Genomic DNA, 112193 nt, shown 5'->3' on the forward strand with positions numbered 1-112193 from the left:
GCACCACATGAACGTCGACTACTCGGCGTACGAGGGCAAGCGGGTCACCGGCCGGGTGGAGACCGTGCTCTCGCGCGGCGAACTCGTCATCGACCAGCGGGAGTACACCGGGCACGCCGGTCACGGCGTCTACCTTCCCCGCTCGACCTGTCAGTACCTCACCTAGGAGTGGCGCCCATGGACTTCGGACTCGTCCTGCAGACCGACCCGCCCGCCTCCCGTGTCGTCGACCTGATGAGACGGGCGGAGGACAACGGCTTCCGCTACGGCTGGACCTTCGACTCCGCCGTGCTGTGGCAGGAACCGTTCGTGATCTACAGCCAGATCCTCGCGCACACGGAGCACCTGACCGTGGGGCCGATGGTGACGAACCCGGGCACCCGCACCTGGGAGGTCACCGCCTCCACCTTCGCCACCCTCAACGACATGTTCGGCAACCGCACGGTGTGCGGCATCGGCCGCGGCGACTCCGCGATGCGGGTGGCCGGCCGCAAACCCAACACCCTCGCCCGGATCAGCGAGGCGATGAAGGTCATCCGGGCCCTCGGCAGCGGACAGGAGGCGGACCTCGGCGGCGGCACCGTCGTCCGCTTCCCCTGGATCAAGCCGGGCGCCCGGCTGCCCGTGTGGATGGCCGCGTACGGGCCCAAGGCGCTGAAGATGGCCGGGGAGGAGGCCGACGGCTTCATCCTGCAGCTCGCCGACCTGTATCTGACCGAGTACATGGTCAAGGCGGTGCGCGACGCCGCCTCCGCCGCCGGACGCGACCCGTCCCAGGTGACCGTGTGCGTCGCCGCCCCCGCCTACGTCACCGCCGACGACTCGCCCGAGGCGCTCGCCCACGCCCGCGAGCAGTGCCGCTGGTTCGGCGGCATGGTCGGCAACCACGTCGCCGACCTGGTCGCCAAGTACGGCGAGCACTCGGCGGCCGTCCCGGACGAACTCACCGACTACATCAAGGCCCGCCAGGGCTACGACTACTCCCACCACGGGCGCAGCGGCAACCCCGACACCGCCTTCGTGCCCGACGAGATCGTCGACCGGTTCTGCCTGATCGGCCCGGTCGAGACGCATGTCGAGAAGCTGCGGGCCCTGCGCGCCCTCGGCGTCGACCAGTTCGCGGTGTACGACATGCACGACGCGCAGGAAGCCGTCATCGACGCCTACGGGCAGCACGTCATCCCCGCCCTGACCGCCTGACCCACCCCCCACCCGCACGCCCTTGGTCGCCCCTCCCACCGCCCCCGGGGGGAGGGGCCGGTGCCCGCACCCACCCCGACCCACCTCACCCCATGGGGCTGCCATGACCGAGACCGCACCGACCGCGATACCGCCCACCGCCCAAGTCACCCTGCCCGACGGCCGCGTGGAGCTCGCGGCCGACTCCGCGCCGCCCAGCGGCCGCTACGCCAACGAGGACCTGCTGCCGGTTCCGGCCCGGCGGCGCACCTGGACGACGTACAACTTCTGCGCGCTGTGGGTCGGCATGGCCCACAACACCGCCTCCTGGACGCTGGCCTCCGGGCTGATCGCCGTCGGCATGGACTGGAAACAGGCGGTCTTCACCATCGCCCTCGCCAATGTGATCGTGCTGGTGCCGATGCTGCTCACCGGACACGCCGGACCCAAGTACGGCATCCCCTTCCCGGTGTTCGCGCGCGCCTCCTTCGGGATCCGCGGCGCCAACCTGCCCGCCGTCGTACGGGCGTTGGTGGCCTGCGGCTGGTTCGGCATCCAGACCTGGATCGGCGGCGAGGCCATCTACTTCCTCGCCGGCAAGCTGATCGGGTCCGGCTGGTCGGACGCCTCGCGCATCGGCGGCCACCCCTGGACCATGTGGCTGTCGTTCGCCCTCTTCTGGGTCCTCCAGGTCGCCATCATCTACCGCGGCATGGAGACGATCCGCCGGTTCGAGAACTGGGCGGCGCCGTTCGTGCTGGTCGGCGCGTTCGTGATGCTGTGGTGGATGAGCGACAAGGCCGGCGGTCTCGGCCCGCTGTTCGACCAGCCCTCGAAGCTGGGCTGGGGCGCCGACTTCTGGAAGCTGTTCGCACCCTCCCTGATGGGCATGATCGGCTTCTGGTCGACGCTGTCGCTGAACATCCCCGACTTCACCCGCTACGGCCGCAGCCAGAAGGCGCAGACCTGGGGCCAGGCCCTCGGCCTGCCCACCACCATGACCCTGTTCGCGTTCCTGTCCGTGCTGGTCACCTCCGGCTCGCAGGCGGTCTACGGCAAGCCGGTCTGGGACCCGGTGCAGCTCGCGGCGAAGACGGACAGCACCGTCGGCCTGCTGTACGCCCTCGTCACGGTACTGGTGGCGACCCTGTCCGTGAACATCGCGGCCAACCTGGTCTCCCCGGCGTTCGACTTCTCCAACGTGGCGCCGCGCAAGGTGAGTTTCCGCACCGGGGCGCTGATCACCTGCGTGCTCGCCGTGGTCATCTGCCCGTGGAAGCTGTACGCCGACCCGCAGGGCTACATCTTCACCTGGCTCGGCCTGGTCGGCGGGCTGCTCGGCACGGTCGCCGGCATCCTCGTCGCCGACTACTGGATCGTACGCCGCGCCCGGCTCGACCTCGCCGACCTGTACCGGGCCGAGGGGCGCTACTGGTACGGGCGCGGCTGGAACTGGCGGGCCGTCGTCGCCTTCGCGGCGGGCGGGGTGCTGGCTGTCGGCGGCGCGGACTTCCACCCGCTGATCGACGGCCGGCCGATCCCGGCGCTGGCCGGCCTGGCCGACTACGGCTGGGCGGTGGGCCTGGCCACCTCCCTGGTGCTGTACCTGGCGCTGATGCTGCCGCGCCGCCGCGCCGCCGCCTGAGCGGTGCCCGGGGCGGTCAGCCGGCCTGGCCGGCCTGGCCGCCCTTCAGCGCGGCCATCGCCTCCTTGGCCGCCTTGATCGCACCCTTGTTGATCTCGTCGGTGCTCGGCGCCTTCTTCGTCTCGAAGTCGCTGCCGTTGTAGGTGACCACCACGACGGCGTTGTCCGCGCGGGCGATCACCTCGCCCTCGCGGGTCTGCTGCTTGTCCTCGGTGGTGAGGTTCACCACCGAGTACGCCTCGTCACCGAGACCGGGCACGGGGCCGCCGCCGCTCTTCTCGGTGGTGCGCTCCTGGTACGACTTGCGTGCCTGGTCGCCCGAGCCCAGCACCTCGAAGGAGACGTCGAGCCAGCGGTAGTCGTACCCCTTCAGCGCGTTCCAGGAGCAGGTGCGGCGCAGCTTGACGTCGGTCGAGGGGATCTCCTTGCCGGCGGTCTTGGCGCCGGGCACCAGCGCGCCGATCGTCTTCGCGCTGATGCTGGTGCAGGGCGCGGGGGCGGTGGTGTACGAGCGCGACTCGGCCGACGTGGAGGGGGCGGAGGCCGACTGGGTGGCCGTCTTGTTCTGCGCCGGCTCGTGCCCGGCGGCGGGGGGCGGGGCGAGCGGGCCGGACGACAGCGCCCAGCCGGCCGTGGCGAGCACGGCCACCGGGGACAGGCGCGCGGTCAGGGCGAGCGGCAGAGGAAGCAAACGCACGGCGCACTTCTCGTGGGGGAGGTGGCGAGGGGTGTCCGCAGTGCGGACGGGACGACAGTGTCACATGACTGCCTGTGGGGCGGAAGGGCGAACTCGCTCCGTGCCGGTGCGGTGACGCAGGCGGGTCGGTGGGTGCCGGACTTGTACCGAAAGCCTGCCGTGCCCGTCCACGCACGGCGCCCGGCCGCGCACGACACCCGATCGCACGCGGCGCCCCCGGCGGCCCGCTCTCGGCCGCACGGCGCCCGGCGATCCACGCCCGATCGCTCACGGGACCCGGCGGTCCGGTTCCGGCGCGTACGCGCCTGGCGGTCCGCTCTCGGACGCTCACGGCGGCTGGCCGCGCACTGCGCCCGATCGCTCACGGCGCCCGGCGGTCCGGTCCCGGCCGCACACGGCGCCCGGCCGTCCGCTCCCGGCGGGCAAGGCGCCCGGCCGTCCGCTCCCGGATGCTCACGGCACCCGGGCGGTCCACTCCGGGGCGGAGAACTTCGTGGCGGCCAGCTCCTCGGCGCGGGCCAGCTCCTCCGGCGTGACCTTGCCCTCGGACAGACCGTAGCGGGCGCGGAAGGAGTCGATCATCCGCTCGATGACGGTCTCGCGGGGCAGACCGGTCTGCCGGCGCAGCGGGTCCACCCGCTTCTTCGCGCTCTTGGTGCCCTTGTCGGACAGCTTCTCCCGCCCGATCCGCAGCACCCGCAGCATCTTGTCGGCGTCGATGTCGTACGACATCGTCACGTGGTGCAGCACCGCCCCCGAGCCACCGTGCGGGGCCACCAGCCGCTTCTGCGCGGCGCCCGCGATCTTTCCCTGGTCGGTGGCGATGTCGTTCAGCGGCTGGTACCAGGCCCTGATCCCCATGTCGCCGAGCGCGCCGAGCACCCAGTCGTCGAGGTAGGCGTAGCTGTCCTGGAAGGACAGCCCCTGCACCAGCGCCTCCGGCACCGACAGCGAGTACGTGATCGTGTTGCCCGGCTCGACGAACATCGCGCCGCCGCCGGAGATCCGGCGCACGACCTCCACACCGTGGCGGGCCGCCTCCTCGGCGTCGACCTCGTTGCGCAGCGACTGGAAACTGCCGATGATCACCGCGGGCGAGGCCCACTCCCACACGCGCAGCGTCGGCGGCCGGCGTCCCGCGGCCACCTCGGCGGTCAGCACCTCGTCCAGCGCCATGTGCAGCGCGGGCGACTGCGGACCCTCGTGGATCAGCTGCCAGTCGTAGTCCGTCCAGTCGGTGGCGTGCGCGAGCGCGCGGCGCACCGCGATCCCGATGCCCTCCGAGGTCAGCCCGTACATCACGGTGCCCTCGGGCAGCGCCGCCTCGACCCGGGCGGCGAGAGACGCCGCGCCGGTGTCCGCGGGAGCGCCCTCCAGCGCGGCGTTCACCGCGTCCAGCGCCTCGTCCGGCTCCAGGAAGAAGTCCCCGGCCACGCGCACGTGGCGCAGCACGCCGTCCTCGACGTCCACGTCCACCACGACCAGCTTGCCGCCGGGCACCTTGTACTCACCGTGCACTGCCTGGACCTCCCGTCCTGCCGCAGAGATCAACGCGGCGGGCGGCCGCCGTGTTCCCCGGGCGTGATCACGCCCGTACGATCCACCCGTCGGACGTACCGCGAGCCCAGGAGGCGCCCGTGTTCACCACCCGGCCCACCCTGCAGGGCACCTTCGGCATGGTGTCCTCCACCCACTGGCTGGCCTCCTCCTCGGCCATGGCGGTCCTGGAGGACGGCGGCAACGCCTTCGACGCCGCCGTGGCCGGCGCGTTCGTCCTCCACGTGGTGGAGCCGCACCTGAACGGCCCCGCGGGCGAGGTGCCGATCCTGCTCGCCCCGGCGGGCGGCGAGGTGCGCGTGCTGTGCGGGCAGGGCGTGGCCCCGGCGGGCGCCACCGTCGCCCACTACCGGGGGCTCGGCCTCGACCTCGTGCCCGGCACCGGCCCGCTCGCCGCCGCCGTGCCCGGCGCGTTCGACGCGTGGATGGTGCTGCTGCGCGACCACGGCACCAAGTCCCTCGCCGACGTCCTGAAGTACGCCATCGGCTACGCCGAACACGGGCACGCGCCCGTGGAGAACGTCGGCGCGACCGTGGAGAGCGTACGGCGGCTGTTCGAGACCGAGTGGACGTCGTCCGCGGAGGTCTATCTGCCCGGCGGCCGCGCGCCCCGGCCCGGTGAGTTGCTGCGCAACCCGGCCCTGGCCGCCACCTGGAAGCGGCTGCTGGCCGAGACCGCCGGCGCGGGCGACCGGGAGGCGGTGATCGACGCCGCGCGGGAGGTGTGGCGCCGCGGATTCATCGCCGAGGCGCTGGTACGGCAGGCGGCTCGGCCGACGCTCGACACCAGCGGCGCACGCCACACCGGCACCCTCACGGCCGCCGACCTCGCCGGCTGGTCCGCGACCTACGAGACACCGGTGACGTACGACTGGAACGGCTGGACCGTCTGCAAGGCCGGCCCGTGGAGCCAGGGGCCGGTCCTGCTCCAGCAGCTCGCGCTGCTCCCGCCCGAACTGCCGCCGTACGGCAGCGCCGACTACGTCCACCTCCTCGTCGAGGGCTGCAAGCTGGCCATGGCCGACCGGGAGGCCTGGTACGGCGACGCCGCCGAGGTGCCCGTGGACGCCTTGCTGTCGGACGACTACAACGCCGCCCGCCGCGCCCTCATCGGCGCCCGCGCCTCCACCGAACTGCGGCCGGGCGCCCCCGGCGGCCACGCCCCGCGGCTGAGCGCGCACGCGCGCGTGGCCGCCACGGTCGAGCCGGGGTCCGATCCGCTCGCCGCGCTGGGCGTCGGCGAGCCCACCGTCGCCGAGCCGGGCACCTCCCCGGTGCCGGGCGAACCGCTGGTGAACGCCGACGGTGCCACCCGGGGCGACACCTGCCACCTCGACGTCGCCGACCGCTGGGGCAACATGGTGGCCGCCACGCCCAGCGGCGGCTGGCTGCAGTCGAACCCGGTCGTCCCCGAACTGGGCTTTCCGCTCGGCACCCGGCTGCAGATGACCTGGCTGGAGGAGGGCCTGCCGAACTCCCTCACGCCCGGCCGCCGCCCCCGCACCACCCTCACGCCGTCCCTCGCGCTGCGCGACGGCGTGCCCGTCCTCGCCTTCGGCACCCCCGGCGGCGACCAGCAGGACCAGTGGCAGCTGCACTTCTTCCTCGCCGCGGCCCTGCGGTCCCCGGTGCGGGGCGGGCTCGACCTGCAGGGCGCCATCGACGCGCCGAACTGGCACAACGACTCCTTCCCCGGCTCCTTCTATCCGCGCGCCATGCGCCCGGGGGCCCTCACCGTCGAGTCCCGCATGGACCCGGCGGTCGTCGACGAGCTGCGGCGGCGCGGCCACGACGTGACCGTCGGCCCGGCGTGGTCCGAGGGACGGCTGTGCGCGGTCGCGCGGGACCCGGAGACCGGGGTGCTGTCGGCGGCGGCGAATCCCCGGGGGATGCAGGGGTACGCGGTGGGTCGGTGACCACCGGCGCACGCCAGGACGTGCGGGCGGGGCGCCGACCCGCCGGGCCGCGCACACGGCGGACGTGCGGGTGGGCGACGGCCGGCCGCGCACGGGCCGGGACGTGCGGCTCCGCACGTTCACGCCGATTCCACCCGCTGTGCACCGGACGGGATCGGAATGTCAGTGCCGCGTGCTGTGATGGAGACATGATCGAAGACACGGGAACCATCGAAGGGTTTCTCGCCCGCCGCTCGGCCGACGTGGAGGAGGCGGTCCGCGAGGCCGCCGCGGCCGAGATCATGCCTCGCTGGCGGCAGCTCGCCGACCACGAGGTGGACGTCAAGAGCGGGCCGCACGACCTGGTGACGGACGCCGACCGCAAGGCCGAGCTGTATCTCACCGAGACGCTGCGCGCCCTGCTGCCCGGCTCCGTCGTGGTGGGCGAGGAGGCCGTGCACGCCAACCCGGCGACGTACGACGCGATCCGCGGCGAGGCACCGGTGTGGATCGTCGATCCCGTCGACGGCACACGGCAGTTCGTGCACGGCGACGACGGCTTCTGCACGCTCGTCGCGCTCGCCCAGGGCGGTGTGCTGCGCGCCTCGTGGACGTACGCGCCCGCGCGCGGCCAGTTCGCCACCGCGGTCCGGGGCGGCGGCGCCCACCTCGACGGACAGCGGCTGCTGGCCGGGCCGCCCGCCCCCGGCCGGGACCTGGAGGTCGCCACCTCGCACCCCGACTACACCACCGACGAGCAGAAGCGCGCGCTGCTCGGCCTGCGCGTGCCGGGGGTCGCCCCGCGCCCCTGCGGCTCGGCCGGCCTGGAGTACCTGGCCGTCGCCCGCGGCCTGTGCGATGCCGTCGCGTTCTCGTGGGAGGCGGCGTGGGACCACGCGGCCGGCCTGCTGCTGGTCGAGGAGGCGGGCGGCGCCCACCTGACCGTCACCGGCGAACCGTTCCGCATCACCGGCGGCAACGCCCTGCCGTTCACCGCGGCCCGCGACGAGACGACGGCCCGCCGGATACGGGGGCTGCTGGCCGCGGGGGCGTGAGGATGGATCGCTGAGGCGACGCCGCGCGCATGAGGACGCGCACCGCGGAGGGACGTCGCGCGTACGAGGACGCGCACCACGGAGGGACGTCGCGCGCATGAGGACGCGCACCACGCAAGCGACGTCGTACGCATGAGGACGTGCACCGCGGAGGCGACGCCGTCCCGCCCGGCGGCCCGAAGGACCGGTCGTGGTGCCGCCGGAGGCGACCGCGGGGCCGGGCCTGTCGGTGCCCCGGCATATCCTGATCCCCTCAGGCAGGCCGTCGGCTGACGAAGGGGTCCGAAGGTGCCGTCGATGCTCGATGCGGTCGTGGTGGGTGCGGGGCCGAACGGACTGACCGCTGCCGTGGAGCTGGCCCGCCGCGGCTTCTCCGTCGCCCTGTTCGAGGCTCGCGGCACCGTCGGCGGCGGCTCCCGCACCGAGGAGCTGACCCTGCCCGGCTTCCGGCACGACCCGTGCGCCGCGGCCCACCCCCTCGCCGTCAACTCGCCCGCGTTCCGCGCCATGCCGCTGGAGCGCTACGGACTTCAGTGGCTGCACCCCGAGCTGCCCATGGCGCACCCGTTCCCGGACGGCAGCGCGGCGGTGCTGGCCCGCTCGGTCGCCGAGACCGCCGCGTCCTTCGGGCCGCGCGACGCCGGCGCCTACCGGCGGCTGGTGGAGCCCTTCCTGCACAAGTGGGACACGCTCGTGCGGGACTTCATGTCCCTGCCGCTGACCGCGCTGCCCCGCGACCCGGTCACGCTCGCCCGCTTCGGCCTGGCCGGCCTGCCCCCGTCCACCTGGCTGACCCGCCGTTTCCGCGACGAGAAGGCCAAGACGCTGTTCGCCGGGCTAGTCGCCCACGTCATGGCCCCGCTCAACGGCCTCGCCACCGGCGCGATCGGCCTGGTCTTCGCGGTCGCCGCGCACGCCCGCGGCTGGCCCCTCGCCCGCGGCGGCTCCCAGGCCATCGCCGACGCGCTCGCCGCCTACCTCAGGGACCTCGGCGGCGAGATCCACACCGACTACGAGGTCAAACGGCTCGACGACCTGCCCCCGGCCCGCGCCTACGTCTTCGACACCTCGCCCACCGCCCTGGCCCGCATCGCCGGGTTCGGCCGGTACTACGACGGCTACCGGTACGGCCCCGGCGCGTTCAAGATCGACTACGCCCTGGACGGCCCGGTCCCGTGGACCGCGAAGGAGGCCCGCGCCGCCGGCACGGTCCAGATCGGCGCGGACAGCGCGGAGATCGGCGCGGCGCTGCGCGCGGCCTCCCGCGAGGGCCGCGCCCCCGACCGGCCGTTCATGATCACCGTGCAGCCGAGCGTCGTCGACCCCACCCGCGCGCCCGCCGGCCGGCACGTCTTCTGGGCGTACGGCCACGTCCCGAACGGCTGGAGGGGCGACCTCACCGACGCCCTGGAGCGCCAACTGGAGCGCTTCGCCCCGGGGTTCCGCGACCGGATCCTCGCCCGCGCCACCGCCGGCCCGCCCGAACTCGCCGCCCGCAACGCCAACTACGTGGGCGGTGACATCGCCTCCGGCGCGGTGGTGGGCCTGCAGACGCTGCTGCGCCCGAAACTGTCCCTGTTCCCGTACACCACCCCGCATCCGGCCGTCTTCATCTGCTCGTCGGCCACCCCGCCGGGCCCGGGCGTGCACGGCATGGCGGGGCACAACGCGGCCAAGGCCGTGTGGAGGAGACTGAGGCAGGAATGACCGCCATCACCCTGGTCCAGGGCGACATCACCCGGCAGCGCGCCGACGCCCTCGTCAACGCGGCCAACTCCTCGCTGCTGGGCGGCGGCGGAGTCGACGGCGCCATCCACCGCCGCGGCGGCCCCGCCATCCTTCAGGAGTGCCGCAGGCTGCGCGCCTCCCGGTACGGCAGAGGTCTGCCCACGGGCCAGGCGGTCGCCACCACGGCCGGAAACCTCGACGCCCGCTGGGTGATCCACACGGTCGGCCCGGTGTACTCGGCCGAGCAGGACCGCTCGCCCCTGCTGGCCTCCTGCTACCGCGAGTCCCTGCGCGTGGCCGGCGAACTCGGCGCGAGAACGGTCGCGTTCCCCGCCATCTCCACGGGCGTCTACCGCTGGCCCATGGACGACGCGGCCCGCATCGCCCTGGAAACGGTCCGCTCCACCCCCACGACGGCGGAGGAAATCCGCTTCGTCCTCTTCGACACTCCCGCATACGAGGCGTTCACCCGCCAGTTGGGCTGACGAAGGGCCCAGTTCCCCCCTCCCTCTTCACACCAGCCACACAGGTACCCCTATTCTGCTCCTGTTCTTTGCGCATTCTCTGGGGGGATCCTGTCGATGGATGACGTGCGCCTGCCGACGGTCTCCGTCGTCATACCGGTGTACAACGCCCTGCCCTACCTGCGGCAGACCCTGGCCTCGGTGGCCGGGCAGACCATCGGCACGGACGCCCTCGAGGTCGTCGCCGTGGACGACGGCAGCACCGACGGCAGCGGTGAGGTCCTGGACGCCTGGGCCGAGGAGCAGGCCTTCCGGGTGACGGTCGTCCACCAGGAGGCCTCCGGCGGCCCGAGCCGGCCCCGCAACGTCGGCCTCGACCACGCGAGCGGCCGCTACGTCTTCTTCCTCGACGGCGACGACTGCCTGGGCCCGGAAGCCCTGGAACGCCTCGTCGCCCTGGCCGAGAAGAACGGCGCCGACACCGTGCTGGCCAAGTTCGTGGGCGTGGGCCGGGCGATACGCCCCGAGGTGCGCCAGGTCTTCGCCAGAACCGTGGACCGCGCGGACCCGGCCGCCGTCTACTACTCGCTGATGCCGTTCAAGCTGTTCCGGCGCAGGGTGATCGAAGAGCACCACATCCGCTTCCCGGAGCACATGCGGATCAGCGAGGACCAGCACTTCGTCGCCCGGGCCTACCTGCACAGCAAGGTCATCTCGATCCTCGCCGACTACGACTGCTACTACCTCGTCGGGCGCGGCGACAAGGGCAACATCACGCACGGCGGCCTCGACTACCCGACGATGGTCGCCCAGGCCGCGGAGATGGTCGACCTCGTCAAGAGCCTCACCGAGCCCGGCACGCTGCGGGACCGGCTCGTCACCCGGCACGTCAAGGCCGAGCTGCTGCGCCGCTTCGACCGCCGCTACCTCGACGCCGACGAGGCCGGCCGCAAGGAACTGGCCGCGCTGGCCGCGCCGTACGCGAGGGAGTGGGTCACCCCGGGTGTGCGGGCGGAGCTGGACGTGGCCGAGCGGCTGCGGGCGCACTGCCTGGCCGAAGGGCTCCTCGACGAACTCGCCCGGGTCGTCGAGTGGGACCTGGCCGGCCGGCCCGGCAAGACACGGATCCGGGACGGCCGGCTGTACGCGGCCGCACCGTACCCGCCGCAATCCTCCGCCGCCTACGACGAGTTGTGCGACATCACCGGCGCGGTGCTCGCCGTCAGCCCCCGGCGCCGCGTCGACCGGATCACCTGGACGGGCGGCGTCGTCGCCCTGTCCGGTTACGCCTACCTCGACCAGGTCGACACCGACGACCTGACCACGTCGATCGTGCTGCGCCACCCCGTGACCCGGCGGGAGATCGCCCTCGTCGCCGAGGCCGTGCCGTCGCCGTACCTGACGGTGAGCCGCGGCAAGGAGACCTACGACTACGGCCGCTCCGGCTTCCGGGCGGCGATCGACGTCGCGTCCGCCGACGGGGGAAACCCCCTCGAACCCGGCGCCTGGGAGGTGTCCCTGCGCTGCACCGCCCACGGTGTCTCCGCAGGCGGAGGCCTGGGCGGCGCCCTCGGACACGAGGTGGCACGGAGCTCCGAGCGGCACGTCCTGCCGCTCGGAGCGGACGGCGGCCGCCCGCACACCGTGAGCCTCGGCCCGCAGGACGGCAAGCTCGTCCTGCGGATCAAGCCGGTGCCCCCGCCCCCGTCGAGGCTGTCCCGGCTGAAGAAGCTGGCGGGCCGCGTCACCGGCGCGGCGAACCGGCGCGGCGGGTGAACGACGGGCCACCGGCCCTTTCCCCGCCCCCTCTCCGACGACCATCCCCGCATCGTCGGCGTCCGCCGTGGGCGCCGGCTCCTCACCGTGCACACGCACACGCCCGCCGCGGCCGGCCGAGGCCGGCGCTGCCCTGGAGACAACCGTGAACACAGCCGCGCCCGACACGGCGGCCGCCCCGGTCACGCCCGCGAGACCCCGGCCCGTCGCCCGACCCGGCCTCGAAAACCGGGCCCGGCTCCTGCTGCGGCCCTGGTGGCCCGCGACCGGCGAGGTCCTCGTCAGCCTGGTGACCGCCCTGGGCTTCACCTACTGGGGGCTGAGCGTGGGCAACAGCCCCGTCACCCGGGTCGGTCAGGTCAGCGGCCTGTCGGACCTTCAGTTCCGCCTCGCCCTCCTCCTGCTGGTCCTCCTCGCCGCCGTGGGATGGGCGACCGTGCGCGGCGGCGAGCGCGTGCGGTCCTCGGCCGTCCGGCTCGGTGCGGCCGCGGTCGCCGGTCTGAGCACCGGGTTCCTCGGCGCCGGGCAGGTCTTCGCGCTGCGCGGCACCCCCTGGCCGATCAACGGCCCCTACGGCGACAACAACCGCATCCTGGCCTGGGCCGAGGAAGTACTGCACACCGGCTCGATGCACGCCTTCTACCCGCCGGCCGTGCCCTACATCCTGGGGTTCGCCGCCAAGGCCGGCATCCTCGGCGGGCAGCCCGCCTTCGGCCTGAAGTGGCTGTTCATCGCGTTCGTCGCGCTGACCGGGCCCGCGGCCTACCTGGCCTGGCGGTCGTGTCTGTCCCCTCTGCCCGCGCTCGCCGTCGGACTGCTGCCCGCGCTGCAGCAGACGCTGCCGCACAAGCCGTACAGCCCGTTCGTCCTCGTGGTCCTGGTGCCGCTGATCGCCAAGCTGCTGATGTGGCTGCGGGCCGCACCCCGCTTCTCCACCCGCGGGCTCCTCGCGCGCGGCACCTTCCTCGGCGTGCTGTTCGGACTGCTCTTCCTGATCTACTCGGGCTGGCACCTGTGGTCCCTGCCGGGCGCGCTCGTCGCCGTCCTGCTGTGCTTCCCCTGGCGTGACCGGCCCGCGCGCGCCCTGCTGTTCCTCGGCAGCACCCTCACCGGGTTCCTGCTGGTGGCCGGCGTCTATCTGCGCGTCCTGCTGAGCGCCACCGGCACCCGGGACCAGTGGTGCTCCGGCTACACCCTGACCGAGCCCGCGTACATCGGGACGACCCCGCTGTCCGGCCGTGCCTGGGACGAACCGGGGGAGTACCCGGGCTTCGGCGAGTTCGCCGGGCTGCACACCTACGCCGTGCTCGCCCTGATCGGGCTCGGGGTCGCCGTCGCGATCGGGCTGCGCCAGGTCGTGGTGATCGCGCCGCTCGCCTGCTTCGGCAGCGCCTGGCTGATCCGGTTCTGGCTGGCCGGGCACATGGAGGCCGACCAGCAGGTGCAGCTCTTCCCGCGGACCATGATGCAGATCCAGGTCACCCTGACCGCCCTCGCCGTGCTGGCCTGCGTCCTCGCCGTGCGCAAGCTCGCGCCGCACGTCAGGGCCCAGGCGGGCGCCGCGGCCGACGCGCGCCACCGCGGCTTCACCGCCGTCGGCGCGCTGCTCGCGCTCGCTCTGGCCGGCGGGATGATCGGCTCGTTCTTCAGCAACCAGTACCTGCCGACCCTGCCGCAGGAGAAGCTCGCCGGCACCCTGGCCTGGCAGGCGCACCAGTTCCGCAAGCCCGACGGCAGCTGCCCCAAGTACGCCCAGCACCACAAGTGCCGCGACTACCCGCAGCGCACCGTCATCAAGGACGCCCCGCCCGTCGACAAGATGGTCTGCGAGTACCCCTGGCGCAAGGAGACCTCCGACGGCTCGATCGAGACGCTCCTCACCCAGCCCTGACCGAAGGCCGCCCCTCGTCAACTCCCCTTCCACCCCCGTGGATTAGCCTGGCCGGGCCCCCCGCGGCCCGCGATCGTCCGCGGGCCGCGGGGTGCCTGAGTCGGTTCGTTGTGTGGAGGTTGAGCGATGCGTCTTGCCGAGAGGCCCGGGGTGGAGTGCGAGATCGAGATCGATGCCGCGCCCGAGCGGGTGTGGCGGCTGGTCTCGGACATCGGCACGTCCGTGAAGTACAGCCCCGAACTGCAGGAGGTGGAGTGGCTGGACGGGGCCCCGGGGCCGGCCGTCGGCTGCTGTTTCGCCGGCCGCAACCGCAATGAGCACCTGGGGGAGTGGACCACCGTCAGCCGTATCTCGGTGATGGACGAGCCGCGCGCCTTCGGCTGGGAGGTGGTCTACCGGCACGACCGGGAAGGCGACGCGCTGGCCGTGTGGACCTACACCCTGGAGGCCACCGCCGGCGGGTCCGGTACCCGGCTTCGGCACGGCATGCGGATCGGTCCCGGCCGTGGCCCGCTGCAGGACTTCGTGGAGAAGTACCCCGAGCGCGAGGAGCAGATCGTCGCCGGCCGGCTCGCCCTGCTGCGCACCGGCATCGAGGCGACCCTCAACGGCGTGAAGGCCGAGCTGGAGGCCTAGGGGCCTGATCGACGAGACACCCCCTGGCAGGCGGCTGCCGTGGCGGATCCTGATGGGCGAAGTGGGCGACGTGCGCCCATCAGGAACACACAAACTCCGACAGAATCATTGATCGGACTGTGTTCGGGTTCTAGGGTGACCGTGGCTCAGCAGCCGCACGGTCACCCTCAGTTGCGCATCGTGCGGCAGTGCGTGAGCCCTCGCTCCGCGCACTCAACAGCAACGAACACAAACTGACGCACCCTCAGCCCGCCCGCGTCAGCGACGTGCAGTCCACGGTCGCCCCGAGGAAGGCCACGGTCATGCCGCACCCGCACCCGAACGCGTCCCCGTCCGCCCGCCCGGAGCGCGCGGTCGTCAGCCGCCGCCGTCTGCTGGAGTCCTCCGCCGCCGTACTCGGCGCGCTCGCCCTGTCCGGGCCGTCCGCCGCGGCACACGCCGCCGGCCCGCGCACGGCCGCGGACGAGCGGCCGGAGTGGAACGGGAACATGGCCCTGTTCCAGGTGGGCACCGAGCCCCCGCACACCACGCTCATGCCGTACGCGACCCTCGCCCAGGCGCTCCGGGCGGACCGCACCGCCTCGCCGTACCGGATGAGCCTCGACGGGACGTGGAAGTTCGCCTACGCCGACCGGCCCGACGACCGGGACGTCGACTTCCACCGCACCGATCTCGACGACCGGCACTGGGAGACCATCCCCGTGCCCTCCGTGTGGCAGCTGCACGGCCACGACTTCCCGATCTACGTCAACATCACCTACCCCTACTGGGGCCCCAACGGCCTCGGCGAGAACCCGCAGCCGCCCGCCGCGCCGACCCGCTACAACCCCGTCGGCCAGTACCGCCGCACCTTCACCGTCCCGGCGAACTGGGCCGACCGGCGGGTCTTCCTGCACTTCGAGGGCGTCAAGTCCGCCCACTACGTGTGGATCAACGGGCAGCTCGCCGGCTACCACGAGGACTCCTACACCCCGGCCGAGTACGACATCACCGACCACCTGAAGCCCGGCACCAACCAGATCGCCGTCGAGGTCTACCGCTACTCCGACGGCGACTGGCTGGAGGACCAGGACATGATCCGGCTGAGCGGCATCTTCCGCTCGGTCTACCTGTTCGCCACACCGCAGGTGCACCTGCGCGACTTCAAGCTGGACACCCCGCTCGGCGACGGATACCGGTCGGCGGAGCTGAGCGTCACCGCCAGCGTGCGCGACTACGGCGGCGAGGGCGGCGGCCGGTACACCGTCGAGACCATGCTGTACGACGCCGGCGGCCACCCCGTGTGGCCCCGCCCCCTCCAGCAGAGCGCCGACCTCGGCTCCGGCGGCGAACTCACCGTGCGGGCCTCCAGAGCCGTACCCGAGCCGCGGCTGTGGTCGGCCGAGCGGCCGTATCTCTACACCGCCGTCCTGCAGTTGCGCGATGCCTCGGGGAAGGTGACCGAGACCCTCTCGCACCGCGTCGGCCTGCGCGAGTTCGCGCTCAAGGACGGTCTGATGCGCATCAACGGGCAGCCGGTGACCTTCCGCGGCACCAACCGCCACGAGATGCACCCCGAGCGCGGCACCGCGCTCACCCGCGCCGACCTGGTGCGCGACATCGGGATCATCAAGCGGATGAACATGAACTCGGTCCGCACCTCCCACTACCCCAACAACCCCCAGTGGCTGGAACTCGCGGACGAGTACGGCCTGTACCTGGTCGACGAGACCAACCTGGAGACGCACGGCGTCCGCGGCCAGTACCCGGGCAGCGACCCCGCGTGGACCGCCGCCTGCGTCGCCCGCGCGCAGAACATGGTGCACCGCGACAAGAACCACGCCTCGGTCGTCATCTGGTCCCTCGGCAACGAGGCCGGCGGCGGCAGCACCTTCTCCGCCATGCACGACTGGATCCGCTCCTACGACCCCACCCGCGTCATCCAGTACGAGGGCGACGACCGGCCCGGCGTCAGCGACATCCGCTCGGAGATGTACGAGAGCCCCGCCCGCGTCGAGCAGCGCGCCAAGGACACCGCCGACACCCGGCCGTACGTCATGATCGAGTACTGCCACGCGATGGGGAACTCCAACGGCAACTTCAAGGAGTACTGGGACCTGGTCCGCCGCTACGACGTGCTGCAGGGCGGCTGGATCTGGGACTTCGTCGACCAGTCGCTGAGCTGGCCCACGCCCCCGCGCACGCTGCTGACCGAGACCGGTCCGGGCCGGCTGCGCGGCGAGATCCTTCCCGCCCACGGCCGTTTCGAGCGGGGCAAGGGCGTCAGCGGAGGCACCGTCTTCGCCCGCGACGACCGCCTCGACCTCACCGGCTCGCTCACCCTGGAGGCGTGGTTCACCCCGCACGTCACCGGCTACCACCAGCCGATCCTCGCCAAGGGCGACACCCAGTACGCGCTCAAGCAGTCCGACGGCACGCTGGAGTTCTTCATCCACGGCGGCGGGCAGTGGTTCACCGTGAGCTGGGCGGTGCCCGCCGACTGGACCGGGCGCGAACACCACGCCGCCGGCGTCTTCGACGCGGACGCGGGCACGCTGACCCTGTACGTCGACGGCGTGGCGCGGGCCACCCGCACCACCACCGGGCGGCCCGGCAGCACCACCGCGCCCCTCGCGCTCGCCACCGACGTGGACAACCCGACGCGCGAGTTCAGCGGCACCATCCGGCGCGCCCGGGTCTACGCCCGCGCGCTGAGCGCCGCCGAACTCTCCGATGAGGACCGCCGGCCGGACGACGCCGGGGTGCGGTTCTGGTTCGACGCGGCCACCGCCGGCGTCACCGAGCGCACGGTGAAGGACAAGACGTTCTTCGCCTACGGCGGCGACTGGGGCGACAACCCGAACGACGGGGCCTTCGTCGCCGACGGCATCGTCACCGCCGACCGCGCCCACACCGGCAAGGCCGCCGAGATCAAGCGGATCCACCAGGCGATCAACGCCGCCCCGGCCGGCGGCGACCAGCGCCGGGTGACCCTCACCAACGAGTACCTGTTCACCAACGTCAGGGAGTTCGACGGCCGCTGGGAACTCGTCGCCGACGGCAAGGTCGTCCAGAAGGGGCGGCTCACGCGCGACCAGCTGGACCTCGCGCCGCTCGCGCACAAGGACATCACCGTGCCGTTCACCCTGCCGGCCCGTCCCGCGCCCGGCACCGAGTACTTCCTGCAGCTGTCCTTCACCACCAAGGAGGCCACCCCCTGGGCGAAGGCCGGCTTCGAGGTGGCCCGGCAGCAGATCCCGCTCGACGCCGGCAGCCCCGCCGTGACCCCCGCCCCGCTGGCCTCCGTCCCGGCGCTGCGCCACACCGAGACGGCGACCGCCGTCACGGTCACCGGCGCGGACCTCACCGTCGCCGTCGACAAGCGCACCGGCCTGATCACCACCTACGAGGCCGCCGGCCTGCGCCTGCTCACCTCGGGTCCGGTGCCCAACTACTGGCGCGCCCCCACCGACAACGACCGCGGCAACGGCCAGCACACCCGCAACCAGACCTGGCGCGACGCGGGCGCCCGCCGCACGGTCACCGGCGTCACCGTGCGCCCCCTGCGCGACCGTGCCGTCGAGATCGAGGTGGCCGGCACCCTGCCCACCACGACGGCCTCGGCGTACACCACCACCTACACCGTCTTCGGCAACGGCGAGATCCGCGTCGACCACACCCTGCGCCCGGGCGCCGCGAACCTGCCGTACATCCCGGAGGTCGGCACGATGCTGTTCCTGCCGGAGCGGTACGAGCACCTCCACTACTACGGCCGCGGCCCCGAGGAGAACTACTGGGACCGCAACGACGGCACCGACGTCGGCCTGTACTCCGGGACCGTCTCGGGACAGTGGACCTCCTACATCCGCCCCCAGGAGAACGGCAACAAGACGGACGTGCGCTGGGCGGCCCTCACCGACGGCGACGGCCGCGGCCTGCTGGTCGCGGGGGAGCCGCTGATCGAGCTCAACGCCTCCCACTTCACCCCGGAGGATCTCTCCCTCGGCGTGCGCCACGACTACCAGCTCACCCCGCGCAAGGAGGTCGTGCTGCGCGTCAACCACCGGCAGATGGGCGTCGGCGGCGACAACAGCTGGGGCGCCCACACCCACGACGCGTACAAACTCTTCGCCGACCGCGCCTACGCCTACACCTACCGCCTGCGCCCCCTCACCGGCCTCGACCACGCGATGACGACGGCACGGCGGCCCACGGCAACGGACTGACCCGGCGCCCCCGGCCGACCACGCCCCCGGCCGGGGCCCACGGCTCGGAAGGACGCGGGGCTCACCGTAGGGAGCCGTGCGTGGAGGGAAGGAGCGCGCCGAGCCGGGGCAGCCGCCGGGCGAGTCGCACCGGGTCGCGCACGTCCCACCGCGTGCCCCGCGGCTCCCGCCCCGGATCACACCCCCCGCCGCCCGCGTCCACGGCGTCGTGGAACGCCTCCTCGCACGCGTCGCCGCCGCCGGTGCGCAGGGCGTAGGCCTCCATGGCGACGTAGTCCAGGCACTCCCACTCGGGCAGCAGCGCCTCGTCGCCGCCGCCTCGCGGCCACTCCTGCGCCAGCCGCCGTATCTCCGCCGTCCCGGCCAGGGTGTCCGGATCGGCCACCGCCCGGTCGAAGACGTCCCGTCCGAGCCCGACCAGCCACAGCCGGAAGTCGGTGAACCCGTCGTCCGAGCACCAGCCGAGGATGTGGTCCGCCGCCGCCCACACCTCCCAGGTGAAGGCCTCCTCGGTCACCGCGTCCAGGCACGTCTGGAAGCCCACGATCTCCTCGGCCGGTCTGCGGCACAGCTCCTGCCGCAGCCACGCCAGGCGCTCGTCGCGGCCGGGCGCGCGGCGCCCGGACTCCTCCACGAGCGCCCAGAAGCAGTCGATCTCCATGGGCTCACTGTGTCACCCGCCACCGACAGCGCCGCTGTGGCCGCAAGGACCAAGATCACACCCGTCCTGCGGGTGAGATCCGCGATCGGCGTGGCGGCAAGGCGTCCGGGGAGAAACAATCCGTGGGACAGCACTTTCACGGCGATCCCGAAAAGGAAGTCCCCCATGGTCGAGCAGGACGAGCGCTTCGACGTCGTGGTCCTCGGCGCGGGCCCCGGCGGCTACGTGGCCGCGATCCGCGCCGCGCAGCTGGGCAAGCGCGTCGCCGTCGTCGAGGAGAAGTACTGGGGCGGCGTCTGCCTGAACGTCGGCTGCATCCCCACCAAGGCGCTGCTGCGCAACGCCGAGCTCGCGCACATCGTCACCCGTGAGGCGAAGACCTTCGGCATCAAGTCCGACAGCCCGATCAGCTTCGACTACGGCGAGGCCTTCCGCCGCAGCCGCCGCGTCGCCGACGGCCGGGTCAAGGGCGTCCACTACCTGATGAAGAAGAACAAGATCACGGAGTTCGACGGCCGTGGTTCCTTCGTCGACGACCACACCCTCCAGGTCACCGACTACGAGGGCAACACCCGCACGATCGGCTTCGACAACTGCATCATCGCCACCGGCGCCACCCCGAAGCTGCTGCCCGGCACCAAGCGCAGCGCCCGCGTGGTGACCTACGAGGAGCAGATCCTCGCCGAGGACCTCCCGCAGTCCATCGTCATCGCCGGCGCCGGCGCGATCGGCATCGAGTTCGCCTACGTGCTGCACAACTACGGCGTGAAGGTCACGATCGTCGAGTTCCTGGACCGGATGGCCCCGCTGGAGGACGCCGAGGTCTCCGCGGAGCTGGCCAAGCAGTACCGCAAGCTGGGCATCGACGTGCTCACCTCCACCCGGGTCGACGCCATCGACGAGTCCGGCCCGCAGGTCCGCGTCACCGTCACCGCCAAGGACGGCTCCCAGCGGGTGCTGGAGGCCGACAAGGTGCTCCAGGCGCTCGGTTTCGCCCCGAACGTCGAGGGCTACGGCCTGGAGAACACCGGCGTCAAGGTCACCGACCGCGGCGCGATCGACGTCGACGGCCGGTGCCGCACCTCCGTGCCGCACATCTACGCGATCGGCGACGTCACCGCCAAGCTGATGCTCGCCCACGCCGCCGAGGCCATGGGTGTGGTCGCCGCCGAGACCATCGCGGACGCGGAGACCATGGAGCTGGACTACGCGATGATCCCGCGCGCCACCTACTGCCAGCCGCAGATCGCCAGCTTCGGCTACACCGAGGCCCAGGCCCGCGACCTCGGCTACGACGTGAAGGTCGCGAAGTTCCCCTTCACCGCCAACGGCAAGGCGCACGGCCTCGGCGACTCCACCGGCTTCGTCAAGCTGATCAGCGACGCGAAGTACGGCGAGCTGATCGGCGGCCACCTCATCGGCCCCGACGTCACCGAGCTGCTGCCCGAGCTGACCCTGGCCCAGCAGTGGGACCTGACCGTCCACGAGGTCGCCCGCAACGTCCACGCCCACCCGACGCTGGGCGAGGCGGTCAAGGAGGCGGTCCACGGACTCGCCGGGCACATGATCAACTTCTAGCGCGGGGCGCCGGTGCCCGTCTGGTGAGGGCGAGCACCGGCCCGAGCGCCAGCAGCACCGCCAGGGCGGCGTACCCGTAGGCCAGGGTCGCCGCCGAGGCGACGGCGGCGACCAGCAACGGCCCGCCCGCATCGCCCAGTTCCCGGCCCAGCTCGGCCGCGCCCATGGTCTGCCCCAGCCGCTCCTTCGGCGCCCCGGCGGCCAGCACGGCGAACCCCAGCGGCGTGATCAGGCCGGTGCCGACGCCGATCAGCGCCGCGGCGAGCAGCACGCCCACGAGCCCCGGGAGCATCGCGCACGCCAGCCCGGCCGCCGCGAGCAGCAGTCCCGCGCCCAGCCCGGGGCCCGCGCGCAGCCGCCCCGCGTCCAGCGCCCGCCCGGCCCGTGGCTGCACCACGGCCGCACAGGCCGCCAGCACCGACACCGCCGCCCCCGTGGCCACCGCGCCCAGCCCGGCCGCCCGCCCGGACACCGGCAGGAAACCCACCCCGGCCGACAGCGCGGCCGTCGCCCCGGCCAGCGCCGCCGTCGGCACCAGGAACACCGGATCGGCCAGCCGGCGCGCCAGGTCCAGCACGGTCTGCCGTCGCCTCGGCAGCGGCGGTACGACGGGGACGGCGGCCCAGGCCCAGGCGGCCACGGCGGCGCCGAGCACCGCGAGCACCGCGAACAGCAGCCGCAGCCCGCCGGCCCACACCAGCACCCCGCCCAGCAGCGGGCCCAGCGTGTAGCCGACGGACTTGAAGAAGCCGTAACCGCCGAAGGCGCGCCCCTGCTTCGCCGCCGGGTTCAGCCGGGACACCAGCGCCGAGGCCGACGGGGAGAACGCCGAGGCCGCGGCCCCCTGCCCGAGCCGCGCCGCCCACAGCCACCCGGGGGAGTCCACGGCGACGTACAGCGCGGAGGCGGCGGCGAAGGCGAGCAGTCCGCCGAGCAGCACCACACGTGCCCCGACACGGTCGGCGAGCGTGCCGAACAGGGGCTTGAGCAGCACCTCGGCGCCGTCGTACAGGGCCAGCAGCCCGCCGAGGACGAGCAGGGAGGTGACGGCGTCCGCGTCGGCGGCGCCGAGGTTCGCGGCGATGCCGTGCGCCCCGAAGGCGGTGGTGAACCCGGCCGCGTACAGCGGCCCCATGACCCGGCGCGGCGGCGTCCCGGGCGGCGCCTCAGTCGGCGGCGTCACTGATCCCCAGCCGCAGGTGCTCCACGTGGTAGACGGCCTGGTCGAGGAGTTCGGCCACGTGGTGGTCGTGCAGCGCGTAGACGACGGAGCGGCCGCGCCGCTCGCCGACCACCAGCCCGAGGTTGCGCAGCAGCCGCAGCTGGTGCGAGCACGCGGACTGCTCCATGCCGACCTCGGCCGCCAACTCGGTCGCGGGCAGCGGGCCTTCGCGCAGCCGCGCGAGGATCAGCAGGCGGGAGGGGGTGGACAGGGCCTGGAGGGTGGTGGCCACCTTGGCGACGTTGGCCGCGTCCAGGCGGACGCGCTCGGCTGCGGTGGTGGTGACGGCTCCATGACCCATGGGCGTATCCTACCCACCCCATATGAACAGATGAATGAGTCTTCATGTGTTCCTGTAGGGTGGCCGGGTGTCCGCGATCCTCGCCCCCGCACCCGCCCCGTCCGCCCCGCCCTCCGCGCCGCGCCGCCGCACCCGCGTCCTCGCCCTGCCCGAGGCGCGCTGGGCGCTCGCGGCCACGGCCGCCTTCCTGCTGGGCCTCGCCCTCGACCTGGCCGGCCTGCCGCCCGCCGTGTACGGCGGCCTGTACGCCGTCGCCTACGTCTGCGGCGGCTGGGAACCGGCCCTGGAGGGCCTGCGCGCCCTGCGCGAGAAGACCCTCGACGTCGACCTGCTGATGATCGTCGCCGCGCTCGGCGCCGCCGCGATCGGACAGGTCCTGGACGGCGCCCTGCTGATCGTCATCTTCGCCACCTCCGGCGCCCTGGAGGCCCTGGCCACCGCCCGCACCGCCGACTCCGTGCGCGGCCTGCTCGACCTCGCCCCCGCCACCGCCACCCGGCTCACCGCGCACGGCGAGGAGAGCGTCCCGGCCGCCGAACTGGCCGTCGGCGACGTGCTGCTGGTCCGCCCCGGCGAGCGCATCGGCGCCGACGGCACCGTCCTGGACGGCACCAGCGAGGCCGACCAGGCGAGCATCACCGGCGAACCCCTGCCCGTCGTCAAGCGCCCCGGCGACGAGGTCTTCGCCGGCACCCTCAACGGCACCGGCGCCCTGCGCGTCCGCGTCGACCGCGACCCCGCCGACTCGGTCATCGCCCGGATCGTCACCCTCGTCGAGGAGGCCTCCCGGACCAAGGCGCCGACCCAGCTGTTCATCGAGAGGATCGAGCAGCGCTACGCCGTCGGCGTGGTCGCCGCCACCCTCGCGGTCTTCGCCGTCCCGCTCGCCTTCGGCGCCGGCCTCACCGACGCGCTGCTGCGCGCCATGACCTTCATGATCGTCGCCTCGCCGTGCGCGGTGGTCCTCGCGACGATGCCGCCGCTGCTGTCCGCCATCGCCAACGCCGGCCGGCACGGCGTCCTGGTGAAGTCCGCCGTCGCCATGGAACGCCTCGGCGAGGTCGACTCCGCCGCCCTGGACAAGACCGGCACCCTCACCGAGGGCGCCCCCGAGGTCACCGCCGTCACCCCGCTGCCCGCCGCCGGCCTGGACGCCGACGCTCTCCTCGCGCTCGCCGCGGCCGCCGAGCACCCCAGCGAGCACCCGCTGGCCCGGGCGATCGTGGCCGCCGCCCGCGCCCGGGGCCTGCGGCTCGCCCCCGCCGAGGACTTCACGGCCACCCCCGGCCGCGGCGTCGAGGCCCTGGTCGGCGGCCACCGGGTGAGCGTCGGCCGCGGCGAGGGCGAGGGCGGCACCGTGGTCCGCGTCCGCCGGGACGGGGAGGCCGTCGGCACGCTCACCCTCACCGACCGGCTGCGCGCCGACGCCCCGCAGGCCACCGCCGCGCTCACCGCGCTGACCGGCGCCGCGCCCGTCCTGCTCACCGGCGACAGCGCGCACGCCGCGGCCCGCGTGGCCGAGGCCACCGGCATCACCGACGTCCGCGCCGGGCTGCTGCCCGAGGACAAGGTCACGGCCGTACGGCAGGAACAGCAGGCCGGGCGCAGGGTGCTGTTCGTCGGGGACGGCGTCAACGACGCGCCCGCCCTCGCCGCCGCGCACGCCGGTGTCGCCCTCGGCCACGCGGGCTCCGACCTCGCGCTGGAGACCGCGGACGCCGTCGTGGTGCGCGACGAGCTGACCGCCGTCCCGGCCCTCGTCCGGCTCTCCCGCCACGCCCGTCGCCTGGTCACCCAGAACCTCGTCCTCGCCGGGGTCTTCATCACCGGCCTGGTGCTGTGGGACCTGCTCGGGCACCTGCCGCTGCCGCTCGGCGTCGCCGGACACGAGGGCTCCACCGTGCTCGTCGGCCTCAACGGGCTGCGGCTGCTGCGCGAGTCCGCCTGGCGAACCGGCGAGGTCCAGCCCACGCGGCGTTGATGTCGGATTCCCGCCAGCCCGGCAGGCGCGCGTGGCCGATGCTGGAGCCATGCAGAACGGGATGCACACCGACCGGGAGCGGTGCGTGCGCGCCGTCCAGTCCAAGGACGCGCGCTTCGACGGCTGGTTCTACACCGCCGTCCTGACCACCCGCATCTACTGCCGGCCCAGCTGTCCGGTCGTGCCGCCGAAGCCCGCGAACATGACCTTCTACCCGAGCGCGGCCGCCTGCCAGCAGGCCGGCTTCCGCGCCTGCAAGCGCTGCCGGCCCGACACCAGCCCCGGCTCGCCCGAGTGGAACCAGCGCGCCGACCTCACCGCCCGCGCCATGCGCCTGATCGCCGACGGCGTCGTCGACCGCGAGGGCGTGCCCGGCCTCGCCGCCCGCCTCGGCTACAGCACCCGCCAGGTCGAACGCCAGCTGCTCGCCGAGCTGGGCGCCGGGCCGCTCGCCCTGGCCCGCGCCCAGCGCGCCCAGACCGCGCGCCTGCTCATCGAGACCACCCCGCTGCCGATGGCCGACATCGCCTTCGCCTCCGGCTTCTCCTCCATCCGCACCTTCAACGACACCGTCCGCGAGGTCTTCGCCCTCACCCCGAGCGAACTGCGCGCCCGCGTGCCGAAGAGCGCCGCGCCGGCCGCGCCCGGCACCCTGTCGCTGCGCCTGCCGTTCCGCGCCCCGCTCAACCCGGACAACCTCTTCGGCCACCTCGCCGCGACCGCCGTCCCCGGCGTGGAGGAGTGGCGGGACGGCTCCTACCGGCGCACGCTGCGGCTGCCGTACGGGCACGGCATCGCCGCCCTCACCCCGCGGCCCGACCACATCGCCTGCCGCCTCACCCTCACCGACCTGCGCGACCTCACCGTCGCCATCAGCCGTTGCCGGCGCCTGCTCGACCTGGACGCCGACCCGGTCGCCATCGACGACGCGCTGCGCGCCGACCCGCTGCTCGCCCCCCTGGTCGACAAGGCGCCCGGCCGGCGCGTGCCCCGCACGGTCGACGAGGCGGAGTTCGCCGTGCGGGCCGTGCTCGGCCAGCAGGTGTCCACCGCGGCCGCCCGCACCCACGCGGCCCGGCTCGCCACCGCCCACGGCGAACCGGTCACCGACCCCGAGGGCGGCCTCACCCGCCTCTTCCCGGACCCCGCGGCGCTCGCGGCGGTGGACCCCGAGACCCTCGCCATGCCCCGCACCCGCCCCACCACCTTCACCACCCTGGTCCGGCATCTGGCCGACGGCTCCCTCCACCTGGGCGTGGAGAGCGACTGGGCCGAGGCCCGCGCCCGGCTGCTGCAGCTGCCCGGCTTCGGCCCCTGGACGGTCGACGTCATCGCCATGCGCGCCCTCGGCGACCCCGACGCCTTCCTCCCCACCGACCTCGGCATCCGGCGCGCGGCCGCCGAACTCGGCCTGCCCGCCACCCCGGCCGCCCTCACGGCCCGCGCGGCGGCCTGGCGCCCCTGGCGGGCCTACGCCGTGCAGTACCTGTGGGCGACCGACGACCACCCCATCAACTTCCTTCCCGTATGAGGACGTCCATGAAGCAGCACACCGTGATCGACAGCCCGTGCGGTCCGCTCACCCTCGTCGCCGACGACGGCGTCCTGTGCGGGCTGTACATGACCGAGCAACGCCACCGCCCGGCCGAGGAGACCTTCGGCGACCGCGACCCCACGCCCTTCACCGAGGCCGAGGAGCAGCTGAAGGCGTACTTCGCGGGCGAGTTGCGGCACTTCACCCTGGAACTACGCCTGCACGGCACGCCGTTCCAGCGGGCGGTGTGGGAGCAGCTGCGGGCCATCCCCTACGGCGAGCGGCGCACGTACGGCGAACTCGCGGCCGCCCTCGGCGCACCGGGCGCCTCCCGCGCGGTCGGCCTCGCCAACGGCAAGAACCCCGTCGGCATCATCGTCCCCTGCCACCGCGTCGTCGGCGCCGACGGCGCCCTCACCGGGTACGGCGGCGGGCTGCACCGCAAGCGGCAGCTGCTGGACTTCGAGTGCGGTGCGGCGCTCTTCTGACCGGCGTGCGCACGTGCTGTGCAGATTCCCCGGAGACGCCCAAGGACCGGAGTCTGCCGCTCCGCACCCGTGTTTGGATCTTCCGGAAGCCAGTACGAAGGGAAGAGCCATGAACTCCGCATTCCAGGTCGAGACCGCCGAGATCCCCGAGGCCGACCTCGACACCGTCGCCGGCGGTCTGGCCGTGCACGTCGGCGTGGGCGCCGGCGTCGCCGCCGGCGGTGTCCTGCCGCAGGTCGGCGAGCTCGAGGTGGGCGCCCACGTCTGCGTCGACGTGACGGTCTGACCCGCGGCCTGCCGGCCAGGTGCCCGCGCCTCCCGCACCCCACGACACACGACGGGGCACGGGAGACGCGGGCACCTGCGCGTCCCGGCCCCGTGCCGGGGCGCGGACGCCGCGGGGCACCCTCGCGCCGCCGCACTGCGACAGGCCATGGGCACCCCCACGTCTCCACCCCGCGACCGGCCTCGGGCACCTGCGCGTCATCGCCCGGGCCGCGCCCGCCCACCGGTGACCCTGACCCGCATGGCCCATCGGCGTCTTCCTCCCGGGTGACCCCGGTGGCGTGCGCCTCGCCCTCGCTGGTGTCTGGACGAAGGACCAGCGGCCGGAGAGCGGGAGACCCATGCAGCGCACACACCAGCGCCTCGCGACCCCCCGGGCGGCCGGGGCGGCCGGGGTGGTTTTCGCGATCCTGACGGCCGCCGCGATCGTCCTGGTGCGCCTCGCCCTGCCCGGCGGCGCCGACGGCGGCGACGTCACCGCCGACGCCGGACAGCGCAGTGCCCTGCGGACGGCGCTGGCGCTGCTCCCGTTCGCCGGGATCGCCTTCCTGTGGTTCATGGGCGCCCTGCGCGAGCAGGCCGGCGAGGGCGAGGACCGGTTCGTCTCCACCGTGTTCCTCGGCAGCGGCCTGCTCTTCGTCGCCACCCTCTTCGCCGCAGCCGCGGCGGCCGGGTCCGTGCTGGACGCGAGCGGGCAGGGCTCGGGCTTCGGCCGCCACCTGGCCTACGCCCTGCTGACCACCTACGCCCTGCGCATGGCCGCGGTGTTCGTCCTCACCGCCTCGACCATCGGCCGCCGGCTCGGCATCCTGCCCCGCCCGCTCGTCCTCCTCGGCAACCTCGTGGGCCTGACGCTGCTCGTGGTGGGGTCGAACGTGCCCTGGTCCGAACTGGTCTTCCCGGGCTGGGCGCTGGTCCTCGGCCTGTACATCCTGCGCGGCCGGCGCCCCGCGACGGCACGGCCCGCCGCCCCGGCCTGACCCGGCCCCGCCCTGCGGCCCCCCGTCTCGGGCCGCCGCTCACCCGAACGGTCCGTGCTCCGTCGCCGTGCGCCGACCGCGCGCCGACAGTGGTCGCAGAAGGGGTGACCGGGCCGGCTGAGAGGAACGAGTCCGTGGTCAGGATTGCCGTCGATCTGAACCGCTGCCAGGGGTACGCGCAGTGCGCCTTCCTCGCACCGGAGGTCTTCGCCATGCACGGCGACGAAGCGCTGCTGTACGACCCGGACGTCGACGACGCCCAGCGCCACAAGCTCGCCCAGGCCACCGCGGCCTGCCCGGTCCAGGCCATCCTCGTCGACGCCGTGGACGGCCCGGCCCCCGCCGGGAGCGCCGCGGACGCCTCGGGAGAGGCGGTGTCCCGTGCCCGGTGACGGATCCCTGGAGTGGCTGCGGCGCGAGGGCCGCATCGTCGTCGTCGGCGCCTCGCTGGCCGGCCTGCGCGCCGCCGAGACCCTGCGGGCCAAGGGCTTCACCGGATCACTGACCATGATCGGCGACGAACCCCACGAGCCGTACGACCGGCCCCCGCTGTCCAAGCAGGTACTGCTCGGCCGGGCCCGCGCCGACCGCACCGCGCTGCCCCGGCTGCGCTCCCTGGACGCCACCTGGCGGCTCGGCGTGGCGGCCACCGGCCTGGACATGGGCGCCCGCCGGGTGCGCCTCGCCGACGGCGACGAGGTGCCCTACGACCGGCTGCTGATCGCCACCGGGGTACGGGCGCGCCCCTGGCCGAACCCCGACGAGGCCGAGCTGGACGGCGTCTTCGTGCTGCGGGACCGCGACGACAGCCTCGCCCTCGCCCGGCGGCTGGACGCCGGGCCCCGCCGGGTCCTGGTCATCGGCGCCGGGTTCACCGGCTCGGAGATCGCCTCCGCCTGCCGTGAGCGCGGCCTGCCCGTCACCGTCGCCGAACGCGGCGCGGCCCCCCTGGTCGGTGCGCTCGGCGGGGTGGTCGGCGCGGTCGCCGCCGAGATGCAGCGCGAGCACGGCGTGGACCTGCGGTGCGGGGTCATGGTGACCGCCCTGGAGGGCGACGCGTCGGGACGGGTGCGCGCCGCACAGCTGTCCGACGGCTCCACGGTGGAGGCCGACGTGGTCGTCGTCTCCCTCGGCGCCCTCCGCAACACCGAGTGGCTCGCCGGCTCCGGGCTCGGGGCCGGCCCCCGCGGCATCGCCTGCGACGCGGGCTGCCGCGCCTTCGACATCCGCGGCATCGTCACCGACGACATCTACGCGGCCGGGGACGTCGCCCGCAGCCCTCACGCCCTGTTCGGCTACCAGTTCCTGTCCCTGGAGCACTGGGGCAACGCCGTCTCCCAGGGCCGGATCGCGGCGCACAACATGCTGAGCGAGAGCGCCGACCGCCTGCCGCACATGGAGGTGCCGGCCTTCTGGTCCTCGCAGTTCGGCGTGAACATCAAGTCGGTGGGGATCCCGTCGATGGGCACGGAGATCCTGATCACCCAGGGCTCCCTCGCGGACCACCGCTTCCTCGGCGTCTACGGCTACCAGGGGCGCGTGATCGGCGCGGTCGCCTTCGACCACGCCCGCTGGCTGCCGTTCTACCAGGAGCTGATCGAGACCACCGCGCCCTTCCCGCCGCCGTTCCCCACGGTCGACCGGCGCCCGGACGGACAGCGGCCGCTCGACGCGGACTTCCCCGACCCCTCGGTCCCCACCCACGGACCCACCGTGACCCTCAGCGGTTACGCGCCGGCCGACCGCCGGATCACCTTCACCCCGGCGCACTGACCGGCACGGCCCACGAGGACTCGCCATGACGTCATCCCTGCTGCACCAGATCCTGGACTACGCCCACCGCGCCGACCCGTACCCGCTCTACGAGGAGCTGCGGAAGACGCCCGTCCACCACGAGGGCGACGGGCCGTACGTCGTCAGCACCTACTACGAGATCCGCAGCCTCCTGCACGATCCGCGGATCAGCTCCGACGCCCGCAACCTGGCCTCGGCGGCCGCCGACCCGCTGGCCGAGGAGCCCGCCGAGGGAAGCGCCCTGCCGCCGGGCTTCCTCAAGCTCGACCCGCCGGAACACGACCGGCTGCGGCGCATGACGAACCGGCCCTTCGGCCCGCCGCACTCGCCGCACCGTGTCGACGCGATGCGCCCCGAGCTCCACGACATCGTCACCGGCCTCATCGACGGCATCGCCGACCCCGGTCGGATCGACCTGGTGGAGCAGTTCTCGTACCCGTTCCCGGTGACGGTGATCTGCCGGCTGCTCGGGGTGCCGCGGGAGGACGAGGCCCGTTTCCACACCTGGGCGGACACCCTCGCGGCGAGCCTGGACCCCGATCCGGACGCCGACCCGGGCGAGCGGGGCAAGGGTGCGCACGACGCCCGGATGCAGCTGGGCATGTACCTGGCCGGGCTGATCGAGGAGCGCCGCCGCAACCCGGGGCAGGACATGCTCTCCCAGCTGGCGACGGCCCAGGGCGGGGACGGCCCGATGACCACGATGGAGCTGCTCAGCACGGCGGCGCTGCTGCTGATCGCCGGCCACGAGACCACGGTCAACCTCATCACCAACGGCATGCTGACCCTGCTGCGCCACCCCGACGTGCTGGAGCGGCTGCGCACCGAACCCCGGCTGGCCGTGCCCCTCGTGGAGGAGCTGCTGCGCTACGAGCCGCCGGTGCAGCTGCTGCCGCAGCGCACCACCCTCGCCGACATCGAGGTCGGCGGCGTCACCATCCCCAAGGGCGCCTCGCTCTGGCTGGTCCTCGCGTCCGGCAACCGCGACCCGCGACGCTTCACCGACCCGGACCGCTTCGACCCGGGCCGCCCCGACATCCAGCACCTGGGCCTGGGCAGCGGCATCCACAGCTGCTTCGGCGCGCCGCTCGCCCGGCTGGAGACCCAGCTCGCCCTGGCCGAACTGGCCCGCAGGCTCGACAACCCGCGCCTGGTCGAGGACCCGCCCCCCTACCGCCAGAACGCCGTCCTGCGCGGACCCCGGCACCTGCACATCACCTGCGACGGGATCCGCCCCTAGGCCGCCCGGCCGCCCGGCCACCGGCCGCCCTTCACGCCCCGTCGAGGCCGCGCAGCCGCAGGTCGCGCAGGAGCCTCGGCAGGGCGGTGCCGATGGGCTCGCGCACCACCTCGTCGGCGAGTTCGTCGTACGGCGTCGGCTCGGCGTTGACGATGACGAGCCGTGCCCCGTGGTCGGCGGCGACGCCGGCGAGCCCGGCGGCGGGCTGGACCTGGAGGCTGCTGCCGACCGCGACGAAGACCTGGCAGGCCTTGCTGATCGCGACGGCCTGGCCGAGCACCATGGGGTCCAGCCGCTCGCCGAACATCACCGTCGCCGACTTCAGGATGCCGCCGCACTCCCGGCACGGCGGGTCGTCCTCACCGGCGTCGACCCGGGCGAGCGCGTCGTCCATCGAGCCGCGCGCGTGGCACCTCGTGCACACCACGCCGTGGGCGCTGCCGTGCAGTTCGAGCACCTTGCGGTCGGGCATCCCGGCGCGCTGGTGCAGCCCGTCCACGTTCTGCGTGATCACCCGCACCGGCACCCCGGAGCGCTCCAGCTCCACGACGGCCCGGTGGGCGGCGTTCGGCTCCGCGCCCAGGGCGCGGCTCGCGCGCCGCATCCGCCAGGAGCGCCGCCGGATCTCGGGATCGCTCATGTAGTACTCGTACGTCACCAGCTTCTCGGCGTCGGGGTCCCGGCGCCACAGCCCGTCGGGTCCGCGGTAGTCGGGGATTCCGGAATCGGTCGAGACACCCGCGCCGGTCAGAAGGGCGACCAGAGGCTTGCTCATGCGCCGAGCCTAGGACGGCCTCCGCGGCGGAGGCGACCGAGTATCGCCGCGCGGCCCTCGCCCCTGCCCGTGGCGCCCTCGCCCCTGCCCGTGGCGCCCTCGCCCCTGCCCCGTGGCGGCCGCCCCTGCCCACCGTGCCCGGACCGGTTAACCGATCGCCCGCGGGCGAGCCCGCGGTCTACGGTGGCGCGATGTCCGAGTGGAGAACCGAGCGGCTGTGGCTGCGGCACTGGCGGGAGTCCGACCTGGCACCGTGGGCGGCGCTGAACGCCGATCCGCAGGTACGGGAGTACTTCCCGGACGTCCTCACCCGGGAGCGGAGCGACGCGTCCGCGGCGCGTTTCCAGGCCGACCTGGAGCGGCGCGGCTGGGGCTGGTGGGCCGTCGAGGTGCGGGCGACGGGGGAGTTCATCGGGTTCTGCGGGCTGGACCCGGTGGAGGACGGCATGCCGTTCACCGGCGTGGAGGCCGGCTGGCGGCTGGCCCGCTCGGCGTGGGGCCACGGCTACGCCACCGAGGCGGCTCTCGCCGTGGTGGACTTCGGCTTCGAACGGCTCCGGCTCCCGGAGATCCTGGCCGTCACGGCGGCCGGCAACCTGCGCTCGCAGGCGGTGATGCGGCGGATCGGCATGACGTACGACCCGGCCGACGACTTCGACGACCCCGGCGTGCCCGAGGGTCCGCTGCGCCGGAGCGTGCTCTACCGGCTGCGGGCCGACAGCCGGCGCCCCTCGGGACCACCGCGGCGCACGCCGGAGGCCTGACCGGCCCGGGCCCGCGCTGCTAGGGGGTGTCTCGTCGATCACGCCGGGCTCGCGGCGCCTGGCACCGCACCTCGCCGCGTTGTCGTCGGTCCCCGATGCTCCGCATCGACTCCCTCCTCCGCCTTGCGATGCACGGCACCAGACGCCGCTCCCTGATCCGGCCTGATCGACGAGACACCCCCTAGGGTCCGCGCATGGCCAAGGTCACCGTTTCGCTCGATGCCGAACTCGTCGTCGAGGTCATGGTTCTGGCGGGCGTCGGCAGCCCCCAGGACGCCGTCGAGCTCGTGGACCGCGACCACATCGCCCGCGGCCACCGCACGGAGGCCCACGTGGCCGCCCGCGACGAGTCACTGCGCGAGATCGACGCCAAGCCCCGGGACACCGAGGGCTGATCACCGGCCGCCGACCCGTCGCCGACCGAGGAACGGCGTCCGTGACGGCCCGGCGGACGGGGCGGCCCTGGGCCGACCGGCACCGGCCCTCGGCGGTGAGCCGTGGAGCGCGTACGGCAGGCCGACGGCCTCGGACGCGTCGGACCCGCGTCAGCCCACCCGGTGGCCGTTCTCCAGTTCCGCCGTGCCCGTGCCCTCCGCGAGGACGTCCAGCGCGGCCAGGACACGGTGACCCAGGGCGCCGGGGAGGTGGTCGAGCAGGTCCCCGCGCTCCACCAGCCGCCAGGACAGCAGCTCCTCCTCCTGCAGCCGGATCGCCTTGAACTCCTCCTCGCTCAGCACACCGCCGTCGTACAGGTACGCCACCAGCGGCGGCCGGCCCGGGCCGCGCACCCAGTCGACGGCGAGCAGCCGGCCCAGCGGCCGGTCCAGGCCGATCTCCTCCAGCGTCTCGCGCCGCGCGCCCTCCCGGGGCGTCTCGCCGTCGTCGGACTCGATCGTGCCGCCGGGCAGCGCCCAGCCCTCGCGGTAGTTGGGCTCCACCAGCAGCACGCGGCCCTCGGCGTCCCGGAACAGGGCCGCCGCACCGGCCAGGACGCGGGGCAGAGAGGCGATGTACGTCGCGAAGTCTGGAGTGGTCATCCTGGAAGGGTAACCAGCCACCGGCAGCCACCCACCTCCCGTCGCCCCGCGCTCCGGATCACGCGGGGAGGGGGCCGGGGCACGCCGTCCCCGCCCGGAGTCACCCGGCGCTCGCCGGGGATCACCCGGCGCCCGTCCGGAGGCGCGGCCCCCCGCCCGGCGCACGGCCCGGCGCCCGGGTCAGACCTGCGTCTCGGCCAGCCGCAGGGTCCGCTCCGCCAGCTCGCTGATCCGTACGCCGTCGAAGCCGAAGACCGCGCTGCGCACCGTGTCCTCCAGCGGCCGCGTCCACTGCGCGGGGATCGCCGCCGCGCCGGCCAGCACCCCGGCCACCGAACCCGCCGTCGCCCCGTTGGAGTCGGTGTCCAGTCCGCCGCGTACCGTCAGCGCGATGGTGCGGGTGAAGTCCCCGTCGCCGTACAGCAGGCCGGCGGTGAGGACCGCGGCGTTCGGCACGGTGTGGATCCAGTTCAGGCCCGCGGTCTCCGCCTCCAGGGTGGCCAGGGTGTCCTCCCACGGCAGGTGCGCCTCGTGCAGGGACACCACCCGGCGCACGGTGCGCGCCAGCCGGCTGCTCGCCGGGACGACCGCGAGCGCGCTCTCCAGCGCCTGCCGCGCGTCCGGCGCCGTGAACGCGGCCGCGACCAGCGCCGCCGCGAACATCGCGCCGTACACGCCGTTGCCGGTGTGCGACAGCACCGCGTCCCGGCGGGCCAGCAGCGCCGCGCGGCGCGGGGCGCCCGGAGAGGTCCAGCCGAAGACGTCCGCGCGGATGAGGGCGCCGATCCACTCCTGGTAGGGGTTGTCGTAGGTCGCGGTCAGCGGGGGCTTCAGCCCGTTGGCGAGGTTGCGGTACGCCGCCCGCTCCGCCGTGAACGTCTGCAGGTACGGCAGCCGCAGCAGCCACAGGTCGCCGACCTGCTCGGTGCTGAAGCCGAAGCCGTATGTCTCCAGCAGGTGCAGCCCGAGGATCGCGTAGTCGATGTCGTCGTCCCGGCAGCTGCCGTGCACCCGGCCGCGCACGCACATCCGCCACTCCGGCCGCAGCGGCGGGTCCTCGCCGGGGCCGCCGGGGGGCTCGGGCAGGTAGTCGGTCAGCGGGAGCGCGCCGGCCCGCCGCAGATAGCGGTCGATCCGGGCGCGGGTCCACACCTCGCCCTGCTCCACGGGCTTGCCGAGCATGTTGCCCGCGATGCGCCCCAGCCAGCCTCCGAGGATGCGGTCGGCGAGGACGCGGCCGGCCTGCTCCGGCCCGGTACCCACAGCGGTCATGGGAGAGGAGTACCCGGCCGGGGCGTCGTCCGTGCAGGCCCGCGGGTGTTCCAGGGTGCGGGCGGGGCATGACGGCGGGGGCGGACTCCGGTTATGGTCGCAGCGGCGCGACTGGCCCCGACATGCGTCGGGCCCGGAGAGCAAGGGGATAGCAAGGTGGCGGACGCTGCTGTGGAGGGCACCCGGCGGGTGCTCGTTGCCGCGGACAAGTTCAAGGGCTCGCTGACGGCGGTCGAGGTCGCCCGGCGGGTCACGGCCGGGCTGCGCCGGGTCGTACCCGACCTGGAGGTGGAGACCCTCCCCGTCGCCGACGGCGGTGACGGCACGGTCGCGGCCGCCGTGGCGGCCGGTTTCGAACGCCGGGAGGTCCGGGTCACCGGCCCGCTCGGCGAGCCGGTGACGGCTGCCTTCGCGCTGCGCGAGGGCACCGCGGTGGTGGAGATGGCCGAGGCCTCGGGCCTGCAGCTGCTTCCGGCGGGCGTCTTCGCCCCCCTGACCGCCACCACGTTCGGTTCCGGCGAGGTGCTGAAGGCCGCGCTCGACGCGGGTGCCCGCACGATCGTCTTCGGCGTGGGCGGCAGCGCCACCACCGACGGCGGCGCCGGCATGCTGGCCGCGCTCGGCGCGGTGTTCCTGGACGCCGACGGCGCGCCGGTCGGCCCCGGCGGCGGCGCCCTCGCGGACCTGGCCTCGGCCGACCTGTCGGGCGTGGACCCCCGCTTCGCCGAGGTGGACTTCGTCCTCGCCAGTGACGTGGACAACCCGCTCACCGGGCCGAAGGGCTGCGCGGCGGTGTACGGCCCGCAGAAGGGCGCCTCCGAGGAGGACGTGCGGAGGCTGGACGCGGCCCTCGCCCACTACGCGGAGGTCCTGGAGAAGGCCATCGGCCCGAAGGCCGCCGAGCTCGCCGCGTCCCCGGGCGCCGGCGGCGCGGGCGGCATCGGCTACGGCGCCCTGCTGCTCGGCGCGAGCTTCCGGCCCGGCATCGAGCTGATGCTGGAGGTGCTCGGCTTCGCCCCGGCCCTTCAGCGGGCCACGCTGGTGATCACGGGTGAGGGCTCCCTGGACGAGCAGACCCTGCACGGCAAGGCCCCGGCGGGCGTCGCGGCGGCGGCGCGCGCGGCGGACAAGGAGGTCGTCGCGGTCTGCGGCCGCCTCGCCCTCCCGCACGAGGCCCTGGGCCGCGCCGGCATCCGCCGCGCCTACCCGCTCACCGAGATCGAGCCGGACGTGGCGAAGTGCATCGCGGACGCCGGACCGATCCTGGAGCGTGTGGCGGAACGGATCGCGCAGGACTACCTGAGCTGACTTCTCAGTCCAGGGGCGTCAGGGCGCCGTCGGCGTCCCTGAAGTAGCTGCCGCTGGTCAGGCCCTCCACCTTGTGGTGCTTCAGCCACTGCTTCGACATGGTGTGCAGGGCCTGGGCCGCGGTCTCCCACACCATGGAGTGACCGGAGCCGGCGTAGCAGAACATCAGCTTCTGCGGTCCCTTGATCGCCTGGTAGAGGGCCGGGACGCTGAAGTGGATGAGCGGCGGGACCGAGGGCCCGCTGTTCGCCTGCGTGTCCAGCTCCCCGTAGACGATGAGCACGGGCACCCGGTCGCCGAGCACGGCCGTGCCCGCCGGGTTCTCGTACGGCACCGTCTGGTCGTTCCAGCCCCACCAGTAGGTGTTGCGGTAGCGATTGACGCCCGCCCGGACGCCGGGGCTGAGCTCCGGGCCCCATTTGCTGCCGACGTCGTCGCTGTCCATCATCGCCTCCCAGGCGTAGTCCTCGATGCCGGGCTCGCGCAGCGCGGGGTTGCCGTCCAGGCCGATCTTGAACCCGGCCCTGCTGCCGACGTTCATCGGGAAGCCGAAGGTGACGGCGGGCTTGGACACCGGCAGTGTCGCCGCCTCGGCGGGCCGGCCGAAGGGATCGGCGGGGTTCCCCGACCAGCGGCCCTGCGGCGGGAAGACCGGGGCGAGCAACTGCAGGCTGTTGACCTTCTCGGGGTGCTGGAGGACGTAGGGGCCCATGACGAACGCGCCCGCGGACCAGCCGATGAAGTCGATCGGCTTGTCGTTGCCCGGCAGCTTGCGGATGTACTCGACGACCGTGTCCAGCTCGAACCACTCGCTCTCGCTGTTGCCCAGCTGGTGGGCGTAGGGCGGCGGCGGTGGGCACGGCTGCGACAGCGGATAGGGGACGAGGACCTGTTGCTGCTGGGCCGGATTGGCGTTGCACGGATCGTCCATGGTCGGACGCGGTGAGCGGCCGTTGCCCTGGAGGTCCATGACGAACACGTCGTGTCCGGCCTGGGCCAGTTCCTGGGCCCAGCTGTACCGGGTGGCGGAGCCGCCGGGTACCGGCGCGAGATCGAACCCGGCGAGCGCGGCCACGCTTCTGCCGTGGAGCATCAGCACCGGCTTGTGCGACGCGCTGGATCCGTTCGGGGTGCCGTCGTACTCCCGCACGAGCAGCTCGACCGGTTCGTTGTAGTTCGCCGGGATCTTCGAGGCGAGCTTGACCTTGTGCTCCTTGAGAATGGGCGAGGGCATGGGTGACTCCCGGTGGAGGAAAATGCGGGGGGAATATCCCTTTAAGTGCCTTTATGTCCACCGTCCTCTTCCCCTGCCGCTCCGGCAACTGGGCGGTGCCCAGGGGTACTTGAACGCAAAACGGGTGTGGCCCGTGCCATCGACTGGCACGGGCCACACCCGTAGGTCGGCGAAGGGTCAGGGCAGCTGTGCCGCCCGCGCCTCACGCCGGTTGTCGCGGAAGTTGTTCACCCGGCGCGCCGTGGCGAACAGCGGGATCACCGCCCCCATCACCAGCTGCAGCGCGCAGCCGGTCTGCAGCAGCAGCTGGCCGCTCGGCGCGCCGAAGGCCCAGGCCGCGAGCAGCCCCATGCTGAGCACGATCCACGAGAGCATCGCCACCGCGAGGCGGCCTCGCGGCTTGGGGTACTCCACGCGGCTCACCATCAGCCACGCCGTACCGATGATCGCCAGCAGCGTCGCCGCGAACGGCAGCTCCAGCAGGACGATCGCGACGACCGTCAGCGCCCCGAAGGGGCTCGGCATGCCTTGGAAGGTGCCGTCCTTCACCGTCACGCACGAGAAGCGCGCGAGCCGCAGCACGACCGCCAGCAGGACGACGATCGCGCCGACCGCGGCCACTCTCTGGTGGGCGTCGTCGGCGACCATGCCGTAGACCAGCACGAAGTACGCCGGCGCCAGGCCGAAGCTGATCAGGTCCGAGAGGTTGTCCAGCTCCGCGCCCATGGGGGAGGAGCGCAGCTTGCGCGCCACCAGGCCGTCGAACAGGTCGAAGACCGCCGCGCAGAGCATCAGGATGACCGCCGTGGCCGCGCTGTGGCGGGCCATGCCGGACTCCTGGCTGCCGGTCAGGTGCGGGATCAGGATGCCGGTGGTGGTGAAGTACACCGCCATGAAGCCGCACGTGGCGTTGCCGAGGGTGAGGGTGTCCGCTATCGACAGGCGGAGGGAGAGAGGCATCTCCTCCTCGTCGTCCTCGGCCGCCTCGGGCACCCAGCCCGACTGGGTCTGCGGATCAATCACGGTCAATGCGAGTCACCCCAGCCACGGTCTTCTGACCGACCTCGACCGCCACCTCCACACCCTCCGGCAGGTAGAGGTCGACACGCGAGCCGAAGCGGATCAGACCGATCCGGTCACCCTGCTCGACCTTCGTCCCCTGCGGGATGTACGGCACGATGCGACGGGCCACCGCGCCGGCGATCTGGATCATCTCGATGTCGCCGAGTTCGGTGTCGAAATGCCAGACTACGCGCTCGTTGTTCTCGCTCTCCTTGTTGAACGCGGGAACGAAGCCGCCGGGGATGTGCTCGACCGACGTCACGGTACCGGCGAGCGGAGCGCGGTTCACGTGGACGTTGAGCGGGCTCATGAAGATCGCGACGCGGGTCCGCCCGTCCTTCCACGGCATGATGCTCTGCACCACACCGTCGGCCGGGGAGATGACCCGGCCCTGGGCGATCTCGCGCTCGGGGTCGCGGAAGAACCACAGCATCCCCGCCGCGAGCGCGGTGGCGGGAACGGCGACGGCCCGGGCGGCGCCGGAGCGGCGCGCGCGGGCCAGGCTGAGGGCTGCGGTGGCGACGGTCGGGAGAAGCCACGGCGATGCTCCGCGCGCGAGGCGTACGCCGGCTCGGCTGTCGCGAGGTGCAGAGGTTTGGCTGTGGGGCATGGATGACCTTCGTAGCGGATGATGCCGCTCTATTAGGAGGGGGACGGCGGCTTTCCGCGATCGTAGCGGTTCACGGGCACAACTGGGTAAGCCAGGCAGCCGAGTCGGCGTCCGAAGAGTGCCTACGGGGTGTGATCTTCCTCCCGAAGAAAACACCCCGTACCCGGACATTCAGCCCTGGAACCGATACTCTTCGAGCAGTCTGCGCCCGATGATCATTTTCTGGATCTCGGCGGTACCTTCACCGATGAGCAGCATCGGGGCCTCCCGGTAGAGGCGCTCGATCTCGTACTCCTTGGAGAAGCCGTAGCCGCCGTGGATCCGGAAGGCATCCTCCACGACCTCCTTGCAGTACTCGGAGGCGAGGTACTTCGCCATCCCTGCTTCGAGGTCGTTTCGTTCACCGGAGTCCTTTTTGCGCGCTGCGTTCACCATCATCGCATGCGCGGCCTCCACCTTGGTGGCCATCTCGGCGAGCTTGAACTGGATCGCCTGGTGCTGGGCGATCGGCTTGCCGAAGGTGTGACGCTGCTGGGCGTACTGGACACCCAGCTCGAAGGCGCGCTGGGCGACGCCGCAGCCACGGGCGGCGACGTTGACGCGGCCGACCTCCACACCGTCCATCATTTGGTAAAAACCTCGGCCGGTGACCCCGCCGAGCACCCGGTCGGCCGGCAGCCGCAGACCGTCCATGATCAGCTCGGTGGTGTCGACGCCCTTGTAGCCCATCTTGTCGATCTTGCCCGGGATGGTCAGGCCGGGGCGGACCTCACCGAAGCCGGGCTCCTTCTCGATCAGGAAGGTCGTCATCGACTTGTGCGGGGCGGTGCCCTCGGGGTGTCCTTCGTCACTGCGGACGAGGACGGCCACCAGGGAGGAGGTGCCGCCGTTCGTCAGCCACATCTTCTGGCCGTTGAGGACGTACTCGTCGCCGTCCTTGACCGCCTTGGACGTGATGGCCGACACATCCGAGCCCAGGGCCGGCTCCGACATCGAGAAGGCGCCGCGGATGTCGCCGGCCGCCATCCGCGGAAGGAAGTGCTCCTTCTGCTCCTGCGTGCCGTGCTGCTTGAGCATGTACGCGACGATGAAGTGGGTGTTGATGATGCCGGACACCGACATCCAGCCGCGGGCGATCTCCTCCACGCACAGCGCGTAGGTGAGGAGGGACTCGCCCAGGCCCCCGTACTCCTCGGGGATCATCAGACCGAACAGGCCGAGCTCCTTGAGCCCGTCGACGATCGCTTGCGGGTACTCGTCGCGGTGCTCCAGCTCCGTCGCGACGGGGATGATCTCCTTGTCCACGAAGTCACGGACGGTGGAGAGGATCTCCTGCTGGACGTCCGTGAGGCCGTGGGTCTGGGCGAGACGCGCCATGGCTACTTCTCCTGCTCCTTGAGCTCGGGGCGGCCGGGCTGCTCGCCGCCGCGCTCCTTGATGTACGTCTCGGTCGGGACCATGACCTTGCGGCGGAAGACGCACACCAGGGTGCCGTCCTGCTTGTAGCCCTTGGTCTCGACGTGGACGATGCCGCGGTCGTTCTTCGACTTCGACGGCCACTTGTCCAGCACGGTCGTCTCGCCGTAGATCGTGTCGCCGTGGAAGGTCGGCGCCACGTGCTTGAGCGACTCGATCTCCAGGTTGGCGATCGCCTTGCCGGAGATGTCCGGCACGCTCATGCCGAGCAGCAGGGAGTAGACGTAGTTCCCGACGACGACGTTCTTGCCGAAGTCCGTCGTCTTCTCCGCATAGTTCGTGTCCATGTGGAGCGGGTGGTGGTTCATGGTGAGGAGACAGAACAGGTGGTCGTCGTACTCCGTGACCGTCTTGCCCGGCCAGTGCTTGTACGTCGCGCCGACCTCGAACTCCTCGTAGGTGCGTCCGAACTGCATGGCGCTCAGCCCTCCGGGATCTCGAACTTCGACGTGCGCCGCATGCCGGCGGCGCGTCCCTTGCCCGCGATGACCAGGGCCATCTTGCGGCTGGCCTCGTCGATCATCTCGTCGCCGAGCATCGCCGAGCCCTTCTTGCCGCCCGCCTCGGACGTGTAGTACTCGTACGCGTCCAGGATCAGCTCGGCGTGGTCGTAGTCCTCCTGCGAGGGCGAGAAGACCTCGTTGGCGGCGTCGACCTGGCCGGGGTGCAGCACCCACTTGCCGTCGAAGCCGAGCGCCGCGGCGCGGCCGGCGACCTCGCGGAAGCCGTCGACGTTGCGGATCTGCAGGTAGGGGCCGTCGATCGCCTGGAGGTCGTTGGCGCGGGCGGCCATCAGGATCTTCATCAGGATGTAGTGGTAGGCGTCCGCCGGGTAGCCGGGCGGCTGCTCGCCCACGACGAGCGACTTCATGTTGATCGACGCCATGAAGTCGGCCGGGCCGAAGATGATCGTCTCGATGCGCGGGGAGGCCTGCGCGATCGCGTTGACGTTGTTGAGGCCCTGCGCGTTCTCGATCTGCGCCTCGATGCCGATCCGGCCGACCTCGAAGCCCATGGTCTTCTCGATCTGCGTCAGCAGCAGGTCCAGCGCGACGATCTGCTCGGCACTCTGCACCTTCGGCAGCATGATGCAGTCGAGGTTCTGCCCGGCGCCCTCGACCACCGTCACGACGTCCCGGTACGTCCACTCGGTCGTCCAGTCGTTGACGCGGACCACGCGGGTCTTGCCCGTCCAGTCACCCTCGTTGAGGAACTTGACGATGGTGTGCCGCGCCTCCGGCTTGGCGAGCGGCGCGCAGGCGTCCTCCAGGTCCAGGAACACCTGGTCCGCCGGGAGGCCCTGGGCCTTCTCCAGGAAGCGCGGGTTCGAGCCCGGCACCGCCAGGCAGGAACGCCGCGGGCGAAGGCGGTTGACAGGCGTGGTCATGCGGGGACCTCCAGGGGGTCGAGCTTGTTCGCTGTCCGGATCTCGTCGACGATGCGGCCGATGATTCCGGTGATGTCGAAGTCCTTCGGGGTGAAGACGGCGGCCACTCCGGCGGCCCGCAGCTGTTCGGCGTCACCGCTGGGGATGATGCCACCTGCGATCACCGGGATGTCTGTGGCACCGGCCACACGCAGCCGCTCCAGCACGTCCGGCACCAGCTGCGCGTGCGAGCCGGAGAGGATCGACAGGCCCACCGCGTGCACGTCCTCGGCCAGGGCCGCGTCCACGATCTGCTCCGGGGTGAGCCGGATGCCCTGGTAGACCACCTCGAACCCGGCGTCGCGGGCCCGCACGGCGATCTGCTCAGCACCGTTGGAGTGCCCGTCCAGGCCCGGCTTGCCGACCAGGAAGCGCAGCTTGCCCACGCCGAGGTCCTGGGCCGTCAGCTCCACCTTGCGGCGCACCTCGGCCAGCTTGGAGCCCGCCTCCGCCGGCACGGCCACCGGCGCGGAGGAGACGCCCGTGGGCGCCCGGAACTCGCCGAACACCTCGCGCAGCGCCCCGGCCCACTCGCCGGTCGTCACACCGGCGCGGGCGCACTCCAGGGTGGCCTCCATGAGGTTGTCGGTGCCGCGCGCGGCCTCCTTCAGCTTCTCCAGCGCCTTGCAGGGGCGCGGGTGGTTGAAGGGCGGCTGGTAGCGGGTGTCGCGCCAGTGCTGCAGGGCCTTGACCACCCGGGCCTCGACGGCCGGGTCGACCGTCTGGATCGCGGTGTCGAGGTCGGCGGTGAGCGGGTTGGGCTCGGTCGACTCGAAGATGTTGACGCCGACGATCTTCTCCTGCCCGGACTCGATCCGGGCGCGGCGCTCGGCGTGCGAGGCGACCAGCTGCGACTTCAGGTAGCCGGACTCGACGGCGGCCATCGCGCCGCCCATCTCCTGGATCCGCTCGATCTCCGCGAGGGAGGCCTCGACCAGCTCCTCGACCTTGGCCTCGATCACCTTCGAGCCCTCGAAGATGTCGTCGTACTCCAGCAGGTCGCTCTCGTAGGCGAGGACCTGCTGGATGCGCAGGGACCACTGCTGGTCCCAGGGCCGGGGCAGGCCGAGCGCCTCGTTCCAGGCCGGCAGCTGCACGGCACGGGCGCGGGCGTCCTTGGAGAGGGTGACGGCCAGCATCTCCAGCACGATCCGCTGGACGTTGTTCTCCGGCTGCGCCTCGGTCAGGCCGAGGGAGTTGACCTGGACGCCGTAGCGGAAGCGGCGCTGCTTGGGGTTCTCGATGCCGTACCGCTCGCGTGTGATCTTGTCCCAGATGCGGCCGAAGGCGCGCATCTTGCACATCTCCTCGACGAAGCGGACGCCCGCGTTGACGAAGAAGGAGATCCGGGCGACCACGTCGCCCATGCGCTCCTCGGGCACCTGACCCGAGGCGCGCACGGCGTCGAGGACGGCGATCGCGGTGGACATCGCGTACGCGATCTCCTGCACCGGCGTGGCCCCGGCCTCCTGCAGGTGGTAGCTGCAGATGTTGATCGGGTTCCACTTCGGGATGTGGGAGACCGTGTACGCGATCATGTCCGTCGTCAGGCGGAGGCTCGGCCCCGGCGGGAAGACGTGCGTCCCGCGGGAGAGGTACTCCTTGACGATGTCGTTCTGGGTCGTGCCCTGGAGCTTGGTGATGTCCGCGCCCTGCTCCTCGGCGACGACCTGGTAGAGCGCCAGCAGCCACATGGCGGTGGCGTTGATCGTCATCGAGGTGTTCATCTGCTCCAGGGGGATGTCCTGGAACAGCCGGCGCATGTCACCGAGGTGCGCGACGGGCACGCCCACCCGGCCGACCTCGCCGCGGGCGAGGATGTGGTCGGGGTCGTAGCCGGTCTGCGTCGGCAGGTCGAACGCCACCGACAGACCGGTCTGGCCCTTGGCGAGGTTGCGCCGGTACAGCTCGTTGGACGCCTCGGCCGTGGAGTGGCCGGCATAGGTCCGCATGAGCCACGGACGGTCCTTGTCCCTCCGGGTCTCCGAAGGCTGACGCTCTGTCATCTGCGGCTCTCAGACGTTGCGGAAGCGGTTGATGGCGTCGATGTGCTTCGCGCGCATCTCCTCGTCGCGCACGCCGAGACCCTCCTCGGGCGCCAGGCACAGCACGCCGACCTTGCCCTGGTGGAGGTTGCGGTGGACGTCGTACGCCGCCTGGCCGGTCTCCTCCAGGGAGTACGTCTTCGACAGGGTCGGGTGGATCTTGCCCTTGGCGATCAGGCGGTTGGCCTCGTACGCCTCGCGGTAGTTGGCGAAGTGCGAGCCGATGATCCGCTTCAGCGACATCCACAGGTAGCGGTTGTCGTACTCGTGCATGTAGCCCGAGGTGGAGGCGCAGGTGGTGATGGTGCCGCCCTTGCGGGTGACGTACACGCTCGCGCCGAAGGTCTCGCGGCCGGGGTGCTCGAAGACGATGTCGATGTCCTCGCCGCCGGTGAGCTCGCGGATGCGCTTGCCGAAGCGCTTCCACTCCTTGGGGTCCTGGGTGTGCTCGTCCTTCCAGAACCTGTAGCCCTCGGCGTTGCGGTCGATGACGTGCTCGGCGCCCATCTTGCGGCAGATCTCGGCCTTCTCCGGGGAGGAGACGACACAGATCGGGGTGGCGCCGCCGGCCAGGGCGAACTGGGTGGCGTAGGAGCCGAGGCCGCCGGAGGCGCCCCAGATCAGGACGTTGTCGCCCTGCTTCATCGCGGCGCCGTTGCGGGAGACCAGCTGGCGGTAGGCGGTGGAGTTGACCAGGCCGGGAGCGGCGGCCTCCTCCCACGTCAGGTGCTTGGGCTTGGGCATGAGCTGGTTGGTCTTCACCAGCGCGATCTCGGCGAGGCCGCCGAAGTTGGTCTCGAAGCCCCAGATGCGCTGCTCGGGGTCGAGCATGGTGTCGTCGTGGCCGTCGGGGGACTCCAGCTCCACGCTCAGGCAGTGCGCGACGACCTCGTCGCCCGGCTGCCAGGCGTTGACGCCCGGGCCGGTGCGCAGGACGACGCCCGCGAGGTCGGAGCCGATGATGTGGTACGGCAGGTCGTGCCGCTTGGTCAGCGGGGACAGCTTGCCGTAGCGCTCCAGGAACGCGAAGGTCGACACCGGCTCGAAGATCGAGGTCCACACGGAGTTGTAGTTGACCGAGGAGGCCATGACGGCCACCAGGGCCTCGCCCGGGCCCAGCTCGGGCACGGGCACCTCGTCCAGGTGGATCGACTTGCGCGGGTCCTTGTCGCGGGTCTGAAGGCCCGCGAACATCTCGACCTCGTCCTTGTGGACGGTGATCGCCCGGTACGACTCCGGGAGCTGCAGGTTGGCGAAGTCGGCCGAGGTGCTCTCGGGCGACTGGATCGCGGCCAGGATGTCCTTCACGGTCACGGTGTTGCCTCCGGCGATGAGCGCCCTGAGGGAGGGGCGCTGAGGGTTACGTCGGTGCTGCTGAGGGGTGTGAGGGTGTGCCGTCGGTTCGGCGGGGTGGTGCTTCGGCAGCGCTTTGTGGCGCGGGAGGGTGCCTGTGACGCAGGCGTCCGGGCGCGCAGGCCTGCAGGCTTGCGGGGACAGCCGACGCACGGAGGTTCGCTGCGCGCCGGCCGCCCGGAACACTCTCAACGTATGGCACAGCGTGTCAGGTGACAAGGCACTGAGTGCCAGAACTTGCTCTCAGATGAAATCTTTACGTAACAAATGAGCGATGATCGATCGAATGCCACTGGAGAGCCGGTCGAAAACGGCTCCTGACACGCCAAAACGGCCACCCTTGCGGGTGGCCGTTGTCACAGAGGCGCTGTGAGGCGCGCCGCGGGACGCGCGCGGGAATCAGCGCTCCTTGAGCGCCTGCTCGATGGTCCGCATGACCTCCTCCAGCGGCGCGTCGGTGCGCGCGACCGTCACCAGCACCTCGCCCTGCGCGGACGCCGTCGCGGCGGCCGGGGGCTTCGGGGCCGCCGTGCGGCCCGCCATGATCCCGGTGCCGAACGTCTTGCGGACGATCGCGAAGGCGTGGTCCAGCTGCGCCTCCACATCGCCCTGGCCGCCGGCCCGCAGCCAGCGCCGCAGCACGTGGTTGTGCGCGGTGACCACCGCCGAGGCGGCCACCTCGGCCAGCAGCGGGTCGTCGTTGGCGTCGTCGTCGTGCGCGTGCTCGTCGAAGTGGCCGAGCAGATAGCGCGTGAACAGGCGCTCGTAGCGGGCCACCGAGGCGATCTCCGCCTCGCGCAGGGTGGGCACCTCGCGCGTCAGCTTGTAGCGGGCCACCGAGATCTCCGGGCGGGCCGCGTACATCTTCATGACTTCCTTGATGCCGCGGCACACCGTGTCCAGCGGGTGCTCGTGCGCGGGGGCCGCGTTGAGCACCGCCTCGGCGCGGATCAGGGTGTCGTCGTGGTCGGGGAAGATCGCCTCTTCCTTGGAGCGGAAGTGGCGGAAGAAGGTGCGGCGCGCGACGCCGGCCGCGGCGGCGATCTCGTCGACGGTGGTCGCCTCGTACCCCTTGGTCGCGAAGAGCTCCATCGCGGCGGCCGCCAGTTCCCGGCGCATTTTCAGCCGTTGAGCGGCCGCGCGGGAGCCCGCGGCGGTTTCCGGCGCGTCGGGCGTGCCTGGTGTACGTGAGGACTTGGCGGGCTGGGACATGACCCGAACGTACTGCATGGGCGCGGCTTGCTGCGCAGGTCCGCGGCTTCCCGGGCCCCCGAAGGGCGGGAGCGGGGCGGCCGGATCGAGCAGGCCGCCCCAGTCCGCGCGGTCCGCGGCCCCGCGCAGCGCGTCGCCGGATCCCTCAGCGGCGGGCATATTCGCGGAAGCCGCGGCCCGTCTTGCGGCCGAGGCAGCCCGCGGCCACCAGGTGCTCCAGCAGTGGCGCCGGGGCCAGGCCGGGGTCGCGGAACTCGCGGTGCAGGACCTTCTCGATGGCCAGCGAGACGTCCAGCCCGACCACGTCCAGCAGCTCGAACGGGCCCATCGGGTAGCCGCCGCCCAGCTTCATCGCCGCGTCGATGTCGTCCAGCGTCGCGTAGTGCTCCTGGACCATCTTGATCGCGTTGTTCAGGTACGGGAAGAGCAGCGCGTTGACGATGAAACCGGCCCGGTCGCCGCAGTCCACGGCGTGCTTCTTGATCCGGCCGCACACCTCGCGGACCGTCGCGTGGACGTCGTCGGCGGTCAGCACCGTGCGGACGACCTCCACCAGCTTCATCGCCGGCGCCGGGTTGAAGAAGTGCATGCCGATCACGTCCTGGGGACGCGAGGTGGCGCGGGCGCAGGCCACGACGGGCAGTGAGGAGGTGGTCGTCGCCAGGACCGCGCCCGGCTTGCAGACCTTGTCCAGCGTCCCGAACAGCTGCCGCTTGACCTCCAGGTCCTCCGCGACCGCCTCGACGGCCAGGTCGACGTCGGCGAACGCGTCGTAGGAGCCCGCCGGGGTGATCCGCTCCAGCGTCTGCGCGGCGCTCTCGGCAGTCATCCGGCCCTTGTCGACGGAGCGCGCGAGCGACTTGCCGATCCGGGCCTTCGCCGCCTGCGCCTTCTCCTCGCTGCGCGCGGCGAGCACCACGTCGTAGCCGGCCTTGGCGAAGACCTCGGCGATGCCGGAGGCCATGGTGCCCGAGCCCGCGACACCGACCGAGCGCACCGTGCGGCCGGCGGTCAGGCCGCCGCCCTCCAGCGGGGTCAGCGCGTCCCGCACGACGGTGCCGCTGCCGGGCGCCTCGTAGGTGTAGAAGCCGCGGCCCGCCTTGCGGCCCGTCAGACCCGCCTCGCTGAGCTGCTTCAGGATCGGCGCCGGGGCGTGCAGCCGGTCCCGGGACTCGGCGTACATGGCGTCCAGGACCGTGCGCGCGGTGTCGATGCCGATCAGGTCGAGCAGGGCGAGCGGGCCCATCGGCAGACCGCAGCCGAGCCGCATCGCCGCGTCGATGTCCTCGCGGGAGGCGTACTTCGCCTCGTACATCGCGGCGGCCTGGTTCAGGTAGCCGAACAGCAGCCCGTCCGCGACGAACCCGGGGCGGTCGCCGACCGCGACCGGCTCCTTGCCCAGCTCCACGGCCAGGTCGGTGACCGCGGTGACGGCCTGCGGCGCGGTCAGCACGCTGGAGACCACCTCGACCAGCTTCATGGCCGGCGCCGGGTTGAAGAAGTGCAGGCCCAGCACCCGCTCCGGGCGGGCGGAGTCGGCCGCGAGCCTCGTCACCGACAGGGCGTTGGTGCCGGTCGCGAGGATGGTCTCGGGACGCACGATCCCGTCCAGCTCACGGAAGATCTGGTGCTTGACCTCGTACGACTCCGGCGCGACCTCGATCACCAGATCGGCGTCGGCGGCGGCGGTCAGCTCGGTGGCGGTCCGCAGGCGCGCCAGGGCGTCGGCGCGCTCCTGCTCGGTCAGCCGGCCGCGCTCGACGGCACGGGCGGTGGAAACCTCCAGCGCGGCGACGCACTGCGCCACCTGGGCCTCGCTGATGTCGATACCGGTCACCTCGCGGCCGGCGCGGAGCAGGACCTCGGTGATGCCGGTGCCCATGGTGCCGAGACCGACCACGGCGATCTTGCGCGGGGCGGAGGGAGAGCTGGGGGACAGGGGAGTGGCCATCGCGGGACTCCAGAATGAGGGTGACGACGAAGGAGCGCGCCCGGGTGCGCCGAGGGGCGCACCGGGTGCGTGCAGGAGTGCGGGTGTGGCCGGGCTGCGAGCGCACACGCCCGGTGCCGTCGCCGTGGGGCGTGCACACGCCCGGCGAACGGCGGGAGATCGACCGGCCCTGTCCCGAGGCCGGGTCGCACTGCGGTACGTGAGGTACCGAACCGACTGCTCCCGCTGCCGCACGGCAAGGGAGCCGATCCCACATGGCGGCCGCGTCACCAAACCGCCACGAGGGGGTGCGAGTGGGTAACTCGCTCGTCTGAGCTTAACCGCCGGGTAACGAGCGCGCCAGCCCCCCGACTTTGTGATGTAGGTCCCTCCCCGGTACCGGCCCGCCTACTCTTGGGGAGATGGACGAAGAGTTGCGATCGCTCACGGAGCGCTTACGGCGGGAGTCGGGGGGCGGTCCGGAGTTCGAGCGGCTGCTCACCACCGAGGACGGCGATGTGCTCGCCGGGGTGCTCACCGCGCCCGGGCAGCCCCTGTGGGCCCGCGAACTGGCCGCGTTCCGCCTGGGCCGGGCCGGCGACCGCCGGGCCTTCGAATCCCTCGTGCTGCTCCTCAACCACCGCGACCCCGAGCGCTGCGCGTCCGCCGCGCACGCCCTGGCCCGCCTCGGCGACCCGCGCACCGCCCGCGCTGCGGCCGCCCTCGCCACCAACGAACTGCGCGTCGCCTACGCCCTGCACCCCGTGCGTCTGCTGGTCGCGCTGCGCGCCCCCGAGTCGGTCCCCGCCCTGATCACCACCCTGCGGCGCCGCCTGCACCCCCACGACCCCTATCGGCGGGTCGCCCTGGCCTGCGTGGAGGGGCTGGGCACCCTGGGCGACGACCGCGCCCGCGACGTCCTCACCGAGGCCCTCGCCCACCCGGCCCTCGCCGAGGCGGCCGTCCACGCCCTGGGCCGCATCCCGCAACAGCGCTGAACGGCGTCCGCCGGAGGGCAGCGGGGTGGCGGCCGATGGGCTGCAGGGTGTCGGCCGGAGGGCTGCGGGGCGTCCGCCGCAGAACTGCACGGTGTCGGCCGGAGGGCTGTACCGCGTCCGCCGGAGAGCTGCACGGCGTCGGCCGGAGAGCTGCACGGCGTCCCGACGGCGAAAGGCGCACCGGCCGGGGTCCGCCGGCCCGAGCGGCGCGGTGCCGCCGTGCGAGGGGTGCGCCGGTCACTCCGGCAGGACGGCGAACGCCTCGATCTCCATCAGGAACTCGGGGCGCACCAGCGCCGCCACCTGGACCGCGGAGGCCGCCGGGAGGCGGTCGTCCGGCAGGTGCGCGGCGCGGGCCGCGCGGATCGCCGGCATGTGGGCCATGTCCGTGACGAAGTAGGTCAGCTTGACGACGTCGTCGAACGTCGCGCCGGCGGCGGACAGGCACCGGCCGAGGTTGGTGAAGACCTGGCGGGCCTGCGCGGCCGGGTCGCCCTCGCCCACCACGGTGCCGTCCTCGGCCAGCGGGAGCTGTCCCGCGACGGCGACGAGGCGTCCGGTGCCGATGACGACATGGCTGTACTGGGCGGCGGGCGCGACGCCGTCGGGGGCGGCGATCCTGGTCGGCTCACTCATGCGTCCATCATGGAGCACGGGTGTGACACCGGCCGTCCCCGACGGGACGTCAGTTCCTCATCCCCGGAAGCCCAGCAGCCCGTGCAGTGCCGAGCCCCGCGAACCGCTGGAGGCCTCCTTGGTGCCGAGCGGCTTCGGGTCGGGCAGCGCGGCGCACACCGCGTCGACCGGCCCGCGGCCGCGCGGCACCGTGCCGTTCGCCAGGTACGCCGACAGATACCGGTCCAGGCACGCGTTGCCGCTGAGCGTGATGCCGTGGTTGCCGCCGCCCTGCTCGACGACCAGGCTGGAGCGGGCCAGCAGCCGGTGCACGGTCGCGCCGCCCCGGTAGGGGGTCGCCGCGTCGTTCGTCGCCTGGAACAGCAGCACCGGCGGCAGCTCGGCGTTGGCCACGTGCACCGGGCGCCGGGCGGTCGCCGGCCAGAACGCGCACGGCGCGTTGTACCAGGCGTTGTTCCAGGCCATGAACGGGGCCTTCTCGTACACCGCCCAGTTGTCCTTGCGCCACTGCCGCCAGTCGCGCGGCCAGGAGGCGTCCCGGCACTGCACGGCGGTGTAGACGCTGTAGCCGTTGTCGCCGGAGGCGTCGACCGCGCCGAAGTTCTCGTACGCCTCCACCAGCGGCGCGGTGTCCTTCTTGGTGGCGTACGCCGCGAACGCCTCGGCGAGGTAGGGCCAGTAGCCGTTGTAGTAGCCGCCGGGGATGAAGGTGTCCTCCAGCTCGGACGCGCCCACCTTGCCCCCGGCCGGCTTCTTCGCGAGCGCCGCCCGCATCGCGTACCACTTCGCCTCGACCCGGGCCGGGTCGGTGCCCAGGTGGTAGGTGGCGTCGTACTTCGCGATCCAGGCCATCAGCGCGCGGTGGCGGTCGTTGAAGGCGAGGTCCTGGGTGAGGTTGTCGTCGTACCAGACACCCGTGGGGTCGACGATGGAGTCCAGCACCAGGCGGCGCACCCGCTCCGGGTGGAGCTTGGCGTAGACCGCGCCGAGGTAGGTGCCGTAGGAGTAGCCGAAGTAGTTCAGCTTCGGCGCGCCGAGGGCGCGGCGGATCGCGTCCATGTCGCGCACGGCGCTGACGGTGTCCATGTACGGCAGCAGGTCGGCGTACGTGCGGCCGCAGGCCGCGGCGAAGGACGTGGCGCGCCGCAGGTTGGCCTGCTCCAGGGCGCCGGTCGCCGGGACCGAGTCGGGGCGCACGGGGGCGAACTGGCCCGGCTTGCAGTCCAGGGCGGGGCTCGACCTGCCGACGCCGCGCGGGTCGAAGCCGATGACGTCGTACTGCGCGGCCACCGACTTGGGCAGCGAGGAGGCGACGAAGCCGGCGAGGGTGAGCCCGCTGCCGCCGGGGCCGCCGGGGTTGACCAGGAGGGGGCCCTGGTAGGACGGGGCGGTGTGCGGGACGCGGGACAGGGCCAGGGTGATCTGGCGGCCGTCCGGCCTTGCGTGGTCGAGCGGCACCTTCAGGGACGCGCACTGCAGCGTCGGATAGTCGGTGGTGCCGCAGGTCTTCCAGGTCAGGTGCGCGGCGGGGGCGGGCGCCGCGGCACCGGCCTGCGCGGGGGCGGCCGAGAGGGTTCCGGCCAGCACCGCGACGGCGCCGCACAGCGCGGCTGCGCGTTTGCTCATCGAGCCTCCCAGGGCGGAGGGGGCGGACCGCGAGTGTCACGGTCCACGCCGCATCGTCCCGGAAAGCGACCCTGGAAGAACGCGTTCTGGCCATACTTGACCCAATTGGGCCGAGGGATGCCCTCGAACGCTCTCAGATGAACGAAAGCTGGGTCGGTTCGGTCGTGGTCGGGGTCTCCCGCTGCTCCGCCGGGCGGATCCTGCGGGGCAGGCCCGGACCGGCCGGTCCGATGCCGTACTCCTGGGCCAGCTCGTGCACCTGACGGGTGATCCGGCGCTGGTACCACTTCGGGGCGTACGCGCCCGCCGCGTACAGCCGCTCGTAGCGCCCCACCAGGTGCGGGTGGTGCTGCCCCAGCCAGGCCATGAACCACTCCCGGGCGCCGGGCCGCAGATGCAGCGTCAGGGGCGTGACCGAGGTCGCCCCGGCGGCCGCGATCGCCCGCACGGTGGCCCGCAGCTGCTCGGGCCGGTCACCGAGGAAGGGGATCACCGGCGCCATCAGCACCCCGCACCCGATCCCGTGCTCGGCCAGCGTCCGCACGACCTCCAGCCGCCGCTCGGGCGCCGGTGTGCCCGGCTCCACCGTCCGCCACAGCTCGGGGTCGATGAAGCCGACCGAGACGGAGATGCCGACGTCGGTCACCCGCGCCGCCTGGGTGAGCAGCTCCAGATCGCGCAGGATCAGCGTGCCCTTGGTCAGGATCGAGAACGGGTTCGCCCGGTCGCGCAGCGCGGCGATGATCCCCGGCATCAGCCGGTAGCGGCCCTCGGCGCGCTGGTAGCAGTCGACGTTCGTGCCCATCGCGATGTGCTCGCCCTGCCAGCGGCGCGAGGCCAGCTGGTGGCGCAGCAGCTCCGGCGCGTTCACCTTCACCACGATCTGGGTGTCGAAACCGATGCCGGTGTCCAGGTCGAGGTAGCTGTGCGTCTTGCGGGCGAAGCAGTACACGCACGCGTGCGTGCAGCCGCGATAGGGGTTCACCGTCCATTCGAACGGCATCCGGGAGGCGCCGGGGACCCGGTTGATGATCGAGCGGGCCCGGATCTCGTGGAACGTGATCCCGCGGAACTCCGGCGTGTCGAACGTGCGCCGGACGACCGCGTCGGCGCCGAACAGCGCGGGGTCGTCGGCCCGGCTGTGCTCGCCGGAGTCCACGGTGAGGTTCTCCCAGCGCATGACGCCTCCTCGGTAGCTCGGGCGAAGGGCTCGGTGGCTCTGCCCGACACAATAGAACATGTGTTCCCATGATCGTGCGAGCGTCACCCCCGGTCACCCGTGAACCCCCGATCGATCGCTTCCGCCACCCCGATTTGGGCCCCCGCCCGGCGGGGTGGTTGGCTTGGCCCAACCCCCGAAACATGAGGTCCTGGAGGGATCGATGGCGCAGGTCGAGGCCACTACCGAGCGGGTCGTCGCGGCGGACCCGGAGAAGGTGTTCGACACCCTCGCCGACTACAGCGGCGCGCGCGAGAGGCTGCTGCCCGAGCACTTCAGCGAGTACGAGGTGCGCGAGGGCGGCGACGGCGAGGGCACCCTCGTCCACTGGAAGCTCCAGGCCACCAGCAAGCGCATCCGCGACTGCCTGATGGAGGTCACCGAGCCCACCGACGGGCAGCTGGTGGAGAAGGACCGCAACTCCTCCATGGTCACCACCTGGACCGTCACCCCGGCCGGCGAGGGCCGCTCCCGGGCCGTCGTCACCACCACCTGGAAGGGCGCCGGCGGCATCGGCGGCTTCTTCGAGAAGACCTTCGCGCCCAAGGGGCTCGCCCGGATCTACGACGCGATGCTCGCCAAGCTCGCCGCCGAGGTCGAGAAGTGACAAGTCCCCCGTGACCCGCCGGGGTTGACCTCCGGTTGACTGACTCACCGGTTCGAGTGGATCTCCGTTCGACGCCCCGGTTCGCCGTAACTCGTCGCGCCTGCCCGTAGTTGTCGCCCTACGCGGGAATTGTGCAAAAGGCGCGACGAGGGGAGCGGCACGTGGGCGGGATCACCCTGACGCAGGAGGAGCTGCGGGAGGAGCCGGCCACGGCACCCCCCGGGCCTCCCGCCCTCGAGCCCGGCACCCCCGCCGGGCTCACCCCCCGCCGGGTCCGCCTGGTCTTCGTCGGGCTGATGCTCGCGCTGCTGCTCGCCGCGCTGGAGCAGATGATCGTCGCCACGGCCCTGCCGAAGATCGTCGGCGAGCTGCACGGCCTGGACAAGATGTCCTGGGCGATCACCGCCTACCTGCTCACCTCCACCGTCGGCCTGCCCGTCTACGGCAAGCTCGGCGACCTGCTCGGCCGCAAGGGCGTCTTCCAGTTCGCGATCGTCGTCTTCGTCATCGGCTCCGCGCTCGCCGGCCGGGCGCAGAGCATGGACCAGCTGATCGCCTTCCGCGCCGTGCAGGGCGTCGGCGCGGGCGGACTGATGATCGGCGTCCAGGCGATCATCGCCGACATCGTGCCGCCGCGGCAGCGCGGCCGGTTCATGGGCCTGATCGGCGCCGCCTTCGGCCTCGCCTCCGTCGCCGGACCGCTGCTCGGCGGCTACTTCACCGACCACCTCTCCTGGCGCTGGTGCTTCTACGTCAACGTGCCCTTCGGCCTGGTCACCCTCGCCGTCGTCGCCGTCGTGCTCAAACTGCCGAGGCCGACCGCCCGGCCCCGCTTCGACGTCCTCGGCACCCTGCTGCTCGCCGCCGCCTCCACCTGCCTGGTGCTGCTCACCAGCTGGGGCGGCACCGAGTACGCCTGGGGCTCGCGCGTCATCGCCGGCCTCGGCGCCGGCGCGCTGGTCGCCGCCGCGCTCTTCCTGCTCGCCGAGCGCCGCGCCGCCGAACCGCTCATCCCGCTGCGGCTGTTCCGCGACTCCGTCTTCAACGTCTCCGCGCTGGTCGGCCTGGTGATCGGCGTCGCCCTGTTCGGCGCCGCCAGCTATCTGCCGACCTTCCTGCAGATGGTCGACGGCGCCTCCGCCACCGAGTCCGGACTGCTGATGCTGCCCATGATGGGCGGCATCGTCGGCGCCTCCGTCATCTCCGGGCAGCTCATCAGCCACACCGGCCGCTACAAGCTCTACCCCGTGCTCGGCGGCGCCCTCTCCGCGCTCGGCATGTGGCTGCTGTCCCGCCTCGAAGTGGACACGCCCCGGCTGCACTACAGCATCTGGATGGCCGTCCTCGGCGCCGGCATCGGCCTGGTGATGCCCGTGCTGGTGCTCGCCGTGCAGAACTCCGTGCGCGCCACCGACCTCGGCACCGCCACCAGCGCCAACAACTACTTCCGGCAGATCGGCGGCAGCGTCGGCGCCGCGATCTTCGGCACCCTCTTCGCCGACCGGCTCACCGACGCCCTCGCCGACCGCCTCCCCGCCCGCGCGGGCGCCGGCCTGCCCGACGCCGAGTCCCTCACCCCGCAGCTCGTCCACCGGCTGCCGCCCGCGCTGCGCGACGCCTACATCCAGGCGTACGCCGACGCCATGCCGCGCATCTTCCTCTACCTGGTGCCGGTCCTCGTCCTCGGCCTGCTCATCGCCTTCTTCCTCAAGGAGAAACCGCTGGTGTCCCACAACGCCCCCGCCCCCGACACGGAGACCGAGCCCCTGCACGCCGCCGTCCCACAGGCCCGCGCCCCCTACGCCGCCGGCATCCCGGTCTGCGGCACGGTGCAGCACCCCGACGGCACCGTCGTGCCGCGCGCCGCGCTCACCCTCATCGACGTCGCCGGGCAGCAGATCGGCCGGGGCGCCAGCGGCGAGGACGGGCGGTACGCGCTGGCCACGCCCGGCTCGGGGGCGTACGTCCTGATCGCCGCCGCCGGCGGGCACCAGCCGCAGGCCGTCTCCGTGACCGTCGGCGAGCGGCCCGTCGAACTCGACGTCGTCCTCGGCGGCGCCGGACGCCTCGCCGGCAGCGTGCTCACCGCCGACGGCTCCCCGGTGCGGGACGCCACCGTCACCCTCACCAACGTGCACGGCGAGGTCGTCGCCACCACCCGCAGCGGCCGCGAGGGCGGCTACGTCATCACCGAACTGGTCGCCGGCGAGTACACCCTCGCCGCCAGCGCCCCCGCCTTCCGCCCGGCCGCCCTGCCGGTCACCGTGCAGGCCTCCCGCGAGACCCGGCAGGACATCGAACTCGCCGGCGGCGCCGTGCTGCGCGGCACCGTGCGCGCCGGCGGCGGACGCCCCGTCGAGGACGCGCGTGTGACGCTGCTCGACGCGGCCGGCAACGTCGTCGACACCCTCACCACCGGCGCCGACGGCACGTTCCGGTTCGTCGACCTGTCGTCCGGGGAGTACACCGTCATCGCCGCCGGCTACCCGCCCGTCGCCACCGTCCTCCAGGTCGCCGGCGGCGGCCGCACCGAGCGGGACCTGCAACTCGGCCACGAGGACTGAGCGCCCGGCCGGCGTCCGCGCGGGCCGGCCGCGGCAATTCCCGTATTGCCGCCCGACGCGGTCCGCGGTCACCGTACCGTGGGGTAGGCGGGCGCAGATCTTGAGGCGCAGCAACCACGGGGACCCACGTGACGTCGAGGGGGAGAAGGGGCCTGGGCCATGGACCATGGCACCGAGACAGGCGTACGCACGGGCCGCACGGCCGGCCAGGACGGCGGGCGGGCCGATCCCGGGCGGATTCCGCTCGCCGTGGTCGTCGTCGACCGCGACGGCCTGGTGTCGCACTGGAGCACCGGCGCGCGGCGGCTGTTCGGCACCACCCGCGAGGACGCCGTGGGCCGGGCGGCGGTCGATCTGCTGCCGGTCTCCGGCGCGCTGCCCGAGGCCCCGCAGGACGCCCCGACGCCGGACGCCTACGGGCCGTACGACGGTTACGACGCGCTCGGGCCGGGCCTGGAGACCTCGCTCGGCGGCCGGAGCGCCTACCCGGCCGCGGGCCGCGCCCGCATCGCCCACCCGGGCCACCAGGACCGGCTCGACATCCTGTGGTGGGCCTACCCGCTGGTCGGACCCGACTCCGCGCGGCTGCTCGTCCTCGCCGCCGACGCGGCCCGGCTGCACGCCGAGCGCGGCTACGACGACGAGCTGATCGAGCGGATCGCGCCCGGCTTCGCCCGCCACACCGAACTGCCCGACGCCGACGGCCTGGCGCGCCGGCTGCCGGACATCCTGCCCAACATGGGCCCCGGTCCCAGCTCCCGCATCGTCGCCCAGGTACTGGAATTGGGTTATCCGGTGCTGGAGTTCAGCCAGTTCGACCGGGTGCCCGTCACCCCCGACTGGGGCGTGCCGCGCCGCGCCGACCGGCGCAAGGCCGCCGCCCCGGCCGCGGTGCGCGCGGTGGCCGCCGTGTCCGTGCCGGCGGGCGCCGAGGAGGACCTGGAGTACGCGGCCGTCCGGGAGCGGCTGGAGTTCCTCAACGAGGTCAGCCGGGGCATCGGCTCCTCCCTCGACCTCGGCGCGACCATCCGCGAGGTCACCAGCGCCGCCGTGCCCCGCTTCGCGGACTTCGCCGGCACCCATCTGCGTGCGGCCGTCCTGGCCGGCGAGGACTTCCCGGACGGGCCGCCGGACGCGCGGACCGTGATGCACCGCGTCTGGGTGGAGCACAACGACGAGCCGGGCCGCTGGGACGACACCGTCCCGGTCGGCGAGACCTTCGCCTTCCCCGAGCACACGCCGTTCTACCGGTGCATGGTCACGGGCGAACCCGTCCTCGTCGAGCGGGTGAGCCCCGAGCTGAGCGAGCGGATCGCCGGCGAGTTCGAAAAGCGCGACCTGCGGCCGCTGATCACCGGACGCTCCCTGCTGATCGTCCCGCTCAAGGCACGCAACGTCGTCCTCGGGTTCATGGTGCTCATGCGCCGCCCCGACCGCCCCGCCTTCGACGCCATGGACCGCACCACCGGCGCCGAACTCGCCGCCCGCGCGGGCCTGGTGCTCGACAACGCCCGCATGTACACCTACCAGGAGAACGTCGCCGAGACCCTCCAGGACAGCATGCTGCCCCAGGTCGCCCCACGCATGGCGGGCTGCGACACCGCCACCCGCTATCTGCCGGGCACCCGCCTCGGCCGGGTCGGCGGCGACTGGTTCGACACCATCAAACTGCCCGGCGCCCGCACCGCCCTCGTCGTCGGCGACGTCATGGGGCACGGCCTCAACTCCGCCGCCATGATGGGCCAGTTGCGGACGGCCGTGCAGACCATGGCCGCGATGGAGGTGCCGCCCGACCGGCTGCTGCGCAACCTCGACGACCTGGCCCGGCGCCTCGGCGAGACCTACCTCGCCACCTGCCTGTACGCCGTGTACGACCCGATCCACGGCGAGCTGAGGATCGCCAACGCCGGGCACATCCCGCCGGTGCTGGTGCGCGCGCAGGACGGCCGCAGCGAGCTGATCGAGCTGCCGACCGGCGCACCCATCGGCATCGGCGGCGTCCCCTTCGAGACCGCCGTGGTGCGCGTGGCGCCCGGCGACCGGCTCGTGCTGTGCACCGACGGACTGGTCGAGGTGCGCGGCGCCGACATCGGCGAGGGGCTGGCCGCGCTGTGCGAGTCCGCCGCCCACCCCGCCGCCTCCATGGACGACGCCTGCGACACCATCATCCGCGCGCTCAACCCGCGCGGCGGGCGCAAGGACGACGTCGCCCTGCTCATGGCCCGGCTCAACGGCATCCCCGCCGACCACATCGCCGAGTGGCGCCTTCGCCGCGACCCGCGCGAGGTGTCCCGCGCCCGCCGGCTGGTGCACGACCAACTGCTGCACTGGGGCCACGAGGACGCGGTGGAGACGGCCCGGCTGCTCGTCAGCGAGGTCGTCACCAACGCCGTACGGCACACCGGCGGGCGGTCGATCGGGCTGCGGCTCGTGCTCGCGGACGCCCTGCTCGTGGAGGTCACCGACGAGGAGGCGGAGCTGCCCGCGCTGCTGGAGGGCGGCCGGCTCCAAGAGCACGGCCGCGGCCTGCGCGTGGTGAGCCGGCTGGCGCGGGAGTGGGGCGCCAGCGCACAGGGCCACGGCAAGACCGTGTGGTTCGAACAGGCGCTGACATCCTGATCCACACGTCGAACATCCGGTGAAAGGCCGCTGCCGCACCCTTGCCCCGCCCCGCGGCGTCGCGATATGTCGATCACGACGCCGATCCTGGGGAGCAGCCATGCACGTCTCGGACAACTACCGCCACGCGTGGGAGAGTTACTGGGAGAAGACCTCCGACGCACCCGGGGAGGCGATCTGGGACGCCGGTGCCGAACTGACCGCCGTCCCGCACACCGAGCTGCTGCTGCCGCACGCCGACGCCTCCCTGCCCGTGGTCGACCTCGGCTGCGGCAACGGCACCCAGACCCGGTACCTCGCCACCCGGTTCGCGCACGCCGTCGGCGTCGACCTCTCGCACGCGGCGATCCGGCACGCGCGGCACATCGGCGAGGGCGACGGCGTGGAGTTCCACCAGCTCGACCTGACCGACGCCGACGCCGTGCGCGCCCTGCACGAGCGCCTCGGTGACTGCAACGTCTACATGCGCGCCGTCCTCCACCAGAGCGAGCCCGAGGCCCGCGCCGCGGTCGCCGCCGCCGTCGCCGCGCTCACCGGCACCCGGGGGCGCGCCTTCGTCGTCGAGCTGACCTCCGGCTCCCGCGAGGTGCTGCGGCGGGCCGCCCAGGGCCCGGACGGGCCGGGACCCAAGCTGAGCCGGGTCTTCGAGCACGGGCTGAAGCCGGCCGACGCGCCGGACGAGGAGATCCCGCGCCTGCTGCGCGCGGCCGGACTGGAGATCCTCGCCGAGGGCGACACCGCGCTCGCGCAGACCGAGAACCTGCCCGACGGCAGCCCCCTGGAGCTGCCCGCGCACTGGTTCGTCCTGGCAGCCGCTCGGGTGTGACGACCGTCACATGGCGGAAGGCTGCTGCTCCGGTCACACCGCCGCCGCCCCGACCGTCAGGCCGGTGACAGCGCAGCACGGCCCGCGCGGCCGTCACCGAAGAGGAGCAGCAGCCATGTCCACCGCCTATGTCGTCGTCACCGTCATCGCAGCCGTCATGGCGGCCTTCTCCGCCGGTTCCGTCTTCCTGCACGCCGAGTGGACCGTGAAGCCGCTGGCCGACTACGGCGTCCCGCGCGCCTGGTGGCCGTGGCTGGGCGCCGCCAAGGCCGCCGGCGCGGCCGGCCTGCTGGTCGGGCTGGCGGTCCCGGTGATCGGCAGGCTCGCCGCGATCGGCCTGGTCCTGTACTTCCTCGGGGCCGTGATCACCGTCGTACGGGCCCGCTGGTTCTCCCACGTGCCCTTCCCGCTGGTGTACGCGGCCCCGGTGGTCGCGTCGCTGGTCCTCGGTGCGGCCGCCTGACGGAGGCGGCGGGGGAGGAGCCGCGGCGCGGCGCCGGCCGGGCGGGGGCCCGCGCACCGGCCGGGGCCCGCGCGCCGGACGGGCCCCGCGCGCTGGCCGGGTGCTTCGCATCGGGCGCGGGCGGTGCGCCGGCCCCTCCGGGGCGTGGGAATCGGCCAAGTCGAGGGTCGGGAAACGGTCGCCCCGCCGGTGCGGCACCCCGCGGCCGGCCCCGCCGGCGGCCGCCGAGATCCCCGGAACGGCGCGGCCCGCCCGCCCTCGGCGGGGGCCCGGCCGGCCACCGAGCCGGCCTGCCGGCCGACCGGCCGACACCGCGCTGCAGCCGCAGGGTGCGCACGGCTGTCTGGTGACGTCCTCCGCGCCGCGCGCCCGGCGCGGCGCCCGGGCCCCGGCCATCGCCGCTTCCCGGCGAGGTCATGCGCGCCCTCGTCGGCCGGGCCGTGCCGCACCACCCGGCCGGGGCGTCCCGCACCACCCGGCCGGGCCGTGCCGCGCCACCCGGCCGGGGCGTCCCGCACCACTCGGCCGGGGCGGTCCCACGGCACGCCGAGCGCGGACCCGTGCGTCCGCCCGGGCGTGTGCGGGCGTCCGGTGGTGGGGGCGGTGATACGGCGTCGCGGTGTGGGCCCGGATGCCTGGCCGCGCGGCCGGGCGGCGCGTAACGTGGCGCAGCATGAAGATCCTCATCAGTGCCGACATGGAGGGCGCCACGGGGGTGACCTGGCCGGCCGACGTGCTGCCGGGGACGCCGCAGTGGGAGCGGTGCCGGGAGATGTTCACCTCCGACGTCAACGCGGCCGTGCTGGGCTTCTTCGACGGCGGCGCCGACGAGGTGCTGATCAACGAGGCCCACTGGACGATGCGCAACCTGCTGCTGGAGCGGCTCGACGAGCGGGCGCAGATGCTCACCGGCCGGCACAAGGCCCTGTCGATGGTCGAGGGCGTGCAGCACGGCGACGTGGACGGCATCGCGTTCGTCGGCTACCACGCCGGTGCCGGCATGGAGGGCGTCCTCGCCCACACCTACCTCGCCAACCAGATCACCGGCGTCTGGCTGAACGACGTCCGCGCCAGCGAGGGCCTGCTGAACGCGCACGTCGTCGCCGAGTACGGGGTGCCCGTGATCCTGGTGACCGGCGACGACGTGGCGTGCGAGGACGCGCTCGGCTACGCGCCCGAGGCACCGAAGGTCGCCGTCAAGGACCATGTGTCGCGCTACGCCGCCGTGTGCCGCACCCCGGCCCGCACCGCCGCCGACATCCGCGCCGCCGCCAAGGAGGCCGCACGGCTGGCGGTCCGTCAGGAACCCGTGGCCGCAGGACCGTTCACGATCGCCGTCGAGTTCGACGCGGAGCACCTGGCCATGGCCGCGACCGTGGTGCCGGGGGTCGCCCGGATCGGCGAGCGCAAGGTGGCGTACACCAGCGCCACCATGTACGAGGGGATCCGCACGTTCAAGGCGGTCACCACCATCGCCTCGGCCGCCGTGGAGGAGCAGTATGGCTGACACCGTCGACCCCCGGGCCCTGGACGAGGTGGTCGCCTTCACCTCGGACCTCATCCGCATCGACACCACCAACCGCGGCGGCGACTGCCGGGAGCGGCCCGCCGCCGAGTACGCCGCGGAGCGGCTCGCCGACGCGGGCCTGGAGCCGGTGCTGCTGGAGCGCACCCCCGGCCGTACCAACGTCGTCGCCCGGATCGAGGGCACCGACCCGTCCGCGGACGCCCTGCTGCTCCACGGCCACCTGGACGTCGTCCCCGCCGAGGCCCGGGACTGGAGCGTGCACCCCTTCTCCGGGGAGGTCCGCGACGGCGTGGTGTGGGGGCGCGGGGCCGTCGACATGAAGAACATGGACGCGATGATCCTCGCCGTCGTACGCGCCTGGGCCCGCGAGGGCTTCCGGCCCCGAAGGGACGTCGTCGTCGCGTTCACGGCGGACGAGGAGGCCAGCGCCGAGGACGGCTCCGGCTTCCTCGCCGACCGGCACGCCGCCCTCTTCGAGGGCTGCACCGAGGGCGTCAGCGAGTCCGGCGCGTTCACCTTCCACGACGGCTCCGGACGGCAGCTCTATCCCATCGCCGCCGGCGAGCGCGGCACCGGCTGGCTGACGCTCACCGCGCGCGGCCGGGCCGGACACGGCTCCAAGGTCAATCGGGAGAACGCGGTGACCCGGCTCGCCGCCGCCGTCACCCGCATCGGCGAGCACACCTGGCCGGCCCGTCTCACCCCGACGGTGCGGGCCGCGCTCACCGAACTCGCCGCGCTGTACGGCATCGAGGCGGACCTCGGCGACGTCGACGCGCTGCTGGACAAGCTCGGCCCGGCCGCGAAGCTCGTCGAGTCCACCGTCCGCAACAGCGCCAACCCGACCATGCTGGACGCCGGTTACAAGATCAACGTCATCCCGGGCGAGGCCGTCGCCCATGTCGACGGCCGCTTCCTCGCCGGCCACGAGGACGAGTTCCGCGCCACCCTCGACGACCTCACCGGCCCGGACGTGGAGTGGGCCTTCCACCACCGCGAGGTCGCCCTGCAAGCGCCGGTGGACTCACCGACGTACGCGAAAATGCGGGCGGCGGTCGAGGAGTTCGCGCCGGAGGGGCACGTGGTGCCGTACTGCATGTCCGGCGGCACGGACGCCAAGCAGTTCTCCCGCCTCGGCATCACCGGCTACGGCTTCACCCCGCTGAAGCTGCCCGAGGGCTTCGACTACCAGGCTCTCTTCCACGGCGTGGACGAGCGGGTGCCCGTCGAGGCCCTGCACTTCGGCGTCCGCGTCCTCGACCGTTTCCTGCGCACGGCCTAGAAGGGCTCCCCGGGAGGAATGAGCAGCGTGCAGACCCTGCCGTACGGATCGTGGCCGTCGCCGATCGACGCGGCGCTGGCCGCCGCCCACGACGGGCTCCCCGAGTACGTCGGCTTCGTCGGCGACGAGGCGTGGTGGACCGAGCCGCGGCCCGGCGAGGGCGGCCGGCGCACCCTGGTGCGACGGCACGCCGACGGCCGCCAGGAAGCGGTCCTGCCCGCGCCGTGGAACGTGCGCAGCCGGGTCGTCGAGTACGGCGGGCGTCCCTGGGACGGCGTGCCGCATGACGGCCGGCCGCTCCTGGTGTTCACGCACTTCGCCGACAAGCGGCTGTACGCCTTCCAGCCCGGCGGTGAGCCGCGCCCGCTCACCCCGCCGGGGCCGCGCTGGGCCGAGCCGCGGATCCTGCCCGGCCGCGGCGAGGTCTGGTGCGTGCTGGAGGAGTTCACCGGTCCCGCGCCCACCGACGTACGGCGCGTCCTGGCCGCCGTACCGCTGGACGGCTCGGCGGCCGGCGACCGCGGCGCGGTGCGCGAACTCACCCCCGAGCGGCACCGGTTCGTGACCGGGCCGCGGCTGTCGCCGGACGGGCGGCGGGCGGCGTGGCTGGCCTGGGACCATCCGCGGATGCCGTGGGACGGCACCGAGCTGCTGGTCGCCGACGTCGGGGCGGACGGGCGGTTCGGTCCGCCGCGGACCGTGGCGGGCGGCCCGGAGGAGTCCGTCGCCCAGGCCGACTGGTCGGCCGACGGGCGGCTGCTGTACGCGAGCGACCGCACCGGCTGGTGGAACCTCTACCGCGACGGCGCACCCCTGTGCCCGCGCGAGGAGGAGTTCGCCGGGCCGCTGTGGAAGCTGGGCCAGCGCTGGTTCGCGCCGCTGGACAGCGGGCTGATCGCCGTCCTGCACGGGCGCGGGCCCGCCGTCCTCGGGATACTCGACCCGGAGACCGGCGACCTGGTCGACGCGGCCGGCCCGTGGACCGAGTTCGCCCCCACCCTCGCCGTGCACGGCGACCGGGTGCTGGCCGTCGGCGCGAGCCCCCGCACCGGCGGCGAGGTCGTCGAGCTGGACACCTGCACCGGGCGGGCCCGCGTGATCGGCCACCCCCACGAGGACGCCGTCGACCCCGCCCACTACCCCGAGCCGCACAGCCGCACCTTCACCGGGCCCGGCGGGCGCGAGATCCACGCCCACGTGTACCCGCCCCACCACCCGGACTGCGCGGCGCCCGAGGGCGAGCTGCCGCCGTACGTGGTGTGGGCGCACGGCGGGCCCACCGGCCGCTCCCCGCTCGTCCTGGACCTGGAGATCGCCTACTTCACCTCCCGCGGCATCGGCGTCGTGGAGGTCAACTACGGCGGTTCCACCGGGTACGGGCGCGCCTACCGGGAGCGGCTGCGCGAGCAGTGGGGCGTGGTCGACGTCGAGGACTGCGCGGCCGTCGCGCGCGCCCTCGCCGAGGAGGGCGCCGCCGACCCGGCCCGGCTCGCGATCCGCGGCGGCAGCGCCGGCGGCTGGACCGCCGCCGCCTCCCTCGCCACGACGGACGTCTACGCCTGCGGCACGATCGTCTACCCGGTGCTCGACCTCGTCGGCTGGGCCTCGGGCGGCACCCACGACTTCGAGTCCCGCTACCTGGACTCCCTCGTCGGGCCGTTCGACCCGGAACGCTACGCCGCGCGCTCGCCCCTCGCGCACGCCGACCGGATCACCGCGCCCTTCCTGCTGCTGCAGGGCCTGGACGACGTGATCTGCCCGCCCGAGCAGTGCGAACGCCTCCTCGCCCGCCTCGAGGGCAGCCGGGTGCCGCACGCCTACATCGCCTTCGAGGGCGAGGGACACGGCTTCAGGCGCGCCGAGACCATGGTGCGCGCGCTGGAGGCCGAACTCTCCCTGTACGCCCAGGTGTTCGGCCTGCACGTCCCCGGCATCCCGGCCCTGGAGCTCGCCAAATGACGCACGTGACCCCTCTGACGCGGCCGCGCCGCCTCGCGCCCGGCGCCCGGGTGGCCGTCGTCGCGCCGAGCGGGCCGGTGCCCGAGGAGCGGCTGCAGGCCGGACTCGACGTGCTGCGCGGCTGGGACCTCGACCCGGTCGTCGCGCCCCATGTACTCGGGCGGCACCCCGGCTTCGACTACCTCGCCGGCACCGACGCGGACCGGGCCGCCGACCTGCAGGCCGCCTGGTGCGATCCGTCGGTCGACGCCGTGCTGTGCGCGCGGGGCGGTTACGGCGCGCAGCGCATGGCCGACCTGCTCGACTGGGAGGCGATGGCCGCCGCCGGACCGAAGGTGTTCGTCGGCTTCAGCGACATCACCGCGCTGCACGAGGCGTTCGCCACCCGGCTCGGACTGCTCACCCTGCACGGGCCGATGGCCGCCGGGATCGACTTCGTGAAGAACGCCCGCGCCCAGGACCATCTGCGGGCCACGCTGTTCGCCCCGGAGACCGTGCGCACCGTGGCCTCCGGCGGCGGCGCGCTCGTGCCCGGACGGGCGCGCGGCGTCCTGCTGGGCGGCTGCCTGAGCCTGCTCGCCGCCGAGCTGGGCACCCCGCACGCCCGGCCGTCCGCGCGGGGCGGCCTGCTGTGCCTGGAGGACGTCGGCGAGGAGCCCTACCGCCTGGACCGCTGTCTCACACAGCTGCTGCGCGCCGGCTGGCTGGACGGCGTGCACGGGGTGCTGCTCGGCTCCTGGGCGGAGTGCGGGCCGTACGAGCGGGTGCGCGCGCTGCTCGCCGACCGGCTCGGCGGGCTGGAGGTGCCGGTCGCCGAGGAGTTCGGCTTCGGCCACGGCCCGGGAGCGCTGACCATCCCGTTCGGAGCGGCGGCGGAGCTGGACGCCGGCGCGGGCACCCTGACCCTGGACGAGCCGGCGCTCGCCTGACCCCGGCGCTCGCCCGACCCCCGGCGCTCGCCCGACCCGGCCGTCGGCGCGCGGCGGGGCGGTGGCGTGGGCCGCGGCCCGGTCACCCGGGGGGCGCGGCCCACCGTGCGGGCGGGCTTCCGGGGCCGCACCCTGGAGGTATGCGTCAGAAGACGAAGAGCCCGGAGAGCGGCGTCCGCGGCGGCAGCCGGCGGGAGATGTTCACCCCCGGCCGGATCGCCGCGCTGGTGCTGGCCGTGCTCGCGCTGGTCTTCATCTTCGAGAACACCCAGGAGACCGAGATCCGGGTCCTGGTCCCGGTGGTCACCATGCCCTTGTGGGCGGCCCTGCTGGCCACCGGCCTGATCGGCGCGCTGTTCGGAGCGTTCTTCCTCACCCGGCGCCGCCGCTAGGGGGTGTCGTCCGGAACACCCGGAGGAAACAGCGACGCCGCCGCGGTGCCGGGCAGCCCGGGCGGCCTCGCGTGGTGCGTCGTAAGGTGACGGAATGCCGCACACCGCATCCCGCTACCTCGCCGAGGGGCCCCGCGTGGGCATACGCCACTTCACCTACGACGACGGCCCGGAGTTCACCGCCCGGGCCCGTCAGAGCAAGGATCTGCACCACCCCTGGCTGTTCCCGCCGCTCAGCGCGGACGCCTACACGGCGTACGCGTCCCGGCTGATCGAGGACCCGTCCAAGGCCGGGTTCCTGGTCTGCGAGAAGGACGGCGGCGGCATCGCCGGCTACATCAACATCAACAACATCGTCGAGGGCGCCTTCCTCAGCGGCGCGCTCGGCTACGGCGCCTTCGCGCACGCGGCCGGGCGCGGCCTGATGAAGGAGGGCCTGAACCTCGTCGTCGGCCACGCCTTCGGGCCGATGCGGCTGCACCGGCTGGAGATCAACGCGCAGCCCGGCAACGCGGCCTCCCTCGGCCTCGCCCGCGCCTGCGGCTTCCGGCTGGAGGGGTACTCGCCGAAGATGCTCTACATCGACGGGGCGTGGCGCGATCACGAGCGGTGGGCGCTCACCGCCGAGATGCGGACTTGTAGTTGATCTTCATCGTGTCGAGGTCGGTGACCGACGACTTCAGCTCACCGAAGCCGTAGCCCAGCCCCCGTAGCGTGGTCGCGGCCCGGTCCTCGGCGATCGCCGCGGCCATCTCCTCGCCGTCCGCCGCGTCCGAGACCACCACGAACCGCATCGAGAAGTGCTTCAGCGGGCGCGGCTCGTAGCTGAGCGTGCCCTCCTCGGTGAACCGCATGCTCGCCAGCCCGTGCTCGGCCGCCCCGGCCAGCAGCCGCTCCCTGGCCTCCTCGGTCAGTCCGTCCCAGGTGCCCCGGACGATCACCCGGTAGGTGTGCTGCTCGCTCATCGGACGCTCGTGCTCCTTCGGTGGATGCGGTCGGTGCTGTCGGTGCGGTCGATTCGGTCGCTCTGGCCGCTTCGGCCGCTGCGGTCGATTCGGTCGCTTCGTTCACTTCGGTCAAAGAGCCGACTGTACGAGCGCGGGCGCCACCCCGCCCACCGAATAAACGCCGGCGGCTTTGCGCAATCCTGACCCGCGCCGACCCTGGCCGGATCACCCGGCAACCGCTTCCATGGTCGTCGTGACGACGATCCGACATGAGGTACTCACGCTGCCCGCCGCCGACCTCGGCCCGGACAACCCGCTGCCCGCACTGCGGCCGCTGGACGAGACACACCGCATCGACGACCGCGACAAGGCCGGCCTGCCGCGCGACATGGCCCGGCAGATCGGCTACGCCCCGCTGACCGGGCTGCTGCCCGTGCGGGTGCGCGACGGCTACGACCGCGACCGCGTGCCCCGCCTGCTCGACGCCCTCGTCCTCGAGAACGACCGCCTGCGCGCCACCGTCCTGCCCGGCCTCGGCGGCCGGATCGTCTCCCTGCTGCACAAGCCGACCGGCCGCGAACTCCTCTACCGCAACCCCGTGGTGCAGCCCGCCAACTTCGCGCTCAACGGCGCCTGGTACTCCGGCGGCATCGAATGGAACATCGGCGCCACCGGGCACACCACCCTGTCCTGCGCGCCCCTGCACGCCGCCCGGGTGCCCGGCCCCGACGGCACCGACATGCTGCGGCTGTGGGAGTGGGAGCGGCTGCGCGACCTGCCCTTCCAGGTCGACCTGTGGCTGCCCGACGGCTCCGACTTCCTCTACGTCGGCGTGCGCGTCCGCAACCCGCACGAGCGGCCCACGCCCACCTACTGGTGGTCCAACATCGCCGTCCCCGAGGACTGCCGGGTCCTCGTCCCCGCCCGGGAGGCATACCACTTCGGCTACGAACGCCGGCTGCGCCGCGTCCCGGTCCCCGTCCACGACGGCGTCGACCGCACCTACCCGCTCAACAGCCCCTACGCCGCCGACTACTTCTACGAGGTGCCCGAGCGGCGCCGGCGCTGGATCGCCGCCCTGGACGCCGACGGGCACGGCCTCGTGCAGACCTCCACCGACGTGCTGCGCGGCCGCAAACTCTTCGTGTGGGGCCATCTGCCCGGCGGCCGCCGCTGGCAGCAGTGGCTCACCGAACCCGGCACCGGCGGCTACTGCGAGATCCAGGCCGGACTCGCCCGGACCCAGCTGGAGCACGTCGAACTCGCACCGGAGAGCGAGCTGTCCTGGCTGGAGGCGTACGGCTCCCTAGACACCGACCCCGAGGGCGAGTGGACCACCGTCGTCGACCGGGCCGAGGCGCGCCTCGCCGCCGTGCTCCCGGCCGCCGACGTCGACGCCGCGTACACCGCCTGGCTCCCGCACGCCGACACCGAGCCCGCCGAGACCCTCGCCACCGGCTCCGGCTGGGGCGCGCTGGAAGTGCTGCGCGGCGGCTTCAAACTGCCCGGCACCCCGTTCGAGGAGACCACCCTCGGCGAGGAACAGCAGCCGTGGCTGACCCTGCTGCGCACCGGCGTGCTGCCCGCGCCGCACCCGGACCGGCCGCCCGGCGAGAGCCTCGTCGCCCCGCCCTGGCGGGACATGCTGGAGACCGCGCCGGCCGATCCGCACACCGAGTACCACCTCGGCATCGCCCAGTGGCACGCCGGCGACCGCGCCCAGGCCGTACGCAGCTGGGAGCGGGCGCTGCCGCTCGCGCCCTCGTCGTGGCCGCTGCTGCGCTGCCTCGCCGTCGCCGACCGCGAGGGCGGGCACACCGAGCGGGCCGCCGAACGCTACGCCGACGCCTTCGACGACCTGTGCCGCGCGCGGGGCGACGGCGGACCCGAGTGGACGGCCGCCACGGCCGCGCTCGGCCGCGAGGCCATCGAGACGCTGCTCGCCGCGGGCCGCACCGGGACGGCGCGGGCCGTGTGGGAGCGGCTGGACCCGGCGACCCGGCAGCGCGGCCGGTTCCGGCTGCTCCAGGCCGCGCTGCTGCTCGCCGAGGGCCGGCCTGAGGAGGCGCGGGCCGTGTTCGACGCCGGCTTCGAGGTCGCCGACCTGCGGGAGGGCGACGAGGTGATCGGACGGCTGTGGGCCCGGCTCTCCGACGAGCCCCTGCCCGACCGCTACGACTTCCGGATGCGGCCGTCCTGACGAGCGGTCACCGTCCGTGGCGGCCGCGGCGCCACCGCCCACGGCCACCCCGGTCCGGTGCCCGGCGGCGCCGGCTCACGGACGGCGGCGGTCCACGTACTCGTAGACCGCGCCGTCCGGGTGACGGGCGATCAGGTTGCGGCCGACCGGCGTCGGCACCGGGCCCGCCACCACGTCCGCGCCCAGCTCGGTGAGCACCGTGTGCGCCTCGTCGACGTCGGCGACCGCGATCGTCGCGGCCACCCGGCGCAGCACGTCGAGCTCCTCCTCCGGGCCGCTCATCAGCAGGAAGCAGCCGACCGCGGCGACCTCGACGCCGCCGCGTGCGAACCGGAGGGCTCTGCCGCCCGCGAGCCGCTCGTAGAAGGGGATCGCGGCGTCCAGGTCGTCGACGCACACACGAAGCGTGGCACCCAGGATCTCCATACGGCAGAGCCTAGTTGGGCCGTGCAGGGCCGGGTGATCGCTTCACCGGATCTCCGCCGGCGCCCGGCTGCACGGCGTTACGGACGGTCGGCGCCGGGTACCCGGCCGGCATGAAACCGCTGGATCACCTGGAGCATCTGGACAAGCATCTGGTCGACGAGCTGGCGCAGGTGGCCCGCGAGACCGTGCGCGACGAACTGCGCCGGCAGACCCGCGCCCGGCGCCGCACCGCCCTGCTGTACGCGGCGTCCGGCGCCGCCGCGCTGTACGCCGGCGCGGCCCTCGCGCTCGCTCTGGGCCTGGCCCTCGCCCTCGGCCTGCCCGGCTGGGCCGCGGCCCTGATCACCGCGGCGGTGCTCGGCGTCGCCGCCTACCTGCTGCGCGGCGCCGCGCGGCCGTCCGCCTCCCGGTCCACCGGCTCGCGGCCCACCGCGGAGGGGGCCGCCGGGTTCGCCCCGGGCGCCGGTGAGCACGCCGCGGGCGGCGGCGAGCTCGACGCGGGTGGTGTCCCGGCCGCCGGGCCGCTGGGCGGGTCTGCGTCTCACCCGCAGGTGCCGCCGATGCCGCCCGTACCGCCGTCCGTCCCCGGCGGGGCCGGCGGCGCCGGACCTGCCGTACCGCGCCAGGGCGGCGCCGGCCCCGAGACGCCCCACCATCGGGCGTGACGAGCGGGCGCGACGGCCGCCCCCGGGGGACTCTGAAGAGAACGGACGTACGGCTCACGAGGTGGCGAAGGGGAGCTGATGAAGCGAGGGAAAGCCGTCGTGGTCACCGGGGCGAGCGCGGGCGTGGGCCGGGCCACCGCCCGCGCCTTCGCCGAGCGCGGCGCCAGGGTCGCCCTGCTCGCCCGCGGCCGGGAGGGCCTGGCCGCCGCGGCGCAGGAGGTGCGCGAGGCCGGCGGCGAGGCACTCGTCGTCCCCGTCGACATGGCCGACGCCAAGGCCGTCGACGCCGCCGCCCAGCAGGTCGCCGACACCTTCGGCCGCATCGACGTCTGGGTCAACAACGCCTTCACCGGTGTCTTCGCGCCGTTCACCGAGATCAGCGCGGACGAGTTCCGCCGGGTGACGGAAGTGACGTATCTGGGCTATGTCTTCGGCACCCGGGCGGCGCTGCGGCACATGCTGCCGCGCGACAAGGGCACCGTGGTGCAGGTCGGCTCCGCGCTCGCCTACCGCGGGGTGCCGCTGCAGTCGGCGTACTGCGGCGCCAAGCACGCCATCCAGGGCTTCACCGAGTCCCTGCGCTGCGAGCTGCTGCACGACGGCAGCAAGGTCCGCACGACGATGGTGCAGCTGCCCGCGGTCAACACCCCGCAGTTCGACTGGGTGGTCGACCGGCTCCCCGGACGCGCCCGGCCCGTGGCGCCCGTGTACCAGCCGGAGGTCGCCGCCCGGGCCATCGTCCACGCCGCCTTCCATCCGCGACGGCGCGAGTACTGGGTGGGCGGCTCCACGGCGGCCACGCTCCTCGCCAACGCCGTCGTACCCGGGCTGCTCGACCGCTACCTCGCCCGTACGGGGTACGACTCCCAGCAGGAGGACGGCCCGCACGGGAACACCGCCAACCTCTGGTCGCCGGCCGACGGGGCGAGGGGCCGCGACCACGGGGCGCACGGGCGGTTCGACGGGGAGTCCGCCGACCGGAGCGTGCAGGAGTGGGCCTCGCGCAACCGCAACCGGGTGGGTGCGGGGCTGGTCGTCGGCGGGCTGGGCGCCGTGGTGACGGCGGGGCTGCGCCGGCGGGGACGGACACCGTGGACGCCGCTGCGGCGGATCACGGGGTGAGGTGGGGTGGGGGCGTCCCGCGGTCGGCGGGACGCCCCCCTTTTTTTGTCGGTTGCGGGTTCTTCGGCGGCGCCTGGCGTGGCCGCGGTTCCGTCAGGACTGCGTGAGCTGCGGCAGCACCTTCGTGCGGTAGAAGTCGAAGAAGCCGCGGATGTCGGGGCCGATCTGGTTGACGTAGACCATGTCGAAGCCCGCGTCGGCGAACTGGCGCAGCTCCGCCACGTGCTCGTCCGCGTCGTCGCCGCACACCCGGTTCTCGCGGACCATGTCCTCGGTGACCAGCTGCTGGGCCTGCTCGAAGTGCTTGGGGGAGGGGAGCACCTGGCCGAGCTCGCCGGGCAGCTGCTCGTTCGCCCACAGGCGGTGCACGGTGCGGACGGCGGCGTCCTTGTCGGTGTCGTAGCAGACCTTCGTGCCGCCGCTGACCGGCTTCGCCCCGCCACCGCCCTTGCGGTACTGCTCCACCATCGACGCGTCCGGCTCGATGGTGATGTAGCCGTCGCCGACGCGGGACGCCAGCTTGGTGGCGGCCGGGCCGAAGCCGGAGATGTCGATCGGGACGGGCTCGTCGGGGACCGTGTACAGGCGGGCGTTCTCCACCGTGTAGTGCGTGCCGTGGTGGTTGACCTCCTCGCCCGTGAACAGGCGGCGCATCACCAGGATGGCCTCCTCCAGCATCTCCAGGCGTACGTGGGCCGGGGGCCAGGGGTCACCGAGGATGTGCTCGTTGAGGGCCTCGCCCGTGCCCACGCCCAGACGGAAGCGGCCGTCCGTCATCACGGCGCTGGTGGCGGCGGCCTGCGCGACCACGGCCGGGTGGATACGGACGGTGGGGCAGGTCACGGCCGTCTCGATCGGCAGGGACACCGCCTCCGACAGGGCGCCTATCACCGACCAGACGAACGGGCTCTGGCCCTGCGCGTCGTTCCACGGGTGGTAGTGGTCCGAGATCCACAGGGCCTGGAAACCGGCCTGCTCGGCCATGCGGGCCTGCTCGATCAGCTCCGCGGGGCCGTACTGCTCGCAGGAGAGGAAGTAGCCGTACTGGGGCATGGGGGGCGCCTCCGTGCGGGGTGGGGACGTGGTCGGGGGGCCGAGTACCCAGGGCTCCGCCGGTGACCCGGTTGTTCGGGGGTGTCGGCCCGCCTGCCCACCCGTCTCGGTCGGGCAGGAGGTGCCGCCCGCGGCACCGCCTGGCCTGCGCCCGCCCCCCCGTCCCGCGGCGCAGCCCCACGTTTGGGGCAGCCGGGCAGGGAAACGCGGAGGGTCTCCGTACGGACGGCGTGGTGGAGGGGTAGGCAGCGTGAGGCGACCGCGGGTGGTGATCGTCGGCGGCGGGTTCGCCGGGTACCGGGCGGCCCGGGTGCTCGGGCGCATGGCGCGCGGGCGGGCCGAGATCGTGCTGCTGAACCCGACCGACTACTTCCTGTACCTGCCCCTGTTGCCGCAGGTCGCGGCCGGGATCCTGGAGGCGCGGCGGGTCACCGTGTCGCTGACCGGGACGCTGCGGGGCGTGCGGCTGGTGCTGGGGGAGGCCGAGGGGGTCGACCTGGACGAGCGGGTCGTGCGGTACGTGGGTCCGGAGGGGGACCGGGGGTCCCTGCCCTACGACCGGCTCGTGCTGGCCGCCGGGAGCGTCAACAAACTGTTGCCCATCCCCGGTGTCGCCGAGCACGCGCACGGGTTCCGCGGGCTGCCCGAGGCGCTGTATCTGCGGGACCACGTGATCCGGCAGATCGAGCTCGCCGCGGGCGCCGGCGATCCCGCGGAGCGCGCCGCCCGCTGCACCTTCGTCGTCGTGGGCGCCGGGTACACCGGGACCGAGGTGGCCGCGCAGGGGCAGTTGCTCACCGACGCGCTGGTGCGCAGGCACCCCCTGCCGCACGGGACGCGGCCCCGCTGGATGCTGCTGGACATCGCGGAGCGCGTGCTGCCCGAGCTGGACGAGCGGATGTCCCGCACCGCGGACCGCGTGCTGCGCGAGCGCGGGGTCGACGTGCGGATGGGCACGTCCGTGAAGGAGGCCACCGGACGGGGTGTCCTGCTCACCGACGGCGGATCCGTGGACACCCGCACCCTCGTGTGGTGCGTCGGCGTGCGGCCCGATCCGCTCGCCGAGTCGCTGGGGCTGCCGCTGGAGCGGGGACGGCTCCTGGTCGAGCCCACCCTGCAGGTGCCGGGCCGGCCGGAGGTGTTCGCCTGCGGTGACGCCGCCGCCGTACCGGATCTCGACCAGCCCGGGTCGTACACCCCGATGACCGCGCAGCACGCCTGGCGGCAGGGCAAGGTCGCCGCGCGGAACGTGGCCGCCTCGCTCGGTGAGGGCGAGCCGCGCCCCTACCGGCACCGGGACCTGGGGTTCGTCGTGGACCTCGGCGGTGCCCAGGCCGCGGCCAATCCGCTCGGCGTCCCGCTGTCCGGGCCCCCGGCCGGCCTCGTCACCCGCGGCTACCACCTCGCGGCGATGCCCGGCAACCGGGTCCGCGTCGCCGCCGACTGGCTGCTGGACGCCGTACTGCCGCGCCAAGGCGTCCAGTTGGGCCTCGTGCGGTCCTGGTCCGTGCCGCTGGACACGGCCTCGCCGGAGCTGGCACGCGTGCCCGACCCCGCACGGCAGCCCTCCGCCGAGGGCGGCCGGCAATCCTCCGCCGAGACCGGTCGGCAGGCCCCCGCCGAGGCCGGCGGAAGCGGGCCCGGGCCGGACGCCCTGGACGCGGACCACCCCGCGCCCGGCCCCGTCCGGCGCACCGACGCACCCGACGACCCAAGCTGAAGGAGCCACATGAACACCGGTGAACTCGTCGAACTGGGACAGCAGTTGCGCGTGGACAGCGTGCGCGCGTCCGCCGCCGCGGGTTCCGGGCATCCGACGTCGTCGATGTCCGCGGCCGATCTGATGGCCGTCCTGCTCGCCCATCACCTGCGCTACGACTTCGACCGGCCCGACCATCCCGGCAACGACCGCTTCGTGCTGTCCAAGGGACACGCCTCGCCGCTGCTGTACGCCGCCTACAAGGCCGCCGGGGCGATCGACGAGGACGAACTGCTCACCTTCCGCAAGCTCGGCAGCCGGCTGGAGGGCCATCCGACCCCGCAGCGGCTGCCCTGGGTGGAGACCGCCACCGGCTCGCTCGGGCAGGGCCTGCCCGTCGGCGTGGGCATCGCGATCTCCGGCAAGCGGCTGGAGCACGACGGCTACCGGGTGTGGGTCCTCACCGGCGACAGCGAGCTGGCCGAGGGATCGGTGTGGGAGGCCGCCGAGCACGCCGGCCACGAGCACCTCGACAACCTGATCGCGATCGTCGACGTCAACCGGCTCGGGCAGCGCGGGCCCACCCGGCACGGCCACGACCTGGACGCCTACGCCCGCCGCTTCCGGGCCTTCGGCTGGCACACGATCGAGATCGACGGCCACGACGTCGACGCCATCGACCGCGCCTACGGGGAGGCCCTGTCCACCGCCGGGCAGCCGACCGCGATCATCGCCCGCACTCTCAAGGGCAAGGGCGTCGAGGGCGTGCAGGACCGCGAGGGGCTGCACGGCAAGCCGCTGCCGGAGGCCGACGAGGCGATCGAGCAGCTCGGCGGGGTGCGTGACATCCGGGTCCAGGTGCACGAGCCGCCGACCGTCACTGTGCTGCGCTCCGCCACCACCTCGCCGTACCGGCTGCCGAGCTGGGACCTGGGCGAGGAGGCCGCGACCCGCGACGCCTACGGCAAGGCCCTCGCCGCACTCGGCGGCGGACGCGGCGACATCGTCGCCCTGGACGGCGAGGTGGGCGACTCCACGCGCTCGGAACTCTTCGGCAAGGAGCACCCCGACCGGTACATCGAGTGCTACATCGCCGAGCAGCAGATGGTCGCGGCCGCCGTCGGCGTCGCCGCGCGCGGCTGGGTGCCGTACGCCTCCACGTTCGCGGCGTTCCTCACCCGCGCGTACGACTTCGTGCGCATGGCGTCCGTCAGCGGCTCCGGGATCAACCTGGTCGGCTCCCACGCCGGTGTGGCCATCGGGCAGGACGGTCCCTCGCAGATGGGGCTGGAGGACCTGGCGATGATGCGGGCCGTGCACGGCTCCACGGTCCTCTACCCGTGCGACGCCAACCAGACGGCGAAGCTGGTCGCGGCCATGGCCGACCTGCAGGGCATCCGGTACCTGCGCACCTCGCGCGGCAAGGGGCCGGTGCTCTACGGGCCCGACGAGGAGTTCCCCGTCGGCGGCAGCAAGGTGCTGCGCTCCTCCGCCCGCGACCGGCTCACGATCGTCGCGGCCGGGGTCACCGTGCCCGAGGCGCTCGCCGCCGCCGACACGCTGGCCGCGCAGGACATCGCCGTCCGGGTGATCGATCTGTACTCGGTCAAGCCCGTCGACACCGAGACGCTGCGGCGGGCCGCCGAGGACACCGGGTGCCTGCTCACCGTCGAGGACCACCACCCCGAGGGCGGCCTCGGCGACGCCGTGGCGGAGGCCTTCGCCGACGGCCGGCCCGTGCCGCGGCTGGTACGGCTCGGGGTGCGCCACATGCCGGGCTCGGCGACCCCGGAGGAGCAGTTGCACGCCGCCGGCATCGACGCCGAGTCCGTCGCGGCGGCCGGACGGCTGCTGGTGGAGGAGGCGGTCGTGCGGTGAGCGCCCGCGCGTCGCGGACCGTGCGGGCCGGGCGCCGGACGGTGCAGGTGCACCGGCCCGACAAGGTCCTCTTCCCCGCCCACGACGGCGCCCCCGCGTACACCAAGGGCGATCTGGTCGACTACTACCGGTCCGTCGCGGCGTTCATGCTGCCGCACCTGCGCGGCCGGCCGCTGATGCTGCAGCGGCAGCCCGACGGCCTCGACGGGCCCCGGTTCATGCAGAAGAACACGCCGGAGCACTACCCCGAGTGGATCGGCCGGGTCGAGCTGCCGAAGGAGGACGGCACGGTGTGCCACACCGTGTGCGAGGACACCGCCGGCCTCGTCTACCTCGCCGACCAGGCCTGCCTCACCTTTCACCGCTGGCTCTCCCGCACCGGCAGCGTCGACACCCCGGACCGCCTGGTCTTCGACCTCGACCCGCCCGGTGCGCCCGAGGAGTCCGGGACGAGCCCCGACGGCACCTTCGCGGCCGTCCGGCGCGCCGCCCGCCGGCTGGCCGAGCTCCTCGACGAGCTGCGCCTGCCCTCGGCCCCGATGACCACCGGATCGCGGGGCGTCCACGTCGTCGTGCCCCTGAACGGCCGTCAGGACTTCGGTGCGGCAAGGCAGTTCGCGCACGACGTTGCGGACGTGCTCGCCGCAGCACACCCCGACGAGCTGACCACCGCCGCCCGCAAGAAGGACCGCGGCGACCGGCTCTACCTGGACGTCCAGCGCAACGCCTACGCGCAGACCGCGGTCGCCCCGTTCACCGTGCGGGCGCTGCCCGGCGCGCCCGTCGCGGTGCCGATCACCTGGGAGCAGCTGGACGACCCGGCCGTCGACGCCCGCCGCTGGACCATCGCCGACGCCGTCGACCAGGCCCGCACGAACCCGTGGGAGGGGCTGATGGGCCGGGGCCGCGCGCTCGGCCCGGCCCGCCGCCGGCTCGCCGCGCTGCGCGGCTGACCGGCCACGCTGTGCGAGCGGACACGCTCGTGCCGCTCGCGCCTGCCCCCGTGAAGGTTTGGCCAAGGAACGAGCGGCCACACGGAGGAGAGAGGTGGCCATGGCGAACACAAACAACACGCGAGATTCGCAGAATTCACCGAACGAACCCGAAGAGCGGCAGACGGCCGAGGAGCGCCTGAGCCCGATGGAGGTGCTGCGCAACGCGCGGAGCCAGCTCGCCGAGCTGACCGGGATGAACCCGGAGTCCGTGTCCTCCTTCGAGCAGACCGAGGACGGCTGGGCCCTGGAGGTCGAGGTCCTGGAACTGGCCCGGGTGCCGGACACCATGAGCCTCATGGCGAGCTACCAGGTGGAGCTGGACCCCGAGGGGCAGCTCACCGGGTACCGCAAGGTCCGCCGCTACGAGCGCGGCCGGTCCGACGCCCGCGGCCGCTGAGCACCGCTCTCGACAAACCGGTACGTAAATGATCACCTGACGACAGAAGGAGGCACGGTCGGCATGACCGTTGTCCCGGCACAGCAGTCCGGCGGTGGGGGCGGCTCAAGCGGCCTCTACGACGTACTCGAGCTCGTCCTCGACAGGGGGCTGGTCATCGACGCGTTCGTGCGGGTTTCCCTCGTCGGCATCGAGATCCTGAAGATCGACGTGCGGGTCGTGGTGGCCAGCGTCGACACCTATCTGCGCTTCGCCGAGGCGTGCAACCGGCTCGACCTGGAGTCCGGGCCGCACAAGAACCCGGGCCTGCCGGACCTGGTCGGCGAGATCACCGAGTCCGGCGCACGCGGCAAGTCCAAGGGCGCCCTGTCGGGTGCCGCGCAGACGATCTCCGACGCGTTCAAGCAGGCGCGTGACGAGGGCGAGGCCGAGGAGCGGCCGCGGCCGCGCAAGGCGGCGGCCCGCCGCAAGCGGGAGGAGGAGCAGGAGTGAGCACTTACGTCTACGGCATCGCAGCGAGCTCCCACCCGGGCCTCCCCGAGGGCATGGGCGGCGTCGGTGAGCCGGCCCGTCCCGTGCGCATCCTCAAGGCGGGCCCGCTGGCGGCCATCGTCAGCGACGCACCCGAGGGTCTGCGCCCCAAGCGGCGCGACCTTCTCGCCCACCAGAGCGTGCTCGGCGAGGCGGGCGCGGCCGGCTGCGTGCTGCCCATGCGCTTCGGCAGCATCGCCCCCGACGACGACACCGTCACGACGGTGCTCACCGACCGGGCCGACCACTACCAGGAGCGCCTGCGCGCCCTCGACGGCCGCGTCGAGTACAACGTCAAGGCCAACCACGTGGAGGAAGCGGTCCTGCACCGGGTGATGGCCGAGAACCCCGACATCCGCGCTCTCGCCGAGGCCAACCGGCGCTCCGGCGGCGGAAGCTACGACGACAAGCTGCGCCTCGGCGAGCTGGTCGCCGCCGCGGTCAAGGCGCGGGAGGCGGAGGACGCCACGGTGCTGCAGCGGATCCTGGAGCCCGCCGCCGCGGCGGTCAGCGCGGGACCGGAGTCCACCGGCTGGCTGGCCAACGTCTCGTACCTGGTGGACAAGGACGCGGCCGAGCACTTCGTGGCCGCGCTCGAACGGGCCCGCGCGGAACTGCCGCAGCTGGAGATCCGCGCCAACGGGCCGCTGCCGCCGTACAGCTTCGTCGACCCGGGGCCCGCGGAGCACGCGGACGCGGCCTCGCTGACCGGCGGGGTGGACACCGAAGAGGGGTGAGGGCATGGGCCTGCTCGGCGAGGTGCTGCTGCTGCCGTTCGCACCGGTGCGCGGCAGTGGGTGGGTGATGAAACAGGTGCTTCGCGAGGCGGAGCGCATCTACTACGACCCGGCCACCATCCGGACCGAGCTGGCCCGCCTGGAGGAGCGGCTGGAGGCCGGCGAGATCAGCGAGGAGGAGTTCGACCGGCAGGAGGACGAACTTCTCGACCGGCTGGAGACGGCGACGCGCGCGAGCGCGGGAACAGGTGAGTGGACGGCACAATGAACCGAGTGGGACTGGGCCTCGCGATCGGGGCCGGGTACGTCCTGGGACGTACGAAGAAGGCGAAGATGGCGCTCGCCGTCGGCAGCCTGGTCGCCGGCAAACGGCTGAATCTCAGCCCGCGCATGGTCGCCGACCTGGTGAACCAGCAACTGAAGAACAATCCGCAGTTCAAGGAGCTGGGCGACCAGCTGCGCGGCGACCTGCGGGGGGCCGGCAAGGCGGCCTCCGGCGCCCTCGTCGAACGGCAGATCGGCGCGCTCGCCGACCGGCTGCACTCCCGTACCGCCGAGATGCGCGGGGAGCTCACCGGCGGCTCCAAGCGCGGGAAGGCCGACGCGGGCGACGAGGCGGAGACCGACGACGAGGCCGCGGACGAGCGCGACGAGGCCCCCGAGGACGAACCGGAGGACTCCGGGGAGTCCGAGAAGCCGAGGCGGTCGGGCGACTCCGGGGGCGCGCGGCGCGGGTCCGCGGGGGAGCGCGGCGGTCCGGCGAAGAAGGCGGCGAAGTCGGCCCAGCCGGCGAAGAAGGCGGCCAAGAAGGCCCCCGGCAGGAAGGGCGCCCCGCCGGCCGCGAAGAAGGCGCCCGGCGACGCGGCGAAGAAGGCCGCATCGGCCCGCAAGGCGGCCGCCAAGACCGCCGGCCGGGGCCGGCAGGCGAAGGGAGGCGGTGAACAATGACCGAGACCCTCGGATCGGCCGCGCGGGGCGCGACGGGTGCCGCCAAGGGCGCGACCGACAAGAACCCGCTCACCGACCTCGCGCACAGCGAGGCCGCGGACCGGCTCAAGGCCGAACTGCAGGACTACCTCGCCGCCCAGGCGACCCGGATGCTCACCGGCGTCGGACGCAAGCTCGGCGAGACCACCGGCAAGCTGAACGACATCGCCGAGGGCAAGAGCCCGGGCTTCGCCAAGCTGGCCCTGGACGGCGGGCGCAAACTCGCCGAGGGCAAGGGCCCGCTGCGCACCGCTCTGGAACTCGGCGCCTCCCGTGCCAAGGACAGTGTCGTGGAGAAGTTCAAGGGCCTCGGTGGCGGCGGCAAGAAGGGCGGCAAGGGCCGCGCCGGCAACAAGCCGACCGTGATCATCGAGCACATCGACGTCGGGGTGCCGCTGCGCACCGCGTTCGACCAGTGGACGCGGTTCCAGGACTTCAGCAACTTCGCCAAGGGCGTCAAGAGCGCGAGCCGCGCCGACGACACCCATTCCGACTGGCAGGCCAAGATCTTCTGGTCCAGCCGCAGCTGGAAGGCGACCACCACCGAGCAGGTCCCCGACCAGCGCATCACCTGGACGTCGGAGGGCGCCAAGGGCACCACCAAGGGCGCGGTCACCTTCCACTCGCTGGGCGACAACCTCACCCGGGTCCTGCTGGTGATCGAGTACTACCCGTCCGGTCTGTTCGAGAAGACCGGCAACATCTGGCGCGCCCAGGGCCGCCGGGTCCGGCTCGACCTGAAGAACTACGCCCGCTTCATCACCCTCAAGGGAGAGGCCGACGAGGGCTGGCGCGGCGAGATCGAGGACGGCGAGGTCGTCCGCAGCCACGAGGAGGTCCTGGAGGCCGAGTCCGCGGAAGGCGAGGAGGGCCAGGAAGGCGAAGGCGAGGAGGCCCAGGAAGGCGAAGGCGACGAGTCCGGCGCCGAGGCCGAGTACGACGGCGACGAGGAAGCCCCCGAGGACGAGGACCAGGACCGGCGGGCCGCCGGCCGGGACGAGGACGAGGAGGAGGACGAGGAGCCGGACGACGAGGAGGGCGCCTACGAGGACGAGGACGAGTACGAGGACGAGCCCGAAGAGGGCTATGAGGACGAGGGCGCCGAGGACGCCGAGAACGAGTACGACGAAGAGGAGGAGGACGAGGACGAGTACTCCGGGAGCCGGCGATGACCACACCCAGCTCCATGTCCGGACGCCTGCCCGAGCCCTACGGCGGCGGCAGCGGCGCCAACCTCGCCGACATCCTCGAACGCGTCCTGGACAAGGGCATCGTCATCGCGGGTGACATCCGGATCAATCTGCTCGACATCGAACTGCTCACCATCAAGCTGCGGCTCATCGTCGCCTCGGTCGACAAGGCCAAGGAGATGGGTATCGACTGGTGGGAGAGCGACCCGGCGCTGTCCAGCCGCGCCCGGCGCGACGAACTCACCCGTGAGAACGCCGAGCTGCGCGCGCGGCTGGCCGAGCTGGAGGCCGGCAGCGGCCGACGGCAGGCGGAGGAGGCCCCATGACCGGACTGCGCTACGTCTACGCCGTGTGCCGCCCCTTCAGCGCGCCCCTCCAGGCGCAGCTGACCGGGGTGGGCGGTGCGCCGCCGCGGCAGCTGACGCACCACGGGCTGGTCGCGGTCTACAGCGAGGTGCCCGAGCGGGACTTCGCCGAGGAGCCGCTGCGCGCCCACCTGGAGGATCTGGACTGGGTGACCGCGACGGCCCGCGCCCACCAGGGCGTGATCGACGCGCTGACCGTGGTCACCACGCCGCTGCCGCTGCGGCTGGGCACCGTCTTCCGCGACGACAGCGGCGTGCGCACCATGATGGAGGCCCGCGGCCGGGACTTCCGGCGCACCCTGGACCGGCTCCAGGGCAAGGTCGAGTGGGGCGTGAAGGTGTACGCGGAGGTGCAGGGCGAGGAGGCCCAGCGCGGGACGCCGTCCCCGCAGGACGCCTCCGGCCCGGCGCCCGCCGCCTCGGGACGGGACTATCTGCGCCGGCGCAGTATGCGCGCGAAGGCGCACGAGGACATGTGGCAAAAAGCCGAGGAATTCGCCACCCGGCTGCACGAGAGGCTTTGCGCGCACGCCGAGGATTCCCGGGTGCACGCGCCGCAGAACCCGGCTCTTTCCGGGGCGGCCGGACGCAATGTGCTCAATGCGGCCTATCTCGTGCCGCGGGCGCAGTCCGAGGAATTCGTGGAACTCGTGGACCGCACGAAGGACGACGTGCCCGGAATGCGCGTGGAACTCACCGGTCCGTGGGCCGCCTATTCGTTCGTGGAGACCGCCCGGGCGGCGGGGGAGGGGGCGCGGTGACCGTCGTCGAACGCCGAGAGATCGCGCTCGTGGACCTGCTGGACCGGCTGCTGGCCGGCGGCGTGGTGATCACGGGGGACATCACCCTGCGGATCGCCGACGTCGACCTGGTGCGCATCGACCTCAACGCGCTCATCAGCTCGGTCAACGCGAAGGTGCCTTCGCCCTTCGAGGCGGGGCCGCTCGGCGGGCCCCTCGGGGCGGAGGCCGGGGGGACTGCCGCGAGGGAGCTGCCGTGACCGACCGCCGCCACATGGACCTCGATCCCGACACCGTGGAGCGGGACCTGGTCAAGCTCGTGCTGACCGTCGTGGAACTGCTGCGCCAGCTCATGGAACGGCAGGCGGTGCGCCGCTTCGACGAGGGCGACCTCACCGAGGAGCAGGAGGAGCGCATCGGGCTGACGCTGATGCTGCTGGAGGACCGCATGGCGGAACTCCGCGACCGCTACGGCCTGCGGCCCGAGGACCTGAACCTGGACCTCGGGCCGCTCGGACCGCTGCTTCCCCGCGAATAGCCGGCATTCCCTCTGCGCACGTGCGGGGCCGTCACGCGGAGCTTCCCGCACGCGAAAGGCTCCCGGCACGCGAACGGCTCCTGGGCACACGCGAACGGCTCCCGGGCGCTTGCGCTGCCCGGGAGCCGTTCACCGCGATGCCGGGAGGCGATCCCGGCTCACCTCACCACCTGTACCAGCGGCCCCTGCCGCCCGCCGCGCTCGTGCTGCGCAGCAGGAAGCCGAGCAGCCACACGACCAGAACCGCCAGCGCGATCCACCACAGAACCTTCACTGCGAACCCGAGACCGAAAAGCACGATCGCCAGCAGCAGTACCAGCAGGATGGGAACCATAGTTTCGAACCTCCTGGAATCCGTGTTTCCCGAAAACAGCTTCGGAAACGGTCCCGGAAACGGCGGCTGAAGACTTTGACGGACTCCTGGTGGATCAGACTTCCGTGCGGCACAGAATTTCGCCGTGCAGGACCGCGAACCAGCCGTCCTCCCGCTCGCCCCACTCCCGCCAGGCCGCGGCCACGGCGGCCAGTTCCGCCTCGGTGGCGTGCCCGCCGGCGACTGCCTGGCCCGCGTAGGCGGAGGCGATCGTGCGCTCGGCCCACAGACCGCTCCACCAGGCCCGCTCCTCGGGCGTGGCGAAGGTCCAGGTGCTGGAGGTCGCGGTGACGTCGGTCAGACCCGCGGCGCGCGCCCATGCCACCAGCCGGCGCCCCGCGTCCGGCTCGCCGCCGTTGGCGCGCGCCACCCGGTGGTACAGGGCCAGCCACTCGTCCAGCCCGGGCACCTCGGGGTACCAGGTCATGGCGGCGTAGTCGGCGTCGCGGACCGCGATGTACCCGCCCGGCCTCGTCACCCGCCTCATCTCGCGCAGCGCCTGTACCGGATCGCTGACGTGCTGCAGCACCTGGTGGGCGTGGACCACGCAGAACGTGTCGTCGGGGAAGTCCAGGGCGTGCACGTCGGCGGTGGCGAAGTCGACGTTGGTCAGGCCCCGGGCGGCGGCCTCGGCCCGCGCCTGCTCCAGGACGCCGGGCGCCCGGTCGACGCCGGTGACGTGACCTTCGGGGACCAGGCCGGCCAGGTCGGCGGTGATGGTGCCGGGGCCGCAGCCGATGTCCAGGATCCGCATGTGGGGCCTCAGCGCGCCGAGCAGGTAGGCCGCGGAGTTGGCGGCGGTGCGCCAGGTGTGCGATCGCAGCACCGACGCGTGGTGCCCGTGCGTGTAGACGGCCGTCTCCTGCGCTTTCGGCATGGCTGTGCCCTCCTCGTCGAGACCGGCCCGGGTGCCCGGGCCGGTACTCCACACGGTACGCGCGCCAGCCGCATCGTGAGATACGCGTTTTGCAATATGGACTGACGTATCGTCAGCCAAGCAGCTGTCGGTGCGTCAGGAACCGGGAAGCGGGCGGTAGACGGTGAGGGCCTGCGGCAGCTTCTCCACCGTCACCTCGTCGTGCACCTCGGTCACCTCGCCGTCGTAGGCCAGCAGCGTGCCCGGGGCCAGCCCGGCCAGCCGCAGCCGTGGCACCCGGACCGCCGCGTGCGCCGGAGACCGCGTGAGCGGGCCCGCCGCTGCGGCCGCCAGCAGCCGCAGCGCCGGGTGGCGGCCGCCGTGCACCACCCGCACGTCCAGCCGCCCGTCCGCCAGGTCCAGCCGGCGGCCGGGCGCGAGACCCATGCGGTGATAGGTGCCGTTGCCGACGAACAGCGACCACAACGCACGCGGCCGGCCGCCCAGTTCGGCCTCCAGCGGGTGCCGGTCGGCGCGCAGCACGCGCAGCGCCGACAGCACCCCGGCCGGCCAGTCGCCGACGCGGTGCGCCCAGCGGTCCCGCTCGCGCACCAGCTCCGGGTACACGCCCAGGCTGAGGGTGTTGACGAAGATGCCGCGCCGCTCGCCCGAGGAGAACCGGCCCACGTCCACCCGGACCGCCTCGCCCCGCGTCAGCGCGCCCGCGAGGTCGCCGGCGTCCTCCACGCCCAGGTCGAGGGCGAAGTGGTTGAGCGTGCCGCCCGGCAGCACCGCGAGCGGCAGTCCGTGCCGCAGGGCGACCTCCGCGGCCGCGTTCACCGTGCCGTCGCCGCCGCACACGCCGAGCGCCACCGCCCGGGACGCGGCCTTCTCCAGCTGCACCGGCATCTCCTCGGGCGGGCACTCCACGACCTCGGCGCCCGGCAGCTCGTCCCGCAGCGCCCGCACCCGGTCGGCGCTGCCCGCCGCGGTGTTCGTCACCAGCACCAGGCCCTGCCCCTCCGGCAGCGCGGGGGCGTCCGCGCGCGGCCGGGCCGGCGGCGCGAGCTGCCCCCGGGTGGGCGCCAGACCCCGTACGGCGAAGGCGGCGCCCGCGCCGAGGGCCGCGCCGGCGAGCACGTCGCTCGGGAAGTGCACACCGGTGTAGACCCGGGACATCGCCACCGAGAACGCCACCGGCGCCACGGCCGCGCCCCAGGCCGGCGACTCCAGCGCCACCCCGGTCGCGAACGCGGCCGCCGACGCGGCGTGCCCCGACGGGAACGACGTGGTGAACGGCTGCCGCTTCAGCCGCCGCACCAGCGGCACCCCGTCCAGCAGCGGCCGGGCACGGCGCACCGAGCGCTTGCCGAGCGTGTTGATGGCCAGCGAGGCCAGCGCCAGGGAGGCCACCCCGCGCACGGCGGCCCGGCGGCCCCGCGGGGTGCGGCTCGCCGCCATCGCGGCCGACGTGGCGAACCACAGCACTCCGTGGTTGGCGCTGCGGCTCAGGCGCGGCAGCACCGGCTCGGCGCCCGGCCAGTGCCGCTCGGCGGCGAACTCGAAGAGACGGCTGTCGAGGGCGAGCAGCGTCCGGCGCAGGGAGGACCGGCCGGCTGTGGGCGCGGTGAGATCGACATCGGGACTCATACCCTCGTGGGTACCCTGAAGTGGCCGTTCGCCGACCCGGGGGAGAGGACCGCACGGAGGAACCCCCTATGCGCCTGCTGCTCGTCCGTCACGCCGAGACCCCCTCCAACGTGGACCATCTGCTGGACACGGCGGTCCCGGGACCCGGACTGACCGCCCTCGGCGCACGGCAGGCCGCCGCGCTGCCGGACGCGCTGGCGGCGGAGGACATCGGCGCGCTGTACGCCTCCACGCTGGTCCGCGCCCAGCTCACCGCCGCGCCGCTCGCCGCCGCGCGCGGCCTCGACGTCCGGGTCCGCGACGGCATCCGGGAGATCGCTGCCGGCGACCTGGAGATGCTGCCGGGGGACAGCGAGCAGGGCGCCCTGTACATGAAGACGGCGTTCGCCTGGGCCGCCGGGGACACCGCGCTGCGCATGCCCGGCGGCGAGAGCGGGGACGAGGTCCTCGCCCGCTTCGACGCGGTGGTCGCCGAGGCGGCGCGGACCGGCGCCGGCACGGTCGCCCTGGTCAGCCACGGTGCCGTGATCCGGATGTGGACCGCCGCCCGCGGCAAGGGCGCCGACATCCCGTTCGCCGCCGCGCATCCGCTGCGCAACACCGGCGTCGTCGCCCTGGAGGGCTCCCCGCAGGCGGGCTGGACGGTGCTGACCTGGGCGGACGAGACGGTGCAGCCGGCGGGCGAACCGGGCCCGACGGGCGAGGCCGTGCCGGACGCCGGATAAGGATTTGCCGCGGCTTCCGGCCGCCCCGGAGAATGCCTGCCCATGGGACATCTCGAAGCCGCGCACCTGGAGTACTACCTTCCCGACGGGAGGGCGCTGCTCGGGGACGTGTCCTTCCGGGTGGGGGAAGGCGCCACCGTCGCCCTCGTCGGCCCCAACGGCGCCGGCAAGACCACCCTGCTCAAGCTGATCTCCGGTGAGCTGAAGCCGCACGGCGGGACCGTCACCGTCAGCGGCGGGCTCGGGGTGATGCGGCAGTTCGTCGGATCCGTACGGGACGAGTCGACCGTGCGGGACCTGCTGGTGTCCGTCGCGCCGCCCCGCATCCGCGAGGCCGCGGCCGCCGTCGACGCCGCCGAGCACGCCATCCTCACCGTCGACGACGAGGCCGCGCAGATGCGGTACGCGCAGGCCCTGGCCGACTGGGCCGAGGCGCGCGGCTACGAGGCGGAGACGCTGTGGGACATGTGCACCATGGCGGCGCTCGGCGTGCCGTACGAGAAGGCGCAGTGGCGGCAGGTGCGCACGCTCTCCGGCGGTGAGCAGAAGCGGCTGGTGCTCGAGGCGCTGCTGCGCGGCACCGACGAGGTGCTGCTGCTCGACGAGCCCGACAACTACCTCGACGTGCCCGGCAAGCGCTGGCTGGAGGAGCGGCTGAAGGAGACCCGCAAGACGGTGCTCTTCGTCTCCCACGACCGTGAACTCCTCGCCCGCGCCGCCGAGAAGATCGTGTCGGTGGAACCCGGGCCGGGCGGCGCGGACGCCTGGGTGCACGGCGGGGGCTTCGCCGGCTACCACGAGGCCCGCCGCGAGCGATTCGCCCGCTTCGAGGAACTGCGGCGCCGGTGGGACGAGAAGCACGCCCAGCTGAAGAAGCTGGTGCTGAACCTGCGTCAGGCCGCCAGCGTCAGCCACGAGATGGCCTCCCGCTACCAGGCGGCGCAGACCAGGCTGCGCAAGTTCGAGGAGGCCGGTCCGCCGCCCGAGCCGCCCCGCGAGCAGGAGATCACCATGCGCCTGAAGGGCGGCCGCACCGGCGTGCGGGCGGTCACCTGCCAGGGCCTGGAACTGACCGGCCTGATGCACCCCTTCGACCTGGAGGTCTTCTACGGCGAGCGGGTCGCCGTCCTCGGTTCCAACGGCTCCGGCAAGTCGCACTTCCTGCGCCTGCTGGCCGGGGAGGACGTCGCGCACACCGGGCAGTGGAAGCTCGGCGCGCGGGTCGTGCCGGGGCACTTCGCGCAGACCCACGCCCACCCGGAGCTGGCCGGCCGCACCCTGCTGGACATCCTGTGGGCGGAGCACTCCCAGGACCGGGGCGCGGCGATGTCACGGCTGCGGCGCTACGAGCTGACCCACCAGGCCGAGCAGCCCTTCGACCGGCTCTCCGGCGGTCAGCAGGCCCGCTTCCAGATCCTGCTGCTGGAGCTGGCGGGCGCGACCGCGCTGCTGCTGGACGAGCCGACGGACAACCTGGACCTGGAGTCGGCGGAAGCGCTCCAGGAGGGGCTGGAGGCGTACGAGGGGACGGTTCTCGCCGTCACTCACGACCGGTGGTTCGCCCGCTCCTTCGACCGCTACCTGGTCTTCGGCTCGGACGGCCGGGTACGCGAGACGCAGGAACCGGTGTGGGACGAACGCCGGGTGGAACGTTCCCGGTAGCGCGTGCCGTTCCCCTGCCGGGGGCGGGGCGGGTGCCTGCGGCGGCCCCTGCGGGTGCGTTGTGGCTGGTCGCGCCCACGCGGCGGAGCCGCATAGCGAACAGAGCCCCGCGCCCCTGGGGGGCGCCTGCGGCGGCCCCCAGGGGCGCCCGTGGTCTCTCCTGGGCTCAGGCTCAGGTCCAGCGGAGGAGGGCGCCCAGGCCGCCTGCGGGGGTGTCGTCGGCGTGGTCCGGCAGGGCGGGGGTGATCGAGAGGGCCGGGGCGCCCGTCGTCACCACCGAGCGCAGGAGCGCGTCGTCGGCGCGGGCCGACCAGGCGTGCTGTTCGCCGAGCGTCTTCAGCTCCGAGCGGCGCACCGCCACCTGGTCCGGGTCCTCGCCGATCCACACCTCGCGGTGGGTGTCCGGGCCGTCGGGCCGCACCAGCAGCTCGTCGATCCGGTGTTCCCGCGCGGCCTCCACCAGCGCCGGCACGCCCTCCACGGCGGCCGTGCGGCCCTCGCCGCCGGGCGTGCGGGCGGCCAGGAAGCGGTCCAGGTCCTCCTGCGCCCGCTGCCGTACGTGCGCGGCGCGCACCTGCTCCACCTCCTCGTCCAGCAGCCGGCTGCCGCTGCCGTGGTCGGCCTCGACGACCTTCCCGTGCAGCCGCTGCGGCAGCCGCTCGTGCACCGAGCGCCGCTCGCGTGCGTCACCCACCAGGATCAGCAGGTCGGCGCCGGTCTCCTCCTGGCACACGGCGAGCGCGTCGGCGATCTCCGCCGCGTTGTGCTCCCAGGTGTTCTCCACCCGCAGCTGGAAGTGGCGCTCCGACCAGTCGACCGAGCTGGTGCGGTGCACCGGCCACTGCCGTCCGCTGACCGAGCCGGCCTGCTCGCGGCCCAGACCCGAGCGCAGCTCGAAGTCCGCGCCCTTGCGGTCGACGTACGCCACCACGCACACCGGGTCCTCACCGGCCAGCTCCAGCAGCGGCGAGACCCGCGGCAGCGGCGTCCATTGCGCGGAACTGCCCCGCACCGGCTCACGGGCCAGCGGCAGCTCCAGCACCACCTCGCCGTCGTGGGCGAACAGCACCCGGCCGTGCGGATCACTCGCATGGCGCAGTTCGTCCACCGCCTCGCGTACCGCCCGGCAGGTCGCCTCGTCCGCTCCCTGTCCGGCCAGTTCCCGGGCCACTGCCTGCGCGGTCAGCTCCCGTTCGTGCGCGGTGTCCTCGGTGTGCTGCGAAAGGTCGACGTACACGGAGGCCCAGGGGCCGGAGTGTTCATAGAGTGGATGCAGAAAGGCGAGATCCATGGCTCCCTCCCGTGATGCGCTCGGGGGTAGTGCTCACCGGGCGGGTACCCGGACCGCAGACACGAACACGACCGACCGGACGGGGCCACCATGAGCGGAGTCGACCCGGAGCGCTTGGACGACCAGCAGCTGATGAAAGAGCTGGAGACCATCCACCGCACACGTCACGACACCCTGTTGTACGGCTCGAACGACGCGCTGCGCGCCCACAACGAACGCATGGCGCAGCTCGAGGGCGAGTATCTGCGCCGCAATCCGCGCCGCCCCGTCGCGGCCGGCCGTACCCGGGAAGGCGCCCGGGAACGCGCGAGCGGGGAGTCGGCGGCTCCCCCCTCCTGACCCTGCCCGGCCCTCGGGCGCCGGCGTCCCTGACCCTGCCCGGCCGTCCGGCGCCGGCGTCCCACGGGGCGCCGGCCTCACGACGGCGGCGGCGCACCCCCGCAAGGGTGCGCCGCCGCCGTCGTCTGCCCTGTCGGGCCCGCCATCCTCAGGCGGCGGACCGGGTCTCCTGCGCGAACACCTCCAGGAAGGTCTCGCAGAAGGCCTTCAGATCGTCCGGCTTGCGGCTGGTGACCAGCTTGTTGTCACCGTGGTCGCACACCTTGACCTGCTCGTCCACCCAGGTGGCGCCCGCGTTGCGCAGGTCCGTCTGCAGGCTCGGCCACGAGGTCAGCACCCGGCCCCGTACGACGTCGGCCTCGACCAGCGTCCAGGGGGCGTGGCAGATCGCGGCGACCGGACGGCCCTGCGTGAAGAAGTCCCGGACGAAGGCCACCGCCTTGTCGTCCATCCGCAGGAAGTCCGGGTTGGCGACACCGCCGGGCAGCACCAGCCCGTCGAAGGAGTCCGCGGAGGTGTTCTCCACGACCTCGTCGACGGGGAAGGTGTCGGCCTTGTCCAGGTGGTTGAACGCCTGGATCTCGCCGGACTTCGTCGACACCAGCACCGGCTCGTGCCCGGCGTCCTTCGCCGCCTGCCACGGGTCGGTCAGTTCGACCTGTTCGACACCCTCGGGGGCCACCAGGAAAGCGATACGCATGGTCATCCCTTCGTAGTACGTGCGGACTGCGTGCCGGTGACCGCCTCGGCCAGCTCCTGGACGTTGCCGTAGCGCGCCTTGCGGGGGAGCCCCTCCAGCGCGTCCACCAGCGCGTCCGGCGCGTTGTGGCGGCGCAGCACGCCGATCAGTTCGTGCGGGCCGGCCGGGAAGGAACCGCGGCCCAGGATGCGCGCCAGTTCCAGGCGCACGGTCTCCAGGGAGGAACCGAGCCCGCCGGGCGCCACCGGGCCGCCCCAGACCTCCGGGTCGTCGTCGGCGGCCGGCTCCGGGTCGTGCCACTCCTCGGTCCGGGTGGGGTGGCCGGACCTGAGCAGCCCCTGCAGCTGGTGCTTCATCTCGTCGTCGCGGTGGACGCTCATCCGGTCGCTGCCTCGCTGCATGTTCCGCTCCTTTCGGTGGCTACTTCTTCTCCCGGCCGGGCAGGAACTCCTGCACCTTCGCCTTGAAGCCGTGTTTGACCACCGAGCCGCGGTCGGGGTCGCCCTTGAGGATCGACGCGGCCGTGGCCTCCATCTGCTCCCAGGTGGCGTGCGGCGGGATCGGCGGCACCGCCGGGTCGGTGAGGAACTCGATCACCGCCGGGCCGTCGGCCTCCAGACCGGCCCGCCAGGCCGCCTCGACGTCCTCCGGCTTCTCCACCCGGATGCCGGTCAGGCCGAGCGAGCGGGCGAACGCCGCGTACTGCACGTCCGGGATCGCCTGCGACTCCACGAAGGCCGGCGCGCCCTCCATGGCCCGCATCTCCCAGGTCACCTGGTTGAGGTCCTGGTTGTTCCAGACGGCGACCACCATCCGCGGGTCCTCCCACAGATCCGCGTACTTCGCGGCGGTGATCATCTCGGCGAGCCCGTTCATCTGCATCGCGCCGTCGCCGACGAGCGCCACCACCGGCCGGTCCGGGTGCGCGAACTTCGCGCCGATCGCGTACGGCACCCCGGGGCCCATCGTGGCCAGCGTGCCGGACAGCGACCCGCGCATGGTGCCGCGCATGGTGATGTGCCGCGCGTACCAGTTCGCGGTCGACCCGGAGTCGGAGGTGATGATCGCGTTCTCCGGCAGCAGCGGGTCCAGCGCGGCAGCCACGTACTCCGGGTTGATCGGGTCGGCGGACAGGTGCGCGCGCCGCTCCATCACCTGCTGCCAGTGCTGCACGTTGTCGCACACCGTGTCGAACCACTCCCGGCCGCGCCCGGAGTCGATCATCGGGATCAGCCGGTCCAGGGTCGCCTTGGCGTCCCCGACCAGGTTCACCTCGTACGGGTAGCGCATGCCCACCATGTGCGGGTCGATGTCGATCTGCACCGCCCGCGCCTTGCCGAACTCCGGCAGGAACTGCGAGTACGGGAACGACGAGCCGATCGTCAGCAGCGTGTCGCAGTCCCGCATCAGCTCGTAGCTCGGGCGCGTGCCCAGCAGGCCGATCGACCCGGTGACGTACGGCAGCTCGTCGCTGAGGACGTCCTTGCCCAGCAGCGCCTTCGCGACGCCTGCGCCGAGCAGCTCGGCGATGTGCTGCACCTCCTCGCGGGCGTGGGCCGCGCCCTGCCCGACCAGGATCGCCACCTTGTCGCCGGCGTTGAGCACCTCCGCCGCCCGCCTGAGCGACTCCTCCGACGGCACGGCCGTCCACGAGCTGCGGTCCAGGCTGGAGGGCACCATCTTGAACTCGTGCGAGGGCGGCGAGTAGTCCAGTTCCTGCACGTCACCGGGGATGATCAGCGCCGTCGGTGCGCGCCGCGCGTACGCGGTGCGGATCGCCCGGTCCAGTACGTTCGGCAGCTGCTCGGGCACCGTCACCGTCTCGACGAAGTCCGAGGCGACGTCCTTGTACAGCGTGTGCAGGTCGACTTCCTGCTGGTAGGAGCCGCCCATCGCGGTCCGGTGCGTCTGCCCGACGATCGCCAGCACCGGCACATGGTCGAGCTTGGCGTCGTACAGGCCGTTGAGCAGGTGGATGGCGCCGGGTCCGGACGTGGCCGCGCACACCCCCAGCCGTCCGCTGAACTTGGCGTATCCGACCGCCTCGAACGCGGACATCTCCTCGTGCCGGGACTGGACGAACCGGGGCTTGTTCTCGGCACGTCCCCAGGCGGCGAGCAGACCGTTGATGCCGTCCCCGGGATACCCGAAGACGTTCTCCACACCCCACTCGCGCAGTCGTTCGAGAAGGTAGTCGGACACCTTGCTGCTCATGAAGGACCTCCGGATCGCAGGCGGTACTCGGGTCGGGGTCGGCACACCACGAGTCACCCGCAGACACCCCGGAAAACCTGTGCGCGGGTTTGCCCACCCGGGCGGGGGGCAGGCGCGGGATCAGTGCTTCGGACCGGAGGCACGTCCGTGGGAGCGGCTGTACGCGGCCCCGGGACGCCCCTCGTCCGGGCGCGCCGCGCTCCTTCGGTGACCGTCCACCCAGAGCACCCAGGGAGACCCACCCACCATGCAGACCCGAGCCGGCACACGCCCGCACCCGCACGACGACGCCCCCGACACCGCAGCCGCCTTCCGCAGGCTCGCCGCCCTCCCGCCGGGCCCGGAGCGCGACGCGCTGCGCGCCGAGATCACCGAGGCGTGGCTGCCCATGGCCGAACGCCTCGCCGGCCGCTTCCGCAACCGCGGCGAGTCCTCCGACGACCTGCGCCAGGTCGCCGCCCTCGGCCTGGTCAAGGCCGTCGACCGCTACGACCCGGACCTCGGCAACGCCTTCGAGAGCTATGCCGTGCCCACCATCACCGGGGAGATCAAGCGCCACTTCCGCGACCACATGTGGACCCTGCACGTGCCGCGTCGCGTCCAGGACCTGCGCAACCGCGTCCGTGTCGCCGTGCAGGAGCTGTCCCAGACCGTCTCCGGCCGGCAGCCCACCGTCGCCGAGATCGCCGAACGCGCCCGGCTGAGCGAGGAGGACGTCCGCACCGGCATGGAGGCGCTGGAGAGCTTCACGGCGCTGTCGCTGGACGCGGAGATGCCGGGCAGCGAGGGCGGCTACGCGCTGACCGACGCGCTCGGCGCGCCCGACCCGGCGCTGGACACGGTCGTCGACCGCGAGGCGGTCCGGCCCCGGCTCGCGGCCCTGCCGGAGCGGGAGCGGGCCATCCTGTACATGCGCTACTTCGGGGACATGACGCAGAGCCGGATCGCCGAGCAGCTGGGCATCTCGCAGATGCACGTGTCGCGGCTGATCAGCCGGTGCGTGGCGCGGCTGCGGGCGGATGTGCTGGCGGAGTAGCGCCCCGGGGGCGCGCTCCCGGCGCCGGGACGGGTGACCGCCGGCTGTGCGCGCGGTTCCCCGCGCCCCTTCCGGCCGGGCGTCACCCCGTCGGCCGCATTCGTCCCGCCAATGGGGGCCCGCCGCGCGCGCCTTCCGGCTGCGGCGGCTGTCATGGCTGTACGGCACGCCACCCCCGTGCCGGCAGTCGTACGGCCGAAGGAGTCACCCCCATGCGCCGCACCGCCCGTGTCCTGTCCGCCGCCGCGCTGGCCGTGCTGGCCGGTGCCGGCCCGGCCGCGGCCGCGGACGACCCGGCAGACCCGGTCGACCCGCCGGGGTCGGCAGCGCAGGCCGCCCCGGTCGATCCGCCGGGGCCCGCAGCCCCAGCCGTTCCGGACGATCCGGCGGGTCCCGCCGCGGCCGACCCCGGTGATCCGGCGAGCCCGGCCGCGCAGATCAGCCCCGCCTCGGTGGAACCCGGCGGCACCGTCACCGTCTCGGTCACCTGCGACCCGACCGGCGGCCCCGCCCCGCAGAGCATCGAGGCCAGCTCCCAGGCCGCCTTCGCGGACGGCACCGTGAAACTGCAGAAGGTGCCCGGCGGCGACGACGAACTCTCCGGTCCCGCCTACAAGGGCACCGCGAAGATCGCGCCCGCCGAGGACTTCGACGGCCTGTCGGGCACCGGATCCGCCCCCGCCTGGACCGTGGACGGCACCTGCCCGGCGCCGCCCGGCGGGCAGGGCCGCCCCTGGAGCGCCACCTTCGACGTCGCCCGCTCCGGCTCCTCCCACGGCGCCACGGCCGGCCCCGCCTGCCCCGAACCGCACCCGACCGCCTGCCCCGGGCAGCAGAAGCCGGACGCGCCCGCGCAGGAACCGGCCTGGCAGCAGCCCACCGCCCGGCCGCCGGCCGTCGAGCACGGCGTGCACGCCGGGCAGGGCGGCGCCTTCACCGCCTCCGTGCCCGCGCTGGTGGCCGGCGGCCTGCTCATCGCCGGTGCGGCCGGCGCGGCCGCCCACCGGCTGCGGCACCGCGGGCGGGGCCACGGCTGAGCGGCTCACGCCGGTGTGACCGGCGCAACCCGCGCTCCGGGCCATGGGGAGCGCACGACGTGGGTACTCACAGGCCGGGACGACGAGGCGGTGACGCGGTACCGAAGCACCCCAGCACGGCACGAGCGACTGCGCGGAGGCACGCATGCGGCGGACCGACCCCGAAGGGCACGGCCCCGTCCGCTACGGCCCCCCACTGCCCGACACCGGACTGCCGGTGCCGCCCGAGCTGGCCGGACATCTCTGCGCCGCCGCCGACCGCGCCGCCGCCGAACCCGTCGGCGGCTCACCCGCCGTCGTCGAGGCGGCCTGCGGCTACTGGGAGCGGCGCGGCCTGGTCACCGACCTCGCCCACGTGGCCGCCGCCCCCGGCGCGCCCGCGCTGCTGCTGGCGCTCACCGCCGCCCTCGGCGGGGACGTCCTGGTGCCGCGGCCGTGCGCGGCCTGGTGGGCGCCGTACGCGCGCCTGCTCGGCAGACCCGTCTTCCATGTGGCCACCCCCGCCGAGTCCGGTGGTGTGCCCGACCCGTACGCCCTGCTGGAGACCGTGCGCCGGGTCCGCGCCGAGGGCGGCGACCCGCGGCTGCTCGTGCTGTCCCTCGCCGACGACCCGACCGGCACCGTCGCCCCGCCCGAACTGCTGCACGAGACCGTCGAGGCCGCCACCGGCGAGGGCCTGCACCTCGTCAGCGACGAGACCTGGCGCGACACCCTGTACGCGCCGGGCGGGACCGTGCTGCTCAGCCCGGCCGAGATGCTGCCCGGCCAGGTCACCGTCGTCACCGACCTGGCCGGCGCGCTGCTGCCGGCCGGCTGGCCCGCGGCGATCGCCCGCTTCCCGGCAGACGGCCGCGGCGGCGGGCTGCACGCGCGCGTGCTCGACATCCTCACCGCGCTCGGCGCCCGCGTCGCCGCACCCGTCGCCGCGGCCGCCGCCCACGCGCTCACCGAACCCGAGCCGCTCGCCGCCCGGGCCGCCGCCACCGTCGCGCTGCACGCGCGCGTGGCCGCCGCCCTGCACCACGCCGTCGTCTCCGCCGGCGCCCTCGCCCGCCCGCCCCAGGCCGGCCGTCACCTGTACGCCGACCTCGGCCCGCTGCGCACCGCGCTGGCCGGGCACGGCGTGGGCGACGCCCAGGACCTGGAGGAGTTCCTCACCGCCCGGCTCGGCATGCCCGCGCCGGGCGGCCACCGCTTCGGGGACGACCTCGCCGCGCTGCGCGTGCGCCTGGCCACCGGCCCCCTGCTCGGCGGCACCGACGCCGAACGCGCGGAATGCCTCACCTCCCCCGCGCCGTTGGAACTGCCACACGTGCACCGCGCGTTGAGCACGGTGAGGTCCGTCTTCGACGATCTCCGCGACGACGCCCAGCGATGGGAGCCTCCTCGATGACGCAGCAGTCCGAGTCGCCCACCACCGGCACGGTCACCGGCACGGTCACCGGCACGGTCACCGGCACGACGCCGTCCCGGACCCCCGACACCCCGGCCGCAGGCTGCCCGTCCCCCCTCGCCCCGCCCTCCCCGCCCCTCGCCGAACCCCGCCGGCTCGGGGAACGGCGCGTGTGGCCGCGGACGTTCCACGACCGGCTCACCGCCCCGCTGCCCGGACTGAAGGCCCTCGCCCGCTTCGCCCGCGAGGGCGCCGTGCGCCCCGGCAAGGACGGCCTCGCCGACATCCCCCGCCTGCCCTACGCGCCCGCCCCGCTGCCCCGCGTCGACGCCCGCGCCCTCGCCGTCACCTGGGCGGGACACGCCAGTTGGGTCGTGCGGATCGGCGGGCTGACCGTGCTCACCGACCCCGTGTGGTCGCGCCGCATCCTCGGCACCCCGGCCCGAATCACCCCCGTCGGCGTGGACTGGGAGGCCCTGCCCCGCGTCGACGCCGTCGTCATCAGCCACAACCACTACGACCACCTCGACGCGCCCACGCTGCGCCGACTGCCCCGCGACACCCCGGTGTTCGCGCCGGCCGGGCTCGGCGGCTGGTTCCACCGGCGCCGGTTCACCTGCGTGACCGAGCTGGACTGGTGGGAGGGCGTCGAACTGTCCGGCGTCCGCTTCGACTTCGTGCCCGCCCACCACTGGTCCAAGCGCACCCTCACCGACACCTGCCACAGCCTGTGGGGCGGCTGGGTGCTCACCGCGCCCGACGGGCGGCGCCTGTACTTCGCCGGCGACACCGGATACGGCCACTGGTTCTCCCGTATCGGCCGCCGCTACCCCGGGATCGACCTCGCCCTGCTCCCGATCGGCGCCTACGACCCGCGCTGGTGGCTCAGCGACGTCCACTGCGACCCGGAGGAGGCCGTGCGGGCCGCGCGGGACCTGGGCGCGCGGCGCATGGCGCCGATGCACTGGGGGACGTTCATCCTCTCCGCGGAACCCGTCCTGGAGCCGCTGACCCGGGTCCGGGCCGCATGGGAGGCGGCGGGACTGGACCGTGCCGACCTGTGGGACCTGCCGGTGGGGGCGTCGGGCGTGCTGGACGGCTCCTGAGGACGGGGTCCCGGGACGGGAGCGGGGAGGGAGGGGCGGCGGGGCTCACCGCTGCACGCGCCGCCACACGCCCGGCAGGGCGCCGAGGAGGAGGGTCAGCCCGATCGCCGCCACGACGCCCTCCCAGGGCTCCGGGAAGAGCGAGCCGCCGAGAATCCCGATCAGCTGATACGTCAACGCCCAGGCGAGACAGGCCGGCAGATTGCCCCGCGCGAACCTGCGCAGCGGCCACTTCGCCAGCAGGCACGCCAGCATCACCGGTATCCGGCCCGCCGGCACCAGCCGGGACAGCACCAGCACCGCCACCCCGTGGTGGGCCAGCTTGTCCTGGGCCTGCGTCAGCCGCTCCTGCGGCGCCCGCGCCCGGATCGCCTCCAGCCAGCGCGAGCCGCTGTGCGAGCGCAGGCCGCGCCGGCCCAGCCAGTACAGCGCCGCGTCCCCGCAGAACGCGGCCAGCGACGCCGTGACGAACACCAGCGCCAGTGCGAACGGCGCCGTCTGGTGGAAGGCGACCACCGCCGCCGAACTCACCAGCGCGCCCGTCGGCACCACCGGCACCAGTGCGCCGATCAGCACCAGCAGGAACAGGGACGGATAGCCGAGCGCCTGCTGGGTGGACTGCGTCGGCACCGCCGTCACCGCGGCGGCCAGTGCGCTCAGACTCACGGGGCGACCGCCAGGCGCACGCTCTCGCCGTGCCCCAGCCGGTGCACCGTCACCTCCGGCGCCCGGTGCGCCGCCAGCCGTTGGAACTCCTCGCCCGGCGCGTGGAACTCGTGCGGGCGCACCGCGTCCATGCCGATCGGCCAGTACGTCCCGTAGTGCACCGGCACCGCCCAGCGGGGCGCCAGCCGGGCCAGGGCCTGCGCCGCGCGGCCAGCGTCCAGATGGCCCTCGCCGAGGTAGGGCCCCCAGCCGCCCACCGGCAGCAGCGCCGTCTCGACGGGCCCGACCTCCTTCGCCATCGCCTCGAACAGCCCGGTGTCCCCGGCGAAGTAGGTGCGGGCCTCGCCCTCGACGACGTACCCGAGGGCGGGGGAGCGGTGCGGGCCGAACGGCAGCCGGCGGCCGTCGTGCTCGGCCGGCACCGCACGGATCGTCAGGTCTGCGATCCGTATCTCGTCGCCGGCAGCCACCTCCCGTATCCGCAGATGCGTCAGGCGCCGTAGTCCCGGTACGGCGCGTGGCGCACCTCGGGGCACGAGCAGGCGCGTGCCCGGCGCGAGCCGCCCCAGGGAGGGCACATGGAGGTGGTCGGCGTGCAGATGGGACACCAGCGCGACATCCGCGCGCCAGGCGTCCGGCGGGGGCGGCGCGCCGCGGCGGCGGCGCAGATGGGCCAGCCGGCGGGTGAACAGGGGATCGGTGAGCACACGGGTGTCCGAGTCCTCCACCGTGCAGGTGGCGTGACCCCACCAGGTGATCTCCACCGGCACCTCTTTGCCTCCTTCGCGCGACTCCCCCGAAGCCTACGGGCAGGAGTAGGGTCTGCGGCGAAACCCGGAGGTGAGGGGGACGCCATGGGAGAGGTGCGGGGTGCCTTCGGCCGGCCGGCCCAGGTCCGCGTCACGGCGATCGCCAGCCTGACGCCGCTGGAGGAGCTGGACAGCGATCCCTTTCTGGTGGACTCCCGCAGCCAGCACGCGATGTGCGCGCGGTGGGCCGCGGAGCGCGGGTACGTCGTCGCGCGCGAACTGCTCGTGCGGGGGCTGCGGGCGGATCACTCCGCGCTGTGGGACGGGGTGCGGGCCGGGCGGGACGTGTTCGTCGCGCCGAGCCGGCGGGTGCTGGAGTCCGCGCTGTCGTCCGTGGAGGAGTTCACGGCGGAGTGCGCGCGGCGGGGCGTACGGGTGGAGACGGTCGGCTGTGCCGAGCCCGCGTACGACGCGCAGATGAAGGCGCGGGTGCACCGGCGGCTGTCGATGCCGACGGCCGGCTACGACGGACGGTAGCCGGGGCCGCGCCCTGGACCCCGGGGTGTTCTCCCGCCCACCAGGATCTCTCGCGCCCGAGATGCGCCCAGGCCTGCGCCTTTCGCCCCTGGTACGCCCGCACCGGCGGACAAACCGGTATGACAAGGTGTACGGACCAGGGCCGCAGCAGGGGTGCGGCGTGGGACGGGAGGTGGCGTCGGCGTGTGGTGGCGGCGGGTCGTCGGGCAGGTGGGGCGGAGCGTGGCCGTGTGGGCGGCGTCCACCCTCACGATGCTCGTGCTCGCCGGGTTGCTGCCGGACTTCCAGCTGCAGTCGGCCGACGGGGACAGCGCGACCCGGATAGCCGTGACCGCCGCGCTCGGGGCCGGGGCCTTCGGTCTGCTGTCGGCGCTGGTGTGGCCGCTGCTGGTGCGGCTGCTGCTGCTCGTGCCGGCGCTGGTGCTGGGCCTGCTGGTGTTCTTCCTCAACGGGTCCCTGCTGTGGCTCGCCCTGCGGATCAACCCTTCCGGCGACAGCGCCGCCGCGCCCGAGACCGCCGTCATCGTCGCCGCCGTGATGTCCGCCGTGGCCTCCGCGACCGGGGCCGCGCTCGCCGTGCGCGACGACGACGCCTACCGGCGCCGGCTGCTGCGGCTCGCCACCCGCCGCCGCAGACACGGGCCGCCCTGCCCCGCCGGGCCCGGCACCGTCTTCCTCCAGCTGGACGGCGTCGGCCACGACGTGCTCCGGGCCGCCGTGGACAAGGGGCTGATGCCCACCGTCGCCCGCTGGCTCCACCGGCCCACCCACCGGCTCACCGGCTGGCGCACCGACTGGTCCAGCCAGACCGGCGCCAGCCAGCTCGGCATCCTGCACGGCTCCAACCACGACGTGCCCGCCTTCCGCTGGTACGAGAAGGACACCCGCGAGGTGATGGTCTGCAACCGTCCCTCCTCCGCCGCCGAGCTCCAGCGCCGCGCCGTCGCCCGCACCCACGACGGCGGCCTGCTCACCGCCGACGGCGCGAGCCGCGGGAACCTGTTCAGCGGCGGCGCCGACGAGGCCGCCCTGGTACTGACCGTCTCCGCCCGCCGGGGCCGGGACAACCGGTCCCGCGCCGGGTACTTCGCCTACTTCTCCGACCCCGCCAACGCCGTGCGCACCGCCCTGTCCTTCGCCGCCGAGGTGGGCCGGGAGATCGGCCAGTCGGTGCGGGCCCGGCTGCGCCGGCAGCGGCCCCGCGTCGGGCGCGGCGGGCTCTACCCGCTGGTGCGCGCCTTCGCCACCGTCGTCGAACGCGACGTCGTCGTGGCCGCCGTCATGGGCGACATGCTCGCCGGCCGCACCGCCGTCTACGCCGACCTCGTCGCCTACGACGAGGTCGCCCACCACTCCGGCCCCGCGAGCCGGGACGCCGAGAAGGTGCTGGAGCGGCTCGACCGTTCGCTGGCGCTGATCGAGAAGGCCGCCGAGCACGCCCCGCGGCCGTACCGCATGGTCGTGCTGTCCGACCACGGGCAGAGCCCCGGCGAGACCTTCCGCGCCCGCTACGGCCTCACCCTCGCCGACCTGGTGCGCGCCGGGTGCGGGCTGCCCGTGCCGCGCCGTGCCCGGCGCACCCGCAGCGGCGCCGAGGCCCGCAACGCCGTGCGCGCCGCGCTGCGCCGGCCGGTCGAGGAGGGCGGCGAGCAGCACCGGCCCGCCCGCCGGTCCGAGCCGATCGTGCTGGCCTCCGGCAACCTGGGGCTCGTCTCCTTCCCGGACGTCCGGCACCGCATGACCAGGGAGGAGATCGACGCCCGCCACCCGGCGCTGCTGCCCACCCTCGCCAACCATCCCGGCATCGGCTTCCTGCTGGTGCGCAGCGCGGAGCACGGCGGTGTCGTCCTCGGGGCGCGCGGCGCCGAGGTACCGGTGGCGGAGCTGAAGGACGGCTGCGGGCCGCTCGCCCCCTTCGGCGAGGGCGCCGCCGACGCCGTGCGGCGCACCCACTCCTTCCCGCACACCGCCGACATCATGGTCAACTCCTTCCACGAGCCGGCCGACGGCGAGGTGCTCGCCTTCGAGGAGCAGATCGGCTCGCACGGCGGGCTCGGCGGCGCCCAGGGCCGGCCGTTCCTGCTCTCGCCCCTCACCCTGTCCCCGCCGGTCGCCGACGGGGCGGAACTCGTCGGCGCCGAGCAGGTGCACCGCGTGCTGCGCCGCTGGCTGCGCGAGGCGGACGGCCCTCAGGTACCGGTGGACGATTCGCGGTCCGTGGCCCTCGACAGCTCACCTTTTACGGTGCCGGACCCGGCCGTACAGGACAAAAGCGCGTGATTTGGAGCGCATCGAACCCGTGACCGAGCATGGACGGTCGTCCGGCGATCCCGGACACCGGCCCAGCCACGGGGCGGGCCGCCCGGCGATCCCGGGCCCCAGCACGACGAGAGGCGCACCACCCCATGCACGACACCGGAACCGTCCAGGCTCCGGCCCCACGGGCGACCGCACCCCGGACCGCCCCGGCACCCGAGAAGCACGCCCGCCGCTTCGGGCTCCCCGTCGCCACCGCCCTGGTCATGGGCAACATCATCGGCGGCGGCATCTTCCTCCTCCCGGCCTCGGTGGCCCCCTTCGGCACCGTCAGCCTGCTCGCCTTCGGCGTGCTGACGCTCGGCGCGATCGCGCTGGCCCTGGTCTTCGGCCGGCTCGCCGAGCGCGACCCGCGCACCGGCGGCCCCTACGTGTACGCCCGTGAGGCCTTCGGCGACTTCGCCGGCTTCCTCGCCGCCTGGGCGTACTGGATCACCACCTGGGTGTCCAACGCGGCCCTCGCCGTCGCCGCCGTCGGCTACCTCGACGTGCTGATCCCGGTGAACGACCACCAGTGGACCGCGTGCCTCGCGGCCCTCGTCATCCAGTGGCTGCCCGCCCTGTCGAACTTCGCCGGCACCCGCTGGGTCGGTGCCGTGCAGCTGGTGTCCACCGTGCTGAAGTTCGCGCCGCTGCTGCTCGTCGCGATCGGCGGGCTGTTCCACTTCCACGCGCGCAACCTCGGTCCCTTCCAGGCCGGCGGCGGCAGCACGCTCGGCGCGATCTCCGCCTCCGCCGCCATCCTGCTCTTCTCCTACCTGGGCGTGGAGTCCGCGGCGGTCAGCGCCGGCGAGGTCCGCGACCCGCGCCGCAACGTCGGCCGTGCCACCGTGATCGGCACCATCGGCGCCGCGCTCGTCTACCTGCTGGGCACCCTCGCCGTGTTCGGCACGGTCGCCCACGACCGGCTGGTGCACTCCACCGCCCCCTTCTCCGACGCCGTGAACGCCATGTTCGGCGGCTCCTGGGGCGGCTGGGCCGTGGCGCTGGCCGCGCTGGTGTCGATGACCGGCTGCCTCAACGGCTGGACCCTGCTCAGCGCCCAGACCCCGTACGCGGCGGCCCGGGACGGGCTGTTCCCGGCCGCGTTCGCCCGCAAGCGGCGCGGGGTGCCGACCGTGGGCGTCGGCGTCACGGTGGTGCTGGCCTCCGCGCTGACCGTGTACAACTACACGGCCGGCTCGGCCAAGGTCTTCGAGATCCTCGTCCTGGTCACCACCTTCACCGCGACCGTGCCCTATCTGCTGGCCACCGCCGCGCAGATCTTCCACCTCGTGCGCGGCGAGCGGGTCGACCGGTCCCGGCTGGTGCGCGACGCGGTCCTCGCCGTGCTGGCCTTCGGCTTCTCGCTGTGGCTCGTCGCCGGCGCCGGGTACGCGGCCGTCTACCAGGGCGTGCTGTTCCTCTTCGCGGGCGTCCCGGTGTACGCGTGGCTGGCGGCCCGGCGACAGCGCGCCGCCGCGCCCTGACCGAGGGCCCCGCGCCCGCCGCGCGGCGGTCCCGCCGGGGAAGCCGTCCCGCAGGGCGGTCATGCGGGTGCGGTGCGGCGAAATGTGATCGGATGGGGTGGCACGGGAATCCCGTCTCCGACGGGACACACGCGAAAGGAAGAAACGTGGCCACCACGCGTTCCGCACACACCGTCTGGGAAGGCAACCTGCTCGAGGGCAACGGCGTCGTCACCTTCGACTCCTCCGGCATCGGTCAGCAGCCGGTGTCGTGGCCCTCGCGCGCCGAGCAGGCGAACGGCAAGACCAGCCCGGAGGAGCTGATCGCCGCCGCCCACTCCAGCTGCTTCTCCATGGCCCTGTCGCACGGCCTGGCCGGCGCCGGCAACCCGCCCACCAAGCTGGTCACCTCCGCCGACGTCACCTTCCAGCCGGGTGAGGGCATCACCGGCATCCACCTCACCGTCGAGGGCACCGTCCCCGGCCTGGACAACGAGGCCTTCGTCGCCGCCGCCGAGGACGCCAAGGCCAACTGCCCGGTCAGCCAGGCCCTGAAGGCCGTCCCGATCACGCTGGACGCGAAGCTCGCCTGAGCCCGCCCCCGGCACCCCACACCGCCGCGGACCGCCCCCGTCTCCCGGGGACGGTCCGCGCGGTCGTGTCCACGGCGTCCACAGGCGCCCCGAGCAGGACGGTCATCGGGGCACCTCCGGGCGGGCGGGCGGCAGCGCGGCGCACACGGCGTCGAGGACCGCCGCGTACGGGGTGCCGACGGCGGTCAGCCGCGCGCGCAGCTCCTCCAGGCCGTCGCGGTACTCGATCAGCAGGCCGGTGTCGCCGGTGCGGGCGGCGCACTCCAGCACCGCCGGCAGGAAGTCCGGCAGCTCCTCGCCGGTGAACTCCAGGCCGTGCGCCCGGTACTGCTCCTCGAAGCGCACCAGCGGCCGGGTGCCGCCGTCGCGCCACCGGCTCAGGTACAAGGCGTGCCCGTTCTCCGGGTCGAAGACCTGCTCGTAGTGCGCGGCGAGGTCCTGCGGGGCGGTGACGGCCGCGTGGTCGGTGAAGGCGCGCAGCTGCGGCGCCGCCTCGCGTAGCAGCGGCAGCCGGGCGTACAGGTCGTCGTCGGGGCAGGTCAGGCAGAGCGCGGCCGCCTGGTACAGCACCGTGTCCGAGGGCATCAGGTGGCCTCCTTCGGGTCGCTGCGGCCGCCGTCCGCGCCGCGTCGTCTCGGTCCGTCCAGGTGAGGTGCCGGCGTCACGCCCCGCGCCACGATCAGGTGCGGTGCACCCCCGTCCGTGGGTCCGTCACCCGCGCTCCCTTGCTCGCCCTCTGGCTCGACGCTAGGGGCGGGCGGCGGAGCGCACCCGTTCACGGCCCCCGTCCGGGCTACCCCAGCTGCTTGCGGCGGGCGGCGAGGATCTCCTGCGTGCGCTGCGCCGTCGCGGCGTGCGTCGTCAGGTGGTCCAGCACCTCCAGGTGCACGGACACCTCGCGGCGCGAGTCCAGGTAGAGCGCGCCGCTGAGGTACTCGGTGACCACCATGTCGGGCAGTTCCGGCTCCGCGAAACGGAACAGGGAGAACGGCGCGTACGTGCCCGGGTGCGGGCCGGAGGAGAACTCGGCGATCTGCAGCGTCACCTTGTCCCGCGCGCCGTACTCCAGCAGCTTGTCCAGTTGCTCCCGCATGATCGCGGGATCGTCGCCCGCCGGCCGCAGCAGCACCGTCTCGTCCATGATCACCCACAGGTGGGGCGCGTCCGGGCGCTCCAGCAGCCGCTGGCGCTCCATCCGCAGCGACACGTGCCGCTCGATCGCCGCGGGACTGCGCCGCCCGATCGTGCCGGACTCCAGCACGGCCCGCGCGTACCCTTCCGTCTGCAGCAGCCCCGGCACGAAGTGCGGCTCGTAGGAGCGCATCAGCTTCGCCGCGCCCTCCAGGCTGACGAACAGGCTGAACCAGTCCGGCAGGACGTCGTGGAACCGCTGCCACCAGCCGGGCCGGTTGGCCTCCTCGGCGAGCGCCACGAACTCCGCGGCCTCCGCCGCGCCCACCCCGTACGCCTCCAGCAGCATCTGCACATACGGGATCTTCAGCGCGACCTCGGCCGTCTCCATCCGCCGCACGGTCGCCGGCGCCACCCGCAGCACGTGCGCGGCCTCCTCGCGCTTGAGGCCCGCCGCCTCGCGCAGTTCCTGCAGACGCCTGCCGAGCACCACCTGGCCCACCGTGGGTGCGGGCCGCCGCTCACTCACGCCACGCCTCCCTCACGCGCCGAAGCAGCCGGATCACGCCCGTCAGTGTGTCACGCGTACGCATCCGGTGGGCCTCAGGTGCCCAGCGTGTGCAGGTACTTGACCGTCGCCGGGTCGGCCGGCAGGAACGTCTCGATGGCCAGCTCCGCGACGGTGACGTCCATCGGCGTGTTGAACGTGGAGATCGACGAGATGAACGACAGCACCCGGCCCTCGTGCTCGATCCTCAGGGGCAGCGCGAAGTACGGGTACGGCTCCTCGGGCTCCGCGTCCCCGGCCGTCCGCGGCGGCAGCGGGTAGGCCGCCACCTCCTCGTACAGGGCGCGCAGTTCCTCCGAGCGCTGCAGCGCGATCTGCCGTTCCATCTGGGCCAGCAGATGGCCGCGCCACTCCCGCAGGTTGCGGATGCGCGGCGCCATGCCCTCCGGGTGCAGCGTCAACCGCATCGCGTTCAGCGGCGGTTGCAGCAGCCGCTCCGGCACCCCCTCCAGGAACATCATGATGCCCCGGTTCGCCGCCCGCACCGTGTACAGCCCGTCCACCACCAGCGCCGGATACGGCTCGTAGCCCTGCAGCAGCCGCTCCATGCCGTCCCGCAGCGCGCCCAGCGCCGGGTCGTCCAGCGGGGTCTCCGGATAGCGCGGGGCGTAACCGGCGGCCAGCAGCAGCGCGTTGCGCTCGCGCACCGGCACCTCCAGATGCTCCGCGAGCCGCAGCACCATCTCCTCGCTGGGACGCGAACGGCCCGTCTCCACGAAGGAGATGTGCCGGGCCGAGGAGTCGGCACGCAACGCCAGCTCCAGCTGACTGATCCGCCGCCGCTCCCGCCAGGCCCGCAGCAGCGGGCCCACGCCCTGGCCGGCGGGGGCGGTGACGGAGGCGGCGGGACCGGACGCGACAATGGTCATACGGACGACCGTAGTCGAGGAGAGGGCCCATGAACGAGCCGTCGCAGCCGTCCTGGCAGACCGAGGCGGTCTTTCGCGCCAGAGTGCGCGGCTGTCTGCTGGGCGGGGCCCTGGGCGACGCGCTGGGCTACCCGGTGGAGTTCTCCTCCTTGGAGAGCATCCGCGCCGCGCACGGCGACCGGGGCGTCACCGGGCTCGTCCCCGACGCGGACGGGGTGATCGGCCGCATCAGCGACGACACCCAGATGACCCTGTTCACCGTGGAGGGCCTGCGCCAGGCGCACGAGCGGGAACGCGCGAAGGGCATCGGCGGCGGCGCGCTCCAGCTGCTGCGGCAGGCCTACGGGCGCTGGCTGTACACCCAGCGCAAGCCCCGCCCCGACGAGGGCAACCGCGGCCTGTGGGGCGAGGCCTGGCTGTACGCCCGGCGGGCCCCCGGCAACGCCTGCCTGTCCGGCCTCGCCGGCGAGGCCGTGCCCGACCCGCACGCCCCGCTCGGCCCGCCCGGGCCGGTCAACCCCGGCTCCAAGGGCTGCGGCGCCGTCATGCGCTCCGCGCCCTTCGGCCTGACCGGCGCCCCGGCCGACCGGGCCTTCGCCCTCGCCGCGCACTGCGCGCAGATCACCCACGGGCACCCCACCGGCTACTACGCGGCCGGAGCGCTCGCCGCGACGATCGCCCATGTCGTCCACGACGGTGATTCGATCGAGGGCGCCGTCCTGCGCACCCTGCGGCTGCTGGCCCGGCACCCCGGCCACGAGGAGACCACGGCCGCGCTGGAACACGCGCTCGACCTGGCCGCCGACGGCGAGCCGAGCGCCGGGAAGGTGGAGAAGCTCGGCCAGGGCTGGGTCGCCGAGGAGGCCCTCGCGATCGGCGTGTACTGCGCGCTGGCCGCGCCGACCGTGTCCGAGGCCCTGCTGCTCGCCGTCAACCACTCCGGCGACAGCGACTCCACCGGCTCCCTGTGCGGCAACCTGCTCGGCGCCCGCCACGGCGACATCGGCCTGCCCCACGCCTGGCTGGAACACGTCGAGGGCCGCGCGGTGATCGGCACGCTCGCGGACGACCTCGCAGCGGAGTGCACCCGCCGCTGACGTCACCGGCCGCCGGCGGCGTGTGCGGCGGGATCGCCGCGCGCCGCCGGGCGTGGTCGGCGCCGCCCACCGTCGGGCGCCGCCCGTACGTGCGCCGTCGCGCTGTCGGGCGCCGCCCGTACGTGCGCCGCCGCGCTGTCGGGCGTCCCCGTTCGCGCGCCGTCGCGTCGCCCACCGCCACGCCGTGCGCCGCCCCCTGCCACGCCGTGCGCCGTCGCGCCGCCCGTGCGCCGGGTGCGCGGCCCGCGCCGCTCGTCGCCGTGGCGGCCCTGCGCCGTCGGGCGGGGCTTGTGGCAGGCTGGTCGGGTACGCGACACCGCGTGAAGGGAGAGCGGGGCATGGCCGTCGAACCGTTGTCGCAGAAGGAGATCGAGGACCGGCTGGCCGAGCTGCCGGGCTGGTCGCTCGACGAGGGCCGCCTCGCCCGCTCCTACCGGCTGGCCTCCCACTTCGCCGCGACCGCGATGGTCATCCACATCGCCCAGGTCCAGGAGGAGCTGAACCACCACTCCGACCTGACCCTCGGCTACAACACCGTCTCCCTCACGGTGAGCACGCACAGCGCCGGCGGCGCGGTGACCGAGCTGGACTTCGAGCTGGCGCGCCGCGTCCAGGACCTGGCGCCCGGCCACGGGGCCGACTGACCGGCACCCGGACGGACGGGGGGGGGAACGGACCGTGCTGGACTACGACAAGGAAGCCGAGCGGTACGACGCCCTGCGGGGCGGTGAGCCCCGCGCGGCCGCCGCGGCGGCCGCCGTGCTGAGCCTCGTCCCGCCCGGCGCGCGCCGGATGCTGGACATCGCCTGCGGCACCGGCATCGTCACCCGCCGGCTGGCCGCCGGACGCCCCGGCCTCGCGGTCACCGGCGTCGACCTCGCGCAGGCCATGACCCGGCACGCCGCCGCCCGCCTGCCCGGCGCCGTGGTGCGCGCCGACTCGCGCCGGCTGCCGTTCACCGCCGCGTCGGCCGACGCCGTCACCAGCGTGTGGCTTCTGCACCTGCTGCCCACCGCCGAGGACGTGCGCGCCGTCGTCGGTGAGTGCGCGCGGGTGCTGGCACCGGGCGGGGTGTACGTCACCACGGTCGACAAGGCCGCCGCGCACAACGTCGGCAGCGACATCGACGCCGTCCTCGCCTCCCGGCCCCGCAGCGCGGCCCGCGACGACGCCGCCCTCGTCGAGACGTACGCCGCCGAGCACGGCCTGGTCCCGGCCGGGCGGTCCCGCTTCACCGGCCGCGGCCAGGGCCGCAGTCCGCGCCGCGCCGTCGCCGATCTGCGCCGCGGCTGGTTCGTCACCCTCCCGCCGGGCGACCCGCGCACCGAGCGGTACGCGGCGCGGCTGGCCGAGCTGCCGGACCAGGACCGGCCGCGCCCCGACCCGGTGTTCACACTGCGCGCCTTCCGCAAACCGGCGTAGGCCACCCGGTCCTCTGAACAGGCGGTGTGCATCCCCTGAGCACCACAGGGCGCGGGCCACGACGGCCCGCGCCCCTCGGGCGAGTACACACCTGATAAAGTGTCAGGTCACCGCGCAGTTCCGGTCGCCGAGCGTGAAGGCGGACGGTTTCCCGTTCGCCCCCGACCAGCTTCCCGTGAAGCCGAAGTTCACGGACGCGCCGGCGGCCACCGTGCCGTTCCATCCGGTGTTCGTCGCCGTCACCGCCGCGCCCGACTGCGTGGAGCCGGCGTTCCACAGCTGGGTGATGCGCTGCCCGTCCGGGAAGGACCACCGAAGCGACCAGCCGTTCCACGCGGTCGTCCCGGTGTTGGTCAGCCGGACGTCGGCCTGGAAGCCGCCCGCCCACTGGTGGGTGATCGTGTACGTCACCGTGCACGCGCCGGCCGGTGTCGGGTCCGGGCCGCCGTCGCTGTCGGAGACGTCGCCGTAGACGATGCCCCGGCCGTTCGTCGAGACGTACACCCGCCCGTAGACGCGGGGATCGCCGGTGATGGCGGCGCCGGTCCAGCCCCACTGGTGGGCGTCGTCGTTGATCCGTGTCCAGGTCGCGCCCTGGTCCGTGGAACGGAAGATGCCGCGCACCCCGCCGATCCGCGCGCTGGTGTACAGGGTCTGGTAGGTCGCGCCCGGCGCCGCCTTGCCGAAGCCGATGGTGTCGGCCTGCTCGACACCGGTCAGCTTGGTGAAGCTCGCGCCGCCGTCGGTGGAGTGCCACAGGCCGTAGGGCCCGTCCGCCGCGCCGCCCGCGAGCCAGATGTCGCCCCGGGTCCCCGGCAGCGCCTTGAAGCGCACGCTGTCCCCGGCGGGCAGCCCCTTCGCGGCCGACGCGGTGAACGTCGCTCCGCCGTCGGAACTGACGTAGAACACGCCGGACTTGAAGCCGTAGAAGGTCTTCGGGTCGACGCGGTCGGACTCCACGACCGCCCCCGCCGGGATACCGGCCGACGCCGCCCACGACGTGCCGAAGCCGGTCGTGTACTGCACGCCGGTGCCCCGCGGGCTCCACACGAACCGGCTGCCGTCCGCGGCCGCGGCCACGGTCCCGCCGCCGCTCACGCCCGCCGGGTCGGTGCCGCCGAACCAGGTCGCCCCGTCGTCCGTGGAGAACGCCACGTGCGGACCGGAGTCGAGGTCGCCGACGCGCACCACCGTGCCGGGCCGGGACTCGGCGAAGTCCAGGCTGGTGGTCGTGGTGAAGTTCGGGGAGGTGTACATCATCGCCGGCACCTTCGTCAGGTCCGTGTGCCGGAAGCCGCCGATGTCACCGAGCGCACTGAACAGCTGCGCGTCGCCGGACGGGGGAGCGGCGAGGTCGTTGACCGCGGTCTCCTCCAGGCCCCGCACCATCGGCCGGACGGTGAACGTGGCCCCGCTGTCCCACCGCGTGAGGTCCTCGGTGCCGTAGATCGTCGCGCCCGTGCCGTACATCATGCGGTCGGAGTCGAACGGGTCGATCTCCAGCGCCTCCGTCATCCAGCCCAGCTTGGGCGTCTGCTCGGGCGGCGCGGGGCTGGCGCCCCAGGTGAGCCAGGGGGAGGAGGACACGTCCATGGTGTAGCGGTTGGCGCGGTCCGGGTAGGAGGTGTAGTCCCACGCCTTGGTCCAGTGCGCGCCGCTGTCGGTGGAGCGGAAGATCTGGGTGTCCGGCCACCAGGAGCTGTACCCGGTCGCCATGACCGTGCCCGGGCGCTGCCGGTCCACGGTCAGCCCGCTGAAGCCGAAGGAGGTGTCCGCCTCGGCGACCGGGCTGATGTCGGTCCAGGTGCCGGTCGCGGTCGCGTACCGCCACAGCCGGCCCTTGCCGCCGTCGTAGGGGCCGCCCGTGTCGCTGTAGGCGAGGTACAGGTAGCCGTTCGCGGCGTCCAGGACGCCCTTGTGGGCGAGGTAGCCCGTCGGCTGGCCCGGCAGCCGCTGCCAGGTGGCGCCCGCGTCCGTCGACCGGTACACGGCGTTGTCCTTGTCGGCCACGCCCACGTAGAGCGTCTTCGTGGCGCTGCGGGCCGTCCCCGTGGACTCGTCGAAGGTGACCCAGACGATGCCCTGGTTGTCACTGGCGTACCCGGAGGTGTCGTTGGGGTCCTGCCGGTAGGTGCCGGCGTTGGGGAAGTTCGTGACCTGCGACCAGGTGACGCCCGCGTCCGTGGAGCGCCACAGGCCCTTGCCGCTGGGCGCGCCCAGGTACAGCACGCGGTTGTCGTGCGGGTCGACCGCGAGCCGCTCGCCCATGCCGCGGCCCGGCATGTTGCCGCCCAGCTTGAACGGCAGGTCGCTCTTCTTCCAGGTCGCGCCCCGGTCCGAGGAGCGCAGCACGGCGCCGTTGCCGGGGTCCCAGTCGTTGGTGTAGGTGCCGACCGCGGCGTACACCCGGTCCGGGTCGACGGTGTCGGTGGCGAGGCCGACGACCCCGGTGTGGCCCCAGTCGTCCCAGCCGACCGAGTCCAGCAGCGGCGTCCAGGTCTTCGTCGCCTGCTCCCAGCGGTAGGCGCCGCCGATGTCGGTGCGGGCGTAGGCGAGGTTCTTCTCCGAGTGGTTGAAGACGATGCCGGGGACGAAACCGCCGCCGTCGATGCGGACGTTCTTCCAGGTGTAGGCCGCGGCGGCCGCGGCCCGGGGGGTGGCGGCGGACGCCGCCCGCGGGGCGTCGGCGGCCAGTGCGGGCGGGGCCCCGGCCAGCAGGGCGGCGGCGAGCGCGAGCACGGCCGTCCGGATTCGGGTTCTTCGCACGGTGGGGTCCTTCCTTGCCTTGCCGGTCAGGAGGGCGTGAGAGAACCGGGCGGTCCCCCAGGGAGGTGGGGGGACCGCCCGGCGTGTACACGGAGAGCGGGGACTATTCGAGAAGCTCCGCGTACGAACCCATGGCGAGTGCGATGTCCGCCTGGGCCCAGAACCGGTGGTACGTGAAGACCGGCGCCGCGCCGCCCTTCAGATAGGCCTCGATCTTCGACCAGGCCGGGTCGTTCTGGTAGAAGGAGCGCAGGGAGGCGAAGGTCGACGAGGAGTCGATCTTGTCGCCGTTCGGCATGGTGCCGCTCCAGCCGCTCGGCACGTACACGCTGTCGTTGAACCGGCTGTAGTCGGCGCGGGTCTCCGGAACGGCCACACCGAGCGCGTCCTGGTGGTTCTTCCACATGCCGTCCAGCAGGGCCTTCGCCGTCGACTTCGCCTGCGTGTCACCGGACTTGGCGGCGTAGTACGTCAGGGTCTTGGCGTACGCGGCGGCCACGCCGACGTCGTCGGTGTAGTCGGCGACGGTCACGTGCAGGCCCGTGTTGGCGCCGGGGCTCGCGGCGTTCCAGGTGTCCGGCTGGCCGCTCCACTGGAGCGTGGAGGGGATCAGATAGGTGCCGTCCGGGTTGAGCGTGGTCTTGGACAGCGCCCACTTGACCCACTTGTCGAGGACGGTCTTCGCGGCCGCGCTGCCCGTCTGCTGGTAGTACTCGGCGACGCGCTCCATCGACCACGCCTGGAAGCCGAACCACTGGTTGGACGGCGGGTCGTGGTACACGGGCGCCGGGTCGTAGTACATGCCGTAGAAGGTCGCCGTGCCCGCCGGCGGGGTGGCGTACCGGCCCGCCCAGCTGTTGGTGGCGCCGCCCGCGATGCCGCCCTCGGAGGACTGCAGCCAGCGGTAGAACTCCAGCTGCCGGTCGAGGGACTTGGCCCAGTCGGTCGCGCCCGTGGCCGACTTGGGCTTCAGGTCGGCGTAGGAGCTGAGCGCGTACGCGGCGAGCGGGTTCTGGTAGCCGCCGTGGACATGGCTGGAGCCGATGCGCCAGGCCCAGCCGGCCGAGGTGTCGGTGGCGCCGCCCCACGCGTAGTACCAGGACAGCAGGTAGTGCGAGGCGTCCTTGCCGGTGCCGGCCGCGCAGGCGGACGGGCCGACGCAGTTGCCGATCTTCTTGAAGTACTTGTCGTACATCGCGTAGCGCAGGTAGTCGCCCATCTTGGCGGCCTTGGAG

General features: G+C 73.6%; 102 protein-coding genes and 1 pseudogene (2 of these 103 cut by a window edge). 65 read left to right on the forward strand and 38 right to left on the reverse strand.

From position 1 onward, the window contains the following. The 3 genes from hydA to ACF1AL_RS07025 all read left to right on the forward strand — a co-directional run. Positions 1-166 carry the final stretch of a dihydropyrimidinase gene (gene hydA / locus ACF1AL_RS07015; RefSeq protein WP_386914428.1) on the forward strand. 1238 nt of this gene lie to the left of the window's left edge, so the window shows 166 of its 1404 coding nt (coding positions 1239-1404); its start codon lies off the left edge, out of view; its stop codon occupies positions 164-166. An 11-nt stretch (positions 167-177) separates the two neighbouring features. Then, positions 178-1200: a TIGR03842 family LLM class F420-dependent oxidoreductase gene (locus tag ACF1AL_RS07020; RefSeq protein ID WP_391820836.1), complete on the forward strand. Its 1023-nt coding sequence runs from the start codon at positions 178-180 to the stop codon at positions 1198-1200. Positions 1201-1303: 103 nt separating this feature from the next. After that, complete coding sequence (locus tag ACF1AL_RS07025; RefSeq protein WP_391820835.1) at positions 1304-2824, forward strand: NCS1 family nucleobase:cation symporter-1; 1521 nt, start codon at positions 1304-1306, stop codon at positions 2822-2824. 16 nt (positions 2825-2840) lie between these two features. Here the strand turns inward: ACF1AL_RS07025 and ACF1AL_RS07030 are convergent, their stop codons facing one another. Both ACF1AL_RS07030 and ACF1AL_RS07035 read right to left on the reverse strand, forming a co-directional pair. Beyond that, complete coding sequence (locus tag ACF1AL_RS07030; protein WP_386417276.1) at positions 2841-3521, reverse strand: hypothetical protein; 681 nt, start codon at positions 3519-3521, stop codon at positions 2841-2843. Between the two features lie 453 nt (positions 3522-3974). Beyond that, positions 3975-5039 carry a biotin/lipoate A/B protein ligase family protein gene (locus ACF1AL_RS07035; RefSeq protein WP_391825486.1) on the reverse strand — a complete coding sequence of 355 codons (1065 nt, stop codon included), beginning with the start codon at positions 5037-5039 and terminating at the stop codon, positions 3975-3977. 119 nt (positions 5040-5158) lie between these two features. Between ACF1AL_RS07035 and ACF1AL_RS07040 the strand changes: the two genes are divergently transcribed. From ACF1AL_RS07040 to ACF1AL_RS07075, 8 genes are all read left to right on the forward strand, one after another. Next, complete coding sequence (locus ACF1AL_RS07040; protein WP_391825487.1) at positions 5159-6994, forward strand: gamma-glutamyltransferase family protein; 1836 nt, start codon at positions 5159-5161, stop codon at positions 6992-6994. Between the two features lie 188 nt (positions 6995-7182). Then, positions 7183-8028: an inositol monophosphatase family protein gene (locus ACF1AL_RS07045; RefSeq protein WP_391820833.1), complete on the forward strand. Its 846-nt coding sequence runs from the start codon at positions 7183-7185 to the stop codon at positions 8026-8028. A 297-nt stretch (positions 8029-8325) separates the two neighbouring features. Then, positions 8326-9735 carry a phytoene desaturase family protein gene (locus tag ACF1AL_RS07050; protein ID WP_386584136.1) on the forward strand — a complete coding sequence of 470 codons (1410 nt, stop codon included), beginning with the start codon at positions 8326-8328 and terminating at the stop codon, positions 9733-9735. Then, positions 9732-10241 carry an O-acetyl-ADP-ribose deacetylase gene (locus ACF1AL_RS07055; RefSeq protein WP_391825488.1) on the forward strand — a complete coding sequence of 170 codons (510 nt, stop codon included), beginning with the start codon at positions 9732-9734 and terminating at the stop codon, positions 10239-10241. Before ACF1AL_RS07050 ends, ACF1AL_RS07055 begins: the two co-directional genes overlap by 4 nt. A gap of 96 nt (positions 10242-10337) precedes the next feature. After that, entirely contained in the window at positions 10338-11996 is a 1659-nt protein-coding gene (locus ACF1AL_RS07060; RefSeq protein WP_391825489.1) for a glycosyltransferase family 2 protein, read from the forward strand. A 145-nt stretch (positions 11997-12141) separates the two neighbouring features. Beyond that, positions 12142-13887 (forward strand): hypothetical protein, encoded by a 1746-nt coding sequence (locus tag ACF1AL_RS07065; RefSeq protein ID WP_391825490.1) that lies wholly within the window; start codon positions 12142-12144, stop codon positions 13885-13887. A 126-nt stretch (positions 13888-14013) separates the two neighbouring features. Beyond that, positions 14014-14523 (forward strand): SRPBCC family protein, encoded by a 510-nt coding sequence (locus tag ACF1AL_RS07070; RefSeq protein ID WP_391702022.1) that lies wholly within the window; start codon positions 14014-14016, stop codon positions 14521-14523. Positions 14524-14825: 302 nt separating this feature from the next. Further along, a complete protein-coding gene (locus ACF1AL_RS07075) occupies positions 14826-18728 on the forward strand; it encodes a glycoside hydrolase family 2 TIM barrel-domain containing protein (RefSeq protein WP_391825713.1) in 3903 nt (1300 codons plus the stop codon). A gap of 61 nt (positions 18729-18789) precedes the next feature. Here the strand turns inward: ACF1AL_RS07075 and ACF1AL_RS07080 are convergent, their stop codons facing one another. Continuing rightward, complete coding sequence (locus ACF1AL_RS07080) at positions 18790-19389, reverse strand: DUF4240 domain-containing protein (RefSeq protein ID WP_391825491.1); 600 nt, start codon at positions 19387-19389, stop codon at positions 18790-18792. A gap of 165 nt (positions 19390-19554) precedes the next feature. Between ACF1AL_RS07080 and lpdA the strand changes: the two genes are divergently transcribed. Beyond that, a complete protein-coding gene (gene lpdA / locus ACF1AL_RS07085) occupies positions 19555-20967 on the forward strand; it encodes a dihydrolipoyl dehydrogenase (RefSeq protein WP_391702028.1) in 1413 nt (470 codons plus the stop codon). Here lpdA and ACF1AL_RS07090 read toward each other — a convergent pair. Then, a complete protein-coding gene (locus ACF1AL_RS07090; RefSeq protein ID WP_391825714.1) occupies positions 20957-22102 on the reverse strand; it encodes an MFS transporter in 1146 nt (381 codons plus the stop codon). The two genes, lpdA and ACF1AL_RS07090, sit on opposite strands and share 11 nt — an antisense overlap. 31 nt (positions 22103-22133) lie before the next feature. Then, positions 22134-22490 carry a metalloregulator ArsR/SmtB family transcription factor gene (locus ACF1AL_RS07095; protein WP_366836461.1) on the reverse strand — a complete coding sequence of 119 codons (357 nt, stop codon included), beginning with the start codon at positions 22488-22490 and terminating at the stop codon, positions 22134-22136. A gap of 67 nt (positions 22491-22557) precedes the next feature. Here ACF1AL_RS07095 and ACF1AL_RS07100 point away from each other — a divergent pair, with 67 nt between their 5' ends. From ACF1AL_RS07100 to ACF1AL_RS07135, 8 genes are all read left to right on the forward strand, one after another. Further along, entirely contained in the window at positions 22558-24471 is a 1914-nt protein-coding gene (locus tag ACF1AL_RS07100; protein ID WP_391825492.1) for a heavy metal translocating P-type ATPase, read from the forward strand. 61 nt (positions 24472-24532) lie between these two features. Further along, complete coding sequence (locus ACF1AL_RS07105; protein WP_391825715.1) at positions 24533-26002, forward strand: AlkA N-terminal domain-containing protein; 1470 nt, start codon at positions 24533-24535, stop codon at positions 26000-26002. Positions 26003-26010: 8 nt separating this feature from the next. Beyond that, complete coding sequence (locus tag ACF1AL_RS07110) at positions 26011-26493, forward strand: methylated-DNA--[protein]-cysteine S-methyltransferase (protein WP_391825493.1); 483 nt, start codon at positions 26011-26013, stop codon at positions 26491-26493. Between the two features lie 109 nt (positions 26494-26602). Then, positions 26603-26779 carry a hypothetical protein gene (locus tag ACF1AL_RS07115; RefSeq protein WP_386417261.1) on the forward strand — a complete coding sequence of 59 codons (177 nt, stop codon included), beginning with the start codon at positions 26603-26605 and terminating at the stop codon, positions 26777-26779. Positions 26780-27119: 340 nt separating this feature from the next. After that, positions 27120-27758: a hypothetical protein gene (locus tag ACF1AL_RS07120; protein ID WP_391825494.1), complete on the forward strand. Its 639-nt coding sequence runs from the start codon at positions 27120-27122 to the stop codon at positions 27756-27758. Between the two features lie 134 nt (positions 27759-27892). Next, the gene (locus ACF1AL_RS07125; protein WP_391658093.1) at positions 27893-28150 is read left to right on the forward strand and encodes a ferredoxin; all 258 of its coding nucleotides are present in this window, start codon (positions 27893-27895) and stop codon (positions 28148-28150) included. Then, positions 28140-29531, forward strand: coding sequence for an NAD(P)/FAD-dependent oxidoreductase (locus ACF1AL_RS07130; protein WP_391825495.1), 1392 nt, complete (start codon positions 28140-28142; stop codon positions 29529-29531). Before ACF1AL_RS07125 ends, ACF1AL_RS07130 begins: the two co-directional genes overlap by 11 nt. Before the next feature lie 25 nt (positions 29532-29556). Next, positions 29557-30792 carry a cytochrome P450 gene (locus ACF1AL_RS07135; RefSeq protein WP_386585344.1) on the forward strand — a complete coding sequence of 412 codons (1236 nt, stop codon included), beginning with the start codon at positions 29557-29559 and terminating at the stop codon, positions 30790-30792. Between the two features lie 31 nt (positions 30793-30823). On the opposite strand, the gene ACF1AL_RS07140 is transcribed toward ACF1AL_RS07135, so the two are convergent. Next, positions 30824-31567, reverse strand: a complete 744-nt coding sequence (locus tag ACF1AL_RS07140) for an NAD-dependent deacetylase (RefSeq protein ID WP_391658096.1) — start codon at positions 31565-31567, stop codon at positions 30824-30826. A 191-nt stretch (positions 31568-31758) separates the two neighbouring features. Here ACF1AL_RS07140 and ACF1AL_RS07145 point away from each other — a divergent pair, with 191 nt between their 5' ends. Together ACF1AL_RS07145 and ACF1AL_RS07150 are read left to right on the forward strand one after the other, a co-directional pair. Continuing rightward, positions 31759-32331 (forward strand): GNAT family N-acetyltransferase, encoded by a 573-nt coding sequence (locus ACF1AL_RS07145; RefSeq protein WP_391825496.1) that lies wholly within the window; start codon positions 31759-31761, stop codon positions 32329-32331. Positions 32332-32525: 194 nt separating this feature from the next. Further along, the gene (locus tag ACF1AL_RS07150) at positions 32526-32726 is read left to right on the forward strand and encodes a DUF2191 domain-containing protein (protein WP_391825497.1); all 201 of its coding nucleotides are present in this window, start codon (positions 32526-32528) and stop codon (positions 32724-32726) included. Positions 32727-32876: 150 nt separating this feature from the next. Here ACF1AL_RS07150 and ACF1AL_RS07155 read toward each other — a convergent pair whose 3' ends face one another. Further along, positions 32877-33368 (reverse strand): NUDIX domain-containing protein, encoded by a 492-nt coding sequence (locus ACF1AL_RS07155; RefSeq protein ID WP_391695262.1) that lies wholly within the window; start codon positions 33366-33368, stop codon positions 32877-32879. Between the two features lie 180 nt (positions 33369-33548). Next, positions 33549-34640 (reverse strand): ADP-ribosylglycohydrolase family protein, encoded by a 1092-nt coding sequence (locus ACF1AL_RS07160; RefSeq protein WP_391825498.1) that lies wholly within the window; start codon positions 34638-34640, stop codon positions 33549-33551. Positions 34641-34796: 156 nt separating this feature from the next. On the opposite strand from ACF1AL_RS07160, the gene ACF1AL_RS07165 reads away from it, so the two are divergent. Next, entirely contained in the window at positions 34797-35948 is a 1152-nt protein-coding gene (locus tag ACF1AL_RS07165) for a glycerate kinase (protein ID WP_391825499.1), read from the forward strand. Positions 35949-35952: 4 nt separating this feature from the next. Here ACF1AL_RS07165 and ACF1AL_RS07170 read toward each other — a convergent pair whose 3' ends face one another. From ACF1AL_RS07170 to ACF1AL_RS07215, 10 genes are all read right to left on the reverse strand, one after another. Beyond that, positions 35953-37182: an alpha/beta fold hydrolase gene (locus ACF1AL_RS07170; protein WP_391825500.1), complete on the reverse strand. Its 1230-nt coding sequence runs from the start codon at positions 37180-37182 to the stop codon at positions 35953-35955. A gap of 177 nt (positions 37183-37359) precedes the next feature. Beyond that, a complete protein-coding gene (pssA, locus tag ACF1AL_RS07175) occupies positions 37360-38175 on the reverse strand; it encodes a CDP-diacylglycerol--serine O-phosphatidyltransferase (RefSeq protein WP_384206095.1) in 816 nt (271 codons plus the stop codon). A 22-nt stretch (positions 38176-38197) separates the two neighbouring features. Further along, entirely contained in the window at positions 38198-38854 is a 657-nt protein-coding gene (locus ACF1AL_RS07180) for a phosphatidylserine decarboxylase (protein ID WP_103783614.1), read from the reverse strand. 171 nt (positions 38855-39025) lie between these two features. Further along, positions 39026-40231 (reverse strand): acyl-CoA dehydrogenase family protein, encoded by a 1206-nt coding sequence (locus ACF1AL_RS07185; protein WP_384205938.1) that lies wholly within the window; start codon positions 40229-40231, stop codon positions 39026-39028. A gap of 2 nt (positions 40232-40233) precedes the next feature. Further along, positions 40234-40746 (reverse strand): MaoC family dehydratase, encoded by a 513-nt coding sequence (locus ACF1AL_RS07190; RefSeq protein WP_366836681.1) that lies wholly within the window; start codon positions 40744-40746, stop codon positions 40234-40236. 5 nt (positions 40747-40751) lie between these two features. Then, entirely contained in the window at positions 40752-41717 is a 966-nt protein-coding gene (locus ACF1AL_RS07195; protein ID WP_366836682.1) for a CoA ester lyase, read from the reverse strand. Next, on the reverse strand, positions 41714-43762 hold the full coding sequence (locus ACF1AL_RS07200; protein WP_366836683.1) for a protein meaA: 2049 nt from the start codon (positions 43760-43762) through the stop codon (positions 41714-41716). Before ACF1AL_RS07200 ends, ACF1AL_RS07195 begins: the two co-directional genes overlap by 4 nt. Positions 43763-43771: 9 nt before the next feature. Further along, positions 43772-45109 (reverse strand): crotonyl-CoA carboxylase/reductase, encoded by a 1338-nt coding sequence (gene ccrA, locus ACF1AL_RS07205; RefSeq protein WP_366836844.1) that lies wholly within the window; start codon positions 45107-45109, stop codon positions 43772-43774. Between the two features lie 444 nt (positions 45110-45553). Beyond that, positions 45554-46366: a TetR family transcriptional regulator gene (locus ACF1AL_RS07210; RefSeq protein WP_366836684.1), complete on the reverse strand. Its 813-nt coding sequence runs from the start codon at positions 46364-46366 to the stop codon at positions 45554-45556. A gap of 145 nt (positions 46367-46511) precedes the next feature. Beyond that, a complete protein-coding gene (locus ACF1AL_RS07215; protein ID WP_391825501.1) occupies positions 46512-48317 on the reverse strand; it encodes a 3-hydroxyacyl-CoA dehydrogenase family protein in 1806 nt (601 codons plus the stop codon). Positions 48318-48718: 401 nt separating this feature from the next. On the opposite strand from ACF1AL_RS07215, the gene ACF1AL_RS07220 reads away from it, so the two are divergent. Further along, positions 48719-49294: an adenylosuccinate lyase gene (locus tag ACF1AL_RS07220; protein ID WP_391695272.1), complete on the forward strand. Its 576-nt coding sequence runs from the start codon at positions 48719-48721 to the stop codon at positions 49292-49294. A 237-nt stretch (positions 49295-49531) separates the two neighbouring features. Here ACF1AL_RS07220 and ACF1AL_RS07225 read toward each other — a convergent pair whose 3' ends face one another. The 3 genes from ACF1AL_RS07225 to ACF1AL_RS07235 form a co-directional block, all read right to left on the reverse strand. Then, positions 49532-49930, reverse strand: coding sequence for a RidA family protein (locus ACF1AL_RS07225; protein ID WP_366836687.1), 399 nt, complete (start codon positions 49928-49930; stop codon positions 49532-49534). Positions 49931-49987: 57 nt separating this feature from the next. Beyond that, positions 49988-51556, reverse strand: a complete 1569-nt coding sequence (locus ACF1AL_RS07230) for an alpha/beta hydrolase (protein WP_391695275.1) — start codon at positions 51554-51556, stop codon at positions 49988-49990. A 133-nt stretch (positions 51557-51689) separates the two neighbouring features. Beyond that, the gene (locus ACF1AL_RS07235; protein ID WP_391825502.1) at positions 51690-52736 is read right to left on the reverse strand and encodes an Rv2578c family radical SAM protein; all 1047 of its coding nucleotides are present in this window, start codon (positions 52734-52736) and stop codon (positions 51690-51692) included. A gap of 202 nt (positions 52737-52938) precedes the next feature. Between ACF1AL_RS07235 and ACF1AL_RS07240 the strand changes: the two genes are divergently transcribed. The 11 genes from ACF1AL_RS07240 to ACF1AL_RS07290 all read left to right on the forward strand — a co-directional run bounded on the left by ACF1AL_RS07240 (position 52939) and on the right by ACF1AL_RS07290 (position 66590). After that, the gene (locus ACF1AL_RS07240) at positions 52939-53382 is read left to right on the forward strand and encodes an SRPBCC family protein (RefSeq protein WP_391825503.1); all 444 of its coding nucleotides are present in this window, start codon (positions 52939-52941) and stop codon (positions 53380-53382) included. A gap of 161 nt (positions 53383-53543) precedes the next feature. Continuing rightward, the gene (locus ACF1AL_RS07245; protein ID WP_391825504.1) at positions 53544-55946 is read left to right on the forward strand and encodes an MFS transporter; all 2403 of its coding nucleotides are present in this window, start codon (positions 53544-53546) and stop codon (positions 55944-55946) included. A 159-nt stretch (positions 55947-56105) separates the two neighbouring features. Then, the gene (locus ACF1AL_RS07250; RefSeq protein ID WP_391825505.1) at positions 56106-58565 is read left to right on the forward strand and encodes a SpoIIE family protein phosphatase; all 2460 of its coding nucleotides are present in this window, start codon (positions 56106-56108) and stop codon (positions 58563-58565) included. A 100-nt stretch (positions 58566-58665) separates the two neighbouring features. After that, a complete protein-coding gene (locus tag ACF1AL_RS07255; RefSeq protein ID WP_391779789.1) occupies positions 58666-59391 on the forward strand; it encodes a class I SAM-dependent methyltransferase in 726 nt (241 codons plus the stop codon). 115 nt (positions 59392-59506) lie between these two features. Next, the gene (locus tag ACF1AL_RS07260) at positions 59507-59854 is read left to right on the forward strand and encodes a DoxX family protein (RefSeq protein ID WP_391818723.1); all 348 of its coding nucleotides are present in this window, start codon (positions 59507-59509) and stop codon (positions 59852-59854) included. Positions 59855-60527: 673 nt separating this feature from the next. Beyond that, on the forward strand, positions 60528-61361 hold the full coding sequence (locus ACF1AL_RS07265) for a M55 family metallopeptidase (RefSeq protein WP_366836696.1): 834 nt from the start codon (positions 60528-60530) through the stop codon (positions 61359-61361). Further along, positions 61354-62664, forward strand: a complete 1311-nt coding sequence (locus tag ACF1AL_RS07270) for a M20/M25/M40 family metallo-hydrolase (protein ID WP_391818721.1) — start codon at positions 61354-61356, stop codon at positions 62662-62664. The genes ACF1AL_RS07265 and ACF1AL_RS07270 overlap by 8 nt, the downstream gene beginning before the upstream one ends. Before the next feature lie 18 nt (positions 62665-62682). Then, positions 62683-64623, forward strand: a complete 1941-nt coding sequence (locus ACF1AL_RS07275; protein ID WP_391825506.1) for an LpqB family beta-propeller domain-containing protein — start codon at positions 62683-62685, stop codon at positions 64621-64623. 5 nt (positions 64624-64628) lie between these two features. Further along, on the forward strand, positions 64629-65552 hold the full coding sequence (locus ACF1AL_RS07280) for an LD-carboxypeptidase (RefSeq protein ID WP_391779793.1): 924 nt from the start codon (positions 64629-64631) through the stop codon (positions 65550-65552). A 140-nt stretch (positions 65553-65692) separates the two neighbouring features. Continuing rightward, entirely contained in the window at positions 65693-65944 is a 252-nt protein-coding gene (locus tag ACF1AL_RS07285) for a LapA family protein (protein ID WP_366836700.1), read from the forward strand. Positions 65945-66038: 94 nt separating this feature from the next. Continuing rightward, complete coding sequence (locus tag ACF1AL_RS07290) at positions 66039-66590, forward strand: GNAT family N-acetyltransferase (protein ID WP_384205908.1); 552 nt, start codon at positions 66039-66041, stop codon at positions 66588-66590. Here ACF1AL_RS07290 and ACF1AL_RS07295 read toward each other — a convergent pair. Continuing rightward, positions 66562-66909, reverse strand: a complete 348-nt coding sequence (locus ACF1AL_RS07295) for a DUF6204 family protein (RefSeq protein WP_366836702.1) — start codon at positions 66907-66909, stop codon at positions 66562-66564. The genes ACF1AL_RS07290 and ACF1AL_RS07295 overlap by 29 nt on opposite strands. 226 nt (positions 66910-67135) lie before the next feature. Between ACF1AL_RS07295 and ACF1AL_RS07300 the strand changes: the two genes are divergently transcribed. Next, entirely contained in the window at positions 67136-69091 is a 1956-nt protein-coding gene (locus tag ACF1AL_RS07300; RefSeq protein ID WP_391825507.1) for a DUF5107 domain-containing protein, read from the forward strand. 75 nt (positions 69092-69166) lie between these two features. Here the strand turns inward: ACF1AL_RS07300 and ACF1AL_RS07305 are convergent, their stop codons facing one another. Beyond that, on the reverse strand, positions 69167-69517 hold the full coding sequence (locus ACF1AL_RS07305; protein ID WP_391658117.1) for a VOC family protein: 351 nt from the start codon (positions 69515-69517) through the stop codon (positions 69167-69169). Positions 69518-69627: 110 nt separating this feature from the next. Here ACF1AL_RS07305 and ACF1AL_RS07310 point away from each other — a divergent pair, with 110 nt between their 5' ends. Both ACF1AL_RS07310 and ACF1AL_RS07315 read left to right on the forward strand, forming a co-directional pair. Beyond that, positions 69628-70182, forward strand: coding sequence for a phage holin family protein (locus tag ACF1AL_RS07310; protein ID WP_391825508.1), 555 nt, complete (start codon positions 69628-69630; stop codon positions 70180-70182). Between the two features lie 78 nt (positions 70183-70260). After that, on the forward strand, positions 70261-71304 hold the full coding sequence (locus ACF1AL_RS07315; RefSeq protein WP_391695316.1) for an SDR family oxidoreductase: 1044 nt from the start codon (positions 70261-70263) through the stop codon (positions 71302-71304). 93 nt (positions 71305-71397) lie between these two features. Here ACF1AL_RS07315 and ACF1AL_RS07320 read toward each other — a convergent pair whose 3' ends face one another. Further along, complete coding sequence (locus ACF1AL_RS07320) at positions 71398-72357, reverse strand: LLM class F420-dependent oxidoreductase (RefSeq protein ID WP_386421063.1); 960 nt, start codon at positions 72355-72357, stop codon at positions 71398-71400. A 250-nt stretch (positions 72358-72607) separates the two neighbouring features. Between ACF1AL_RS07320 and ACF1AL_RS07325 the strand changes: the two genes are divergently transcribed. The 13 genes and pseudogenes from ACF1AL_RS07325 to ACF1AL_RS07385 all read left to right on the forward strand — a co-directional run bounded on the left by ACF1AL_RS07325 (position 72608) and on the right by ACF1AL_RS07385 (position 82414). Then, entirely contained in the window at positions 72608-74077 is a 1470-nt protein-coding gene (locus ACF1AL_RS07325) for an NAD(P)/FAD-dependent oxidoreductase (RefSeq protein WP_391825509.1), read from the forward strand. Between the two features lie 9 nt (positions 74078-74086). Continuing rightward, positions 74087-75934 carry a transketolase gene (locus tag ACF1AL_RS07330; protein WP_391695323.1) on the forward strand — a complete coding sequence of 616 codons (1848 nt, stop codon included), beginning with the start codon at positions 74087-74089 and terminating at the stop codon, positions 75932-75934. Continuing rightward, positions 75931-76887 (forward strand): non-homologous end-joining DNA ligase, encoded by a 957-nt coding sequence (gene ligD, locus ACF1AL_RS07335; protein WP_391825510.1) that lies wholly within the window; start codon positions 75931-75933, stop codon positions 76885-76887. The genes ACF1AL_RS07330 and ligD overlap by 4 nt, the downstream gene beginning before the upstream one ends. Positions 76888-76987: 100 nt before the next feature. Continuing rightward, positions 76988-77326 carry a gas vesicle protein gene (locus ACF1AL_RS07340; protein WP_366836711.1) on the forward strand — a complete coding sequence of 113 codons (339 nt, stop codon included), beginning with the start codon at positions 76988-76990 and terminating at the stop codon, positions 77324-77326. A gap of 63 nt (positions 77327-77389) precedes the next feature. Further along, the gene (locus ACF1AL_RS07345) at positions 77390-77818 is read left to right on the forward strand and encodes a gas vesicle structural protein GvpA (protein WP_366836712.1); all 429 of its coding nucleotides are present in this window, start codon (positions 77390-77392) and stop codon (positions 77816-77818) included. Next, entirely contained in the window at positions 77815-78594 is a 780-nt protein-coding gene (locus ACF1AL_RS07350; protein ID WP_384205887.1) for a GvpL/GvpF family gas vesicle protein, read from the forward strand. The genes ACF1AL_RS07345 and ACF1AL_RS07350 overlap by 4 nt, the downstream gene beginning before the upstream one ends. Before the next feature lie 4 nt (positions 78595-78598). Further along, entirely contained in the window at positions 78599-78862 is a 264-nt protein-coding gene (locus tag ACF1AL_RS07355) for a gas vesicle protein GvpG (protein ID WP_366836714.1), read from the forward strand. Further along, a complete protein-coding gene (locus ACF1AL_RS07360; protein WP_391695329.1) occupies positions 78859-79542 on the forward strand; it encodes a DNA primase in 684 nt (227 codons plus the stop codon). Before ACF1AL_RS07355 ends, ACF1AL_RS07360 begins: the two co-directional genes overlap by 4 nt. After that, positions 79539-80753: an SRPBCC family protein gene (locus ACF1AL_RS07365; RefSeq protein ID WP_391825511.1), complete on the forward strand. Its 1215-nt coding sequence runs from the start codon at positions 79539-79541 to the stop codon at positions 80751-80753. The genes ACF1AL_RS07360 and ACF1AL_RS07365 overlap by 4 nt, the downstream gene beginning before the upstream one ends. Continuing rightward, positions 80750-81097 carry a gas vesicle protein gene (locus tag ACF1AL_RS07370; protein ID WP_391658126.1) on the forward strand — a complete coding sequence of 116 codons (348 nt, stop codon included), beginning with the start codon at positions 80750-80752 and terminating at the stop codon, positions 81095-81097. The genes ACF1AL_RS07365 and ACF1AL_RS07370 overlap by 4 nt, the downstream gene beginning before the upstream one ends. After that, positions 81094-81897 carry a GvpL/GvpF family gas vesicle protein gene (locus tag ACF1AL_RS07375; RefSeq protein WP_366836718.1) on the forward strand — a complete coding sequence of 268 codons (804 nt, stop codon included), beginning with the start codon at positions 81094-81096 and terminating at the stop codon, positions 81895-81897. Before ACF1AL_RS07370 ends, ACF1AL_RS07375 begins: the two co-directional genes overlap by 4 nt. Further along, positions 81894-82070: pseudogene (locus tag ACF1AL_RS07380) on the forward strand (gas vesicle protein); the annotation flags it as partial. The gene ACF1AL_RS07375 and the pseudogene ACF1AL_RS07380, both read left to right, overlap by 4 nt. 62 nt (positions 82071-82132) lie before the next feature. Continuing rightward, a complete protein-coding gene (locus ACF1AL_RS07385; protein WP_366836719.1) occupies positions 82133-82414 on the forward strand; it encodes a gas vesicle protein K in 282 nt (93 codons plus the stop codon). A gap of 163 nt (positions 82415-82577) precedes the next feature. Here the strand turns inward: ACF1AL_RS07385 and ACF1AL_RS07390 are convergent, their stop codons facing one another. The 3 genes from ACF1AL_RS07390 to ACF1AL_RS07400 form a co-directional block, all read right to left on the reverse strand. Further along, positions 82578-82748: a hydrophobic protein gene (locus ACF1AL_RS07390; protein ID WP_361627216.1), complete on the reverse strand. Its 171-nt coding sequence runs from the start codon at positions 82746-82748 to the stop codon at positions 82578-82580. 94 nt (positions 82749-82842) lie between these two features. Continuing rightward, positions 82843-83664: a methyltransferase domain-containing protein gene (locus ACF1AL_RS07395; protein WP_391825512.1), complete on the reverse strand. Its 822-nt coding sequence runs from the start codon at positions 83662-83664 to the stop codon at positions 82843-82845. A 135-nt stretch (positions 83665-83799) separates the two neighbouring features. After that, complete coding sequence (locus ACF1AL_RS07400) at positions 83800-85293, reverse strand: bifunctional phosphatase PAP2/diacylglycerol kinase family protein (protein ID WP_391825513.1); 1494 nt, start codon at positions 85291-85293, stop codon at positions 83800-83802. 68 nt (positions 85294-85361) lie between these two features. Between ACF1AL_RS07400 and ACF1AL_RS07405 the strand changes: the two genes are divergently transcribed. Both ACF1AL_RS07405 and ACF1AL_RS07410 read left to right on the forward strand, forming a co-directional pair. Next, positions 85362-86018, forward strand: a complete 657-nt coding sequence (locus tag ACF1AL_RS07405) for a histidine phosphatase family protein (RefSeq protein WP_391825514.1) — start codon at positions 85362-85364, stop codon at positions 86016-86018. Positions 86019-86060: 42 nt separating this feature from the next. Then, on the forward strand, positions 86061-87680 hold the full coding sequence (locus ACF1AL_RS07410; RefSeq protein WP_391825515.1) for an ABC-F family ATP-binding cassette domain-containing protein: 1620 nt from the start codon (positions 86061-86063) through the stop codon (positions 87678-87680). Positions 87681-87852: 172 nt separating this feature from the next. Here ACF1AL_RS07410 and ACF1AL_RS07415 read toward each other — a convergent pair whose 3' ends face one another. Continuing rightward, positions 87853-88971, reverse strand: a complete 1119-nt coding sequence (locus ACF1AL_RS07415) for a Vms1/Ankzf1 family peptidyl-tRNA hydrolase (RefSeq protein WP_391658132.1) — start codon at positions 88969-88971, stop codon at positions 87853-87855. A 90-nt stretch (positions 88972-89061) separates the two neighbouring features. Between ACF1AL_RS07415 and ACF1AL_RS07420 the strand changes: the two genes are divergently transcribed. Beyond that, complete coding sequence (locus tag ACF1AL_RS07420; protein WP_366836724.1) at positions 89062-89310, forward strand: DUF6158 family protein; 249 nt, start codon at positions 89062-89064, stop codon at positions 89308-89310. 148 nt (positions 89311-89458) lie between these two features. Here ACF1AL_RS07420 and ACF1AL_RS07425 read toward each other — a convergent pair whose 3' ends face one another. From ACF1AL_RS07425 to ACF1AL_RS07435, 3 genes are read right to left on the reverse strand one after another with little or no spacing between them, the layout of a single operon-like run. Continuing rightward, positions 89459-90010: a type 1 glutamine amidotransferase domain-containing protein gene (locus tag ACF1AL_RS07425; RefSeq protein WP_366836845.1), complete on the reverse strand. Its 552-nt coding sequence runs from the start codon at positions 90008-90010 to the stop codon at positions 89459-89461. A gap of 2 nt (positions 90011-90012) precedes the next feature. Continuing rightward, a complete protein-coding gene (locus ACF1AL_RS07430; protein ID WP_366836725.1) occupies positions 90013-90411 on the reverse strand; it encodes a DUF2795 domain-containing protein in 399 nt (132 codons plus the stop codon). 19 nt (positions 90412-90430) lie between these two features. Beyond that, complete coding sequence (locus ACF1AL_RS07435; protein WP_391825516.1) at positions 90431-92224, reverse strand: thiamine pyrophosphate-requiring protein; 1794 nt, start codon at positions 92222-92224, stop codon at positions 90431-90433. Between the two features lie 247 nt (positions 92225-92471). On the opposite strand from ACF1AL_RS07435, the gene ACF1AL_RS07440 reads away from it, so the two are divergent. From ACF1AL_RS07440 to ACF1AL_RS07455, 4 genes are all read left to right on the forward strand, one after another. Then, positions 92472-93260: an RNA polymerase sigma factor SigF gene (locus tag ACF1AL_RS07440; protein WP_366836727.1), complete on the forward strand. Its 789-nt coding sequence runs from the start codon at positions 92472-92474 to the stop codon at positions 93258-93260. A gap of 212 nt (positions 93261-93472) precedes the next feature. Beyond that, positions 93473-94297, forward strand: coding sequence for a hypothetical protein (locus ACF1AL_RS07445; protein WP_391695345.1), 825 nt, complete (start codon positions 93473-93475; stop codon positions 94295-94297). A gap of 145 nt (positions 94298-94442) precedes the next feature. Then, positions 94443-95690 carry an aminotransferase class I/II-fold pyridoxal phosphate-dependent enzyme gene (locus ACF1AL_RS07450; RefSeq protein WP_391825517.1) on the forward strand — a complete coding sequence of 416 codons (1248 nt, stop codon included), beginning with the start codon at positions 94443-94445 and terminating at the stop codon, positions 95688-95690. After that, a complete protein-coding gene (locus ACF1AL_RS07455; protein ID WP_391825518.1) occupies positions 95687-96796 on the forward strand; it encodes an MBL fold metallo-hydrolase in 1110 nt (369 codons plus the stop codon). The genes ACF1AL_RS07450 and ACF1AL_RS07455 overlap by 4 nt, the downstream gene beginning before the upstream one ends. Positions 96797-96841: 45 nt before the next feature. On the opposite strand, the gene ACF1AL_RS07460 is transcribed toward ACF1AL_RS07455, so the two are convergent. Together ACF1AL_RS07460 and ACF1AL_RS07465 are read right to left on the reverse strand one after the other, a co-directional pair. After that, positions 96842-97456 (reverse strand): DedA family protein, encoded by a 615-nt coding sequence (locus tag ACF1AL_RS07460; protein ID WP_391696241.1) that lies wholly within the window; start codon positions 97454-97456, stop codon positions 96842-96844. Positions 97457-97458: 2 nt separating this feature from the next. Then, entirely contained in the window at positions 97459-98232 is a 774-nt protein-coding gene (locus ACF1AL_RS07465) for an MBL fold metallo-hydrolase (RefSeq protein ID WP_391825519.1), read from the reverse strand. A gap of 84 nt (positions 98233-98316) precedes the next feature. Between ACF1AL_RS07465 and ACF1AL_RS07470 the strand changes: the two genes are divergently transcribed. The 4 genes from ACF1AL_RS07470 to ACF1AL_RS07485 all read left to right on the forward strand — a co-directional run bounded on the left by ACF1AL_RS07470 (position 98317) and on the right by ACF1AL_RS07485 (position 103105). Then, entirely contained in the window at positions 98317-98748 is a 432-nt protein-coding gene (locus ACF1AL_RS07470; protein WP_366836732.1) for a hypothetical protein, read from the forward strand. A gap of 228 nt (positions 98749-98976) precedes the next feature. Beyond that, positions 98977-101028 carry a phage holin family protein gene (locus ACF1AL_RS07475; RefSeq protein WP_391696243.1) on the forward strand — a complete coding sequence of 684 codons (2052 nt, stop codon included), beginning with the start codon at positions 98977-98979 and terminating at the stop codon, positions 101026-101028. A gap of 125 nt (positions 101029-101153) precedes the next feature. Continuing rightward, entirely contained in the window at positions 101154-102533 is a 1380-nt protein-coding gene (locus ACF1AL_RS07480; RefSeq protein WP_391779805.1) for an amino acid permease, read from the forward strand. 146 nt (positions 102534-102679) lie between these two features. Then, complete coding sequence (locus ACF1AL_RS07485) at positions 102680-103105, forward strand: OsmC family protein (protein ID WP_366836734.1); 426 nt, start codon at positions 102680-102682, stop codon at positions 103103-103105. Between the two features lie 102 nt (positions 103106-103207). Here the strand turns inward: ACF1AL_RS07485 and ACF1AL_RS07490 are convergent, their stop codons facing one another. The 3 genes from ACF1AL_RS07490 to ACF1AL_RS07500 form a co-directional block, all read right to left on the reverse strand. Further along, the gene (locus tag ACF1AL_RS07490; RefSeq protein ID WP_391825520.1) at positions 103208-103690 is read right to left on the reverse strand and encodes a nitrate reductase molybdenum cofactor assembly chaperone; all 483 of its coding nucleotides are present in this window, start codon (positions 103688-103690) and stop codon (positions 103208-103210) included. Between the two features lie 208 nt (positions 103691-103898). Further along, on the reverse strand, positions 103899-104765 hold the full coding sequence (locus tag ACF1AL_RS07495; RefSeq protein ID WP_391825521.1) for a helix-turn-helix domain-containing protein: 867 nt from the start codon (positions 104763-104765) through the stop codon (positions 103899-103901). Positions 104766-104839: 74 nt separating this feature from the next. Further along, entirely contained in the window at positions 104840-105673 is an 834-nt protein-coding gene (locus tag ACF1AL_RS07500) for a helix-turn-helix transcriptional regulator (RefSeq protein WP_366836737.1), read from the reverse strand. Positions 105674-105702: 29 nt separating this feature from the next. On the opposite strand from ACF1AL_RS07500, the gene ACF1AL_RS07505 reads away from it, so the two are divergent. The 3 genes from ACF1AL_RS07505 (at position 105703) to ACF1AL_RS07515 (ending at position 108192) form a co-directional block, all read left to right on the forward strand. Further along, the gene (locus ACF1AL_RS07505; RefSeq protein WP_391825522.1) at positions 105703-106770 is read left to right on the forward strand and encodes an ADP-ribosylglycohydrolase family protein; all 1068 of its coding nucleotides are present in this window, start codon (positions 105703-105705) and stop codon (positions 106768-106770) included. Positions 106771-107108: 338 nt separating this feature from the next. Next, on the forward strand, positions 107109-107414 hold the full coding sequence (locus ACF1AL_RS07510) for a 4a-hydroxytetrahydrobiopterin dehydratase (RefSeq protein ID WP_366836739.1): 306 nt from the start codon (positions 107109-107111) through the stop codon (positions 107412-107414). 34 nt (positions 107415-107448) lie between these two features. Next, complete coding sequence (locus tag ACF1AL_RS07515) at positions 107449-108192, forward strand: class I SAM-dependent methyltransferase (RefSeq protein ID WP_391825523.1); 744 nt, start codon at positions 107449-107451, stop codon at positions 108190-108192. A 102-nt stretch (positions 108193-108294) separates the two neighbouring features. Here ACF1AL_RS07515 and ACF1AL_RS07520 read toward each other — a convergent pair whose 3' ends face one another. Together ACF1AL_RS07520 and ACF1AL_RS07525 are read right to left on the reverse strand one after the other, a co-directional pair. Further along, the gene (locus tag ACF1AL_RS07520; protein WP_391825524.1) at positions 108295-110958 is read right to left on the reverse strand and encodes a cellulose binding domain-containing protein; all 2664 of its coding nucleotides are present in this window, start codon (positions 110956-110958) and stop codon (positions 108295-108297) included. Between the two features lie 103 nt (positions 110959-111061). Then, positions 111062-112193: the 3' end of a glycoside hydrolase family 48 protein gene (locus ACF1AL_RS07525; protein WP_391825525.1), read on the reverse strand. The gene runs 1808 nt beyond the window's last position; 1132 of the gene's 2940 nt are visible here — the last part of the coding sequence; the start codon falls outside the window, past its right edge; its stop codon occupies positions 111062-111064.

Source organism: Streptomyces sp. NPDC014801 (genome assembly GCF_043082085.1).
Lineage (GTDB): Bacteria > Actinomycetota > Actinomycetes > Streptomycetales > Streptomycetaceae > Streptomyces.

Excerpts from the sequence above, each read along its gene's own strand:
- ACF1AL_RS07370 (WP_391658126.1), top strand. The coding sequence starts at position 80,750 with ATGACCACACCCAGCTCCATGTCCGGACGCCTGCCCGAGCCCTACGGC.
- ACF1AL_RS07090 (WP_391825714.1), bottom strand. The coding sequence starts at position 22,102 with ATGGGGCCGCTGTACGCGGCCGGGTTCACCACCGCCTTCGGGGCGCAC.
- ACF1AL_RS07480 (WP_391779805.1), top strand. The coding sequence starts at position 101,154 with ATGCACGACACCGGAACCGTCCAGGCTCCGGCCCCACGGGCGACCGCA.
- ACF1AL_RS07490 (WP_391825520.1), bottom strand. The coding sequence starts at position 103,690 with ATGCCCTCGGACACGGTGCTGTACCAGGCGGCCGCGCTCTGCCTGACC.
- ACF1AL_RS07215 (WP_391825501.1), bottom strand. The coding sequence starts at position 48,317 with ATGGCCACTCCCCTGTCCCCCAGCTCTCCCTCCGCCCCGCGCAAGATC.
- ACF1AL_RS07060 (WP_391825489.1), top strand. The coding sequence starts at position 10,338 with ATGGATGACGTGCGCCTGCCGACGGTCTCCGTCGTCATACCGGTGTAC.
- ACF1AL_RS07195 (WP_366836682.1), bottom strand. The coding sequence starts at position 41,717 with ATGACCACGCCTGTCAACCGCCTTCGCCCGCGGCGTTCCTGCCTGGCG.
- ACF1AL_RS07290 (WP_384205908.1), top strand. The coding sequence starts at position 66,039 with ATGCCGCACACCGCATCCCGCTACCTCGCCGAGGGGCCCCGCGTGGGC.
- ACF1AL_RS07080 (WP_391825491.1), bottom strand. The coding sequence starts at position 19,389 with ATGGAGATCGACTGCTTCTGGGCGCTCGTGGAGGAGTCCGGGCGCCGC.
- ACF1AL_RS07405 (WP_391825514.1), top strand. The coding sequence starts at position 85,362 with ATGCGCCTGCTGCTCGTCCGTCACGCCGAGACCCCCTCCAACGTGGAC.
- ACF1AL_RS07275 (WP_391825506.1), top strand. The coding sequence starts at position 62,683 with ATGAGCAGCGTGCAGACCCTGCCGTACGGATCGTGGCCGTCGCCGATC.
- ACF1AL_RS07320 (WP_386421063.1), bottom strand. The coding sequence starts at position 72,357 with ATGCCCCAGTACGGCTACTTCCTCTCCTGCGAGCAGTACGGCCCCGCG.
- ACF1AL_RS07075 (WP_391825713.1), top strand. The coding sequence starts at position 14,826 with ATGCCGCACCCGCACCCGAACGCGTCCCCGTCCGCCCGCCCGGAGCGC.
- ACF1AL_RS07160 (WP_391825498.1), bottom strand. The coding sequence starts at position 34,640 with ATGACCGCTGTGGGTACCGGGCCGGAGCAGGCCGGCCGCGTCCTCGCC.
- ACF1AL_RS07230 (WP_391695275.1), bottom strand. The coding sequence starts at position 51,556 with ATGAGCAAACGCGCAGCCGCGCTGTGCGGCGCCGTCGCGGTGCTGGCC.
- ACF1AL_RS07395 (WP_391825512.1), bottom strand. The coding sequence starts at position 83,664 with ATGCCGAAAGCGCAGGAGACGGCCGTCTACACGCACGGGCACCACGCG.
- ACF1AL_RS07365 (WP_391825511.1), top strand. The coding sequence starts at position 79,539 with ATGACCGAGACCCTCGGATCGGCCGCGCGGGGCGCGACGGGTGCCGCC.
- ACF1AL_RS07170 (WP_391825500.1), bottom strand. The coding sequence starts at position 37,182 with ATGCCCTCGCCCATTCTCAAGGAGCACAAGGTCAAGCTCGCCTCGAAG.
- ACF1AL_RS07025 (WP_391820835.1), top strand. The coding sequence starts at position 1,304 with ATGACCGAGACCGCACCGACCGCGATACCGCCCACCGCCCAAGTCACC.
- ACF1AL_RS07500 (WP_366836737.1), bottom strand. The coding sequence starts at position 105,673 with ATGACCATTGTCGCGTCCGGTCCCGCCGCCTCCGTCACCGCCCCCGCC.
- ACF1AL_RS07435 (WP_391825516.1), bottom strand. The coding sequence starts at position 92,224 with ATGAGCAGCAAGGTGTCCGACTACCTTCTCGAACGACTGCGCGAGTGG.
- ACF1AL_RS07185 (WP_384205938.1), bottom strand. The coding sequence starts at position 40,231 with ATGGCGCGTCTCGCCCAGACCCACGGCCTCACGGACGTCCAGCAGGAG.
- ACF1AL_RS07450 (WP_391825517.1), top strand. The coding sequence starts at position 94,443 with ATGCGGCGGACCGACCCCGAAGGGCACGGCCCCGTCCGCTACGGCCCC.
- ACF1AL_RS07260 (WP_391818723.1), top strand. The coding sequence starts at position 59,507 with ATGTCCACCGCCTATGTCGTCGTCACCGTCATCGCAGCCGTCATGGCG.
- ACF1AL_RS07220 (WP_391695272.1), top strand. The coding sequence starts at position 48,719 with ATGGACGAAGAGTTGCGATCGCTCACGGAGCGCTTACGGCGGGAGTCG.
- ACF1AL_RS07150 (WP_391825497.1), top strand. The coding sequence starts at position 32,526 with ATGGCCAAGGTCACCGTTTCGCTCGATGCCGAACTCGTCGTCGAGGTC.
- ACF1AL_RS07330 (WP_391695323.1), top strand. The coding sequence starts at position 74,087 with ATGAACACCGGTGAACTCGTCGAACTGGGACAGCAGTTGCGCGTGGAC.
- ACF1AL_RS07235 (WP_391825502.1), bottom strand. The coding sequence starts at position 52,736 with ATGCGCTGGGAGAACCTCACCGTGGACTCCGGCGAGCACAGCCGGGCC.
- ACF1AL_RS07505 (WP_391825522.1), top strand. The coding sequence starts at position 105,703 with ATGAACGAGCCGTCGCAGCCGTCCTGGCAGACCGAGGCGGTCTTTCGC.
- ACF1AL_RS07295 (WP_366836702.1), bottom strand. The coding sequence starts at position 66,909 with ATGAGCGAGCAGCACACCTACCGGGTGATCGTCCGGGGCACCTGGGAC.
- ACF1AL_RS07420 (WP_366836724.1), top strand. The coding sequence starts at position 89,062 with ATGAGCGGAGTCGACCCGGAGCGCTTGGACGACCAGCAGCTGATGAAA.
- ACF1AL_RS07305 (WP_391658117.1), bottom strand. The coding sequence starts at position 69,517 with ATGGAGATCCTGGGTGCCACGCTTCGTGTGTGCGTCGACGACCTGGAC.
- ACF1AL_RS07095 (WP_366836461.1), bottom strand. The coding sequence starts at position 22,490 with ATGGGTCATGGAGCCGTCACCACCACCGCAGCCGAGCGCGTCCGCCTG.
- ACF1AL_RS07120 (WP_391825494.1), top strand. The coding sequence starts at position 27,120 with ATGCAGCGCACACACCAGCGCCTCGCGACCCCCCGGGCGGCCGGGGCG.
- ACF1AL_RS07400 (WP_391825513.1), bottom strand. The coding sequence starts at position 85,293 with ATGAGTCCCGATGTCGATCTCACCGCGCCCACAGCCGGCCGGTCCTCC.
- ACF1AL_RS07055 (WP_391825488.1), top strand. The coding sequence starts at position 9,732 with ATGACCGCCATCACCCTGGTCCAGGGCGACATCACCCGGCAGCGCGCC.
- ACF1AL_RS07145 (WP_391825496.1), top strand. The coding sequence starts at position 31,759 with ATGTCCGAGTGGAGAACCGAGCGGCTGTGGCTGCGGCACTGGCGGGAG.
- ACF1AL_RS07455 (WP_391825518.1), top strand. The coding sequence starts at position 95,687 with ATGACGCAGCAGTCCGAGTCGCCCACCACCGGCACGGTCACCGGCACG.
- ACF1AL_RS07510 (WP_366836739.1), top strand. The coding sequence starts at position 107,109 with ATGGCCGTCGAACCGTTGTCGCAGAAGGAGATCGAGGACCGGCTGGCC.
- ACF1AL_RS07050 (WP_386584136.1), top strand. The coding sequence starts at position 8,326 with ATGCTCGATGCGGTCGTGGTGGGTGCGGGGCCGAACGGACTGACCGCT.
- ACF1AL_RS07310 (WP_391825508.1), top strand. The coding sequence starts at position 69,628 with ATGAAACCGCTGGATCACCTGGAGCATCTGGACAAGCATCTGGTCGAC.
- ACF1AL_RS07415 (WP_391658132.1), bottom strand. The coding sequence starts at position 88,971 with ATGGATCTCGCCTTTCTGCATCCACTCTATGAACACTCCGGCCCCTGG.
- ACF1AL_RS07135 (WP_386585344.1), top strand. The coding sequence starts at position 29,557 with ATGACGTCATCCCTGCTGCACCAGATCCTGGACTACGCCCACCGCGCC.
- ACF1AL_RS07115 (WP_386417261.1), top strand. The coding sequence starts at position 26,603 with ATGAACTCCGCATTCCAGGTCGAGACCGCCGAGATCCCCGAGGCCGAC.
- ACF1AL_RS07255 (WP_391779789.1), top strand. The coding sequence starts at position 58,666 with ATGCACGTCTCGGACAACTACCGCCACGCGTGGGAGAGTTACTGGGAG.
- ACF1AL_RS07190 (WP_366836681.1), bottom strand. The coding sequence starts at position 40,746 with ATGCAGTTCGGACGCACCTACGAGGAGTTCGAGGTCGGCGCGACGTAC.
- ACF1AL_RS07140 (WP_391658096.1), bottom strand. The coding sequence starts at position 31,567 with ATGAGCAAGCCTCTGGTCGCCCTTCTGACCGGCGCGGGTGTCTCGACC.
- ACF1AL_RS07265 (WP_366836696.1), top strand. The coding sequence starts at position 60,528 with ATGAAGATCCTCATCAGTGCCGACATGGAGGGCGCCACGGGGGTGACC.
- ACF1AL_RS07110 (WP_391825493.1), top strand. The coding sequence starts at position 26,011 with ATGAAGCAGCACACCGTGATCGACAGCCCGTGCGGTCCGCTCACCCTC.
- ACF1AL_RS07045 (WP_391820833.1), top strand. The coding sequence starts at position 7,183 with ATGATCGAAGACACGGGAACCATCGAAGGGTTTCTCGCCCGCCGCTCG.
- ACF1AL_RS07105 (WP_391825715.1), top strand. The coding sequence starts at position 24,533 with ATGCACACCGACCGGGAGCGGTGCGTGCGCGCCGTCCAGTCCAAGGAC.
- ACF1AL_RS07225 (WP_366836687.1), bottom strand. The coding sequence starts at position 49,930 with ATGAGTGAGCCGACCAGGATCGCCGCCCCCGACGGCGTCGCGCCCGCC.
- ACF1AL_RS07285 (WP_366836700.1), top strand. The coding sequence starts at position 65,693 with ATGCGTCAGAAGACGAAGAGCCCGGAGAGCGGCGTCCGCGGCGGCAGC.
- ACF1AL_RS07340 (WP_366836711.1), top strand. The coding sequence starts at position 76,988 with ATGGCGAACACAAACAACACGCGAGATTCGCAGAATTCACCGAACGAA.
- ACF1AL_RS07425 (WP_366836845.1), bottom strand. The coding sequence starts at position 90,010 with ATGCGTATCGCTTTCCTGGTGGCCCCCGAGGGTGTCGAACAGGTCGAA.
- ACF1AL_RS07410 (WP_391825515.1), top strand. The coding sequence starts at position 86,061 with ATGGGACATCTCGAAGCCGCGCACCTGGAGTACTACCTTCCCGACGGG.
- ACF1AL_RS07210 (WP_366836684.1), bottom strand. The coding sequence starts at position 46,366 with ATGTCCCAGCCCGCCAAGTCCTCACGTACACCAGGCACGCCCGACGCG.
- ACF1AL_RS07345 (WP_366836712.1), top strand. The coding sequence starts at position 77,390 with ATGACCGTTGTCCCGGCACAGCAGTCCGGCGGTGGGGGCGGCTCAAGC.
- ACF1AL_RS07300 (WP_391825507.1), top strand. The coding sequence starts at position 67,136 with ATGGTCGTCGTGACGACGATCCGACATGAGGTACTCACGCTGCCCGCC.
- ACF1AL_RS07440 (WP_366836727.1), top strand. The coding sequence starts at position 92,472 with ATGCAGACCCGAGCCGGCACACGCCCGCACCCGCACGACGACGCCCCC.
- ACF1AL_RS07430 (WP_366836725.1), bottom strand. The coding sequence starts at position 90,411 with ATGCAGCGAGGCAGCGACCGGATGAGCGTCCACCGCGACGACGAGATG.
- ACF1AL_RS07470 (WP_366836732.1), top strand. The coding sequence starts at position 98,317 with ATGGGAGAGGTGCGGGGTGCCTTCGGCCGGCCGGCCCAGGTCCGCGTC.
- ACF1AL_RS07070 (WP_391702022.1), top strand. The coding sequence starts at position 14,014 with ATGCGTCTTGCCGAGAGGCCCGGGGTGGAGTGCGAGATCGAGATCGAT.
- ACF1AL_RS07315 (WP_391695316.1), top strand. The coding sequence starts at position 70,261 with ATGAAGCGAGGGAAAGCCGTCGTGGTCACCGGGGCGAGCGCGGGCGTG.
- ACF1AL_RS07390 (WP_361627216.1), bottom strand. The coding sequence starts at position 82,748 with ATGGTTCCCATCCTGCTGGTACTGCTGCTGGCGATCGTGCTTTTCGGT.
- ACF1AL_RS07180 (WP_103783614.1), bottom strand. The coding sequence starts at position 38,854 with ATGCCCCACAGCCAAACCTCTGCACCTCGCGACAGCCGAGCCGGCGTA.
- ACF1AL_RS07020 (WP_391820836.1), top strand. The coding sequence starts at position 178 with ATGGACTTCGGACTCGTCCTGCAGACCGACCCGCCCGCCTCCCGTGTC.
- ACF1AL_RS07240 (WP_391825503.1), top strand. The coding sequence starts at position 52,939 with ATGGCGCAGGTCGAGGCCACTACCGAGCGGGTCGTCGCGGCGGACCCG.
- lpdA (WP_391702028.1), top strand. The coding sequence starts at position 19,555 with ATGGTCGAGCAGGACGAGCGCTTCGACGTCGTGGTCCTCGGCGCGGGC.
- ACF1AL_RS07155 (WP_391695262.1), bottom strand. The coding sequence starts at position 33,368 with ATGACCACTCCAGACTTCGCGACGTACATCGCCTCTCTGCCCCGCGTC.
- ACF1AL_RS07445 (WP_391695345.1), top strand. The coding sequence starts at position 93,473 with ATGCGCCGCACCGCCCGTGTCCTGTCCGCCGCCGCGCTGGCCGTGCTG.
- ACF1AL_RS07355 (WP_366836714.1), top strand. The coding sequence starts at position 78,599 with ATGGGCCTGCTCGGCGAGGTGCTGCTGCTGCCGTTCGCACCGGTGCGC.
- ACF1AL_RS07200 (WP_366836683.1), bottom strand. The coding sequence starts at position 43,762 with ATGACAGAGCGTCAGCCTTCGGAGACCCGGAGGGACAAGGACCGTCCG.
- ACF1AL_RS07375 (WP_366836718.1), top strand. The coding sequence starts at position 81,094 with ATGACCGGACTGCGCTACGTCTACGCCGTGTGCCGCCCCTTCAGCGCG.
- ACF1AL_RS07250 (WP_391825505.1), top strand. The coding sequence starts at position 56,106 with ATGGACCATGGCACCGAGACAGGCGTACGCACGGGCCGCACGGCCGGC.
- ACF1AL_RS07360 (WP_391695329.1), top strand. The coding sequence starts at position 78,859 with ATGAACCGAGTGGGACTGGGCCTCGCGATCGGGGCCGGGTACGTCCTG.
- ACF1AL_RS07270 (WP_391818721.1), top strand. The coding sequence starts at position 61,354 with ATGGCTGACACCGTCGACCCCCGGGCCCTGGACGAGGTGGTCGCCTTC.